The 115,343-nt window shown below is 44.1% G+C and carries 90 protein-coding genes (2 of these 90 only partly in view); 37 read left to right on the top strand and 53 right to left on the bottom strand.

What is annotated here, in order from left to right; all coding sequences use genetic code 11:
- The 3 genes from BM528_RS14970 to BM528_RS14960 all read right to left on the bottom strand — a co-directional run.
- Positions 1-149: the 5' end (the start) of a putative oxygenase MesX gene (locus BM528_RS14970; protein ID WP_071980523.1), read on the bottom strand. Its footprint begins 901 nt before the window's first position; only the first 149 of its 1,050 coding nucleotides appear in the window; it begins with the start codon at positions 147-149; its stop codon lies beyond the left edge, outside the window.
- A gap of 273 nt (positions 150-422) precedes the next feature.
- Positions 423-3,020: a TonB-dependent receptor gene (locus BM528_RS14965; protein ID WP_071980522.1), complete on the bottom strand. Its 2,598-nt coding sequence runs from the start codon at positions 3,018-3,020 to the stop codon at positions 423-425.
- Between the two features lie 268 nt (positions 3,021-3,288).
- On the bottom strand, positions 3,289-4,563 hold the full coding sequence (locus tag BM528_RS14960; RefSeq protein ID WP_232230502.1) for an ROK family transcriptional regulator: 1,275 nt from the start codon (positions 4,561-4,563) through the stop codon (positions 3,289-3,291).
- A gap of 118 nt (positions 4,564-4,681) precedes the next feature.
- Between BM528_RS14960 and fucP the strand changes: the two genes are divergently transcribed.
- A complete protein-coding gene (gene fucP / locus BM528_RS14955; protein ID WP_071980521.1) occupies positions 4,682-5,956 on the top strand; it encodes an L-fucose:H+ symporter permease in 1,275 nt (424 codons plus the stop codon).
- A 239-nt stretch (positions 5,957-6,195) separates the two neighbouring features.
- Positions 6,196-9,336 (top strand): WD40/YVTN/BNR-like repeat-containing protein, encoded by a 3,141-nt coding sequence (locus BM528_RS14950; protein ID WP_071980520.1) that lies wholly within the window; start codon positions 6,196-6,198, stop codon positions 9,334-9,336.
- A gap of 111 nt (positions 9,337-9,447) precedes the next feature.
- On the opposite strand, the gene BM528_RS18910 is transcribed toward BM528_RS14950, so the two are convergent.
- From BM528_RS18910 to BM528_RS14920, 7 genes are all read right to left on the bottom strand, one after another.
- Positions 9,448-9,888: a HupE/UreJ family protein gene (locus BM528_RS18910; RefSeq protein WP_269529788.1), complete on the bottom strand. Its 441-nt coding sequence runs from the start codon at positions 9,886-9,888 to the stop codon at positions 9,448-9,450.
- 24 nt (positions 9,889-9,912) lie between these two features.
- Entirely contained in the window at positions 9,913-10,548 is a 636-nt protein-coding gene (locus tag BM528_RS18905) for a HupE/UreJ family protein (RefSeq protein ID WP_232230500.1), read from the bottom strand.
- A 16-nt stretch (positions 10,549-10,564) separates the two neighbouring features.
- Positions 10,565-11,677 carry a hypothetical protein gene (locus tag BM528_RS14940; protein ID WP_071980519.1) on the bottom strand — a complete coding sequence of 371 codons (1,113 nt, stop codon included), beginning with the start codon at positions 11,675-11,677 and terminating at the stop codon, positions 10,565-10,567.
- 76 nt (positions 11,678-11,753) lie between these two features.
- On the bottom strand, positions 11,754-12,281 hold the full coding sequence (locus BM528_RS14935) for an Ig-like domain-containing protein (RefSeq protein ID WP_071980518.1): 528 nt from the start codon (positions 12,279-12,281) through the stop codon (positions 11,754-11,756).
- 11 nt (positions 12,282-12,292) lie between these two features.
- Positions 12,293-13,885, bottom strand: a complete 1,593-nt coding sequence (locus tag BM528_RS14930; protein WP_071980517.1) for a DUF4331 domain-containing protein — start codon at positions 13,883-13,885, stop codon at positions 12,293-12,295.
- Positions 13,886-14,049: 164 nt separating this feature from the next.
- Complete coding sequence (locus BM528_RS14925; protein ID WP_071980516.1) at positions 14,050-14,751, bottom strand: anti-sigma factor; 702 nt, start codon at positions 14,749-14,751, stop codon at positions 14,050-14,052.
- On the bottom strand, positions 14,748-15,281 hold the full coding sequence (locus BM528_RS14920; protein ID WP_071980515.1) for a sigma-70 family RNA polymerase sigma factor: 534 nt from the start codon (positions 15,279-15,281) through the stop codon (positions 14,748-14,750). Before BM528_RS14920 ends, BM528_RS14925 begins: the two co-directional genes overlap by 4 nt.
- A 580-nt stretch (positions 15,282-15,861) precedes the next feature.
- Between BM528_RS14920 and BM528_RS14915 the strand changes: the two genes are divergently transcribed.
- Positions 15,862-16,374, top strand: coding sequence for an RDD family protein (locus BM528_RS14915; protein ID WP_083595406.1), 513 nt, complete (start codon positions 15,862-15,864; stop codon positions 16,372-16,374).
- Positions 16,375-16,550: 176 nt separating this feature from the next.
- Here the strand turns inward: BM528_RS14915 and lptG are convergent, their stop codons facing one another.
- The gene (gene lptG, locus BM528_RS14910; RefSeq protein ID WP_071980513.1) at positions 16,551-17,612 is read right to left on the bottom strand and encodes an LPS export ABC transporter permease LptG; all 1,062 of its coding nucleotides are present in this window, start codon (positions 17,610-17,612) and stop codon (positions 16,551-16,553) included.
- On the bottom strand, positions 17,613-18,713 hold the full coding sequence (lptF, locus tag BM528_RS14905) for an LPS export ABC transporter permease LptF (protein ID WP_071980512.1): 1,101 nt from the start codon (positions 18,711-18,713) through the stop codon (positions 17,613-17,615).
- A 260-nt stretch (positions 18,714-18,973) separates the two neighbouring features.
- On the opposite strand from lptF, the gene pepA reads away from it, so the two are divergent.
- The 3 genes from pepA (at position 18,974) to BM528_RS14890 (ending at position 23,748) form a co-directional block, all read left to right on the top strand.
- The gene (gene pepA / locus BM528_RS14900) at positions 18,974-20,479 is read left to right on the top strand and encodes a leucyl aminopeptidase (RefSeq protein WP_071981343.1); all 1,506 of its coding nucleotides are present in this window, start codon (positions 18,974-18,976) and stop codon (positions 20,477-20,479) included.
- A 6-nt stretch (positions 20,480-20,485) separates the two neighbouring features.
- The gene (locus BM528_RS14895; protein WP_071980511.1) at positions 20,486-20,908 is read left to right on the top strand and encodes a DNA polymerase III subunit chi; all 423 of its coding nucleotides are present in this window, start codon (positions 20,486-20,488) and stop codon (positions 20,906-20,908) included.
- A gap of 65 nt (positions 20,909-20,973) precedes the next feature.
- Positions 20,974-23,748, top strand: a complete 2,775-nt coding sequence (locus tag BM528_RS14890) for a valine--tRNA ligase (RefSeq protein WP_071980510.1) — start codon at positions 20,974-20,976, stop codon at positions 23,746-23,748.
- An 83-nt stretch (positions 23,749-23,831) separates the two neighbouring features.
- On the opposite strand, the gene BM528_RS14885 is transcribed toward BM528_RS14890, so the two are convergent.
- The 5 genes from BM528_RS14885 to BM528_RS14865 form a co-directional block, all read right to left on the bottom strand.
- A complete protein-coding gene (locus BM528_RS14885; RefSeq protein WP_071980509.1) occupies positions 23,832-26,543 on the bottom strand; it encodes an ATP-binding protein in 2,712 nt (903 codons plus the stop codon).
- 28 nt (positions 26,544-26,571) lie between these two features.
- Positions 26,572-27,852, bottom strand: coding sequence for an ABC transporter substrate-binding protein (locus BM528_RS14880; RefSeq protein WP_071980508.1), 1,281 nt, complete (start codon positions 27,850-27,852; stop codon positions 26,572-26,574).
- A gap of 218 nt (positions 27,853-28,070) precedes the next feature.
- Positions 28,071-28,985, bottom strand: coding sequence for a choice-of-anchor H family protein (locus tag BM528_RS14875; RefSeq protein ID WP_071980507.1), 915 nt, complete (start codon positions 28,983-28,985; stop codon positions 28,071-28,073).
- A 157-nt stretch (positions 28,986-29,142) separates the two neighbouring features.
- Positions 29,143-29,553: a ribonuclease E inhibitor RraB gene (rraB, locus tag BM528_RS14870; protein WP_071981342.1), complete on the bottom strand. Its 411-nt coding sequence runs from the start codon at positions 29,551-29,553 to the stop codon at positions 29,143-29,145.
- Between the two features lie 47 nt (positions 29,554-29,600).
- On the bottom strand, positions 29,601-30,326 hold the full coding sequence (locus BM528_RS14865) for a 1-acylglycerol-3-phosphate O-acyltransferase (protein WP_071980506.1): 726 nt from the start codon (positions 30,324-30,326) through the stop codon (positions 29,601-29,603).
- Positions 30,327-30,637: 311 nt separating this feature from the next.
- Between BM528_RS14865 and BM528_RS14860 the strand changes: the two genes are divergently transcribed.
- Complete coding sequence (locus BM528_RS14860) at positions 30,638-31,777, top strand: HD domain-containing phosphohydrolase (RefSeq protein WP_071980505.1); 1,140 nt, start codon at positions 30,638-30,640, stop codon at positions 31,775-31,777.
- Between the two features lie 107 nt (positions 31,778-31,884).
- Here BM528_RS14860 and glnG read toward each other — a convergent pair whose 3' ends face one another.
- The 4 genes from glnG to glnA form a co-directional block, all read right to left on the bottom strand.
- The gene (gene glnG, locus BM528_RS14855) at positions 31,885-33,294 is read right to left on the bottom strand and encodes a nitrogen regulation protein NR(I) (RefSeq protein ID WP_071980504.1); all 1,410 of its coding nucleotides are present in this window, start codon (positions 33,292-33,294) and stop codon (positions 31,885-31,887) included.
- The gene (gene glnL, locus BM528_RS14850) at positions 33,284-34,369 is read right to left on the bottom strand and encodes a nitrogen regulation protein NR(II) (protein ID WP_071980503.1); all 1,086 of its coding nucleotides are present in this window, start codon (positions 34,367-34,369) and stop codon (positions 33,284-33,286) included. The genes glnG and glnL overlap by 11 nt, the downstream gene beginning before the upstream one ends.
- A gap of 125 nt (positions 34,370-34,494) precedes the next feature.
- Positions 34,495-35,151: a DUF4124 domain-containing protein gene (locus tag BM528_RS14845; RefSeq protein WP_071980502.1), complete on the bottom strand. Its 657-nt coding sequence runs from the start codon at positions 35,149-35,151 to the stop codon at positions 34,495-34,497.
- Between the two features lie 202 nt (positions 35,152-35,353).
- Positions 35,354-36,763 (bottom strand): glutamate--ammonia ligase, encoded by a 1,410-nt coding sequence (gene glnA, locus BM528_RS14840; protein ID WP_071980501.1) that lies wholly within the window; start codon positions 36,761-36,763, stop codon positions 35,354-35,356.
- 455 nt (positions 36,764-37,218) lie between these two features.
- Here glnA and typA point away from each other — a divergent pair, with 455 nt between their 5' ends.
- The 3 genes from typA to BM528_RS14825 all read left to right on the top strand — a co-directional run bounded on the left by typA (position 37,219) and on the right by BM528_RS14825 (position 41,070).
- A complete protein-coding gene (gene typA, locus BM528_RS14835; RefSeq protein WP_071981341.1) occupies positions 37,219-39,048 on the top strand; it encodes a translational GTPase TypA in 1,830 nt (609 codons plus the stop codon).
- Positions 39,049-39,298: 250 nt separating this feature from the next.
- Positions 39,299-39,682, top strand: a complete 384-nt coding sequence (locus BM528_RS14830; RefSeq protein WP_071980500.1) for a response regulator — start codon at positions 39,299-39,301, stop codon at positions 39,680-39,682.
- Between the two features lie 236 nt (positions 39,683-39,918).
- Positions 39,919-41,070: a MalY/PatB family protein gene (locus BM528_RS14825; protein ID WP_071980499.1), complete on the top strand. Its 1,152-nt coding sequence runs from the start codon at positions 39,919-39,921 to the stop codon at positions 41,068-41,070.
- Positions 41,071-41,184: 114 nt separating this feature from the next.
- Here the strand turns inward: BM528_RS14825 and BM528_RS14820 are convergent, their stop codons facing one another.
- Positions 41,185-42,381, bottom strand: a complete 1,197-nt coding sequence (locus tag BM528_RS14820) for an Nramp family divalent metal transporter (protein ID WP_071980498.1) — start codon at positions 42,379-42,381, stop codon at positions 41,185-41,187.
- A 123-nt stretch (positions 42,382-42,504) separates the two neighbouring features.
- On the opposite strand from BM528_RS14820, the gene BM528_RS14815 reads away from it, so the two are divergent.
- Entirely contained in the window at positions 42,505-43,221 is a 717-nt protein-coding gene (locus tag BM528_RS14815; RefSeq protein WP_071980497.1) for a UPF0149 family protein, read from the top strand.
- Positions 43,222-43,264: 43 nt separating this feature from the next.
- Here BM528_RS14815 and BM528_RS14810 read toward each other — a convergent pair whose 3' ends face one another.
- The 3 genes from BM528_RS14810 to BM528_RS14800 form a co-directional block, all read right to left on the bottom strand.
- A complete protein-coding gene (locus tag BM528_RS14810; protein WP_071980496.1) occupies positions 43,265-43,456 on the bottom strand; it encodes a hypothetical protein in 192 nt (63 codons plus the stop codon).
- Between the two features lie 192 nt (positions 43,457-43,648).
- A complete protein-coding gene (locus tag BM528_RS14805) occupies positions 43,649-44,077 on the bottom strand; it encodes a CopD family protein (protein WP_071980495.1) in 429 nt (142 codons plus the stop codon).
- Position 44,078: 1 nt separating this feature from the next.
- The gene (locus BM528_RS14800) at positions 44,079-45,755 is read right to left on the bottom strand and encodes a chloride channel protein (RefSeq protein WP_071980494.1); all 1,677 of its coding nucleotides are present in this window, start codon (positions 45,753-45,755) and stop codon (positions 44,079-44,081) included.
- A 119-nt stretch (positions 45,756-45,874) separates the two neighbouring features.
- On the opposite strand from BM528_RS14800, the gene BM528_RS14795 reads away from it, so the two are divergent.
- Entirely contained in the window at positions 45,875-46,600 is a 726-nt protein-coding gene (locus BM528_RS14795) for a DUF6776 family protein (RefSeq protein ID WP_071980493.1), read from the top strand.
- A gap of 152 nt (positions 46,601-46,752) precedes the next feature.
- Here BM528_RS14795 and azu read toward each other — a convergent pair whose 3' ends face one another.
- Positions 46,753-47,217: an azurin gene (azu, locus tag BM528_RS14790; protein ID WP_071980492.1), complete on the bottom strand. Its 465-nt coding sequence runs from the start codon at positions 47,215-47,217 to the stop codon at positions 46,753-46,755.
- Positions 47,218-47,608: 391 nt separating this feature from the next.
- Between azu and BM528_RS14785 the strand changes: the two genes are divergently transcribed.
- The 8 genes from BM528_RS14785 (at position 47,609) to BM528_RS14750 (ending at position 56,875) form a co-directional block, all read left to right on the top strand.
- Positions 47,609-48,988 (top strand): class II fumarate hydratase, encoded by a 1,380-nt coding sequence (locus BM528_RS14785; RefSeq protein ID WP_071980491.1) that lies wholly within the window; start codon positions 47,609-47,611, stop codon positions 48,986-48,988.
- Between the two features lie 286 nt (positions 48,989-49,274).
- The gene (gene minC, locus BM528_RS14780) at positions 49,275-50,090 is read left to right on the top strand and encodes a septum site-determining protein MinC (protein WP_071980490.1); all 816 of its coding nucleotides are present in this window, start codon (positions 49,275-49,277) and stop codon (positions 50,088-50,090) included.
- 31 nt (positions 50,091-50,121) lie between these two features.
- On the top strand, positions 50,122-50,931 hold the full coding sequence (gene minD, locus BM528_RS14775) for a septum site-determining protein MinD (RefSeq protein WP_071980489.1): 810 nt from the start codon (positions 50,122-50,124) through the stop codon (positions 50,929-50,931).
- Positions 50,931-51,185: a cell division topological specificity factor MinE gene (gene minE, locus BM528_RS14770; protein WP_071980488.1), complete on the top strand. Its 255-nt coding sequence runs from the start codon at positions 50,931-50,933 to the stop codon at positions 51,183-51,185. Before minD ends, minE begins: the two co-directional genes overlap by 1 nt.
- A 421-nt stretch (positions 51,186-51,606) precedes the next feature.
- Positions 51,607-53,874, top strand: a complete 2,268-nt coding sequence (locus BM528_RS14765; protein ID WP_071980487.1) for a sensor domain-containing phosphodiesterase — start codon at positions 51,607-51,609, stop codon at positions 53,872-53,874.
- The gene (locus BM528_RS14760) at positions 53,864-55,726 is read left to right on the top strand and encodes a sensor histidine kinase (protein WP_071980486.1); all 1,863 of its coding nucleotides are present in this window, start codon (positions 53,864-53,866) and stop codon (positions 55,724-55,726) included. Before BM528_RS14765 ends, BM528_RS14760 begins: the two co-directional genes overlap by 11 nt.
- A gap of 82 nt (positions 55,727-55,808) precedes the next feature.
- Entirely contained in the window at positions 55,809-56,153 is a 345-nt protein-coding gene (gene erpA / locus BM528_RS14755; protein WP_071980485.1) for an iron-sulfur cluster insertion protein ErpA, read from the top strand.
- A gap of 143 nt (positions 56,154-56,296) precedes the next feature.
- Positions 56,297-56,875 (top strand): glutathione S-transferase family protein, encoded by a 579-nt coding sequence (locus tag BM528_RS14750; protein ID WP_071980484.1) that lies wholly within the window; start codon positions 56,297-56,299, stop codon positions 56,873-56,875.
- A 3-nt stretch (positions 56,876-56,878) separates the two neighbouring features.
- On the opposite strand, the gene BM528_RS14745 is transcribed toward BM528_RS14750, so the two are convergent.
- Positions 56,879-57,868 (bottom strand): D-2-hydroxyacid dehydrogenase, encoded by a 990-nt coding sequence (locus BM528_RS14745; protein WP_071980483.1) that lies wholly within the window; start codon positions 57,866-57,868, stop codon positions 56,879-56,881.
- Between the two features lie 133 nt (positions 57,869-58,001).
- Between BM528_RS14745 and BM528_RS14740 the strand changes: the two genes are divergently transcribed.
- Together BM528_RS14740 and BM528_RS14735 are read left to right on the top strand one after the other, a co-directional pair.
- Positions 58,002-59,813, top strand: coding sequence for a trans-sulfuration enzyme family protein (locus tag BM528_RS14740; RefSeq protein ID WP_071980482.1), 1,812 nt, complete (start codon positions 58,002-58,004; stop codon positions 59,811-59,813).
- A gap of 187 nt (positions 59,814-60,000) precedes the next feature.
- Positions 60,001-60,447: an SRPBCC family protein gene (locus BM528_RS14735; RefSeq protein ID WP_071980481.1), complete on the top strand. Its 447-nt coding sequence runs from the start codon at positions 60,001-60,003 to the stop codon at positions 60,445-60,447.
- 101 nt (positions 60,448-60,548) lie between these two features.
- On the opposite strand, the gene BM528_RS14730 is transcribed toward BM528_RS14735, so the two are convergent.
- From BM528_RS14730 to BM528_RS14705, 6 genes are all read right to left on the bottom strand, one after another.
- Positions 60,549-64,103, bottom strand: coding sequence for an ABC transporter permease/M1 family aminopeptidase (locus BM528_RS14730; RefSeq protein WP_071980480.1), 3,555 nt, complete (start codon positions 64,101-64,103; stop codon positions 60,549-60,551).
- 11 nt (positions 64,104-64,114) lie between these two features.
- Positions 64,115-65,002 carry an ABC transporter ATP-binding protein gene (locus BM528_RS14725; RefSeq protein ID WP_071980479.1) on the bottom strand — a complete coding sequence of 296 codons (888 nt, stop codon included), beginning with the start codon at positions 65,000-65,002 and terminating at the stop codon, positions 64,115-64,117.
- Positions 65,003-65,148: 146 nt separating this feature from the next.
- The gene (locus BM528_RS14720; RefSeq protein ID WP_071980478.1) at positions 65,149-65,376 is read right to left on the bottom strand and encodes a ChaB family protein; all 228 of its coding nucleotides are present in this window, start codon (positions 65,374-65,376) and stop codon (positions 65,149-65,151) included.
- 202 nt (positions 65,377-65,578) lie between these two features.
- Positions 65,579-66,700 (bottom strand): alkene reductase, encoded by a 1,122-nt coding sequence (locus BM528_RS14715; protein ID WP_071980477.1) that lies wholly within the window; start codon positions 66,698-66,700, stop codon positions 65,579-65,581.
- Positions 66,701-66,833: 133 nt separating this feature from the next.
- The gene (locus BM528_RS14710) at positions 66,834-68,069 is read right to left on the bottom strand and encodes an anhydro-N-acetylmuramic acid kinase (protein ID WP_071980476.1); all 1,236 of its coding nucleotides are present in this window, start codon (positions 68,067-68,069) and stop codon (positions 66,834-66,836) included.
- Positions 68,070-68,109: 40 nt separating this feature from the next.
- Positions 68,110-69,438: a peptidoglycan DD-metalloendopeptidase family protein gene (locus BM528_RS14705; RefSeq protein WP_071980475.1), complete on the bottom strand. Its 1,329-nt coding sequence runs from the start codon at positions 69,436-69,438 to the stop codon at positions 68,110-68,112.
- 341 nt (positions 69,439-69,779) lie between these two features.
- Here BM528_RS14705 and tyrS point away from each other — a divergent pair, with 341 nt between their 5' ends.
- Positions 69,780-70,979 carry a tyrosine--tRNA ligase gene (gene tyrS, locus BM528_RS14700; RefSeq protein ID WP_071980474.1) on the top strand — a complete coding sequence of 400 codons (1,200 nt, stop codon included), beginning with the start codon at positions 69,780-69,782 and terminating at the stop codon, positions 70,977-70,979.
- Between the two features lie 66 nt (positions 70,980-71,045).
- On the opposite strand, the gene BM528_RS14695 is transcribed toward tyrS, so the two are convergent.
- From BM528_RS14695 to gltB, 11 genes are all read right to left on the bottom strand, one after another.
- Positions 71,046-71,675, bottom strand: a complete 630-nt coding sequence (locus BM528_RS14695) for a GNAT family N-acetyltransferase (RefSeq protein ID WP_083595304.1) — start codon at positions 71,673-71,675, stop codon at positions 71,046-71,048.
- Between the two features lie 3 nt (positions 71,676-71,678).
- Positions 71,679-72,065: a DUF2721 domain-containing protein gene (locus BM528_RS14690; RefSeq protein WP_071981339.1), complete on the bottom strand. Its 387-nt coding sequence runs from the start codon at positions 72,063-72,065 to the stop codon at positions 71,679-71,681.
- Positions 72,066-72,195: 130 nt separating this feature from the next.
- Complete coding sequence (locus tag BM528_RS14685; RefSeq protein ID WP_071980473.1) at positions 72,196-72,600, bottom strand: rhodanese-like domain-containing protein; 405 nt, start codon at positions 72,598-72,600, stop codon at positions 72,196-72,198.
- 101 nt (positions 72,601-72,701) lie between these two features.
- The gene (locus BM528_RS14680) at positions 72,702-73,508 is read right to left on the bottom strand and encodes a cobalamin-binding protein (RefSeq protein WP_232230499.1); all 807 of its coding nucleotides are present in this window, start codon (positions 73,506-73,508) and stop codon (positions 72,702-72,704) included.
- Positions 73,509-73,626: 118 nt separating this feature from the next.
- Positions 73,627-74,568, bottom strand: coding sequence for a cobalamin biosynthesis protein CobD/CbiB (locus BM528_RS14675; RefSeq protein ID WP_071980471.1), 942 nt, complete (start codon positions 74,566-74,568; stop codon positions 73,627-73,629).
- Between the two features lie 135 nt (positions 74,569-74,703).
- Positions 74,704-75,402, bottom strand: coding sequence for a 5'-methylthioadenosine/adenosylhomocysteine nucleosidase (locus tag BM528_RS14670; protein WP_071980470.1), 699 nt, complete (start codon positions 75,400-75,402; stop codon positions 74,704-74,706).
- A gap of 206 nt (positions 75,403-75,608) precedes the next feature.
- Positions 75,609-76,196: a DUF2726 domain-containing protein gene (locus tag BM528_RS14665; RefSeq protein ID WP_071980469.1), complete on the bottom strand. Its 588-nt coding sequence runs from the start codon at positions 76,194-76,196 to the stop codon at positions 75,609-75,611.
- A gap of 199 nt (positions 76,197-76,395) precedes the next feature.
- Positions 76,396-77,793 carry an amidase gene (locus BM528_RS14660; protein WP_071980468.1) on the bottom strand — a complete coding sequence of 466 codons (1,398 nt, stop codon included), beginning with the start codon at positions 77,791-77,793 and terminating at the stop codon, positions 76,396-76,398.
- Between the two features lie 26 nt (positions 77,794-77,819).
- Positions 77,820-78,257: a hypothetical protein gene (locus BM528_RS14655; protein WP_071980467.1), complete on the bottom strand. Its 438-nt coding sequence runs from the start codon at positions 78,255-78,257 to the stop codon at positions 77,820-77,822.
- Positions 78,258-78,557: 300 nt separating this feature from the next.
- On the bottom strand, positions 78,558-79,973 hold the full coding sequence (locus BM528_RS14650) for an FAD-dependent oxidoreductase (protein WP_071980466.1): 1,416 nt from the start codon (positions 79,971-79,973) through the stop codon (positions 78,558-78,560).
- A gap of 13 nt (positions 79,974-79,986) precedes the next feature.
- Positions 79,987-84,453 carry a glutamate synthase large subunit gene (gene gltB / locus BM528_RS14645; RefSeq protein ID WP_071980465.1) on the bottom strand — a complete coding sequence of 1,489 codons (4,467 nt, stop codon included), beginning with the start codon at positions 84,451-84,453 and terminating at the stop codon, positions 79,987-79,989.
- Between the two features lie 623 nt (positions 84,454-85,076).
- Between gltB and BM528_RS14640 the strand changes: the two genes are divergently transcribed.
- The 5 genes from BM528_RS14640 to BM528_RS14620 all read left to right on the top strand — a co-directional run bounded on the left by BM528_RS14640 (position 85,077) and on the right by BM528_RS14620 (position 92,081).
- Positions 85,077-85,757, top strand: a complete 681-nt coding sequence (locus tag BM528_RS14640; protein ID WP_083595302.1) for an N-acetylmuramoyl-L-alanine amidase — start codon at positions 85,077-85,079, stop codon at positions 85,755-85,757.
- Between the two features lie 127 nt (positions 85,758-85,884).
- The gene (gene arcB, locus BM528_RS14635; protein ID WP_071980463.1) at positions 85,885-88,236 is read left to right on the top strand and encodes an aerobic respiration two-component sensor histidine kinase ArcB; all 2,352 of its coding nucleotides are present in this window, start codon (positions 85,885-85,887) and stop codon (positions 88,234-88,236) included.
- Between the two features lie 46 nt (positions 88,237-88,282).
- Positions 88,283-88,834, top strand: coding sequence for a PH domain-containing protein (locus tag BM528_RS14630; protein WP_071980462.1), 552 nt, complete (start codon positions 88,283-88,285; stop codon positions 88,832-88,834).
- Positions 88,834-90,462, top strand: coding sequence for a PH domain-containing protein (locus BM528_RS14625; RefSeq protein WP_083595301.1), 1,629 nt, complete (start codon positions 88,834-88,836; stop codon positions 90,460-90,462). Before BM528_RS14630 ends, BM528_RS14625 begins: the two co-directional genes overlap by 1 nt.
- 47 nt (positions 90,463-90,509) lie before the next feature.
- Positions 90,510-92,081 (top strand): sodium:solute symporter, encoded by a 1,572-nt coding sequence (locus BM528_RS14620; RefSeq protein ID WP_071980461.1) that lies wholly within the window; start codon positions 90,510-90,512, stop codon positions 92,079-92,081.
- 39 nt (positions 92,082-92,120) lie between these two features.
- Here the strand turns inward: BM528_RS14620 and BM528_RS14615 are convergent, their stop codons facing one another.
- The 6 genes from BM528_RS14615 to BM528_RS14590 form a co-directional block, all read right to left on the bottom strand.
- Complete coding sequence (locus tag BM528_RS14615; protein ID WP_071980460.1) at positions 92,121-93,371, bottom strand: diguanylate cyclase domain-containing protein; 1,251 nt, start codon at positions 93,369-93,371, stop codon at positions 92,121-92,123.
- A 116-nt stretch (positions 93,372-93,487) separates the two neighbouring features.
- The gene (gene prpF, locus BM528_RS14610) at positions 93,488-94,669 is read right to left on the bottom strand and encodes a 2-methylaconitate cis-trans isomerase PrpF (RefSeq protein WP_071980459.1); all 1,182 of its coding nucleotides are present in this window, start codon (positions 94,667-94,669) and stop codon (positions 93,488-93,490) included.
- Between the two features lie 382 nt (positions 94,670-95,051).
- The gene (acnD, locus tag BM528_RS14605) at positions 95,052-97,643 is read right to left on the bottom strand and encodes a Fe/S-dependent 2-methylisocitrate dehydratase AcnD (RefSeq protein ID WP_071980458.1); all 2,592 of its coding nucleotides are present in this window, start codon (positions 97,641-97,643) and stop codon (positions 95,052-95,054) included.
- 11 nt (positions 97,644-97,654) lie between these two features.
- On the bottom strand, positions 97,655-98,779 hold the full coding sequence (gene prpC / locus BM528_RS14600) for a bifunctional 2-methylcitrate synthase/citrate synthase (RefSeq protein ID WP_071980457.1): 1,125 nt from the start codon (positions 98,777-98,779) through the stop codon (positions 97,655-97,657).
- Between the two features lie 272 nt (positions 98,780-99,051).
- Positions 99,052-99,927 (bottom strand): methylisocitrate lyase, encoded by an 876-nt coding sequence (gene prpB, locus BM528_RS14595; protein WP_071980456.1) that lies wholly within the window; start codon positions 99,925-99,927, stop codon positions 99,052-99,054.
- Positions 99,928-99,992: 65 nt separating this feature from the next.
- Entirely contained in the window at positions 99,993-100,688 is a 696-nt protein-coding gene (locus tag BM528_RS14590; protein ID WP_203565756.1) for a GntR family transcriptional regulator, read from the bottom strand.
- 685 nt (positions 100,689-101,373) lie between these two features.
- Between BM528_RS14590 and BM528_RS14585 the strand changes: the two genes are divergently transcribed.
- Positions 101,374-103,647 (top strand): TonB-dependent receptor, encoded by a 2,274-nt coding sequence (locus tag BM528_RS14585; RefSeq protein WP_071980454.1) that lies wholly within the window; start codon positions 101,374-101,376, stop codon positions 103,645-103,647.
- Positions 103,648-103,951: 304 nt separating this feature from the next.
- Positions 103,952-104,272: a hypothetical protein gene (locus tag BM528_RS14580; RefSeq protein WP_071980453.1), complete on the top strand. Its 321-nt coding sequence runs from the start codon at positions 103,952-103,954 to the stop codon at positions 104,270-104,272.
- A gap of 131 nt (positions 104,273-104,403) precedes the next feature.
- Here the strand turns inward: BM528_RS14580 and BM528_RS18895 are convergent, their stop codons facing one another.
- A complete protein-coding gene (locus tag BM528_RS18895) occupies positions 104,404-104,568 on the bottom strand; it encodes a hypothetical protein (RefSeq protein WP_157812704.1) in 165 nt (54 codons plus the stop codon).
- Between the two features lie 241 nt (positions 104,569-104,809).
- Here BM528_RS18895 and BM528_RS14570 point away from each other — a divergent pair, with 241 nt between their 5' ends.
- The 7 genes from BM528_RS14570 (at position 104,810) to BM528_RS14540 (ending at position 112,701) form a co-directional block, all read left to right on the top strand.
- The gene (locus BM528_RS14570; RefSeq protein WP_071980451.1) at positions 104,810-107,605 is read left to right on the top strand and encodes a monovalent cation/H+ antiporter subunit A; all 2,796 of its coding nucleotides are present in this window, start codon (positions 104,810-104,812) and stop codon (positions 107,603-107,605) included.
- Positions 107,605-107,973, top strand: coding sequence for a Na+/H+ antiporter subunit C (locus tag BM528_RS14565; RefSeq protein WP_032097389.1), 369 nt, complete (start codon positions 107,605-107,607; stop codon positions 107,971-107,973). The genes BM528_RS14570 and BM528_RS14565 overlap by 1 nt, the downstream gene beginning before the upstream one ends.
- Positions 107,970-109,496: a monovalent cation/H+ antiporter subunit D gene (locus BM528_RS14560; RefSeq protein ID WP_071980450.1), complete on the top strand. Its 1,527-nt coding sequence runs from the start codon at positions 107,970-107,972 to the stop codon at positions 109,494-109,496. Before BM528_RS14565 ends, BM528_RS14560 begins: the two co-directional genes overlap by 4 nt.
- Positions 109,493-109,993, top strand: a complete 501-nt coding sequence (locus BM528_RS14555; protein ID WP_071980449.1) for a Na+/H+ antiporter subunit E — start codon at positions 109,493-109,495, stop codon at positions 109,991-109,993. Before BM528_RS14560 ends, BM528_RS14555 begins: the two co-directional genes overlap by 4 nt.
- Positions 109,987-110,256: a K+/H+ antiporter subunit F gene (locus BM528_RS14550; protein ID WP_071980448.1), complete on the top strand. Its 270-nt coding sequence runs from the start codon at positions 109,987-109,989 to the stop codon at positions 110,254-110,256. Before BM528_RS14555 ends, BM528_RS14550 begins: the two co-directional genes overlap by 7 nt.
- A 67-nt stretch (positions 110,257-110,323) precedes the next feature.
- Positions 110,324-110,713: a Na+/H+ antiporter subunit G gene (locus tag BM528_RS14545; protein ID WP_071980447.1), complete on the top strand. Its 390-nt coding sequence runs from the start codon at positions 110,324-110,326 to the stop codon at positions 110,711-110,713.
- A gap of 557 nt (positions 110,714-111,270) precedes the next feature.
- Entirely contained in the window at positions 111,271-112,701 is a 1,431-nt protein-coding gene (locus BM528_RS14540; RefSeq protein ID WP_071980446.1) for an IS1182 family transposase, read from the top strand.
- 239 nt (positions 112,702-112,940) lie between these two features.
- Here BM528_RS14540 and BM528_RS14535 read toward each other — a convergent pair whose 3' ends face one another.
- Positions 112,941-114,677 carry a serine hydrolase domain-containing protein gene (locus BM528_RS14535; RefSeq protein ID WP_071980445.1) on the bottom strand — a complete coding sequence of 579 codons (1,737 nt, stop codon included), beginning with the start codon at positions 114,675-114,677 and terminating at the stop codon, positions 112,941-112,943.
- Positions 114,678-114,889: 212 nt separating this feature from the next.
- Positions 114,890-115,343 carry the end of an MFS transporter gene (locus BM528_RS14530; RefSeq protein WP_071981337.1) on the bottom strand. Its footprint extends 902 nt past the window's final position, so the window shows 454 of its 1,356 coding nt (coding positions 903-1,356); its start codon lies beyond the right edge, outside the window; it ends in the stop codon at positions 114,890-114,892.

The raw sequence follows: 115,343 nt of genomic DNA, 5'->3' as shown, positions 1-115,343 counted from the left end.
ATCATTTGCAGAGCATTGCGAAGATTCGCTTTACGATGTTCACCCCTAGCTAAATTTGCATAGTTAGTGGTAATTCGCGTTGTCTCTGAAGGGCTATACTCCTCATTCAACGGTGTGCTAGTAATAGTAAATTCAAAGTCTTTATTCATTGTGTTTCACGCTTCCCTCAATGGTGTCTCTGCATGGGAATGTTATACGCAATGTTTGTTATGAATAAAAATGACTTAATTTCATCTATCGATGAACTTTATTCATGTGTTGGTGGATTATAGTGGGTTATAGAAGGTGAGTTGAATTGTATAGATGGTGGTCTGAAAGTGTTGAGTAGCAGAGCAGACCGATTTGCCAATCAATAATAAAAAAGCGGTAGTGAAAAAATAGAGTAGGGTAGCTTGGTCACACGCCCAAGCTACCCAAATTGTTTAGAAGCGTTTACCTACACTTACTGTAAAGGTGCGAGGCAACACAACACGGGCGTTAAATGTGGTATTTTGCCCAGCTACAGTTTCTCCAGCTCGTGGATCGCCTTCCGATAAGCCTTCAGAATTGTTGATGTTTTTAACGTCAGCTCTTACGTAATAGCCATCTTCGTTTTCTATCGCAAAGCCAAGGTTAAGCATGCCATAGAAAGGGAGTTCAGCAGTATTAGCATCGTCTGCATAACGTTTTCCGCTCCACGAGTAAGTGGCGTTTACACTGGCCACACCCCAAGCAAAGTCTTCAAACTCATAGCTGGTGGTAAGTTGCCCAAAGTGCTTTGGAACGCGAACAGGCATATTGCCATTAATGTTCACTGTGTCTACGTTTCCGTCGCTGTTGATAAATTCAGCCGCTGGCGTGTTTACGAATTCTGGATCTTGATATGTTGCAGATAAGCCAACTCTCCAGCCTTCCGTTACTTGTAAATTGAATTCAGCTTCTAAACCAAGTGTTTCTGTATTGCGAAACGCTTGGCGTTGTACCACCTGATTGTCAACTACAGTGGGAACGTTAAAGAATAGGTCGTCTGCTGCGGCATAATAAGCTGTTAAGAAAGCAGCAACGTCGCCTGAGTTATATTTGAAGCCTAACTCTGCCATTACTGTAGAGGCTGGTTGGGTTTCACGACGTTCAGAGCGATTAAACTCGTCTATCTCTGCTTGACTTGAAAGGTCGGTAATTGCCATATATTTATCTACGTCAGGCATACGAAACCCGTCTGCATATCGAGTAAAAACAGCAAAGTCTTCATTCACGATGTAATTCGCAGCAACTGTCCACGCTAACTCGCTATATTCAATATCAAAATCTCGATAAGTGCCGTCACCGAAGGGTAGGACAATGCTTCCGTTTACTAGGTCAGCATCGCTAGTAAAGCTACTTATTTCGTAGTTGCCCTGATTCTCGGCTTCACCATTTGCTCTAAGTGTTTCGTAGCGTGCGCCAAGGTTTAGGGTTAAATCATCTATCTCGTATTCAAAGTCCGCATAAGGCGCAATGGTCGACTCGTTATAAACAATATTGGCAAAGCCATGTGAACCAGCCTGTATTCCTTTATATGTACCGCTGGCAATGTCATTGCCTTGTTCGTCAATAAACGCGATATCTAAACGTTGTGGTAAAGGCTCAACAGACTGAAGGGTGTTAATTCGGTAATCGGTAACATGGCCGTTAATATTAGAAACAAACAAACCAAATGTAGAGTAAATAGTGCCTTCATCTAAACCTTCGTAAACATGACGAAGTTTTGTTTCATTTTGAAGGTTATCGCCTTCAAAGCGGCGATGCCAAAAGCCTGCATTAATACCAAAACCATTGGTATTAAAAGTATCAACATTGCTGTTGTTAGCCAGTTCAAAGCCTGTCCCGGCATCGAGTATTCTGTAGTTCAAACTATCATTAAAAACCGCATCGGCAAGGGCAGTTTGGTTGCTATCAAATATAGCTTGAGCCTTACCCGATAAAGGTTCTGCGTTGCCAACATTAATAATACCGGTGAACGTTGTTAGTAGGTCGGTATAGCGAACTTGGTTGGTAAACATCCAGTTGTCGTTTAGCTCTACCTCTGTGGTGTTTCCGATGTAGGTTACGTCTGCAAAGTTACCGTCGGTAACGTCTAAATCGATATCGCCGCTAGGCGTATTTGCTAAGCGAAGTAAACGCGCGCCCGCTGAGTTACCCGTTGTTCCATCGCGAATGTCCATCCCCCCTGGAATGGTTTGCGCATCGGTTGTTGAACCGGTAAGAGGCTGAGGAATGAAGAAGAAAGATTTGTCATCTTGTTTGTTAAATTCAAAGCGAGTAAAGCCACTGCTGTCTTTAAAAAAATATTTTACGTTGGCATTAATTTCACCACCTTGGTTGGCGGTATAGCCCGGGTCGCGAGCAGAGTCACCTCTGCGATACCAACCGCCAATGGCATAAACGGTTTGGTCGTTAATTGAGCCACTCACCCATGCTTGCGCACCTAAGCGGTTGTTACTATTGGTTTCAAAAAATACATCGCCTTCTGTATCGTCACCGCCTTCACGAGATAAAAAGTTAATAAAACCAGCAGGTGCACTACCTACGAAAATCGATGATGCACCACCTCTAATGGCTTCAACATTACCTATGAAATTAGAAAGGCGAGTAAAGCGGTCGTTTTGAGAAAACAAAACATCTTGGTTATAAAATACCGTCATACCATCGCGCAATAATGCAGTAAATTCCGTCTGCGTTGACAGCGGAAAACCACGAGGCGCAACATTGTTACCTGTTTCACCACCTGTGTCTTCCGCATGAAATCCAGGAATGCTGCGAACTAATTCACCCACACTATAAGGTGCTAAACGCTCAAGTTTTTCTTCGCCAAACGTTGTCATTGCGTTTGTCGATTCAATTTTTTCTTTTGGTCTAGATGTACCCGTAACAATGATTTGCTCAAAATCCAGACTGCTAGGTTTGCTTGTTTCCTCTTCAGCAGTTTGTGCCAAAGAAGTTTGAGAAATAGATGCAGTGACGGCTGCTGCGATGAGTGTGAGTTTAGTTGCGCATTGCATAATGTGTCTCTCCAGTGATTTATTTCTTAAAGTTGACTAACCCTGTCCCGTAGTTAGATTTAGTCAAATGTTAAGGGTGGTAACAAGATTGTTAACGAAATGTAGGTTATTCAAAATAATAAATCAACTAATATTATTTAATATTTTATGCACAAAATGACATCAACCTATTTACAGCGATTCGAAAACGCTTAAAAAGATGGGGAAACCCACAACGCAATGCTGTGTTTTATTAAAAAGAGGTAGGGAAAACTAAGGTCGTTAGACCTTAGTTAAAAAGGCTTCGACTGTCTTGAGAAAAGTTTGCCAATAGTGGCAGGTTTGCGCACCCGATAGACTGCGCTTTGCCTCCTATCGTGCCGCTTACAACTTCGCAGGGTGAGAGCCCTCGAGTATCTGATTTTGCTATTTTTTCTGCAGTAGCACGTACAATTTTTTCTCTTACCGTAACGGGAATAGCGCCATCAATAACGATGGCCTCAAAATCAAAAATAGCCATAGAGCAAAGGGCTACATAGGCGAGACCATCGGCTACTTTGTCAATCCAGTCATCCAGAGTGGCGCCTAACTCTCCCCAGTATTCACTCGACTGCCATAGTGATTTTCCATCGTAACCTGCATCAATTAGCATCTGTTCGAGTATGTATAATGAGGACTGCATGATCAGCTGTTGGGATGATAGCTTTCCTTGTGGGTCGAGTACTGGTTGAGGCAATGAGCCAATAGCACCTGCATTCCCCGTTTTGCCGGTAAACAACGAACCATTGAGTACCACGCCACCACCAATAAACGTACCAATAAACACGTACATGAAATTGTCGAAATGATGTGGGTTACCAAAGCTTAGCTCGGCAGAGCATGCAGCGGTATCATCGTTACAAACATAAACCGGTAAATTGATAATACTCGTGATCCCTTGAGTAAAATTAAAGGTTTTCCATTCGTCCAATACTTCCGACGGGGCGCCTGCTTCTTCCGCCCAGCTCCATATTTCGTAGGGCGTTGCCACGCCCACTCCTAAAATTCTTTCACGCAAATCGCTGTTCAAACCTAGAGTAAGGGCCTCAATGCCTTTTTCTAAAAATGCCAGTAATTTAATAACGCTGGGGTATTGAACGTTTTCATGAAGAGTAGCGCGAACATTGCCATTCAAGTCAATTAAAGTGAGGTCGAAACTTCGTCTTCCTACCTTTAAACCTATACCAAATGCTCCTTCTGAATTGAGTGCAAAGGGCACTAAAGGTTGTCCTACTCTGCCTCGCTGGGGTGTTTTTCTTACTAGTAGTTCGTCAGCCTCTAAGCGATTTATAATGACTGTAACTGCTTGAGCAGACAGTCCAGTTTTGTGGGCTATTTCTGCTTTAGGTAATGCACCATGTTGGCGAATGAGGGATATGATTTTTCGCTCATTCTGGACTCTTAGACCAGATTGACCTCGGCCTTCTCGTGTCGATTTCTGAGTTTTTGCTTTATCGGTCATGTCGTCTACTTCAAAGAAATTTAGGTTGGTTATGTTAAACGTAATAACTCCGTTTTTTAACATTTGTTTTTTGCCAATAAATTTGCTTAATCATATTTAAATAAATAAAGTTGATTTATTGACATGGCAATACTTTGTTGATTAAATGCGTTAACCAAAAATTAACATGCGACCGTAACCCATGCAACAAAAAGCCCCCTTAGTCTCTCGTGATATGTTACTGCCTTTTATTCTTCTTACTGTATGTTTTGCTGCATGGGGAACTGCCGCAAATATGACTGATCCGCTTGTTAAAGTGTTTAGCAAAATTTTCACTATGTCTTCTTTGCAATCAGCCTTAGTTCAGTTTAGTTATTATGGCGCTTACTTTTGCTTAGCCATACCGGCTGCATTTATCAACAAACGGTTCTCTTATAAAACTGGAGTGCTGACCGGGCTGGGATGTGCCATTTTAGGGGCCTTTATGTTTTACCCCGCCAGTCAGATGATGACGTATGGTTTTTTTCTCGCGGCCTTGTTTGTGTTAGCCGGTGGGTTATCTATTCTTGAAACCTCTGCTAACCCGTATGTCATGCGAATGGGGAGTGAAGTTACAGCTACTCGACGTCTGAATTTCGCTCAGTCATTTAATCCTGTTGGCACTAATTTAGGAGTGTTTTTGGCAGCAACGCTCATTCTTCCCCAATTAAACCAAGCAACAGCCGATGAGCGAAGTAACATGAGTGCTGATCAACTCGTTGCGGTAATGAGTGCTGAACTTGAGGCCGTCATGGTGCCCTATGTGGGGTTTGCATCCGTGTTGGTGGTTATTTGGATAGCCATTGCCATGATGAAAACGCCCGCAGTTTGTCAGGCTCAAGAGACGAGTAATAAGGTCGATTTTAGGGCCACAATGGGAAGGCTTTTCAAAAATCGCCACTATCGCTTTGGTGTAGTAGCGCAGTTTTTTAATGTAGCAGCGCAAACCTGTGTGTGGACCTTTACTATTCAATACGTAATGGAAGCCAAAGGCGGAGATGAAATATCTGGTGGGACTGTGTTGCAATACAGTATGTTGGTTTTCCTTTTTTCGCGTTTTGTAATGACATGGATCATGGGCTTCATTAGGCCTGCGGCTCTGTTAACCGTTATGTCTACTGTCGCTACGTTACTGTGTCTTTGCATGATTGCCATGCCTAATGATACAGGCGTTTGGGCGCTTATTGGTATTTCGGCTTGCCTATCACTCATGTTCCCAACTATCTATGCCATTGCACTACACGGATTAAAAGATGACGCTAAATTTGGTGCGGCAGGATTGGTAATGGCTATTCTTGGTGGGGCACTTATTCCACTTATTCAAGCGGCACTGATTGATAACTACAGTACAGCGCTATCCTACATAGTCCCCGCGGGCTGCTTTTTAATCGTTGCTTCGTATGCTGTTTTCGATCTTAGGTCAAAGCAAAGAGCGTAACACGTTGCCCTGCTGGCACGTTGAAGGCCCAAGGGGGCTTCAACGTGCCGCGCATTAAAATTCTATAGCCCAACACATCTTCACAGCTTCTCATTATTGTATATTTGCATATTCAAATTCCTCGCCAAAGTCATTGCCATAACGTTACGCTGGCTGCAATATAAGTGTTCATCGTTACAAAACATCAAAAATAAGCATTTCCACTTTTAAAAATAATAACCAAAATAAGGCGTTCAGAAATGATATTACGGCGAACATTAGCTGCTCTAGTTGTGTCTGTGAGCACACTGTTGAGTTTTTCATTTCCAACTTATGGATTAGAAGGCACCATTGATGCAGTACTTTTCGACAAAATGGAATACCGTTTTGTCGGTCCTTACCGTGGCGGTCGTTCGGTTGCCGTTAGCGGCGTTAAGGGCAACCCGCAGCTTTATTACATGGGCACTGCTGGTGGTGGAGTATGGAAAACTGAAAACGCGGGAATATCGTGGAAGCCGCTATCAGATAAACATTTTGCAGTAGGCAGCATTGGTTCTATTGCAGTAGCGCCTTCCGACCCCAACGTAATTTATGTTGGCACTGGCGAAGGGCCTATTCGAGGCGTTACCACAAGTCATGGCAAAGGCATCTATAAATCTACCGACGCGGGCGAAACATGGAAGCTGGTTGGATTAGACAATCGGGGTCAAATTCCAAAAATACGCATACACCCTTCGAATCCAGACGTTGCTTGGGCTGCGGTTCAAGGCAATATTTGGGCTCCCAACGAACAGCGCGGTATTTTCAAAACCACTGATGGTGGTAAAAATTGGCAACACGTATTAAAAGTGAATGCAGATACGGGCGCAGCCGATTTGGCCATAGATCCTTCTAACCCAAGAATACTCTATGCAAGCATGTGGCATCACGGCAGAACGCCGTGGTTTGTAAAATCTGGCGGCGATGGGGGCGGCATTTATAAGTCTATTGATGGCGGTGAAACCTGGGAGCAGCTTGAAAAAGGCTTGCCAACGCTCATTGGCAAAGTGGGAATTGATGTATCACCATCAAACCCTAAACGACTCTACGCCATTATTGAAGCTGACAAAGGTGGCTTATATCGCAGTGATGATGCTGGGGCTACATGGAAGTTAATGAATGGCGACAATATTCTTAAAGCCAGAGCTTGGTATTACAACCATATAAAAGTTGACCCGAACGATGAAAATACTCTGTACGTTATGAATGTGCAGCTGCATAAATCCATTGATGGCGGCAAAACCTTTGAAATTAAGTCGCTGCCTCATGGCGATACTCATGATATGTGGATTAACCCTGAAAACAGTTTAAACATGATAAACGCCAACGATGGTGGCGCAACTGTTACGTTTGATGGTGGAGCGTCGTGGTCGAGTATTTACAATCAACCCACTGCGCAATTTTACAGAGTGACCACAGATAACCTTGAGCCGTATCATATTTATGGAGGCCAGCAAGATAACACCACTATGGCAACGCCTTCTGCGACTTGGGATAGCGGCATAGGCATTGACGAACAATTTGCAGTGGGCGGTGGTGAAAGTGCCCATATCGCGTTTAATCCAAACGATCCTGCGCTTATCTACGCCACTACTATAAACGGTACACTCACGGAATTTGATAGAGAAAGTGGGTTAACTCGCCCCATCATGCCTTACCCTGAATACGTATTCGGTCGTAATGCACGAGACCAAAAGTATCGCACTAATTGGAATGCGCCGGTTTTAGTATCAAAACACGACCCAAATACTGTGTATTACGGAACACAGATGATACTACAAACCACTGACTGGGGTGTAAATTGGCAAGAAATTAGCCCTGACCTCACTCGCAACGATGCCAATAAACAGGGGTTGAATGGTGGCCCTATCACAAATGAACAGGCAGGCGCGGAATACTACAACACAGTGTTTTATATTGCTGAATCTCCTGTAAATGCGGGAGAGCTTTGGGTTGGTGCCGACGACGGTAAACTGCATCTTACTAAAGACGAAGGAAAAAACTGGGTAGATATTACCCCTCACAAAAAAGAAGCGCAGGTAAATGCCATAGAGTTAAGCTCTCATGCCGAGGGCAAAGCTTACGTTGCAGTGACTGGCTATAAACTTAACGACTACAGCCCGTATATTTATAAAACGACAAATTATGGAAAACGCTGGACTCGTATTGATAAAGGCTTGCCCGAAGACGCTTTTGTAAGAGTAGTTCGTGAAGATACTCAGCAAGAGGGTATGCTGTTTGCCGGCACAGAAAGCGGAATGTTTATAAGCTTTGATGATGGTAAAAACTGGCAAAAGCTGTCGCTTAACTTACCTCCGGTTGCAATAACAGACCTTAAAGTGAAAGGCGATGACCTTGTGGTTGCTACACAGGGAAGAGGGTTTTATGTGTTAGATGATATATCGCCTCTTCGCGAAGTTAACGAATCTTTGGTTGATGAAAAGCTATTTCAATTTAGCCCTGTTGACGGCGTGCGGTTACTAAGCGGTGGTAATATGAGCGGTCAACCTGAGGCTAAGAACCCTCCTCGCGGCGCGTCATTCAGATATTATTTAGGCGCAGAGCTAGAAGAAGATGACGAACTTCGCATTGACATTTTTAATGCCGACAACGAATTAGTGCGCTCGCTATCGTCTAAACCTAGCGCGTTTGAATCTTGCGCGAAAGGCAATGAAGATATTCGCAGCCCGGTCAAGTTCAAGCATCCATCGACAAATAAAGGCTATAACACCTTCGAGTGGGATTTGCGTCGCGCACCCCTTAACTGTATTGATAACGTGAAGCTTTTTGGCGGCTGGAATGGTGCCAGAGTAATGCCGGGAGAATATAAAGCTACGATATCGCTTGGCGATATAGCGCAAACTAGATCTTTTAAGGTCCTACCCGATCCACGAGAGAATACAAATGCGCAGCAGTTAAAAGTGGTTGAGCAGAGTATCAAGGCCAGTGAAACTATTTTAAATGAACTGTTTGCACACTTACAGAAAGCCCGGAATGTGCGTGAAAAGCTTAATGACATCACACATTCTAATGTGATGCTGTCTGCTGAAATGTCAGAGTCTATCGACCGTATTGTTAGTGAAATAGATGAGTGGGAGTCGTTAGTGATTCAGCCTAAACATCAAACTTTCGAAGATGATATCAATTGGCCGAATATGCTCGACAGGCAAGTACGCTTTTTAATGGATAACTTTGATAGAACAGGGGCGCCAGCGCAAGCGGGCGCATTAAAACGATTAGAAGACTTAGAAGCAAAGTGGCTGCAATATAAATTGCAGTTACAAACCCTGTTTGAAGAGCGAATAACGCCGCTCAATAAAAAGCTATCAGAGCAGGGCGCATATGATTTAGAACGTTTGTAGCTCATCACACGCCAACTCAAAATAAAACGTCCCTAGTAATAGGCAACTAGGGACGTTTGTACGATACCAAAACACTGATGTGGGGCTGAACTTAGTTACCGACAAAAAGGGCTACCACCGCTGTAAGGTCCAGTTTAATGCAATAATGGCGATGACAGAGGATGCAAACGGCATAATTGTTTTTGCATAAACATGCCAATTACGCGCAAGCATAAGGAGTGGCAGAAGTACTGCAACAATGACCAACTGGCCTATTTCTACACCAATGTTGAATGCGGCCACGCTCATTACTAGGCTGTTTGATTGTGCGTTTAATTCTGCAAATACGCTGGCGAAGCCCATGCCGTGAAGAAGACCAAAGCCAAAGGTTAAAAAGCCGAGCCTAAATACCAACGGGAATATATTGTTCAGTGCCGTTAGCATAACGGAAATTGCAATGCCCAGCTCTACCCATCTGCTGTCTAGCGTAATTATATCAAGGGCTGTAGCAGTAAGCGTTATTGAGTGCGCTAAGGTGAACGCACTCACTAAAATAACCGTGTTTTTAAAAATATCCCGTTTCTTGTCTTCTTTTTTCTACGAACGCTCATTACGCGCTAAATTAACGGTAAGTAAAGTCGCCACTAGAAAAAGAATATGATCTAGGCCAATAAAAATATGCCAAATGCCTTGGTATACCATTTCAAAAAACTGTGTAGTGATAGAGAGAGCCGCAGGTGTTAGCGTTAATATGCGCTTATCTTCAGCTATCACTGTAGTTAAGGTTTCTTGCTCAAGTTTTATTGTTGTCAGCAGTTTATGCGTAGGCGTTACTTCAAAGATCCCTTGATACATTATGCTAATCTCACCGGTTCCTTGGCAGCTGACATTTAACGGATAAACAATAAGTGACTCGGCAGATATTGAGCGCATAGAAGGAACTGTTGTTGCAACATCGCACTTGATTTCTCCCTGCTTTACTTGTAGCGAGGACGCGATATATTGCTCTGCAAAAGACTGATTATCTAAAACTTCACCCCACTGCAATTGCCCGTCATTATTGGAATCTAAATTAGCGGCTTGCCCAATATCCTCAGGCTTTAGCAGCAACTCCCCTTTTAAAAGTCCTCCTTGCTGATAATTCAGAGTTAAATATCCGTTACTTAACTCATGGGCAAAGCCTTTTGCAGTAAACGCAAAAAGAATAAAGAAAAATAAAATAAATCGTTGCATAACCTTGTTGAAACTCCTAGCTACTTAGTTCTGAATTTGCTTTTTCAGCCCTTTCAAGTAGTGCTTTATCGTGTTCTGTTTGCGCATACTGCCAATTCAGTTGGGCAAATTTTAGGGCGAGCTCAGGTTGAGGATCGATATCAAGATAGTAGTTTGCCACTTGCGCAGCGTGAGAGGTATCTTCTCGCCAAGCCCTTATTTTCATGCGCTCGCCTAGCAGGCGCATCTCTTTAGTGTTGTCTTCGCCTAGCGCTTTTTGTGCTTTAACCCACCGTAGTAATAACGCGTCGTCTAAGCGTGAAAGGTCAGTAACATCTCTCTCTAAGGTTGAAGTGATAGTGCCATATTGACCACTAGCATAGTGGGCATCGGCCCAGGTGATAATGGCACTGATGGGAAGCGAAGCAATTTCAAATTCAGCCAATTGCTTTATTGCTAGTTCAGGCTGCCCAACAGAAAGAGCCATGCTCGCTAGTGTTTCTTTGAACCAAATGAATTCAGAATTATCAAAACTTGACGAAATGGGTGACGATGAAGAAGAAGGTAGTGATGAGTATTGTTCAAATTTTTTGAGTTTATGATACACCTCTATAGAAGGTGAGATAGCAAAATCAGCATTTAACACGCAGCCAAAAGACAACATAAAGCTTGTTTTGCCCAGCAGGCGCTCGCAGTGCTGCTTCGCTTTATTTCCATTACCTTGTTGAATGCTAATGTCGGCAAGCAGCAATTGCGCAGCCGCAGAGCGAGATACATCGATAGTATTCAAATGTCTCATGGCATCATCAAATTTATGAATGCTTTGCATGAGCTTTGCTTCAAGAATAACAACTCGTTCGAGCTGCGTTCCCCTTAAAACGGGTTGCTCAGAACGTAACTTATGTAGGAATTGGCTTACGCGCTGGCGCTCGTTTCCTGAGGCAGATAAATATCGGCTAGATGAGAGTAATTGCTCGGCTTCAAAAAGGCTTGTGAGCACTTTTTCGTCGGGTTGCCAAGTGGCGATTATGGCGTTTTTATCTATTTGATTTTTTACGGGGTGTGAGGACGCAGATTCTGCGTTTGCGAATGTGGGTAGTGAAAGTAGCACTAAGGCACATAACGTCCATACAGATACGAACTTTGACATGATAGTTCCCTTAAAAAAAGGCCGTCCATGGCCTTGCGGTTATGCTCTTTTACGGTGACTTGTGATTAATTGTTACTTAGTCAATCAGTAAGTCGTCGAAAGCGGCATCATCGGCGTCCTGAGTAAACTCACGACCATTTACTGGCAGTGGCTTGTCGGTTGGCGCCTGATTAAACACTTCTCTCGTGTAGCTAGCTACAGACAATTGCTGAGCTTCAATGGTTACTGTTACCGTGCCGGCAACCTGCTGATTAAAGCCATCGCTAACGCTAAATGTAAAGCTATCCGAGCCTGTCACTTGAGCGTCTGGCGTGTAAGTAAAGCTACCGTCTGAATTTACAGTTGCTGTACCTAACGAGCCGTCATCTGCTAGGGCAAACGTAAGAGGGTCGTTTTCAGGATCTGTTGCTGAAAGCGTGCCTTCAAATGCAATGTCTGCCTGAGTGGTTAACGCATCATCAACGGCCACTGGAGCTTCGTTGATCTCAGGCGCTTTGTTATCGTCATCGCTATCGAAACAGCCTGATAACGCTAGCGCCAGCGACGTTGCAATCCAAATACGGTGTAGTTTTCGGTTGCTTGGTTGATTAGTCGAATTATTCATAGTTGTGCTCCTTACTCAGAGCCAGCAATAGGCGTTCTTAGGTATGGAAATGATGAATCAATCATGCTCGCATCCACCGGTGCACCATCAGTAAATGGCACTGTACCTACGCTTGCATCTTCCGGTGCACAAAGACCAAGGTCTGTATCTTCACCTGCAACTGGGATTGGATAGCACAAACGGCCCATAACTACGCGAAGTGCAATGTCTACAACATCATCACCTGGACGGCGGCCGTTAGGGAAGCCTGCTAAATCGTCGCCCGCTACACCAAATGCCGATTGTGACGCTGCTGGTGTGGCTGGAATGCCAGTGTTTAAACGAAGCATTTCAGACGGTGTTACTGTTGCCTGCTGGTTCACTCCAGGGAAGCCGGTTAGGAACGCGGTTACCAAGTCTGTTCTTGGGAAGTTAGTTGGTGCTAGCGTTTCAATTTCTGTACCTAGCGTAGTGTTTACCGCATCTTTAAACAGAATATTCAGTAACTCAGGTAAAGACGGATGCGTTACGTAATCCGCAAATTGACCGTCCTGACTTGGGTGTGCGCTAGAGAACTTATCTTTATCGCCAATACCAATCACGAGTTCGTTAACTAGTGGGCTACCTAAGCGAGACACTTGTGTCATTGCACCGCCGTTAACTTCAGGCTTTGCAAAAGTAGCATCTGGGTTTAGGATGCGTGCTTGCGGCAGACTCGCCGTAGTCCAACTTCCGATTACGCCATTGCCATCGCCAGTTACGCAGCTTGCAGGAACTTCAATGGACAATGACGTTACGTTTTTGTCAATAAGATCATCGTTGCTGTCGCTTTGTGTAATACCGCCAGGGAAGCCTTCACCGTCGCCAGCACCCGGGGCACTATCACCTTCTACAGGTACATAGTTAACTAAGTCGAATGTTTTACCTAGGTTTACAACAAATGGGTCTTTACGCTGGCCTACAAATACACGGGCCATATCGTCACAACCTGGAATGGCAAACGAATAAATAAAGCTTTCAGCATAACGTGCGTACTCAGCTTCACTGGTAAATGTTTTGTTACCGATGTAATCAAGTGGCTTCTTAAACATATCGCCCATAGCAGGCGTTAGCATAGTGCGCTCACCGCTTTGCATATCACCAGAAACCATGGTTAGCGTATACATCTCCGAGAAGTTGGCGGCGCTAGAATCGTCCGCGCTAATGCCACCTACATTTTTAAGCGGCACTTTCACCATTTTCTGATTGCCTTCAGGGCCAATCGGAAGTGCTATGCCTTCATTACCTGCAGCAAGCATATTGTTAAAATTGAATACAAAGCTAACATCCTCTACTGCATCTCCATCACTGTCGATATGAATGGCGTAATGTGCTGCAGGGTCCATAGCAAAATAGTTAGGACCGCCGTAGGCGTCTTGTAATGGAATATAGTTGGCAATGAAGGTTACATAACCTTCTCTGCCTTCTTCGTAACTGTTAAAGGCGTAAAAATCTGTACTGTCTACCGCTGGAGCGCGGGTAATGTTAGGTGCCTCTCTGTGGCTTGATGCCATTGCGCCTGCTGTTACGGCAGCGCAAGTGAGAGCAATTGCAACCGATAGTGTTTTACGTTTGAAGATTGTCATGTTTTATCTCTCTGTTTTATGAGTTCCTAAAGCTAAACGAGCGAGATGCACGACTAGATGCAAAAAAATAAAATAATTTAAAAAAATGTTTTAAAGACGTAAATAAAAAGAAAAAGCCGCATATTTCATGAGAAAAATGCGGCCTATATAGTGGGGGCGGTTTTTTAAACCGATAGAATAGGTGCTATATAAAGTACTTCGGTTGGCGCTCCGGTCTTAGAGCCTCCTGGGGCTTCCAAACTAATTGCAAGTGCCGCGATACTGCTGTCGAGTAAAATATCTGGCGTTGCTCTGCTATCTCCACCCATCTCAGGCATTAAACCAAGAGATATCGGTGCTTCTCCATTAGCAGGAACCATCCAAAGCTCATAGTCTTTATCTGCAATAGCGGTAAAGGCATCGGTAACTTTTACGTCCATGGTACTCGGCGATACTTCGATAATCCACAGCGGCGTATTATCCGCATTATTGACTACAGCAATATGCGATACGTCCTCGACTGGGGCTGGCTGCATGATGACTAAAAGTACGGCAAGCACCAAGGCTGCAGCAGTTGATAGCATAGAGAGCCCGCGCCAGCGTTCGCGTTTTGCTCGTTCAAAATCGACAATTTGAGCAGATGTGCCGTTAGATGCAGAATGCCCAAGTCGACGCTGAATTTCCTCCCACACGGCTTTTGGCGGTTCAACCGGCTCAACAGTATCGTTAAAACCCGCTAAATACTGCTCCCATTGGGCGGTGGCATCGCTCACAGCTTGGTATTGCATCATCAATTTTTGATAACGCAAACGGGCTTTTCCACGCAGTGTTCCTACAACATATTCAGCGGCTAATGCGTTAAGCGTTTCTTCTTTCAAATAATTCATAGCGATAAACACCTTTGAAGGCTTTGTAATCCTCTTCGTATCCAACTTTTAATAGTGCCTAATGGCGAAGATAGATAATTCACCACTTCTTGGTGAGATAGACCGTTTACGTAGGCTAAATGAATGGCTTGTCGTTGCGGCCCATCTAACTCGTCGAGGCAGGCAGAAAGCTTTTGTTGCTCACCGCCTAATTGAAAAGCCTGGGGAGCGTCGGGAATGGCAGCGGCTTCATCGGTCAACTCTACCTCGTTGCGAACGTTGTGATAGCGCATTGAATCTAATGCTCTATAACGCACAATACTTACCATCCAGGTTAACACAGTTCCCTTGCTTCGCTGGTAGCTTCCCGCGTTGTGCCAAATTTTGATGTAAGCGTCTTGCGTTGCTTCATCTGCAAGCTCTGGCCGTTTGAGTAGCTTTAATGCCACCGCGTAAAGCTGAGAGCTGGTTATTTCATACAGTTTAGCAAAGGCATCTTTGTCGCCCTCTGCCGTTTTACACAACAGCGGAAACAGAGTTTCATGTTCCATTTTGGCTCCTTATATATGACTTTTTACAGTCACATGCTTAATTGTTGTTAGCCATCATAAGACTTACAGGTTTTTAATATACTAACGTCCATCTAGCCTGGTTAGATGCAAAAAAAGCACAGTAACGGTCAATATGCTCTGTTTTTGACAATAGCACGGTTTAATAAATTGTCATTATCTCCTTAAGTCTAGGCTCTCTTTCCAGTGGGTTAAGCGTTTTGACGAATGAGTTGTCAGGTGAAAAACGCGTAATGCTACCTTATTCATATTTATGCCCAGTCTTGCTTGTGTCACACTATTAGATGTTTACTCTTATCCGTAACGCTAATTGCACCGTGGTTTGCTATAGCCGTATTAGGTTAAAGCGACGTCAGGTTAGAGCCAGACTGATGTTTTAAGCGTAGCCATCGAGATAATGTGTCAAATGTCTTAGTAATAAATAGAGTAATAGCAAGCATATTGGCATCAAGCGAGCCTGTTCTAAGAAATTAAATAAGCATTTAAAGAGAAAAGTGTGTCAAAAAACAAAGTAAGAGCTCAAAAGCGAGTTCGCAAAAAAAATGAAAGTAGTGAGGCAGACATGGAAAGCCAGAATACACCTGCGTCTGAATTTGGAGAGCGGGCAGGATTCTTTCGTCGTCTTTTAGCCATGGTTTACGATGCACTTGTTGCTATTGCAGTGGGCATGTGTGCGGCAATGGTGATCATAGTCACGCTTATTATTATGTTGAAAAATGGCGCCATAGACATGCAAGGTTATGCTGAGCCAGCCGATTTCATTCAGGCCTCTAGAGCATACAAACTTCTTATTCAGGTTTGGGTAGGTTTGTGGATAGCCGGCTTCTTTTTATGGTTCTGGAAACGAGGAGGGCAAACATTAGGCATGCGTGCTTGGCGGCTCCGTATTTTTAGCACAGTAGATGAGCCCGTTACCATGGGGCGTTTACTTACTCGCCTTATTGCTTCACTTTGCGGATTAGGCACGTTACTGGTGTTGTTCGATATAAAAGAAAAACAGTCGCTACAAGACAGATTAGCAAAAACCGAAGTATTAAAGCTGTCAAAAGAAGCGAATGACCATAAAAGCTGGTAGGCAAAACAGCGTTGAAAAGAGGCACACAAAGTTGCTTACAGCGCTTAAGAACAAGCATTAAAAATTAAGACTCGGTAGCACAATCGATGAGCAAAAGAAAAGGGCAGATATTGCCCTTTTGGCTCTCAAATCTAGCGAGTTTGCTGTCTAAACCAGTTAAAGCAACATAAGTGTGATCAGCGCCGAAGCATTATGCCCGCGATAGCGGCAAACAGCAGGCTTGGTAGAAGCGCGCCCAGAAATGGCGGTAACTGATAAACCAAGCTCACAGGCCCAAACACTTCATTGAGAATAAAGAAACCAAAACCGGTTAGTACCCCCATAATAACCCGCGCTCCCATGGTAACACTTCTCAGTGGGCCAAAAATAAACGACAGTGCCATTAATAGCATCACGCCAACAGACACCGGTTGCAATATCTTGCGCCATAGAGCGAGTTCGTAGCGTGCGGGGGCCTGATCGTTACTTTCTAAATAATTCACATAGTCTATTAAGCCGGTAATAGATAATGCTTCTGGTTTTACTGCCACTATGCCCAATTTGTCTGGAGTGAGAGTTGAGTTCCAGCGCTTCCTTTCAATATTTTCCGTTGAAATCTGTTGCTCAGTGAAAGTTGTTACATCTACATTGTTTAGCCACCAGCCATCGTCGTCGAACGTGCCCGTATTCGCATAGCTAATGCTTTGCAGCGAAAGGTCGGTGTTAAAGGTGTAAATGCGAATATCTTTTAAGGCATCTTGGCTGAGAACCTGTCCAATGCTTACGAATCGTTCGCCATCTTTCGCCCATACAAGCTTATCAGATGAGAACAAGCTTCCCCCAGAAATGGCCTCCGTGCGAAGCTGTTTGGCTTTTGTCTCGCTTACTGGGGTTACCCACTCGCCAACAGCCATAACCACCAAAATCATAATCAGGGTCGACTTCATGGCAGAATTGATGATATTCCAGCGGCTCAGTCCTGCGGCCTGCATGACTACAAGCTCGCTATTGCTTGCAAGCACGCCCATTCCCACTAAGCCACCAAGTAGGGTAGCCATAGGGAAAAACTGCTCCAAATCGCGAGGCAGGCTCAACAAAACATACAAAAATGCTAGAAGCATGTCGTAGTCGCCTTCACCAATCTTTCGCAGCTGTTCAACAAATTTTATAAGCGCGCTGAGTCCAATTAGTACGCTAAGGGTTACTGTAACTGTGCTTAATAATGTTCGTGCTACATACAAATCGAGGATCTTAAACATTTATTTTTTCCCCAATATCCAAGCACGTAACTGAGTGCCTGTTTTCCTATCGCGAACAATTAAGACAAAACCAATCACTAGCATAACGGTGTGAACCCACCACAGCCCAAGTTGAGGTGGCATTTTCCCGTCTTCAAGCACGCGTCTGCTGGCTAACAGTAATAAAAAATACCCCAGGTAAAGTAATATAGCAGGGAACATTTTGCCAAATCGACCTTGCCTTGGATCAACCGCACTCAGCGGCACGGCTATAAGCACTAAAAAAGGAATGGAAAGGGGAATAGCAATACGCCATTGCAGTTCAGCTCGTGCTTCTATGCTTTCGTCATTCCACAGTTCAGTGGTTGGTAATACACTCACTTTCTTGCGAGGCTCTTCTGCAGGCTTGTCGGCAATTTGAATTTGGTATTCGTCAAACTCAACTTTTCGATAGGCGTTACCCGATTGTACGCCCTCGTATTGCACGCCTTGCTTCAGGATAAGGTTACGGGTGCCGTCTGCATTTGTTGCTACGTCACCTGTTTGTGCGTAAACCACACGCACCTGTTCTTTGCTATCGTCACTTTGATTTTGCGATAAAAAGACTCGTTTTAGTTTGTCGTTTTCATCAACGTCGTGAGCAAAAATAACTGCTTTTTCGTTGCCGGTTTGTTGAAATCTACCGGGCATAAGCGCCGAGATGCCCGCTTCGTTGCGCGCTTTTTCTCGCAGTTGATATTCGTTTTCTGCAGCAAGAGGAGCGAAATACAGTGTAATAGCGCCGGTAACAATCATAATCAGCACCGACAGAAACAGCATTACCCTCGTTATATACCATTCACTAATGCCGCAAGCGCGCATAACAGTCATTTCGCTATCAACGTATAGACGGCCATGGGCCAGCATAATGCCGAGATAAGCGCTTATTGGCAGCACAAGAGATGATAGCATGGGGGCATAAAGACCCAAGAAGCCTAAAACTAGACCTGCGGGGATGTCGCCATCGGAAGCATCACCTAAAACACGCACGAAGCGCAAGGTGACAAAAATGGCCATTAAGATAAAGAAAATCGCTAGCTGAGATTTTAGCGTTTCCTTAAGTAAATAGCGGAATATCAGCATCTCAGTCTGCCCGGATAATTAGGAATTTTAGTGAAAGAAAGCACAATTTTGTTTAAACTTACCGTTTTTACACGTTTTGCCTGCAACCATAAACTGTTTGTATGATGTTTTGACGCCAATTTGGCCTATATTTAAGGGCAAACGCGTTCATTGCAGTGAACTTAAAAGTTATTCTGCGTATTAAAACATAAAGCAGCGCGAAACGTTACGTGATTTTAGTCATCGTGCAAACTATAAACGACGAAAAGCGAGGTAATATCGTGGAGTTTAGTGTAAAAAGTGGCAGCCCAGAAAAGCAACGTAGTGCCTGTATCGTTGTGGGCGTCTTCGAACCACGCCGTTTAACGGCAGTGGCAGAACAGCTAGACGAGATCAGCAATGGTTATATCAGCAACCTGTTGCGCCGCGGCGATTTAGAAGGCAAAGCCGGCCAGATGTTGCTGCTACACAATGTACCAAACGTCTTGAGCGAGCGGGTTTTACTTGTCGGTTGCGGAAAAGAGCGCGAATTAGACGAGCGTCAGTACAAAAATATCATTGCAAAAACAATCCAAACACTGAATGAAACTGGGTCAATGGAAGCCGTATGTTTCTTGACCGAACTTCATGTAAAAGGCCGTGATACCTATTGGAAAGTACGCCAGGCGGTAGAAGCCACAGAAGACTCGCTGTACACATTCTTACAGCTTAAAACGAAGAAAGGTGAGCCACGTCGCCCCTTGCGCAAAATTGTCTTCAATGTTCCCACCCGTCGAGAGTTAACCGTAGGCGAGCGCGCTGTTGAACATGGTTTAGCGATTTCTCGTGGTGCCAAAGTGACAAAAGACGTGGCCAACATGCCACCCAACATTTGTAATCCAGAATATCTATGGAAACAAGCACAAGAGCTTGCGAGTCGTTATGACAGTATAACCGCTGAAGTGGTTGACGAAACGCAAATGGCAGAACTTGGTATGCAAGCCTATCTAGCGGTAGGGCGCGGCTCTGAAAATGAAAGCATGATGAGTATTATGCATCACCGTGGCGGCCCTGCAGATCAGGCGCCTATCGTGCTTGTGGGTAAAGGGTTGACCTTCGACTCTGGCGGTATATCGCTTAAACCAGGCGAAGCCATGGACGAAATGAAATACGACATGGGCGGCGCTGCAGGCGTATTAGGCACAATGCACACTATTGCCGCGCTTAATTTACCCATTAATATTGTTGGCGTGCTCGCTGGCTGTGAAAACATGCCAAGCGGCAATGCGTATCGTCCAGGTGACATTTTAACAACCATGTCGGGTCAAACCGTTGAAGTGCTAAATACCGATGCAGAAGGCCGTTTAGTGCTGTGTGATGCATTAACTTATGTAGAACGCTACGAGCCTGAGTTGGTAATTGACGTAGCAACCCTTACCGGCGCAGCCATTATTGCCCTTGGTCACCACGCTACTGCGGTGATGAGTACTCATAATCCTCTTGCCCATGAGTTACTCAACGCCTCAGAGCAAAGTTCAGACCGCGCTTGGCGTTTGCCGTTGTGGGATGATTATCAAGAGCAGTTAGAAAGCCCATTTGCCGATATGACCAACTTAGGTGGTCGTCCGGCAGGAAGCATCACAGCGGGTTGTTTCTTGTCGCGCTTCACTAAAAAGTACAACTGGGCACACCTTGATATCGCAGGAACCGCATGGCGCAGTGGTAAAAATAAAGGTGCGACGGGACGTCCTGTTCCTATGCTTTCTCAGTTCTTAATGAACCGAGCAGACATTAAGTTAGAGGACTAACCTAGCATGCCACAGGTTATTTTTTATCAACTAAGCGCTAGCGATAATGGCGTAGCTGGCAAAGCCAGTGAGATTGTCGCTAACGCTTTTGCTAATAAACAAAAGATGAGTGTGCTATGCGATACGCAGGCACAAGCAGAAGAAGTTGATGAACTGCTGTGGCAACTGCCGGCGAACCGTTTTGTACCTCACAATTTATACGGTGAAGGACCACAGGCAGGTACGCCGGTAGAAATATGCTGGCAACCAGAGCAGGTTGCCCGGCGTCAAATGGTGGTAAACGTGGGTTCTGGCATGGTGCCATCGCCTAATCAACACCGCCAAATCATCGATTTTGTACCCGTGGATGAAAATGCTAAGCAAGCAGCGCGGGTGAGATACAAAAACTATCAGCAAGCTGGTTGTAGTATGCAATTTAAGTCTGCATGACGGCGCGCACCTAGCACGTTTACTTTTTCACCCAAGTTACATCAGCTTCAAAACGAGAGTCAGTAATGGATAAAACCTTCGAACCGCAGTCTATCGAGCAGCAGTGCTATAAAAAATGGGAAGACGCGGGTTTATTTAAAGCATCTGGTAGTGGTGAACCCTACTGTATTCTTCTTCCCCCGCCAAACGTGACGGGAAGTCTACACATGGGCCACGGATTTCAGCAGACCATAATGGATGCGTTAACCCGTTACCACAGAATGAAAGGCGACAACACGTTGTGGCAGGTGGGTACAGACCACGCGGGTATCGCCACGCAAATGGTAGTTGAACGCCAGTTAAATGCCCAAGGTAAAACACGCCACGATTTGGGCCGCGAAGACTTTATTAAAAAGATCTGGGAGTGGAAAGAGCAAAGTGGCGGTACTATCACCAGCCAAATGCGTCGCTTAGGAACATCGCCAGATTGGTCTCGCGAAGTCTTTACCATGGACGACGATTTATCGACGGCAGTGACAGAAGTCTTCGTAAAGCTGCATGAAGAAGGGCTTATTTATCGCGGCAAGCGTCTCGTTAACTGGGACCCTGTACTGCACACCGCAGTATCCGATCTTGAAGTTCTCAACGAAGAAGAAGATGGCCACATGTGGCACATGCGCTATCCTCTTGCCGATGGTAGCGGTGAGCTTGTGGTAGCTACAACACGCCCAGAAACGATGCTAGGTGATACCGCTGTAGCTGTTCATCCCGATGATGAACGTTATCAAGGCTTTATCGGCAAAGATATTAAACTGCCAATAACAGGTCGTTTGATCCCCATAATCGCTGATGACTACGTTGATATGGAATTTGGTACAGGGTGCGTGAAAATAACCCCTGCCCACGACTTTAACGACTATGACATGGGTAAGCGCCACAACCTTGCCATGATCAATATTCTTACCGACGATGCCAAAATAAATGATGATGCGCCAGAGGCTTACCAAGGTTTAGATCGCTTTGACGCCCGTAAGCAAATCGTTGCCGATTTAGATAGCAGTGGTGTTTTGGTAAAAGTAGAGCCGCATAAGCTTAAAGTGCCCCGTGGCGATCGCACTGGGGCGGTAATCGAGCCTTACCTTACAGACCAATGGTACGTAGCGGTAGAGTCTCTTGCCAAGCCCGCAATTGAAGCAGTAGAAAGCGGTGAAATTCGTTTTGTTCCAGAAAACTGGAACAAAACCTACTTCCAGTGGATGAATAACATTCAAGACTGGTGTATTTCTCGTCAGCTTTGGTGGGGACATCGCATTCCAGCTTGGTATGATGAGAACGGCAAGGTTTACGTAGGTCGCACCGAAGAAGAAGTACGCGCGAAAAATGACTTAGGTAGCGAGGTTACGTTAACCCAAGATAATGACGTTCTCGATACGTGGTTTTCTAGTGCGTTATGGCCTTTCGCCACTATGGGATGGCCAAAAGACACTCCCGATTTAGAGACGTTTGTTCCGTCATCTGTTTTGGTAACAGGCTTTGACATTATTTTCTTCTGGGTTGCCAGAATGATCATGATGACCAAGAAGTTTACTGGAAAAATTCCATTTAAAGACATTTACATCACAGGTCTCATACGCGATGAGAGCGGTGACAAAATGTCGAAATCAAAAGGCAACGTGCTTGACCCTATTGACCTGATTGACGGCATCGACCTCGAGTCTCTTGTTGAGAAGCGCACTGCCGGAATGATGCAGCCCCAGTTAGCTGAAAAAATCGTTAAGCGCACGCGCAAACAGTTCCCTGAAGGAATTCATGCCTACGGTACCGATGCTCTTCGCTTTACTTTTGCGGCAATGGCATCTACCAGCAGAGATATCAATTTTGATATGTCTCGCGTTGAGGGCTATCGAAACTTCTGTAACAAAATTTGGAACGCATCGCGTTTTGTTTTGATGAATACGGAAGAGCATGATACCGGTGCGAATGGCGGTGATATGGTACTCAGCTTGGCAGACCGCTGGATTTGGGCGAAGTTTCAACAGACCCTTGTTGAATTTGAGAAAGCACTTTCTGATTACCGTTTCGATATTGCTGCGCAAACTGTGTATGAATTTACTTGGAATCAATTCTGCGATTGGTACCTTGAGCTCACAAAGCCAGTGCTTAGCAATGACGCAAGTAGCGAGGCTGAAAAGCGAGGAACTCGCCATACACTCATCAACGTGCTAGAGAGCCTGATGCGACTAATGCATCCTCTTATGCCGTTTATCACCGATACTATTTGGCAGCGTGTTGTGCCGCTAAGCGCACTTAACGTTGAAGACGACGCTAGCATCATGGTGCAGCCATTCCCAGAAGTTGAAGCGGATAAGCAAGACGAAAGCGTGCTGGCCGATATTGAGTGGGTGAAGAAGTTTATTGTTGGCATTCGCAATATTCGTGGCGAAATGGATATTTCCCCAAATAAACCGCTTAATGCTTTACTCAGAAATGTAAGTGACGAAGACAAACGACGTTTAGAGGCTGCTAAAGGCTTCTTAGATAAGCTGTCTAAACTTGAGAGCGTAACTATTCTTACTACTGGTGAAGAAGCACCAGCTAGCGCGACGGCGCTGGTAGGAGAGATGGAAATTCTGATTCCTATGGCAGGGCTTATTGATAAAGATGCAGAGCTTGCACGTATCACCAAGGCCATGGAGAAAGTTGAGAAAGACGTATCAAGAACCCGTGGCAAACTTGGCAATGTAAAGTTTGTTAGCAATGCACCTGAAGCCGTAATCGAAAAGGAACGCGGTAAGCTCGACGAGGGTGAAAAAGCGTTGGCAAAACTGAAAGAACAATATGAGACGATTGCTGCTCTCTAGAGTCGCTTAACCTTTATTGTTTTCAGCAGTATATTCAACAATTAAAACGGGGCCAAATTAATGGCCCCGTTTTTTTGTCATGCCTAAATTGAATAATTGCTGTCATCGTCTGAAGCATTTTTCGTAAGATCTCTTGCCAGGAAATACTCTAGCTTGGCTGAAAGGGCTTTTTGTTTGATAGGTTTGGTAATGTAGTCATTCATTCCCGCATCAATGGCGTTTTGCTTATCTTCTTTCATCGCGTTAGCAGACAAACCTATAATTATGATATCTGTAAAGCCTTTTTCCCTCAGCGCCTTAGTGGCTTCATAACCATCCATAACGGGCATTTGAACATCCATGAGAATGAGGTCGTATTCTGTTGAATTTTCAACTTTTTGCACGGCTTGTTTGCCATCTTCAGCGACGTCAAAGGTTAAGCCCACATTGGTTAGCATTTCACCGGTAACCAACTGATTTATATTGTTATCTTCAACTAAAAGCACATGGCCTTCGAGTGTAATAGAAGGGGGGCTGTCCGCAGTCAACTCTTGGGCAACGTGCCCGTCTTTCTCTAGAACTTGTTTAATAAAGCGTTCAAACTGAATAGGCGTAAACGGATGCATGATGAGTGGATTGGTCCATAGCGACGCATACTTAGCCTGAAGCGCGCTGCCCGCTGTTTCCATAATTAAACCCACAGACTTGCTTTCTTCTACTAACTCATTAAACCAACGCAAGTTCTGTCTAAAGGTACTAAAATCCGGAACGTCAATAAGAATATGTTCTGGCAAATTTGGTTGCGCTTGAGCGTCTTGTATAGAGCATACTGCTGTTGAAGAAAGGTTGAGGTGCTGTGTGTAATAGGCGGGCAATAGAGGAGATTCTGTCACGTAAATACTTCCCTCAGGCAGAGCAGGGGTTTGACTCAAAATACCGCTTTGTCGGTTAACCGCTCTTAACGGTAGTGATATAAAGAACTCACTTCCCTTTCCTAGAGATGAAGATGCTCGCAGGTCTCCGTTCATCAACTCAACGAGTTGACTCACAATAGCCAAGCCAAGTCCCGTGCCGCCATACATTCTGTTAGTCGAGCCATCAGCTTGGGTGAAGGGTTTAAAAATTTTACTCAGTTGCTTTTCACTCATGCCAATGCCCGTGTCTGACACCCGCATAGAGAGAGTAAACACATCGCCGTCAGCGTTCATGCCGCCATCAAACTCTATTTCAACCCGTCCTTGATCAGTGAACTTCACGGCGTTGTTACCAATATTCATAATAATTTGGGCTATTCGAAGGGGGTCGCCAATAACAGTTGCGTAAAGTGATGGGTTTACCGAGAAACGAACTGAAAGATTCTTCTCCTTGGCACGAAGGGCAATAACAGCAATTAAGTTGTCGAAAAGAGAATGCAAGGAGAAGCTAACTTCCTCAATTTTTAATTCACCGGCCTCTATTTTTGAGAAGTCTAAAATGTCATTAATAACACTTAGTAATATTTGACCCGAATACGCTGCTTTATCAAGATAGTCTCTTACCGTGTTGCTGATTGATTGCTTTTGGGCTAGCTCGATTAAACCAATAATACCATTCATCGGCGTGCGTATTTCGTGGCTCATATTGGCTAAGAATATACTTTTCGAGGCTGTGGCTTGCTCTGCTTTGCGCTTAGACTCTCTCAACTCATTATTCAGCCGCTCTTGTTCTACATTTAAGCTTTGTGCTTCGGCCAACAACTTTTGAGTTTGACGATTTTTATCACTAAATACCATGGCGGCTCTGGAAAGCTTGCCTATCTCATCGGTGCGTTTGCTACCTGGTATATTTTCTATGGGCACATTCTCTGAAAGTTTATTGAATACGCCGGTAATGGATTTAATGGGGCCAAGGATCCTGCCCATGGTGAATATCGCAGCGGCTAGCGCTAATAAAATTGCAAAGAGGGAAAAGAGTTCTCCCTTTTGTTGGGTAGTTTCAGCGAGTTGATAAGTTTGTTGTGTGGCGGCTTCAGATGCTGCCGATACATTATTAGCCAGTTCACCGCTTAAATAGAGAAACTCTCTTGCTGACCCGGCCATAACTACGTTTACTAGAAATAAATTGCCCTGAGTAATTTGTGAAAGCGTTAAAAAATCTGACTTGAGCTTATTTACTCTGGACTCTAACTTTCGCTTTGAAATACCGTCAACTGTGGAGACAATATCTGTTAACGGCGAGACCGATTGATTGAATAAATCTACAAAAGTAATGTCTGGTTTTATGAGATATTTCAGCGTGGCGTTCTCGGCAAGCACAAGCTGCTTAGTAATTTGCTCATAAGTATTCACGCTAATGTCGCCGGTGTTAAGTAGGCTTGATGCCAGTCTTTGCAGCACTAAAGTACTCGTTAAGGTTCCTTCAGAAACAAGGTTGTCTCTTTGTGCTCTTGCGTCTACCACTTGCTTAAAATTGAGTTGGTAGGCGTCTAAATGCTCATTCATCCTCGCAAGCACGCCATTATCTTGCTTATTCGAGTAAGCCGAGTTTGACTGGGCAAGAACATCGAGTTTGTCTGCAATCGATGCCATTAGCCTCGAGAAGCGAGTAACGGCTGACGGGCTGGCATTTTCTTTAAAGATAAGTACATTTCGCTGAAGGTCGACAACGTCTCGTTCTAATTCTTTTACAATGCCAACGGCATTGACTGCCTCGGTAGCAGTCTCTACACCACGATTTAATACCGCTTGGTTCTCATGGGCTATAAAGCTCTGAAAAAGGATAAGCACGATAAGTGCTAGTAGCACTGTAACAAGCTGTATTCTGATTGAGGATAGCATTCAGCGCAGTGGCCTTTTTGTTATTAGTTTAAGAGGTAATGAACTCGTACCACTTTTGTAAGCTGTATTCATAAGTCGGCATTACTGTATTCCAAACAGCCACATTACTAAAGCGGTTTTCATAGCTCCCGCCCGTTCTTTGCGCTCCTTTTAACACGCTTACCTTTCCATCTGTACCTGTTAAATCGGTAGCTGCTGGCTGGCCTTTATACCAGTAATCCCACTCAGCTTTGGATAGATAATTAGCTGAGCGCTCCGGATTAGAAATATAGTAACCTTGTTTAGCGATAAAAGCACCCGGCCAACCCGACAGCCACCAGTTCATATACTCATAGGCAACGTCTTTGCTTCGCCCTTGAGAGGCTGAAGATAAACACATAACGCCATGCCATCCGCGGTAGCCTTCTTTAGGCGCAGCGAACGTAACAGGAATGTTTTCTCCGTTTAATGTAGATACTGCGGGAGAGAACATACTCTCAATGGCAACTCTGCCACTTTTCATAAATTGCACTGACTCTGGTACCGATGTCCAGAAGCCGTTGAAGTGGTTTAACTGAACCAGTTCTATTAGCACGCTAAATAATGCATCGAGTTCTAACTCTGTCATTGCACCAATATCATTAAATTCAACGAACCCCTTGGCCTGGGCTGCTAGGGCTAGGTCGAAAAGACCAATAGTAGGGTCGTTAACAATAGCCACCTTGCCCGAATAGCGACTGTCGAGTAACCATCCCCAGCTTTCGGCTTCGCCCTGCATGGCTTCTGGAAGATGACGTCTGTCGTATCCAAAAGAATCAACATTGTGTACATACGGCAAAAAGCTCACTGTGTCGGTGGGTGTAGCCCCTAGAGAACCATTACCCTGCACGTTTAATATTTTGTGAGGAGCGTCTCCGGCCCCCATTCTGGCATTCGCTGTGAGTTTACCGGTTTTTGATAAATTGTTAATTTCTTCCCAATAGCGAATACGTTTTTTTTCTATTGGCTGAATAGCGCCTGCACGCCACAGAACGCCAATACTATTAGACCACTGTTCATACAAATCAAAAGATGTGGGGTTCATAGACGCCTTTTGCAGTACCGTTGCACTGCCGCCGGGCTCGAATTGAATGTTTATGCCCAAGTCTTCCATTGCTTGTTGTCGTATGGCTTCTTGCAGCGTTACATGGGTACCCATAACCTTCAGCGTAGGCTTAGGTTTACCTATAGCAAAGGGCGTAACCCCTGCAGTAACCCCCAGCGCAAGGGTACCTTTTATAAAGTTCCTACGAATGGAAGGTGAGGATGTGTTTTTACTGTCCTTTGTCATTGTAGTGTTCGTACCTTAAAACGCAGTCACAGGCGTGTATTAGCTTGTAGTAATAGAGCAGTTGCTAATGAAAGAGATTAGCAAATTACTTCAATTTTTGCGCGCTACAAATGGTATTTGCAAAACATCACTCATACAAAGCACTATTCCTACAAAAGGCTACTCCTACAAAACGCCATCAAACAAACTGCTTTTATATAAGGCTTTATTCACACTAATCACGATCGCACTATTTTCGATTTGTTTGTAGTGGGTTTCACCAGAGCACGGCCAAGCAACATTAAAAAACCAAAAAACAGTGTCATCCACGATAATGATCCCCCGTGCTCCTGCACAATAACCACAGATTCTTCTACAACGTATTCATTGGTTTCACTTTCTAAAGGTACAAAAGCAAACTCAGGGTTGTCGTAGCTGTCAGAAAAGGCCACAAGTTGCTCTGTTTGCGCATCATAAAGCTCGAGTAAAATATCGTAGTCATAAGAGGGGAACCCTGAAACTAATGTGCTTTCAATCACAAAACTGTCTGTAGAATCTTCCCCGTAAATAAAGAATTCTGACGACACATGTATGGCGTCGTAAGTACCATTGCGGCCCAAATAAAGCACCGCGTAAACAGGTACATTAGCGAATATTGTGTCGGCGTCGAATTCCACCGAAAATTGTGAGTAATATCCGTCGTAATCAATATCCTGAACAAGGCCTACCCAGCTGTCGTAAATCCAGAATTCATTACTACTTACAACGGTAATACTACTCGATAACTTCGTTGTATTTGCGTACTTCTGAACGCGTTGGGCTGTTTTTAAGTCTTGCGTATCAAGTGTAGATTTTAAGTTTGACGTAGCGTGGCTAGTGCCGTTGCTGCTCTCGCTAAAATCTGCGTTTGGAGAGGGTGAGTTTGAATCTGCTGCTTGTCCAGTTAAAGACTCAGTATCTGCCCCACTCACTGGTGTTGGCTGTTCAAGGGGCGTATAAACCTTGTCATAGCGGTATTCTTGAGATGTTACTTCTTTATTTTCAGAGGCGGTGCTGCTGGTATCTTTCGTATTAGTTTGTGCATCAACATGCGCACTAAGCAATGCAAGTAGGGCAATTGTAGAAAGTATCGTTCTAGCAGATTGAATCTTCATAAATCCATCCTTTTCCAATCAATAATGACATGGTCATTGTTGACTGGAAAAGATGAACGAAAGCTGAAGTGAAACTTAATGGGTAGTTATTTATACCTTACCCATTATATCTTACCCATAATATCTCGAGCAGCATCGAACCGGTTCGAGTTAACCTTTAGTCCTCGTCGTAGAAGCTGTCGTCTTCCACGTCATTTGTTGTCTCGTTGTCTTCCCGTGGTTCGAAGTAAGTTCCCCAACCATCATAGGTCACGTCTTGCTTGTCGGCGATTTTGAGAAGTTTATCAACATCAGCGTTAAGTAAATTAATATCTAACTTACGTTCTACCACAGCATCGAAACAAAATACGGTATCACCGTCATCTAACATCAATTCTTCTGCGTCGGTAACTTCAAAGCCTGCTTTAAAAACATCAACCGCTGCTTTTTCTAAAACATCAAAATCGGTACTGGCAAAATGATGCTCAATGGTATAATCGGCGTCGGCTTGACTGCCATCCTCTAACAGTGCATCAATCGTTTCTTGATTGAATTCATACCACTCTTCTCTTTCGTCAAATTGATTCATTTTTTTGCCTAATACGTAGCTTGTTGCCTTTGTTAATGGGCGCAAGTTTACCTGCTTTTCTCTAATTCATCGACCTGCGCATTCAACTGTTCAAATTTTTCTTTCATTTGCTCGTTGAAAATACCCATCCACTCTTTAATAGAGTGTGTTTCTGTTAGCGGTTGAGGCGCACTAATGTCGATAAGAACAACACCATTATCCCATTTATTCCAACGTACTTTTTTATGTAGATTGCTCGCAGTTACCATTACCACAGGTTCATTGGTGGTTTTTGCCAACCGAAAAGCCCCTTGTTTAAACGGCAAAATACCTCGGCCATTACTGCGCGTACCCTCTGGGAACAACCATACCGAGGTTTTCTTTTTGGCAATTCGGTTTGCAGCTATGTCTAGCGTGTTTCTGGCTTTGCCTGAATTATTTCGGTCAATCATGATGTTGCCTGATAGCCAGTAAATTTGGCCGAAAATAGGGATCCACTTCAGACTTTTCTTACCAATAGTCACCACACCCGGCAGGGCAGCTTTACATATTGTCATAATATCAAAGCTATTTTGGTGATTTGCAATGAATACATAGGGCTCATTAAGTTTTACTGCCGGATCTCTTCGAACAATAACTTTAAGGCCCACAATTTTAGCCATCTGGGAATATAGCGCTCCCGCAGCCTGCACGTTATCTTTGTGGAAAGGGCGCAAAATGAAGACAAAAAGCAAGATTACGTTGATAACCAAAAACGCGATGAAAAGAATGGGAATGCGAAGCAAAGCGATCAAAATAACTCCTAGCAGTAAATAGAGCGCGCAGTATAGAAGAAATTTCAGCGTACACTTGTCCGATGAGTTTTTACAGTGAAGTTTGTAATCTGGGCTACACTAGAGTGTTGAGCCGCTATTTCTATATTATTTTCGCGTTACTAAGATAAAAAGTAGATCTAGGAGCCGGTATTTTACGGGATATATTGAAATCGTTAAGCGGCATCTAGACAATTCGACGTTTTTATCACCTTTAGTATGAAGCATTTTTATTAATAGCCCATTACAATAGATAAGACTAAGCATTCAAACCATATTTGGTACCCATAAGTATGTTGACATTTACCCCTGACGAACTAGAAGAAGATATTCTTGCAGACCTCATGGAGGAAATTAACGAGCTTTATGAATCGAGCGAGCAAACGTTAATAGAGCTAGAGTTGCGTCCTGCGGACAACGAGCTTCAAAGAGCCTTGTTTCGCTCTATACATACCATTAAAGGTGACCTTGGCTTAGTAAACTTCTCGCCATTAATTCCATTACTTCAGCACGTAGAAGATTTACTTGATTACCTCCGCAAGGGCCAAGTTGCTTATACAAGCACTATGAGCGACCTTGTTCTGCTTACTATGGACAGGGTAAAAGCGTTTGTAGAAGAAGTTATGCGAACTGGCAAAGCAGAGTATGACAATAATCTGCACGAGCAGTTAGTGCTTGCGATTAGTCGCATAACGCCGGAAAACAATGCTGAACACGAGCGCTTCTTAAACGATGCCGTTCTTCTGCTTAATCCTGCCCTTGATGTTGCGAGTAGCGAGGGTAACTCGGAAAGTGCACCCGTAAAGGCCCCCGTTTTGGCTTCAACGGGTATTCCAAAAGATATAAGCAGTGAAAAGAAACAAGATGTGCTGTTTTTTAGAGAACTAATGCAAACCGTCGAGCGACGCTGTACATTTTGGGCTGGAAAAGGTGACCGCATTGCAAAACTTGCTATGTATATTAATGATGTGGCCGACAATATTATTGATGAAGATCAGCTAGCCGTTGCCAGTTATGTGCATGACTTCGGTATGGCCTTTATGCCCATGAAGTTGTTAAACAAAGGCGATACGTTAACTGAAAATGAATTCAATCTAATGCGCTCTCATGTTTATAAAAGTGCCCGTTTACTAGAGCACCTAGATGACTGGGATATGGCGCGCAAAATAGTGATGCAACACCATGAGCGCACCGACGGCTCAGGGTATCCGCTAGGCTTGAAGGAAGACGACATTTGCGAAGGTGCAAAGCTGTTGGCGATTATTGATACGTACGATGCTCTTACCCACCCAAGAGCGCACAACGAAGACAAAGTCATGTCTAAGAAAGAGGCAGTTATCCATATCAACAAGCAGGCTAAAGGACAGTTCAGCATGAAATGGGTTCGCCACTTTAATCAAGGCATAACAGGGTTACTGACTAAAGGTCATTAAAACCGGTTTAGGCAGCTTGTTAGGTTAATAACAAGCTGCACATGTTAACTTTTTTACTGCCACCTTCATATTTCTGAAGTAAGAACCTCACTCTCCAGTGTGCCAAGCTAGCTAATACCTAACTCTTTTAGCTTACGTGTAAGCGTGTTACGCCCCCATCCTAAGCGTTTTGCTGCATCTTGCTTGTGGCCGTGAGTATGATGTAAGGCACGCTCAAGCATCACTTTTTCAAACGTTAACATGGCATCATTTAAAATGTCGTGACGACCGTCCCGCAGCTGTTTATCTGTCCATGAGGCAAGTAATTCAGGCCATTCTCCGGTAGCGGCAGAAGATGTTTCTACGTGCCCATCGCTGTGAATTTCTGGCGGTAAATCGCTGGGGATAACTTCTTGGCCGCTTGCCATTACCGTTAGCCAACGACACACGTTTTCTAGCTGTCTTACGTTACCAGGCCACGGAAGCTGTGACATCACTCGCTCAGCACTTTTACTAATAGTTTTAGCATCAACATCAAGTTCTTTAGCGGCGCGACGCAAAAAGTGTCTGGTTAACAATGGAATGTCTTCACGACGTTCGGCAAGGGAAGGTAGGTGCACTCGAATAACATTGAGGCGGTGAAATAAATCTTCACGAAACTTACCTTCAGCAACTCGGGTTTCTAGATTTTGGTGGGTTGCGGCAATAATTCTTACATCGACACTAACCGATTGGTGCCCGCCAACGCGATAAAATTGACCGTCGGCAAGTACTCTTAGCAAGCGGGTTTGAACATCAAGAGGCATATCGCCAATTTCGTCCAGAAATAAGGTTCCGCCGTCGGCTTGTTCAAAACGCCCCTGACGCGCAGCCTGAGCACCAGTAAACGCCCCTTTTTCGTGCCCGAAAAGTTCAGACTCTACAAGATCGGCGGGAATAGCGGCCATGTTTAGCGCAATAAAAGGTTTGCTAGAGCGGGGACTATGTCTGTGCAAAGCATGGGCGACTAGCTCTTTACCTGTTCCAGACTGACCGTTGATGAGTACACTGATTGACGAGCGAGACAGACGACCAATGGCTCGAAACACTTCCTGCATCGCTGGCGCTTCACCAATAATTTCAGTAACCACCTCATCTTGCTGTACCTTGGTGGTAGATGACTGCTCCCTTGCATGGTCTATTGCACGCCGGGCAAGCGTAACGGCTTCATCGATATCAAAGGGTTTGGGCAAATACTCAAACGCCCCCTTTTGATATGCATTTACCGCACTGTCCAGATCTGAATGCGCAGTCATAATAATGACAGGAAGAAGGGGGTGTGAGCTGTGAACCTCGTTCAACAGGGTCATACCGTCCATTTGAGGCATTCGTATGTCAGATATAATAACTTCTGGCGCTTGACCACTTTGGATTTGGCGCAGCAAATCTTCAGGGTTTTCAAAACTCAAGCAGCTGATATTTGCTGCCTGTAAGGCTTTTTGCAGCACCCAACGAATCGAACTGTCATCGTCGACAATCCATACCGACTCATTCGTCATCGCCTGTCTCCTTACTTTTAATTGGAATATAAATCACGAATTTGGTGTAACCAGGGTGGCTATCAACATCTATTTTTCCACCGTGGTGATTAATAAGTGTTTGTGAAATCGACAACCCAAGACCCGAGCCATTTTGTTTACTGGTGACCATGGGATAGAACAAGGTGTCTTTTATCTCTGCAGGTATACCTGGGCCGTTGTCGATAATTTTCACTTTGGCCACTAAAGCGTGGCGCGCAGATTGAATAGTCATTTGACGTTCGATACGGGTTACCAAGCGTATTTCAGGGTTAGGTGTTTTGTGCTCGTTCAACGCCTGAATACTGTTGCGCACTATATTCAGCACCGCTTGCTGAATCATGTCTGGATCGATCCTCAGATCGGGAATACTTGGGTCGTAATCTCGTACAATTGAAATTGGTATGGCAGAGTCAACCAACATAAGGCTTCGCACTTTCTCTAACGCTTGATGCACATTGCTTACTTCAAAGCGAGGTAAAGAATTAGGTCCTAGAAGGCGGTCTACCAAGGTACGCAGTCTATCCGATTGCTCGATTATCATGCGTGTAAACTCTTTATGTTGTTCAGGTAACTCTTTTTCTAACAGCTGAGCTGCACCACGAATTCCTCCTAAGGGGTTTTTTATTTCATGGGCTAGGCCACGCACGAGTTCTCGAGCTGCATAATGCTGGGCATTTTGTAGATTTTCTCGGGTGATTCGCTTTTGCTGGTCTATTTTCTTTACTTCAAAAAGCAGGCCAGGGCCGTTGGAAGTTGCAATATTAGTAACGGTTAAATCTACTGAAACGTAGCGATTATCTTTAAACGCCAGTTTTATCTCGTTTTCAGTAAAGTCTTCACCTTTGCGTATTGCGGCTCGCAACCGCGTTGTCTCAATAGTACCCGGTAAGAAAAAGTCAGGTAGAAGATGGCCTTGAAGTTGTTTTAACCCTGTTTCAAATAATGCCTCACCGGCGTGGTTCGCGTAAATAATACGCAGCCGGCTATCTACCATCACTAGGGCTGTATTTAGACTATTTAGTAATAATCGTGATTCTGACTCGGTAGAAACCATCCGAGCATGTCTCCTTTGCACCAATGTTGTGCATTGTAGCGTGTAACTGACAATCCCGCGCAGGTTTACTCGAAAATTAAAATTCTATGAACCGCGTTGGTGCGCCAGTTCAGTAGGGCTGCACGCTAGTTGTTATTGATAAACACCGATGCCTGATGCAGGTAAAGGGTTTGAGTAGAAGACGATGCAAGAGTCTTGCCCGTATTGTTGGTGAGTTCAACTTTGTAATTATGTGCCCCACGATGGACACCCTCTAGCTTAAATATGCCTGAGGAATTGCTCTTAACTGGGGCACCGTCGAATATCAAGCGATACAAGGGAGCTTTTACTGCACTGTTTTGTTCCGCTTTAATAACAATGTTGCCAGCGTTGTCTCTCAAGGTCGCTTCGGGAGCGGGGCTAGCGATACTTACGCTATAATTTGGCTTTTTCTTTTTAACCTGAACTTTTTGAGTCTTTGGCGTTTTAATAGCAGAAACCACGTTACGTGTTTTTATATCTAGCTCTACGGTTTCGGCATTTGGTGGTGGTGTATCTGTATATGTCACAGAGCCGTCTTCGTTGACGACTTTGAAAATTTGCGCAGGACTGTTTTGTGTTTTTGGTTGCTGTGTTTTATTTTTCTGTGTCGTGTTTTGCTGGGCAGAGGCTTGCTGGTCAGGTGTTTGCTGATCGTATGTTTGCTGGGCAAAAGCCTGATGAGAAAAGCAGGCGGCGCATAGGAACACAGTAAATGACGGCAAAGTGAAAAGCAGCGAGGTGCGTTTAATTGAATCTGTCATAAATGGTGTCCCTTTAAATGTTGCTCAAACGCTATCATAGATGATTCTAAGCATAATAGATAATTGTTAGTCGCGCAGGCTGTTCCCAACCTAATAGGCCCTTATACAAATCAATGCGCAGACAATAAAAAAGCCCGCAATTGCGGGCTTCAAATATCTACATACATCATCAACACACTAAGCGCATGTTGAAACGTTTCTATTAAACGCTGTAGTACATGTCGAACTCAACAGGGTGAGTTGTCATGTTCAAAGTAGTAACTTCTTCAGACTTAAGATCGATATATGCATCAATCATGTCATCAGTCATTACACCGCCAGCAGTAAGGAATTCGCGGTCGTTATCCAATGCTTCTAGCGCCATTTCTAGCGAGCTAGCAACGGTTGGAATTTCTGCTGCTTCTTCTGCCGGTAGGTCATACAAGTCTTTATCCATAGCATCGCCAGGGTGGATCTTGTTCTTAATACCGTCAAGGCCAGCCATAAGCATTGCAGTAAATGCAAGGTATGGGTTAGCTGTTGGGTCAGGGAAGCGCACTTCGATACGACGAGCCTTATCGCTTGTTACATAAGGAATACGGATTGAAGCAGAGCGATTACGCGCAGAGTAAGCCAGCATTACAGGTGCTTCAAACCCTGGTACAAGACGCTTGTACGAGTTAGTTGATGCGTTAGCAAACGCATTGATTGCGCGAGCATGCTTAATAATACCACCAATGTAGTAAAGCGCTTCTTCAGAAAGGCCTGCATACTTGTCACCTGCGAAGATGTTCTTGCCATCTTTTGCAATAGATTGGTGACAGTGCATACCAGAACCGTTGTCGCCAACTAGAGGCTTAGGCATAAAGGTCGCAGTTTGACCGTATGCATGAGCAACGTTGTGTACAACATACTTGTATACTTGGATTTCATCAGCTTTCTTAACTAACGTGTTGAATTCACATGCAATTTCGTTTTGGCCAGCGGTTGCAACTTCATGGTGATGCGCTTCGATAACAAGGCCCATCTCTTCCATAACCATACACATTGCCGCGCGAATGTCGTGCGCAGAATCTACTGGAGGTACTGGGAAGTAACCGCCTTTTACGCCTGGACGGTGAGCCATGTTACCGCCTTCAAACTCTTCGCCAGAGTTCCACTTTGCCTCTGATGAATCAATCTTGTAGAAAGAACCTGCCATATCGGTGTGGAAACGCACGTCGTCGAAAAGGAAAAATTCTGGTTCTGGACCGAAGAATACCGTGTCACCGATACCTGTAGACTTCAAATATTCTTCTGCACGGCGAGCAACAGAACGCGGGTCGCGCTCGTAGCCTTCCATAGTAGTAGGCTCAACGATGTCACAGCGGATGTTTACTTGTGTTTCTTCTGCAAAAGGGTCAACTACGCAGCTGTCTGCGTCCGGAAGAAGAACCATGTCAGACTCGTTGATGCCCTTCCAGCCTGCAATTGAAGAACCGTCGAACATTTTTCCTTCTTCGAAGAAATCTTCATCAACTTGGCTCGCAGGAATAGATACGTGTTGCTCTTTACCTTTGGTATCGGTAAAACGTAAATCGATAAATTTCGCTTCGCTTTCTTTAATCAGCTCTAATGCCTTTTCTACTGACATCGTGTCCTCCAGGTTTTAATGTAAAAATGCAGAGTGATCAGGCTCACTCCAACAGTAAAATTGTGAAAGCGATAATCATGCCATCTATCTATCTGCCGTTTTCTGCGGCTTACACTAAGATGAAGACCTGTAATATGGCCTGCTTCGCACTAATTTGGTGCGATGTCGTGCAATAGTGGTGCAAGTGGCATCGCCTACGATGTTTAGACTAGAATACTTTCTAGCCGCTTACCACTCTTTCTATACAGTGAATTACTCCCTTATTACCACCAAATTCCGCTATAGGCCTTTAAAAATAGAAGAAAAGCGGAAACATTCATTGCAAAGTGAAAAAAGATGCGCAAACGGCGCGTTTTTTCTGTACAATCCGCGAAAATTTTCTATCTGCATTTTTTGCAAGAAATCTCATGCATACCGTGTTGGTATGTATCGATTTACACAGGCTCTATATAAGCATGAATACCACTGATATAAGTAAATTGCGTAATATCGCAATCATCGCCCACGTTGACCACGGTAAAACTACCTTGGTAGATAAGCTTCTTCAGCAATCTGGAACGTTGGAATCTCGCGGCGTACAAGAAGAGCGCGTTATGGACTCGAATGACATCGAGAAAGAGCGCGGTATCACCATCTTGGCGAAAAATACTGCAATTAACTGGCAAGACTACCGTATCAACATTGTTGATACTCCGGGACACGCCGATTTCGGTGGTGAAGTAGAGCGTGTAATGTCAATGGCTGACTCTGTACTTCTACTTGTTGACGCTCAAGAAGGTCCAATGCCGCAAACGCGCTTTGTTACTCAAAAAGCATTTGCTCAAGGCCTTAAGCCTATTGTTGTCATCAACAAAATCGACAAGCCAGGTGCTCGCCCTGATTGGGTAATGGACCAAGTATTTGATTTGTTCGATAACCTTGGCGCTACTGATGAGCAGCTTGATTTCCAAGTTGTTTATGCTTCTGCACTAAACGGTTGGGCGTCTAACGATGCTGACACACCGTCAGAAGACATGACTCCACTTTTCCAAACTATTGTTGACCAAGTTGCTGCACCAGATGCTGATGCCAACGGTGGTTTCCAAATGCAGATTTCACAGCTAGATTACAACTCGTATGTGGGTGTAATCGGTGTAGGTCGTATCAGCCGCGGTTCAGTTAAAACCAACCAACAGGTAACTATCGTTACTGCTGATGGTAAAACTCGCAACGGTAAAGTTGGCTTAGTATATGGCTACCTTGGTCTAGACCGTCACGAAGTAGACAGCGCGAATGCGGGCGATATCATCGCTATCTCTGGTCTTGGTGAACTGAAAATCTCTGACACAATTTGTGACGTTAATGCCGTTGAAGCACTTCCACCACTATCGGTAGATGAGCCAACAGTAACCATGACGTTCCAAGTAAATACATCACCTTTCGCTGGAAAAGAAGGTAAGTATGTAACGTCGCGTAACATCCTTGAACGTTTGAACGACGAGCTTGTTCACAACGTTGCACTACGTGTTGAAGAAACGGCTGATCCGGATAAATTCCGCGTATCAGGTCGTGGTGAACTTCACTTAGGCATACTGATTGAAAATATGCGTCGTGAAGGTTACGAACTTGCTGTATCTCGTCCAGAAGTAATTCTAAAAGAAGAAAATGGCGAAACAACAGAGCCATTTGAAACCTTGACGATTGACTGTGAAGAACAGCATCAGGGCTCTATCATGGAACAGCTTGGTCTTCGTAAAGCAGAAATGACTGATATGTCTCCAGATGGCAAAGGCCGTGTTCGCATTGACTTCGTTATTCCAAGTCGTGGTCTTATCGGTTTCCAAACAGAATTTATGACAATGACGTCGGGTTCTGGTTTGCTATACCATTCATTCGATCACTACGGCCCTTACAAAGGCGGCATTATTGGTAAGCGTAAAAACGGTGTTCTCATTGCCAACGCTAACGGTAAAGCACTAACTAACGCACTGTTTAACCTCCAAGAGCGCGGTCGTTTGTTCATCGGTCATGGTGTTGAAGTTTACGAAGGTATGGTTATCGGTATTCACAGCCGTGACAACGACCTAACGGTAAACGCGTTGAAAGGTAAGCAGCTTACTAACGTTCGTGCCTCTGGTACTGATGAAGCGCAAACACTTGTACCACCAATCAAAATGTCTCTAGAGCAAGCACTAGAGTTCATTGACGAAGATGAATTGGTAGAGGTTACACCAGAATCTATTCGTATCCGTAAGAAGTTGCTTACAGAGAACGAACGCAAGCGTGCATCGCGAGCGCCAAAATAGACAGCAATATACGTTAAAGTTTTAGCGCGTTAATGTTTGCGCTGAAAAAAGATAAAAATGCCAACCTCGCGTTGGCATTTTTTATTCTATTAGCGCTTGTTCAAACCATAACTCGCTAAATAGTTGCTACCAAAGGCGAGTGGTCATTTCTATATTTTGTCCCTACACTTTAAGTTATTAAGCTCCTGTAGGCTATATCGCTTTTACAGGTAACTTGTGTAAACGGTGGAATTTTTTAAGAGGTACTTCCATGCTTTCAATTGCCGTCATTGAAGATGATCAAATTACCCTCGATTTAATAACCGATGCATTAGAAACCCAGTTGGATGCAACCGTTTATCCGTTTAGCCGGAGCAAATACGCTCGAGATTTTTTGCTTCAGCAAACGCCAGATTCATTGAATTTGGTGATTAGCGACCAACTTATGCCCGACTATGATGGGCTGAGCTTGTTAAAGCTATGTCGTTCAAAAGGTTTAGAAATTCCGTTTTTGCTCATTACTGCAGACCCTCATAAAAGTCTTGTATTGGATGCGGCTAAACTCAATGTTTCTGGCTTCCTAGCAAAGCCAATTAGCATGAAAGAGTTAGTGGCTACCTCTGATAAGGTGACATCTCAAAACCACTGCAATTGAAATACCTCTAAGTGCTTTGTTACCAAAAACACTCTGAGATATTTATTCTCAGCACTCACTGCAAGCATTCCTTCAAGTAGCACATCCTTGGGCCAGTAGGCGATTAGTAGCAACTGAGTACCTGCATCACAATAATTAAGTGCAAATTGTTATAGAGAAATGTACTTCCCACCCTAGTTTATACCTTTGCAAAACCATACACTTGAAGCATAACTTTCTCGGCAAAAGGATGTAGTGTGAGCGCATTATTCGACAATACCCCATCAAGAAAAGAGACTCATTCATTTAAATGGCAGAAGTACAAAGGCAAAGACATCATTCCTGCCTGGGTTGCAGATACTGAGTTTTCTTGTGCTCAGCCTATTTTAGACGCTATTTCTGCTCAGGTAGACCACGGAAACATGGGGTACATTCTGCCCTCGCATCACACGGGGGCTATTAACGCAGTAGTGCGTTGGCTAAAAGATAAACACGATTGGCACATTGAGCCTGAGTGGCTAGTGTGGACGCCGGGTGTGGTGCCTGCATTTAACGTTGCGTGCAAAGCCTACTGCAACCCAGGTGATAAGGTGCTAATTCAAACGCCAAACTATCCGCCTTTGTTGGCCGCGCCTAAACTCAATCAGTTAGAAAGAGTCGATATTGGCACTGTCATCGACTCAACGAGTGATGCAGAGAATCCTAGGTATACCCTCGACTTTGATGCACTTGAACGAGAAGCCGCCGACCCTAAATGCACCCTGTTCATATTATGTAATCCTATGAATCCGGTAGGCACAGTGTTAACGCAATCGGAGATAGACAGGATTGCTGACATTTGTAATAAGAATGGCGTTAAACTGTGCTCTGACGAAATACATTGCGATCTTATTTTAGAAGAGGGCAAAGCCCATATTCCTGCCGGTAGAGAGGCGCAGTTAGCTGACAACAGCGTTACTTTAATGGCCGCAAGCAAAACCTTTAATATTGCAGGTCTTGGCACTTCGTTCGCCATCATACCGAATAGAAGCGTTAGGCAGGCATTTGTAAATGCCGCAGCCGGCATTGTTCCATGGGTAAATATAATGGGGTTAGCGGCTACCGAGGCCGCGTTTACGCAGTGCGACGATTGGCACAAACAAGAACTTAGCTATCTTCGCGAAAATCGAGACAGAGTTTACCAAGCAATCAATAACATAGAAGGGCTAAGCATGCTGAAGGCGGATGCCACCTTCTTAGCTTGGGTAGATGCAAGTGGCTTAGGTGTCGATGATGTACAGGCCTGGGCAGAGCAAAAAGGCGTAGGGCCATCGCCCGGTAAAGACTTTCACCAGCCAGACCATTTCAGAATAAACTTTGGCTGTAGTCGTTCTATGCTTGATGACATTCTAGCGCGCCTAGCTAAATAGACGAATCCCAAAAAATAGCAGAAACTACTTGTAGTAGAAACTTAAATAGTAGAAAGCGCCTTGTGAAAACAAGGCGCTTTTACTAGCGATAATAAAGCTGGATAAAGCGTGCAATTACAGGAATACATTGACCAATTTATAGCAACCTAACCCCACCACTGTGCCTACCACAACTACTCCTGCAATATTACTTTTCCAAGAGTTTTTAAACTGCCCTAAAGCCTGGCTTTTGTTCATAACTACCAATAAGAAAATAGCAATTACCGGCAGTAATAGCGCGTTTGTAGCCTGCGCAAACAATATGGCGGGTAAGGGTTTAAAACCTAATGCTGCAACACTTACGCCTACCAGAATAATGACCATCCATACAGCTTTAAAGCTTCGGCTCTTCATATGGTCACTTAAACCAAGAGCCCCTGTCACCGCATAAGCGGCTGCTAGCGGCGCGGTTATGGCACTCGTCAAGCCTGCTGAAAACAGTCCAAGGGCAAAAAACCATTGCGCTTTATCGCCAAGCACAGGCTTGAGTTGCTCTCCCATGTTGCTGGCGTCTATGGTGGCTGCTTGATTGAAAAACGCCATCATTGCGGTTGCCATTACAATCAACGTTATAAGTCCGCCCATACTTATGGCTCTGGCTGACTGACTTCGACAGGCAAGGACAGCCTGCTGCTTATCTAAGCCTTTCGATGATTTTGCTACCAAACTCGCGTGTAAAAATAAATTGTAGGGCACTATGGTGGTGCCAATTAACGCCAATACGGTGGTAATAGCATCGGTGTCTAATTTAGGTGATATAAGCTGATTGAACATGGCTGATAAGTCGGGTTTAGCCACGAGCAGTGTGATCAGAAATACCCCTGCCATGATAAAGACTAAATAAACTAAAACAGTTTCAATCCATTGGTAGCTTCCAGACCACAATAGCACTATCGCAATAGCGCCAAGAATAGCGGCCCATGGCCCTATTCCAATATCGATAAACGCATCGAGTCCAATTGCGGCACCGGTTAAGTTGCCCGACTCATAGGCAGCGTTGCCAATGCCGATAGCACTGACGATGAGCACAACGAAAAGGTTTTTGAGCCAGGGCTTGTAGGCCATATCTTTCATGGCGCCAGCAAGTCCCTGTCCAGTGGCAACGCCAAGGCGGGCTGCCATATCCTGCAGGACTATTGTTGCGAAAACAGAGAAGATAAGTGCCCATACCAAATGAAAACCGAAGTTAGCTCCGGCTAAACTTGCGGTAGTAACGGTTCCTGGGCCAATAAAGGCGGCCGCGATAATATATCCTGATTTATCTTTTGCCATTTGCAACAACTCTTAGTTATGTTCTATTAGGGTCAACAGACCTTAGTATGATATCAATTGGAAAAAAAGGCGCGCAGCCTATCGTTTCAAAATATATAACGCAACCCAAAATGAGAATCTGCAGTGAATGATCAGTTACCCATAAATATTGTTAGGCCAATAGTGGAAAAAAAGAGCTTTCGCAACGTGCTCCCAAGTGCGGAAAAAGTCGATGGTATGATATTCGCTGTGGCCGCCTGCCCAGAAATACCTATGCCAGAACAGTGGATGCCATGGCTTATTCAAAGTGCTTCTAGCCAATTGGTTGATAGTGATGTAGATATTCTTGCCGATACGCTTATGAATGGGTTGCGTGCGCATTTAGACTTTATGCGACAGGGGCGTATCGCGTTACCGCCTTACTGTATGGAAACTATTACTACCACAGACGCAGGTAAAGAGGAGATGATTAAACCTAGTAGTGCGTTATCACAGTGGTTAAATGGCCTGCTGATTGTTCACAAAAACGTAGAGCCTGTGTGGCAAAACGCGTGGCAGCTAGCTGAAAAAAAGCAGGCAAACATAGACAGGCTGAATCATGAAGATGCAGAAGAAAAAGCAGCTAATAATGAGGGGGAAGCGCCAGAAGTTCAGCTTTCTCGATGTCTAAAGCTTTTCACCACCTTGGCAAATATAGATTTAGCTTACCAGCAACGACAGCCCCAACATGCTGAGCAGCTAAGTAAAAAACTACCCATTCTTGTAAAACAGCTGCCTGCATTACTAAAAGATTATACGACGCTTGCCGGCGATTTAGCGGGCGCTTTGCCCAATCAATTCGAAATGTTTACTAAAAAATAGAAAGAGTAAGTGTTGTAAGAGCATGCCCTCGGTTTAACATTCACTAACGCTGACGCTGCTGCAAACGTTTTTCACTTATGGTTTGCTTTAATGATGCCGTATAAGCATCAAGGGCAAGCTTAGCCTGTTCATATTCTTCGTTAAGCGTAAGTGAGCTTGGTTCACGCATAAGCGCTTTAAATGCGATATCCGTTTGTTTTAGTAACTCTTTAAGGTGCTGATTATTTTCGTCCATGTTCTGTCCTTGTCTTTTTTCGTTACCTGAAGCGCTACATTTTTGCGCCTGTCCATTTTTTGCCTAACCGCATTTTTATAATAAGCCCAACCGCTTAACTTAGCACTGCAACTGAACGCAAAAACGATAAAACGTGTCTTTAGAGTGTTTATACAAGTACAAGTAGAGCGACTAGGCAATTCAGTGCTTGCGCTAGAATGGTTTTACAATAGCTAAACACACAATAGCGAGAATGATGAGTACCGGCGCTTCGTTAAGTATTCGATAAAAGCGAGGCGTGTGGGTATTTTCATCGCGAGCGAACTGTTTCATCAGTGTAAACAAATAGAAGTGATAACCGTAAATTGCAACTAAAAGTAGAATTTTTATATGTAGCCATCCAGACATTTTAAACCATGTGCCGCCGTAACTTACAATAAGCGCAATGCCAAACACTAAAGTGAGCAAAGCAAAGGGAGTGACAAAATACCAAAGGCGTCGTTCCATCACTTTAAACTCTTCTTTAACGACTTGAGAAGAGGTAGTGGCGTGATAAACAAAAAGTCGAGGTAAATAGAAAAGGCCTGCCATCCACGCAAGCATAAAAAAGATGTGAAGTGCTTTGAACCATAAAATATACATGTCAGTAATTCGCCTTTTGCAAAAAGCTTTGTAGGATATTCCAAGTAATTACGCCAATGATATCGTTAAAGTCTTGGTCGTAAATATAAACTGCGCCAGAGCGCGATTTTTTAAGATGTTCGTACACTTCATGAAGAGTAGTTTGAGCACTTAGCCCCTCCATTTGATAATAGCTTAAGGCCGCCGCATCGTGCTCTAAGCTCACATTGTATTGCACCAACTTGTATTGCACATCAATTTCGAATTTAGACTGCTGAATCACAATTTTGGTTGGCTCTTTCTCCAAATGATCGGTAAGCGCTTTTTCTGGTGCATCGTTAAATAGCTTGTAGTTGGTATCCATGGCTGCCAGAACGCCTGTTTTTTCTAACGCTTCCCGAATTGACGAAATGGCGTAGGGAAGATTTTGATAGTCTAATTGGAGAATAAATAACGAACGATTTTTGAAAAACTGCGTTGATGTTACGTACGCAGGCACAATCACCAGCATGGCTGGAAGAATAATTTGCGGGCTGTAGGAAAGCTCCATTACTGCCGAAAGCGCAGCCAGCGGAGCGTGTAGTACTGCTGTTAGCATTCCTGCGATACCCAATAATGCAAAGCTGTTCGTGAATTCAGGTACATCAATAAAGTAAGACAAGGGAAGCAAGAGTACTGCGCCTGCTAACATACCAATTACCATCACAGGGCCGATAATGCCACCTGGGATCCCTAAGCCGATAGCAAAAACAGCAAGTACCACTTTAAAAACCAGAACAGCTATTAAAAGTAAGGTTTCTGGGTTGCTATCGAATAAATGCTCAACATCGATAAAGTTGGCTCCTAGCGCTTCTGGCAGCAAAGCACCAATAGAGCCTGTAATACACGCGGCTAGGATTAAGCGCCATACCATTGAAACTGGACGAAACCATGTCATTACACGCATTAATTGCCGATTGAAAAGAGTCGCTAGCATGCCAAGCAAAATTCCTAGCACCACTAAATACAAATACATCCACTGGCTAAAGGCGGTGAACGATAGAAAAGAAAGCTCGTTAACCTCGCCAAAAACAATACGGGCCAGCACCGAGCCACAGGCTGCGGCAAGCATGATAGGCACGAAAATATGTATTTTATATTCTCGCAGTACCACTTCCATTACAAAAATGACCGCGGCGAAAGGCGTGTTAAACGAAGCCGAAATTCCGGCGGCAATACCACAACCGGCGAGAATACGAACGCTGTTATATGGCAAGCGAAGCCATTGCCCCAACAAGCTACTACTTGATGCGCCCATATGGACTGAGGGACCCTCTCGGCCAACAACAAATCCGCCAGCTAGTGCAAGCATTCCACCAAAAAATTGGTTAATAGTAGTTCGAAAAGGAATATGACCGTAGAAGTATTTCACTCTATGGATAACGAATGGGATCCCCAATCTATAGTGCTTAAAGCCGGTTAAAAAGGCGATAAAAAGAATAATACACACGCTGATAAGGGGCATAAATAACCAAACTAGCCACTCTTCAACTAACCAGGATTGCAAGGTAGACACGCCGGTTTCGCGAAGCCAATCAACGCAAAGGCGAAATAAAATGATGATAAGCGCAGCAAACGTTCCGCCAACAATACCTAATAGGCATAGCTGAACCGATGTGCGTGGGTGAGCCACTTCCTGTCGTAAAGCCTGAAAGCGCATGATGTGATACAGTAAAGTAAATGTAGTGTAAAGCTTACCACAACCACTTAAATTTCATAATGTTAAGAATAGGCTCTTAGCATTTAAAAGCAATGACAAACTTTTTAATGAAGTAAACGATGACAGCAGACCAACTCAAACACTTTTTAGGCAACCACAAATTTTCGCTGCTCATGGCGTTTTTAATGCTGGTAATGGTTGCCTTTGGTTATCAGCTAGCACGCTATATGGACGAAGGCGACAGACTGACCGTAACCGCGCAGAAAGAGACTATCGATATACTATCGACAGAAAACAATACGCTCACTACCCGTGTTAATCAGTTAGATGTAGAGCTTGAGCTTACGCAACTCGAAAATGAATCGCTAACGAAAACCTTGGTGGATATAAAGCAACAGCTTAACGAGCAGCAGCAGTTATTAACCTTTTACGAAAGGGTAGTTGCACCAGAAAAGTCAGAAAAAATATTTGTAGCTAAGGATGTTGAATTATATGCAGCAGGCGATAATCAGTATCAGCTTAGAATGGTTTTGCTTCAGCCCAGTCAGCAAAAGTCGGTAATTAATGGTTCTCTAAAATTGAGCATTGCAGGCACACAAGAGGGCGAGTCTGTTACTTTTAGTTCCGGGGATGGCAGTTTTGTGGGAGAAAACATTAAATATCGGTTTCGATTTTTCCAGGCTGTAAATGTGACGTTTACCCTGCCCGAGAACTTCAATCCTGAGACTATTATGTTGACAACTGAAGTTTATCGCTACAAAACAAGTAAAGGCGGCTACGAACGTTCTATGCGCTGGGATGATGTAAAAGTAGATGGAACGTCTGGCGCGGTGAGTACGCTATAGCGTTTAAAATCTTCTCAAAAAAGCAATTGCCGAATAAAAAACGAGTTCCGAATAAAAAAAAAATAAAAAAGTGCAGTAGCGATATCGCCACTGCACTTTTATTTATTTGCTTTTTTAGGGCTCAGTTTTACAACTCTTAACTAGCAGGGAAGTTATGCTTCAACCGTTACTGTACCCTGCATTATGCCAATGTGACCCGGGAACGAGCAGAAGAACATATATTCTTCATTGGCATCTAAGTCTTTGACTGAAAAGGTTGTGGTGGTCTCTTCACCACCGCCAATAACATCAGTTGCACCAATTACTCTTGCATCGTTGGGCTTAAGGTAATTGTTATCAAGTCCTGCACTCATGCCTTCAGTCGCGACAGCTTGGCCGTTTGCTTTTGTTGTCATTACCCAGTTATGACCCATGGCTTGTTTCGGTAACTGCCCAGTATGCTTTAATGTAACTGTGAAGTCGTCACAGGTTGCCGGAATTACAACGTTCGATGTGTTAAATTTCATCGCATCGTTACTTTCAACAGTAACCTCACATTCATTTGCATAAGCGGCGTTAGTTGATGCCAACATTGCTGCCATTGACAGTGCAGTACCAACAAAAATTTTCTTAATCATAAAAAAACCTCTTTTCAAAATGTTTTGGCTGCAATACTACTCAGCCTATTAATTTACCTACACTTTTTACGTGATGATGTGGTGTAAGATCATCTTATTGATAATAGTTATCATTAAAATATTTTGGGTTTTGTTAGCGAATTGTTCGCCTTTACTCCTATAGCCGTCACTTCGTTGGTTCATATCCTTGGCGGGGTGAAACGTGCCATTGAGTAGTTAAAAAAAGCTCGTTTTTATGTGCTGTTTTTTATTGGCTCGTCTTGATGTGATTACACCGACTCTTGAAAAGTCTTTTTAACGAAAGTGATCAAAACCGCCTAATATGATTACAAAATTGTTAGAAAGAAGGCTGCAAAGAATACACGCTTTAACTTAAGAAGGAGATGTTGGCATGGCGAACAATACACGAATTGAAAAGGACAGTATGGGTGAGTTAGAGGTGCCGCATGATGCGCTATTCGGCGCGCAGACTCAGCGTGCTATCAATAACTTCCCCGTTAGTGGTCAGCGATTGCCAGAGCCATTTATTCGCGCACTTATTACCGTAAAAAAAGCAGCAGCTTTGGCCAATATGCAGCTTGACGCTATTAGTGATTCAAGAGGAAACGCCATTGTTCGTGCCTGTGATGAACTGTTAAACGGTGACGATGTGATGCAGCATTTTCCCGTTGATGTTTTCCAGACCGGCTCTGGAACAAGTTCAAACATGAACGCTAACGAAGTTATTGCTAATGTTGCCAGTAAATTTGCAGACGAAGTAATCCATCCAAATGACCATGTGAACTATGGACAAAGTTCTAACGACGTCATTCCAACCACTATTCATGTAAGCGCCGCATTAGAACTCGCATTTCGCTTAATCCCCTCTGTAGAAACTCTAATTGAACAGATTGAGGTGAAAGCCGAGTCGGTTTCACAATATTGTAAAACAGGCCGTACGCACCTAATGGATGCTATGCCAGTTACCATGGCACAAAGCTTACTTTCGTGGGCATCGCAACTTAAACAGCAACTCAACACGCTGCGCGCAATGCAATCGGGTATTCAAACGTTAGCACAAGGCGGTACGGCAGTAGGCACAGGCATTAATGCGCACCCAAACTTCGCAGCAACGTTTGCGAATACCATGAGCGATTTAACCGATTTATCATTTAGCCCAGCAGATAACTTTTTTGCATTAATAGGCTCGCAAGATACAGCGGTTACGCTGTCGGGTGCTGTTAAATCGCTGGCGGTAACGTTGATGAAAATATCGAACGACTTACGCTGGATGAATTCTGGGCCACTTGCTGGGCTGGGAGAAATAGAGTTGGAGGCGCTTCAACCTGGTTCTTCAATTATGCCAGGAAAAGTGAATCCGGTTATACCCGAGGCCGTTGCGATGGCAAGTGCTCAAGTAATGGGTAACGACACTGCAATAACGGTAGGCGGTCAGTCTGGGAACTTTGAGTTAAATGTAATGCTGCCAATGATCGCAAGCAACTTGCTGTCTAGCATTTCATTAATGACAAATAGTGCATCGCTTTTAGGCGAAAAAGCTATTAAAACCTTTAGTGTAAATTCCGAATTTATTGAAGATGCGCTCTATCGAAATCCAGTTTTAGTCACCGCTTTAAACCCCGTTATTGGTTATGCTAAAGCCGCAGAAATAGCTAAAGTGGCTTACAAAGAAAATAAACCAATACTCGACGTTGCAGAGTCGATGACGAGCTTATCAAGAGAAGAACTGGCTACATTGCTAGACCCTAAAAAGCTTACATCAAACAAGTGATACCTCACTGAAGTTTTCCGATACTACGTTTTCAAAATTTATGGATATAAAAAAGACGCTTTTGCTGACAAGCATGGCGTCTTTTTTCGTTTGCCTACTTATTGTTCACTTAATAGGGGGAAACAACTTATTGTTATTTATTGTGCAATAAGTAGACGTTTATTTCTGTAAGTTTCGCTTTATAGTTGCTGTGTGGGGGATTTTTGTTACAGTTGACACAACAACATGCTGTGGATACTGTGGGCCCGTCAAACCAGCGTCTTTAGGGCCTTTTTGGGAAGAATAAATGACAGAAACGTGCTTTCGCATGAAGGGTACAACGCTTACCAGCATTGTACTGGAAATAATCGACTTTGATCCTGATGTATTTGAATCTCAATTAGAGGCAAAAGTAGCGAGTGCTCCGCAGTTTTTTACGCGCTCCTCGCTTATTATACATTTGCAAAAAACGCTTTCGGCAACAGAATTCGAGCTGCTTATTGCATTGTGCAGACGCCTGCAGCTTCAACCTATGGCAGTAAAAGGAGATGTGGCTGAGTTAAGACCGGTGATAAACGATCTTGGTCTTGCCGATATTAGTCAAAGCAAAACCTCAGATAGTGACATCAATACCTCAACTGCCGACGCTGCTAATCAGGCTGAGGCTAGGCAAACAGGGGCTAAGCAAGCAGAGGTAGGTAAAAACACCGGTAATCACAATAAAACGCCTTCTGCCAGCCAGGTTAATTACAGTGCATCTGAAGTAGAGGCTACTCCTGCGGTGCCTGTGTTGAAGCCCGCAAAAGTCATTATGCGCCCGGTGCGTTCAGGTCAGCAGGTTTATGCCGAAGGAAGTGACTTAGTGGTAACTGCATCGGTAAGCGAGGGGGCTGAATTACTCGCAGATGGCAATATTCATGTTTATGGCACTTTGCGAGGAAGAGCACTAGCTGGTGTGAAAGGAAATAGTAATGCTCGAGTTTTCTGTCAGTCATTAGATGCAGAACTCGTGTCAATTGCAGGGCAATTTATTATGCACGACACCGTTAAAGGCGAGTGTTGGAAGAAACCTGCTCAAATATATTTAGAAGAAGATACGCTACGCATAGAAGCGTTGCTTTAACGGTTTGTGCGCGTACAAAGGAAATAAGTAAATGGCTAAGATTATTGTAGTAACGTCGGGTAAAGGCGGCGTGGGCAAAACCACTTCAAGTGCGGCTATTAGCACAGGACTCGCGCTAGCTGGGCATAAAACCGTGGTCATCGACTTCGATGTTGGCCTGAGAAATCTCGACCTTATTATGGGTTGTGAGCGTCGAGTAGTTTACGACTTCGTTAATGTAATTAATAAAGAGGCGTCGTTAAAACAGGCGCTAATCAAAGACAAGCGCACTAGCAATCTCTTTATTTTGCCAGCATCGCAAACTAGAGACAAAGATGCTCTGACAATTGAAGGTGTTCAGGCAGTGCTAGACGAGCTTAAAGAGAGCTTCGACTTTATTATCTGTGATTCTCCGGCAGGTATCGAGCAAGGGGCGCAAATGGCACTATACTTTGCTGATGAAGCTATTGTGGTGACCAACCCAGAAGTTTCGTCAGTGCGAGATTCAGACCGTATTCTTGGTATATTACAAAGTAAATCTATGCGGGCAGAGCAGGGTAAAGCGGTAAAAGAGCATCTTCTGCTTACCCGCTATAACCCAGCACGTGTTGAAACAGCAGAAATGTTGAGCGTAGCTGATGTTGAGGAAATTCTTGCCATTCCGTTACTCGGTGTTATTCCAGAATCTGAATCGGTATTAAAGGCGTCTAACCAAGGCCAACCTGTCATACTGGATGAAGAAGCAAATGCAGGGCAGGCGTATACAGATGCAGTTAAGCGCCTGCTTGGTGAAACCGTTGAACATCGTTTCCTTGATGCAGAGAAAAAAGGATTCTTCAAGCGTCTACTAGGAGGAAAGTAATGGGTATTTTCGACCTGCTAAAAAAGAAGCAAAAGCCAAGCACAGCTGCAGTGGCCAAAGAGCGCTTGCAGATAATAGTGGCACATGAGCGCAGAAAGCGTACGGAACCCGATTATCTTCCTATGATGCAGCAGGAAATTATTCAAGTTATTCGAAAATATGTGGCCATAGCAGATGACCAAGTGTCTGTGCAGCTTGATAACAACGATGACTGCAGCGTGCTAGAGCTCAATGTGACTTTGCCAGAGTCTTAAATGTCAACGTTACAGAAACTTAATTTTTAGCGAGCTTTCTATCAGCGCCTTCTACGAGCACTTGCTATCATCGCTCAGTGTAGGAAATAAAACTCTAAAAAAGCCTCATTGAGGCTTTTTTTTTGGTTTTTTAGTTCAACCAAATCGAGAGTTAACCAAGAGGGCTGCGAGCTGAAGCTTCTTTTCAGCTGCCGCTTTTAGTCGAGCAGGCAAAATCGAAAGCTTAGTCTAAAATTAAAAAAGCCCTCCGATTTGATCATTAATAAGTGCAAGATACTCGGCGACATGCTCTTAGTCTAAAGTATAATGTTTGTGGCGTGATAAGAGATGCTCGACCTGATAGGGTATGGAACTGAGTTAAAGGAAAAATTCAAAAATTAACAAGCTTGTAAAGATCAATAATCCAGTTAGGAAGTAAGCGATGTCACTGAAAAGCGTTATAAATTTCGACGATAGTGGTCAAGGGAATGTTAAACATCAATCAAAAAAAGGGTGGACTATTCTCAGCGTTGAAGACGATATTAATTATCAACGCTCCATCGAACTTAGCCTAGATGGTCTAGAGGTTGATGGACAAAGAGTGAACATCCTCACTGCAAACTCTGCGTTAGACGCAGCAGCAATTCTATCCTCGGTAGACAACATTAGCGTTATTCTTCTCGATGTAGTTATGGAAACTGATGATGCCGGTTTGCATTTAGTCGATACCATTCGCAACGTCATTGGCGATAATAATGTTCGCATTATCCTTGTTACCGGTCAGCCAGGAGTTAATGCCCCTAGACAGTCGTTAATGAGACAGTACGATATTGATGACTATTGGGCAAAGACAGATCTTACGGAGGAGAAGCTTCGCTCTGTTGTCATGAGCAATATCCGTACTTGGCATTCATTAACCGAGCTAGACAAAGCCAGACGTGGATTACAAATGATTGTGGATGCGTCTCGTGTCATCACTTCTAAGCTTGATGTTGAGGATTTTTCTAAAACGGTATTACAAGAAATCGGTCGACTTGCTGGCGTACCCAACAGTGGTGGAGTGGCCTGCTTAATAAGTCCTGAGAATACACTTTTAGAAGAAATTGAAGTTGTTGCCGCAACAGGCTCTTTTAATTCTAAAGGCATATGTGCATTGAAGGATATTCTAGTACATCAAGACCACCCTCTTTCGACATCATTAACATTTAAGCTTATCAGTGAAGCGCAATCGCAAAAAAAACATATGTTTGCTGAAGGTTTGTCTGTACTTTTCTTTTCTACGCAGGAAATCGACGAAAGACATTACATAATGCTTGTCGAGTCTCCCGAGGTTTTAGAGAGCCAACACATCGCCTTGATGAACGTATTCTGTGAACACGTAAAAACTGGTTTTGCTAACTTGGCTTTACTCAACAAGTTGTCGCAGCTGGCCTATTACGACAGTGAGTTGGGTATTCCGAATAGAAACTGGCTTGAGCGGGAGTTATCCCAAACGAGCGAGTATATGCTTGCCAATATGGAAATGGTGGTTGTGAGTATCGCGAATTACTCAGAAGCTACGGTTATGCTGGGTTATGAGCATACCGAAGCTATCGTTAAGGCGCTTTGCAAGAGCATAGAACGCTACTACACGCACGCTAAAGCCGTTTGTCGTATCGAGTTTAATCAATTAGCAATCTTGTTTTCAAAACCTAATGTACCGTCTATTGATGAGCTTGAAGCCTTTACCGAGCAAACCATTTGTATCGATGGGATACAACACACCGTAGTGTCAACCTTATGTAAAGCGAGCCTGGAAAGCATTGCCAGCTATGAGGCCAGAGACTTGATAACCATTATAGAAATGGCACTCATAGCTGGCAGAGAAAGTGGAGAGTCAGTAGTTACATTTTCTCCGTCATTTACACAAGATGTAGCAAATCGACATAACGTGTTACAAGACCTCTACCAAGCGTTGACGAATGAAGACTCCTTTCAGCTTGCGTTACAGCCCAAAGTGAATATGCATACTGGAAAAGTTGTCGGTGCTGAGGCGTTGTTGCGTTGGAAAAAAGCTTCTGGTGAATTTGTGCCACCTTCAATGTTTATTCCTATTGCCGAGGCTTCGGGAGTTATGGGAAAAATTGACGCAATAGTAATGAACAAGACGTTTCAGATAATACAGCGGCTTTGTGATAGAGGGTTAGAGATTCCGGTATCGTTCAATGTTACCTGCAGCGATGTTAGCTCAACAAAATTCATTGAGAAGTTAGTGAGTTTACTCAGCTCAACCAATATTGCCCCAGAGTTGTTAGAGGTTGAAATTACAGAAACCCAGGCGATGGAAGATTACGAAGAGGTAAATCCCGTTCTCAAGCGACTTCTTTCACTAGGAGTGAAGGTAAGTGTTGATGACTTTGGCACCGGATATTCTTCTTTAGCTCATATTGCAGATTTGGCCATTTCTACTTTGAAAGTAGATAGAAGTTTTGTATCTAAGCTATCTGACGAAGGTAATGAAGATGCAGGATTGGCTGTATGTGAAATGGTGCGTAACCTAGCACGGCGTTTCAATTTTAATATCATTGCTGAGGGAGTAGAAAACGAGGAACAAAAAGAAAAGTTACTGGAAAATAAATATGTTTACGCACAAGGTTACTTGTTTGCAAAACCCATGATGATAGATGAGTTTGAACAGTGGTGCGAAAGAGTGGGTGTGAGTGCAACTTAAAACACTGGTACTTATTGTAAAAAAGCCAAGTGCAGCATTGTCACTTGCACTGTCTTTGTTTGCATCTTGTGCCGTAGGATTTGCCGTATTTCTATATTTGCAAGGTATAAAAAATGCAGAGGTTGCTTCAACCCATAATGCCTTACTCAGCCAAGCTAACCAAAGGTTTAATGCTCGGGTTGGTGATATAGAACAGAGTACAAGGCTGTTAAGCAAGCATCTTAAGTATATTCTTAGTTTCAACAGTGACGCATTACCCCAAGAGATAATGGCGCAGTTTGGGCTCGCTGTACCAACGGTGTCACAAATACGATGGATAAATAGCGCAGGTGATGAGACCTTTCGAGTAAATTATAAAGATGGCAAGGCGTCTATCGTTCCTAGCGAGCTACTTCAAAACAAGAGCGACAGGTATTTTGTAAAGGACGCGCTCTCATCTACACCCAATGATGTTACTTTGTCAGATGTCGACTTAAATGTTGAGTTTGGAAAGGTTGAAGTTCCTTATGTACCTACAATAAGAGGAATTATTAACTTCGAAGAGCACGTGCTTGGCCAAGGTTTATTTGTCGTCAATTATCAACTCGTTGACTTGATAAGTAACCTAAGGGCGATGACGTCTCAAGATCATCAATTGCTTATTGCAAAAAGTAATGGCAACTGGGTCCTTCATCCTAACAAGTCGCTTGAATGGGGCGAAGAGTTAAAGAGCGATTTCTCCTCCGACAAAACGTTACCTCGAATATGGAGAACTATCGAGGGTAAATCGTCAGTCTCTTTAATTAGGAGTGAGGACGGTGACGTATACAGTGCCGTTAGAATTTCGCACGACCTTAAAAGTGACCTCGACGAAGAGTCGTTAGTGTTTTTTGTCCGCACCTCTAAGCGTATTTATGAGCGTCTTTACTTCAGCTCTCTGGTTCCATCGATCTGTTTGTCAGTGCTTATAGCATGTCTCTCTATTTTCTTTTTGCTACAAGATAAATTTCGAGAAATGACCTTGAGCTTACTAGCAACTAGATTAGAAGAGGAAAAAGCACTACTTGCACAGGCATTAAACGAGCAGCAACTTCTGCAAGATGAGCTTATTGAAGCAGCGAAAATGGCATCCCTAGGGGTCCTGGTCTCTGGTGTAGCTCACGAATTAAATACACCAATAGGTGGTGCGCTGATGACTATCAGTAGCCTGCGAAGGCGTGTGGATGAGCTTGAAGAGGCATTACCCGATAAGCTTACGCTAGAGAAGCTACATGCTTTTATTAAGCACAATCGAGAGGCGTCAGAATTAGCTGTGTCTAACTTAACTCGAAGTGCAGATTTGATAAAGCGTTTCAAGCGAGTATCTACAGACAGAGGAAGCGAAGATATAACTGAGTTCTCTCTTGAAAAGCTTATAACCGATTTAGCCCATTCTCTGACGCCTATTCTGAAAAAGAAAAAAGTGGCATTAGCCATTGATTCGCCCTGTGATGTAACAATGAAAACTTATCCGGGAGTGTTATCACAGACATTGCAAAACCTTATCGTAAATAGCGTTGAGCATGCCTTTGATGTTCACTCAAATAATGAAATAGTAATTTCAATTCGACGTGTTACCGATAAAGTGATTATAGAACACAAAGACAATGGTAAAGGTGTCTCTGATGATGTTAAACACAAACTTTTTGACCCATTCGTGACAACCGCTAGAGCTGCGGGTAATTCCGGTTTGGGACTACATCTTGTGCATCAATGGGTAACTAACGTGTTGGGTGGAAAAATTAAGGTGAATTCTAAAGCGGGTGAGACTGTATTTACGTTGACCCTACCTATAGAGCAACAGGCGAACGACGATAATAGCGAATTAAACTAGCTTTATTTGCTTGAAATAATCAAGTATTAGATAATGAGACGTAGTAAAATATCGTGATAGGTCATTAACGTTAGGGGTAAATATGTCAGTCGAAACGGCGTTGCCAATTGAGTTTTCTGATGCAGCGGCAAGCAAAGTAAAGGCGCTGGTGACAGAAGAAGAGAATGCAGACCTTAAATTACGCGTTTACGTAACGGGCGGAGGTTGCTCTGGGTTTCAGTACGGATTTACCTTCGATGAGAAGGTAAATGAAGGTGACATGACGATTGAAAAAGACAGCGTCACTTTAGTGGTCGACCCCATGAGTTTACAATATCTTGTTGGTGGTGTTGTTGACTACGTAGACGGCTTAGAAGGCTCTCGATTTTTAGTACAAAACCCAAACGCCACAACAACTTGTGGATGCGGAGCAAGCTTTAGCGTATAACGCGCGTAGTTCAAAATAGGGCAGGTACACGTTACTCTCTTTATGGTATCTGCTCTAAGAGTCCTTTCATCAAATTCTATTTTCAACCCGTACTTTTTGTGTCTACACTTACCCATACAATGGATTTGCTGTAGGACGTTTTTATGAAACTGTATGGCTCTACCACGTCACCTTTCGTTAGACGTATTCGTATCGTACTTGCCTCAATAGATCACGAGTTTTTAAACTTACAGATTTTCTCTGGTGCAGATAGGGAGCTATTAGCCTCTCGTAACCCCACGTTGAAAGTACCTTGCCTTGAAGACGGCAGCGAAATAATTTTTGATTCCCGAATTATCTACAACTATCTCGCGGATAAATATCAATACGAGCCTTTAACATGGGAGGCTGAAAATCAATTAACCCTTATTGACGCTGCGAACGACTCATTTGTACAACTGCTTTTGCTGAAGCGATCTGATTTCGATATAGCGCAGGAGAAATTTTACTTTAATTTGCAGAGCGAGCGTATAGAGGGAGTGTTAACGTCGTTATCAAACCAGATAAATAAGGGCCTTTTTAGCGGGTGGAATTACCCCGAAATATGCCTTTACTCATTAGTCGATTGGGTACTGTTCCGAGAGCTACACGATATGCGAGATTACCCTGAGTTACTGATGTTTCATGAAAAACATCAAGACAGGATTGAAGTGACTGCAACAGACCCACGCATAGAGCATTAGTTACTAATAGCCCTTTGCAAAGTCGAGCTTATACAACAGGGGTAGTCCGTTGTTAAAGCGCTGTGCGTTATTTAAAAACACCTGTGCTACATCTTCTGGCTGCGATTCTGCCGCTGTGTGGGCGGTGATTGAAACCTTCGGATGATGCCAAAAAGCATGCTCTGGGGGCAGTGGCTCTTGTCTAAACACATCCAACACCGCATGGTGCAGCTTATTATTATTCAACGCATCAAGTAACGCACGCTCATCTACTGCGCTTCCTCTCCCTGCGTTAATGAAAATGGAGTGAGGTTTAAGATGTTGAAAAAAGTTATCTGACAACAGATTTTTCGTTTGTTCAGTGTCTGGCATTAGATTGACAACATGGTCTGCGCGCTTGGCAAACGCACTAAGTTGTGAAGTGGGGTACATGGCTTCTGTACCCTCGACCTTGCTAGCGCTTCTCGACATGCCAATAACTTTCATACCAAAGGCGTGGGCCACCGGGATAAGCGCTTGTCCTATATTCCCTAAGCCCATAATACCTAAAGTTAACCCGTTGAGTGGCTGACGGGATTCAGCCTGCCAAACAGGAGGTTGTTTGCTTTGATTGTTACTAAATGCAGGTATATTTCTGGCAAATTGCAGCAAATAAGCGAATACATACTCGCGCATTAATTCACCGAAAACGCCCTTTAAACCAGTAAGCTGATAATCGGTTTTATCAAGACGAAAAAGAGGTGCATTTCCTGCCCATGTAGACTGACACCATTTTAGGTTATGGCAATAAGGAATAACCTTGGCGGCTAAGTTTGGATCTGCTAGCAAGACTTCAACGTTATCTTTATTTACGTCTTCAGGATTGTTAGATGCAACCACAATGTCCAGGTTTTTAAACTCGGTAGGGCAATGTTTTGTTTCGTTACCCATCTTATCAAGAATGGCGCTAGCAATTTGCTTTGCCTCTTTGCTTAATATTGTAATTTGAAGAGCACCGTCAGAGCTTGAATTCATTAGACCTTCACTTATAAAGTAAACTTTTCTTTCCTACCAAAGAGGCAATTATCGCATGGGTGGTTGTTCTAAAGTTGTGAATATAGTTTTACATTTCCGTTAATTAAAAGTGTCATCATTTAACGGAATTATCATGCAGTCGAATAACACTAACAACTTTCAGGCTATTTCGGTAGACCATGCCAAAGTGCTTTCTCCTAAGCGCAACAGCACAAAAGCAGACTCTACACAGGCGCTGGTTAATGAACAACTCGCTCACTTTGGTATCGATGAACAAAGCGACTATGGCAGGGCTTTAGCACAAACCGCGCACCACCTATATGGCGCGCAATCCAGTGTAATGCAGCTTTGGGATATTACTAGTAATACCCTTCAATCTCTAGATAAAGAGGATAGGGTGGCATACTTCAACGCCAAGAAATTTTTATCTTTTCAAATCGCTAAAATTTTAGACACCCTACAAAACCCATTTCGTGCTACCTATCAAAGCTTATCGAGTGGTAATGGATCGCAAGGGCATTACCCGTTATTTGACAACGTAACCGCGCTGTTTTCGGCCACCCCCGTGGTTGTGAGAACGGCAACCTATGTGTATGCCTGCACCGAGTGGGTAGACGACGCGTTTCAAGGCAAAGAATTTACGCACCAAATATACTCGCGCTTGTTAAACCCCACCAATATTTCACTAGCCAACGCCATTGTAGACATGGAGGCAGGCCCCTATGCTTCTGAATACCTTGCATGGAACTTTAACTCAGGCATGGCGGCTATCGATGCTATGTTATCAAATGTGTTAAGCCACGGTGATGTGCTAATTGTATCTAGGAATGTTTATGGCGGGGTTTACCAACTGCTTCACGATTACTTTGCCAGATCAAATCGAATGGATATTCAGATTGCGTGGTTTGATGGCTACGACAAAGAAAGTTTCGCCGACTTTATGGCGCAAACCAAGCAGCAGTATGCTGAGCGCCTAAACAAGGGGGCATCGATGCATGTCTACATGGAGTCTCCTTGTAATCCGCACGGTTACGTTCTCGATGTTCCTGGCATCAGTGAACTTGCCCACGCCGAAGGGGCGTTAGTGATGCTTGATTCAACGTTGGCCACCCCAGTATTACATCAACCTTTGCAGCATAAAAATACAGCAGCCCGACCTGACTACGTGGTGCATAGTTATACCAAGGATTTATGTGGTAGCGGCGCCACTACCGCAGGTGTTGTTATTGGCCAAGGTCACCGTATGTTCCAACCTAAAGGAAGCAGTGTAGATGGAGTTGATTGGTCGCAAACCATGTTTTGGGATGTGTACTACATAAAAGGTGCCTTTCTTGATTCAGAAAAGGCGTTTGACGTGCTTAACGGTATGAAAACTCTTGAACAGCGTATGATGACTAAGGTGATTAATACAGAGGTATTCACTGCCTTTTTAAGCTCTCATCCCCTCATAAGAGTAAATTGCCATGCGTTGCCAGAGCACAGTAATGCCGGACTTCGCGAAAAACAGCACGCCCACGGATGGCCATGTACATTGTTTACTATTGATATGGCTCCTGCAGGCTTAACGAAAGACGTATTTACTCGCTTTTTCGATGCACTAGAGCCTGCATTTAGCCATCAGGTGAGTATTGGGCAGAACAACACTATCGTGCTGTGCCCTGCATTAACGTCGCATTCTGAGCTAAGTGCTGAAGAACAGAAAAAAGCAGGTATAGAGCTTACTACCATGCGTATTGCCATGGGGACGGATAACGTTAAACAACTTATTGCTCACTTTATTTTAGCTGCACGACATTTTATTGATGCCGGCGCACCAGGTTTCAGTGATGAATTTATGAGTAATGAAGCTATTGATGAACTGTATTTACGTGTAAGTGAGCGAGTGTGCGCACAACACTTTGGCAGTAAACCCAGTATGGCATCGCTTATGAGTACACAGAGTTGAAACTTAGCAATGGGAACATTTGTTAAAGCAACGCTTATGTATGGCCGATACTGAGTACAAATGCGTGCTGTAAAGCGCAATTCCTGAGCTTTTTGAATTAATGATTATCAAGAGTTTATTATCAGCTAATTATCAGCAAGCTAATTATCAACAAGCTCGGGTTTTGCTTAATCAATAAGGCCAACTTATGTACCAATTCACCATAGACGTTACGTTTACTGTACCTCTTTCGTTTATTTATGCTTCATTTCATGAAGTCGAATATTTGTCACAATGGTTTGCGCCGGGTAACTGCTCAGTTACGCAAGTGATGAACGATTTTAAAGAAGGCGGACGATATCGAATTAAGATGATGGAGCCAAACGGTGTAGAAATGTCTCTAACAGGCGAATACGTAACTATACTCACCGATGAGCAATTGGCTTTTTCATGGGCGTGGGAAGATAACTTAGACGAGTCTCATATTACTTCCGTAAACATCCATTTTAATGAAGTGGAGCCGGATCGCATAAACGTAGTGTTATTGCAAAGCGGCTTCGTTAATAAAGAAGAGTGCGATCAGCATGAATACGCATGGATGTCATGTTTGGAAAAACTAGCGGTATTAACCGATAGACAAAAGGCGTTGAATTAATTTCTCGTGACCAATGCAATATCACTGCCGTTGAGCTTCGTTCACTGACAAGAGGCAAGTATAGAAGCCGGGCTTTGAATTTGCCCGGCTTTTTTCGTTGCTTATAATTTTTTGACGTTATCGCCGCTGTCACGGTCAATAAGTTTCACGAATGGGTCGACCCCAGCATAGTAAGGCTTTTCAGATACGGTTACGGTAATTTTATTTTCACCACTCACGATCTTATGCTTCGCCTTGTAGAGTATTTGACTGTCATCCTGTAACTCCGATGGCTCAACAGTAAAAATAGCAATATCCACCGACTCATCAAGAGGCTGTTCAGTTTCCATGCCCTGTCCGTCGGCAGCGAACTTCGCTCCACTAACTGAGAGCGTAACTTCATAAGTATCACCTAACGGTTCAACGGTTACGCTATCTAGTTTTAAATCATATAAGGTGATTTGTTCAAATAAATCAGCAATAAATGCTTGCTCATCGGGCGTAGCAACCGCATTGAGTTCTGCCTGTAGATTTAACGTAGTGGGGTATGGATTAGAATTAAAGCGAAAGTTATCGACCAGCTGTTTAAGCGCCGTATTCAAGCGCTCTTCACCAAGACGATCCAGAATTGACATCATCACCACCGAGCCTTTTCGATAATGGATGTATTGTTGGTTCTCACTGCGCATAAAGGCCATTTCTTCGAGTATTTCTCCGCTTCTTCCACGTAGATAGCTGTCTAGCTCGTATTTCAGGAAGCGACGAATCTGGTTGTCGCCGTAGCGCTTTTTCAGCACCATAATCGCACTGTACTGAGACAAACTCTCTGACAGTATAGCGCTACCTTGGACATCCGCAGCGCCCACCTGATGCCCCCACCATTGGTGTGCTACTTCATGAGCCGTTACATAATACACGTAGTCGATAGCTTCGGGATCGCGCAAGTCTGCAATAAAGCCAATGTTTTCAGAATAGGGCACTGTGTTGGCAAAACTTTGTGCAAAAGAGCGATAGCCAGGAAATTCGATAATACGCATTTGCTTATGTTGATATGGACCAAATTCAGCTTCAAAGTAGTCCAGTGAATCTTTTACGCCCTGTATCATCACATCCACATTCCAGGAATGTTTAGCATCGTAATACACTTCAATGTTTACGCCATTATGCTTATCGCGTTTCACTTCATGTTTGGCAGATAAAAAAGAATAAAATGCCACCATGGGTGAATCCATTTTGTAATGAAAATAGCGCCTGCCGTTTTTTGTCCACTCTTTTTGCAAGTATCCAGGGGCAATGGCGATCTGCTCTGGCGAGGTTGAAACGGTGGTTTCAAAGTCTATAAAGTCGACGCCTTTGCCAAAAAAGCTTTGTGAATACTTACTACTATCTTCAAGCTTATTGGCTCTTGGCCTTTCAGGTAAATCCCGTTTACGACGCTCATGGCGGTCATTGATTAGCAAGTCGCTGCGAAACCCCATCACGGGAAAAAGTGAATAGTTGTCGATAAAGGTGCCGTTTTCGGCCAAAGCAACATCGAAATCACGATCTTTGAAGCCAGCGTGATCCCTCACAACACTGATGTTACCAGCGATTTCAGCACCAGGTGCCAACGGCTTTTTGAATTCAAGCCACGCTGAACGGTATTCTGGCATCATTTCCACAATTTCTGCGCCGGGTATATCGATATTCCACTCTGGAGTATGCTGCGGATAAGACACTAAAACGCGACTGATAGGAGTATCTTGCTTATTCTTAACCACTACTTCAGCAGAAGCTTCAATGCGGCGCTGGTGAGGGTAGATATCCACCAACGCATTTACTTGGGTGATTACCGGAATGTTGGCATTTTCAAACTCTACGAACTTTTGCTCGTATTCAGCGCGCCTGTCAAGACCTTCATCTCGACCTACAAATTCATTGAGAATTTTGGTGTTGTAATGAATAAAGCCGCCGCTAGCTATAAATACTACTAGGCTGGCTGCTAACAAGCTTTTGCCGCTTTTACCTAATTGATAGCCAAGCAACTTAACGCGATCTTTAAGCTTAGATTCAGGGCCGCGTTGCCAAAGGCCATAGCCTACTACCGATAGTGCCAGACTTAATGCGCCCCAGTAGAGCATGTACCAGTTAAAGCCGGTTAAGAACCATCCATAGCCGTTCAGGTCGGAATATAACACGTTTGGTGCCCCACCAATTGCCCACATGTTATGCTCTATACCTATCTGATTAAGTACGAGAGAAGAAATTAAATAGGCTGAAGCGATCAACATGCCTAAATACTTATTCGGACTAAGCACTTGAATAAAAAACACCAGAACTGTTATCCACATCCAAGGCAGTAATTCAACATAGAAGAGTTGGCTGATATACAAGCCCAGTTCGAGGTTGCTATAGCCTTGGGAAAGCTGGAAGAAAATAGTAAAAACCATGCCTACCGCGTATAACACCGCTAGTACAGCCCACATAGATAGAAGCTTCGACACCCAGAATACCGCATTAAAAACGGGGGTAGACTCAATAATATCGCCCATTCCGCTGGTGCGTTCACGCCACACAATTTCACCGCTGTAGTAAATCAGCACAATCATCATGGTTAAACCAAAATTGTCCACGATAGCGCCCGTCATAGTTTGTGTAAGCGGCCAGTTGTCTGTGCCATATAGCCCACCGTAAGGAACAGCATACAAAGAAGAGAGTTGGAAAATACTAAATAACATCAGCACAATCATGGCTGGGCTGAACAAAACCTGGCGCATTTCAAAGCCCAGTGTTGTTACAAATTTTTGCCACTGGTGTGCTGCAGAAGCTTGGTAATCAATGCGGTTACCGCTTGGGGCTGGCACTCTCGATGCCTTTGTCGGCCTTACTTTTTTGTTACCTTGTTGCCATTTGAAAGAGAATAAGTTCCCGAATAGAACCAGCACTATACCGCCGATAGCAAGCCAAATTAGCCTGTTTTGCAACAAAACTCCTTCCAGCGCTATGACAGTTTGGTTTTTATCAAACACAGTCCAATAGCGGCTGAGTTCGCCAAAAGTGCGTAAGGCAAATGGATCAAGTAAAGCGCCTATCTCGCGATACTCAGGTTCGCTGGTGAGCGTTCCACCCACCACGTACACAATAAATACGCCTAATGCGGTAAGGTATGCGGCCATCATTGAGCGTACCCGCTGCGTCAACGCATAAAAAATCATACCCATGGCTAGAAAGCCTGGAACCGTAATATAGAAAAACACAGTTAAGTAAAAACTAAAATTTGTAGGACCAACGCGCTCGGGGTCAACCCATGGCATGAGTGAGCCAACTAGAATTCCCAATGGCACAGTTGCAAACACCGTTAACGTTATCAGCAACGCTCCTAAAAAACGCCCCAGTTGATATTGCAGAGGGTTAACTGGCCTCGTGTAGATTAGCTCACTCATTTGTGAAGTATGATTACGAGTAGCGGTGCCAGCGATAAAATTCACAAGTAAAAAGAGTGCAAAAACTCCCATAATTAGAATGGTTTGCGCAATGGCATAGGTGCCGTTGTAAAGTACATTACCACCACCGCCAATGCGCACGCCGTCTGTTGCGGTAGCTAAAAACGGCAATAGGAAAAATACTAAGGAAGTAACGATAAAAGATGGCTGACGCAGATAATATCGCCATTCAAAACCAAGCGTCTTTAAAAACATAGCAGCTCTCCTTATGCTGCTTTCGCGGCGTTTTTACGAGATTCGTAAAGCGTTGAGAAGTAGACGTCTTCGAGATTTGCCGGTGCGGCTTCAAACCCTTCCGGTGCGTCATCAGCCATGATATGAACAACATGTTTTCCAGCTATAAGGCGCGATGAAATGAGGCTGTATTGCTGTTCAATTTCCTTTAGTTCTTCAAGACTGACTTGCTTACACCAAATGCGACCTTTTAGCTGGTAGGTCAGCTCAATAGGATTGCCTTCGAGAAGGATCTGACCCTGCCCGAGAACGGCCATGTTCGGGCACAACTCCGAGACATCATCAACTATGTGTGTGGAAAGAATAATCACTTTTTCTTCACCAAGACTCACCAGTAAATTATGGAATCGGTTGCGCTCTTCTGGGTCCAGCCCAGCGGTAGGTTCATCTACAATAATTAAATCTGGATCGCCTAGTAATGCCTGAGCTATTCCAAACCGCTGTCGCATTCCTCCTGAATAGCCGCTTACTGCTTTATCCCGGTGCTGCCATAAGTTGGTATGTACCAATAGGCCTTCTACTGCTTCTTTACGTTCGGCTTTGTTACTTAGCCCTTTTAAAATGGCCAGGTGGTCCAATAGTTTTTCTGCGCTTATTCTAGGGTAAACACCAAAATCTTGTGGCAGGTAACCAAGACGCTGACGCAATTCATTGGGACTCGCAATTACGTCGGTACCGTCAAAGGTGATACTGCCGGAATCTGGTGCCTGCAAGGTTGCAATAGTGCGCATTAGTGATGATTTGCCAGCGCCATTTGGCCCTAAAAGACCGAACATTCCTTTAGGAATACTTAAATTAATACCGTCGAGGGCACGCACGCCGTTAGAGTAGGTTTTTGTAAGTTGGTTAATGGAAAGCATGAGGCTCAATCCCTTGATTAAATTGTGTACACTTACACTACAGTACTCCTACTTAATAGCTACTGGCAACTTGTAACAATTTATTGAATGACAAAAATTTTCTGCGTTAATTTGCCAAGCGGCGCATTAAAAGACAGTAGGTCTTATCATTTCTTCACCCAATCACCGTTTTCATTCTTCTCATACTTTTGCTTTACTGCCGACCAAGCTACTTTAAAGGCAACCTCTTCTCGTGAGTCATCACCATCTCTATCGTCCGGGTTTTTATATTGTTCATAGGCATTGTTATATGCCTCTTTGAAAATTTCTTCGGCATGAGAGGGTAGGTTATCTTGAACCTGTTCAGGTAAGTCGCTTTTTTTATCGTAGGGCATAACGTTCTCCATTCAGTGATTACGGTAGCTTTAGAAGCCACAGTGCTTATCAGTATCGCCGTGCGTACTATTCAATTTTTACAGCTCTGTGATAAAAAGGATTACAAATGATGTGGCGGCTAGGGCGGGTACCTCAAATAAAAACGCCTAATCGCAGTAAAACGATTAGGCGCTTTTGAGTATCACTTCATGGTAGTGAGGGTTAGGTTAGCGAGGACATCGCCTCTTTACCGCTAGATTCCTCATAGGTTTCGTAGTCGGTATAACCTTCCTCGCCGCCACCATACCATGTGGATGGGTCATCAAATGGTGTAAGCGGATAGTCGTTCTTAAAGCGCGTTGGAAGGTCGGGGTTAGTGATCCATGGTCTGCCAAACGCAATCATGTCACCATCGCCATCACTAATTCGCTTTTCAGCTTCTTCTTTTGTGTAACCACAGTTGCCGATAATTAGACCGTCGAACAAAGCTCTGAATTCTGCTAGGGTCATTGGCTCGCCGCGTTCGTGAAAACCAAACGCCAATCCGTCCATAACATGCAGGTAGCCTACTTTCAGTTTATTCAGCTGCTGAGCAACATAGGTGAACGTTTCTCTGTAATCGTCTGCGCCCATGTCGTTAAATACACCGTTTGGCGAGAGACGAACGCCCACATCTTGTGCTGGCCAAACGCTAAGCACGGCATCCATTACCTCAGAGAGAAAGCGGTAACGGTTTTCTAAGCTACCACCATACGCATCATCACGCTGATTGCTGCGGCTATCTAAAAATTGATTTATGAGATAACCATTAGCCGCATGAACTTCGATACCGTCGAAGCCAGCCGCTTTTGCATTTATCGCCGCTTTTTTGAAGTCTTTTACCGTGCGCTGAATATCATCGGCCGTCATAGCGCGAGGTACTTCGTAAGGCTTTTTACCTTTGGGCGTATGAATTTCGTCGCCTTCAATTTTTATGGCCGAGGCTGAAAACGGCAGTTCACCGTTGTGGAAGTCGCTGTGCGAAGCGCGGCCAGTATGCCAAAGCTGTAATACTATTTTACCGCCAGCGTTGTGTACGCGGTTTATTATTGAGCGCCAGCCTTCTACCATTTCGTCGGTATAGATACCCGGCGCATTAACCCAGCCCACGCCCTCAGGGGATATTGATGTAGCCTCGGAAATGATGAGCCCTGCGTCGGCACGCTGAACGTATTGATCGCCCATAATTTTGTTAGGAATGTTTTCATTTCCTGCGCGGCCTCGGGTCATAGGCGCCAGTACCATTCTATTTTGCAATGTCTTTCCAGCCCATTCGATGGGTTGGAATAATGCTGAATCTGTCATTAAGTATCCTTTGTGGTTTCTACTTTAGTCGTAGTGAATACTTAGGTGGGTGTAACTTGGATTGATTCAATAGGTGATATTAGTGCGAAACTTTATAATAAAGATGTTTTGAGTCTGTAAAAGCTAGGGCGTGTTACTCTTTTTTATAAAGCGCCCCTAGAACCGCGGCTCTGCTGGCTCCAGTAACCTGAGGCACATTTCCTTTAATATTATTTAAATTCGCAAAAGCTAACCATGCAAACGCGGCTCCTTCAACATGTTGCGGGTGTATACCTAACGTGTGCGAAGTCAAAACCTTATAATTTGGTAAGGCTATGGTGAGGTGGTCCATGAGTTCGCGGTTAAAAGCTCCACCGCCACAGGCTATAACTTCAATGCCCTCAGCTACAGCATTACCGTTTTTGCTCAAAGTCTCTTTAATCGCGTGCTGAATACCGTCAGATATTGTGTGCGCAGTTAATGCTAAAAGAGTTGCCTGTATATCACATGGCTGAAGCTCGTTTTCTTTACTATTTTCATTTTCTGAGCTGGCGTCCTCTTTGCCCGGGTGGGCCGCAAATGAAGAGGATAGGTAATTGCTCAACCAATCTATATTAAAATACTCGCGCCCTGTGCTTTTGGGAAATGGCCGCGCGAAGTACTTATCCTTAAGCATGTGAGTGAGCAGCTCTTCATTTACAGTGCCTGTGGACGCCCACTCACCGTTGCTGTCGTATGTTTTATTGAGATGCAGTCGAATCCAGTTGTCCATTAAGGTATTACCTGGACCGGTGTCAAAACCCATAGGTGAATGCTGAAGTTTACTCGGCGAAAGAACCGTAATGTTTGCAATACCGCCAATATTTACCAAAACTCGATATTTTGATGGGTGTGAAAAAACCGCATTGTGATAAGCGGGAACAAGAGGAGCTCCTTGCCCACCCAGTGCAATGTCTTTTTTCCTGAAGTCGGCGACTACGTCAATATCCGTTAATACTGCTAACGTATTTGCATCTCCAATTTGACACGTGAAACCGCGTATATTGTCTTTGCCAAAGCTTACCGAAAGCACGTCGCAATTAGGATGGTGTCTGACTGTTTGCCCATGAGATCCAATGGCTGTTATATCAAAAGAAGATAGGTTCTCTTGCTTTAACAGCGAGTTAACAGCGTCGGCAAACACTTCTGCCACAAGCCTATCGGCCACGGCTAGCGTATTAAGTTCGTTTACGCCTTCTACGCACAATGCGTTAAGCGCAGCAAGAAGTTCCTTGGGGTAGGGTAGAGAGTAAGCAGCTAGCGTATTGCAAGAATCTCTGGTTATATCGCAAAGGACGGCATCTACGCCGTCCATGCTTGTTCCAGACATCAAACCAATGTACTTGGCCATTTACCGGGCCTTTAGTTTTGCTGTTTGTTTAGTCAAGGTGTTATCGCATAGCAAGCATAATACGCTTGTTGTTATCCAGCTGCTCTTGTCTTACTGATGCAATTTCCATAAACCTTGCACGTTCTTCTTTTGCAATAGGTAATGCCTTTGGTAATTGAACCGTTCTGGGGTTACGGTGCACGCCATCCACTAAAAATTCGTAGTGAACGTGAGGGCCAGAAGCAAGCCCAGTGCTGCCGAGATAACCAATGGTTTGCCCTTGTTTTACCGTATCACCCACTTTTACCGCGCGCTTTCTAAAGTGCAGGTATTTAGTGGTGTATTTCTCACCGTGCTTTATAAATACGTGGTGACCATTGTATTTGTCATAAGATGACTTCACTACTTTACCATCACCAGCAGCCATAACGGGTGTGCCTACTTTGGCAACATAATCCGTACCTCTGTGGGCTTTCCAACGCTTTTGTACTGGGTGAAATCGAGCTTTAGTAAAGTTGGAGCTTACGTATCTAAAGTTAACCGGTGCTCGCAAAAAGCTTTTGCGCATGCTGCGGCCGTCAGGTGTGTAGTAGCGGCCGTCTTCATGCAATATGGCGCTGAACTGTTCGCCTTGGTTAGTAAATTCGGCGGCTACAATATCGCCATAACCAACAAACTCGCCGTCAATATATTGTTCTTCAAACACCACGTTGAAGGTGTCTCCAGCGCGTATTTCCATTGCGAAATCAATATCCCAACCAAAAATACCCGCAAGGTTCATTATTTGATTGCTACTCATGCCTGCATCGCGGGCTGCGTTCCAGAAGCTTGATTTAATTTCACCTTGCGCAAAGTTGTAGCGAATATCTACATTTCGCTTTTCCAGCTCTGCGGTCAGTTTTTTTGTATTGCTTTCGCTCTTATCTTGGCGCACCAATAGAGTTTCTGTGGGCGAAAGCGCGTATTTGAGTTCACTAAAACGGCCTTCATTATCTGCTTTAAATGAAAGCTCATCTCCGGGAAGCAGTGTTACGAGGGTTTTAGTTAACTCGCCAGCGTTAGTGACATTGTAAACATCCCGTGATGTGAACCCGGCTCGTTTAAAAATTTTAGCTAGGGTGTCGCCGCTTCGCACCTTGTAGGTATGCCAAGACGACTCGTCTTCGCCCACAAAAACATCAGAGGAAGGCGTTAGATCAATAGCAATAGGATAGCGAACACCCGCATCAAGTGCCATTGCTTCGGTGTGACGACTCGCTTCCACCGGCTCTGACGGTAAAAGGATTAGCGCGCCTAAAAACATGCTGGCAATGGCCAAGCCTGTCCGGTGCTGCTTTGGTAACTTTTTAATTAAATTGACTGCTTTAGAAGCGTCTAATGTCTTTCTCATACTACTGACCACCAGAGAAACCTTGTCTGCAGGGTACCATTTTTCACATTATTTATCTCGATAATACTATTTCACATAGGTTGCATACAAATGCAACTTTTCTCGTTACAAATTAGTATAAAATATAAGCATGTATGGTGATGCTCCCCTGTGTTGCTAATTTACTTTGACGCTTTTGACCTGCCATTTTTAGCCACCACTTTGATCAACCATAATGCCCTTACCGGTAATATGACGTTTGGTATTCCGATTTTTGACGACTAAACCTTTTAATGGTTCCCTTGTATGCGTAAAATGCCGCTCATTAATAAATGACTGTTATCAAAGAGTGTGATTAACAAATGACTGACTGGCAAACGGCTCTCGCTGAGATTAAACGGGGCGTTGATGAAATTCTCCCTGAAGAGGATTTGATTGAAAAATTAAAATCTGGAAAAACCCTAACAATTAAAGCTGGCTTCGATCCTACTGCGCCTGATCTTCATCTTGGTCACACTGTGCTAATTAACAAGATGCGCACTTTCCAACAGCTTGGGCATAAAGTCGTTTTTCTCATTGGCGACTTTACCGGCCTTATTGGCGATCCAACGGGCAAGAACGTTACCCGCAAGCCGTTGAGCAAAGAGCAAGTATTAGAAAACGCTAAAACGTATCAAGAGCAAGTCTTCAAAATTTTAGACAAAGAGAAAACAGAAATTCGTTTTAACTCTGAATGGATGGACGGACTTGGTGCGGCGGGCATGATCAAACTTGCAGCAAGCCAAACCGTTGCCCGTATGCTAGAGCGTGATGACTTTAAAAAGCGTTACAACAACGGCCAGCCTATCGCTATTCACGAGTTCTTGTATCCGCTGGTGCAAGGTTGGGACTCTGTGGCTCTTGAATCAGATGTTGAGTTAGGCGGTACCGATCAGCGCTTTAACCTACTTATGGGGCGTGAGCTTCAAAAAGAGCAGGGGCAAAAGCAGCAGTCGATTGTGATGGTTCCGCTACTTGAAGGCCTAGACGGCGTTCAGAAAATGTCAAAGTCGTTGAACAATTACATTGGTATTACAGACACGCCTAATGAGATGTTCGGTAAGGTAATGTCTATTTCTGATGATTTGATGTGGCGCTACTATGACCTAGTTAGCTTCCGTCCTCTTGAGGAAATTGCAGAGCTTAAAGCTCGCGTTGAAAGCGGAGAGAACCCTCGCGATATTAAAATCATGCTGGCAAAAGAAATCATTGCTCGTTTCCACGACGATGCAGCAGCAGAAGGCGCACACCAAGACTTTATCCAACGCTTCCAGAAAAATGCTATCCCTGATGACATGCCAGAGCTTGAAATTGCATTAAGCGACGAAGGCATCGCTATCGGCAATTTGTTAAAAGAAGCGAAGCTTGTTGGTTCAACGTCAGATGCCATGCGCATGATTAAACAAGGCGCAGTTAAAATAAACGGCGACAAAGTAGAAGACACCCGTTTAGTGATTACCGAAAAAGGTGAAAACGTGTATCAGGTAGGTAAACGCAAGTTTGCCCGTATCACGCTAGCTTAATGCTTCACTAAAATTCTATTCGAAAGCCCGCTAATTTGAGCGGGCTTTTTTTTGACAAAAGTGCGTTTAAAACGAAAGGAGCATCTCTGCGCCTTCACACTCACAATACCCAGAACAAACTGGGCAGTCGTAGCCTTCGTGGATAGAAGCGTGCTGCCATTTGTTCGCGTGCTTTCTCACAAGCACTCCACCATTTTTCGAAAAATACTTAAATGCACTATTTCCAGGACTTGCTAGCCAAATATGTGCAAGCCCAGCAACGGCGCCTTGTGCTTTAGCACTCTCTATGGATTTTGCCAATAGCGCGCTGCCAATACCTAAAGCTTGCTTTAAGGGGCTAACCGTATTGCACTTAAAGTAGCATACCTTTTCTTTATCCACGTTCCACAAGTGTGGAGAACACCATTTATCTTGTGTCCATTGGGTATGAGCAAAGGTAAGTCTAAAACCTACAACTGTATTGTTTTGCAGGGCAAGCCAGCTCGCATTAATATTGTTATGAAAGCTGCGGTTGTAATAATTAGCCAGTAACTCAGGCGTTAAATAATTATCACCGTGAACCGAATTACCCAGCTCAATTACACCTTCAAAATGTTCTGGACTCAGTTGAATAAAAGTAATGGTGTCTGTGGCTGTTTCAGCAGAGCCTGTTGTACTCAAAGCAGCTTCATCGCGCTTCTCTATATTCGACCCCATTTTTTAACTATCGTCCTTCATTCCATCTAGGTGGACATCAAGCGCTTCAACAGAAATCAGTATTTCTCTTACAGACATCCACAAAGAATAAAGCAACGACACTAAGCTAGCGGCAAAGATCCAATTACCTACTTTTTGATAGGTGAGATAGATGGCAAGCATTGATACTACGCAAAGAAAGAAGCTGCCAACGCCGGCAATTTGCATACGCTTTATTAGTTGAATTCGTTGCCGTAAATTGGTTATTTGGGCTACCGTATTATCGTTGCGTTCCTCTTTTGAGAAATTCCGAATAATGGTTGCCAAAGTAAGAAACCTGTTCGTATACGCTAAAAGCAGTAACGAAATAGCAGGGAATAGCATAGCGGGAGTAGCAATATCTATCTTCATGGGATTCACGAAAAAAATGTCATGAAAAAAGTGTATCACATAGACGAGAAGGGAACACAGCGTTGCTTTCGTTCATAAAGAGAGTGAATTCTTCAATAACAGGAACATGTTAGAACGTTTTAACCAGTGGTTACATCTGTTCTAAAGCGAGACCCGCTTCGTTCCACCCTAGAATGTCGCCTTCAAGATGCATAACATCAGTAAAGTCGTGCTCTTGTAATACCTTCATAGCAAGCTTGGCTCGTCTACCCGAACGGCAGTAAATGATGATAGGTTTGTTTTTGTGTTGTTCAAGTTTGCTTAAGTAACCGTTTATATTCTCGTGGGGCATGTTAATAGCACCAGGTATATGACCGTCGGCATATTCCTCAGGAGATCTAACGTCGATAAGCAGCCAGTCATTACTTGCTACTCGTTCAAGCAAGTATGGAGAGGCCTCAACTTCTTTTTGAGTAGTTGCTTTAGCTGTAAACTGTAGAGATAGAAATAGCGCAATACCTACAGCAACTAAAAAACCAGTAACGACCAATCGCATGTTGACCTTTTCCTTCGCGGCTATGCTATTAATAAGACAATGCACTTATTAAGATACTACAAACCCAAGCATTTGTTTTAGATGTTTAGTACTTTTATCAATTAAGAATTGATACCAATGCAAAGTTGTTTTAGTTCATCGGCAAGTCGCAGCGAGAAACGACTTGTTATATCTGGGTCAACGGTGATTAACTCGGCTTTCAAGAATTCGCGATGTGGTGCCCAAAAAGAGGATAACGTTTGTGGGCTCTCTTTACTTGCTGCAATTAACGCCTCGGGCTGACGCTTCAATACCTCGGTCACCGACACCTGCGGGTAATCAACAGGGCTGTCATAAAATGCAGATTGCGCGCCGCATATATTGAGTAATTTGTTAGGCCATGCATTCGGACCCACTGTCATTAGAGGGGCAGCCCAAGAATAGTAAAATACTGGTTTAAATGGTTTACTCGAAAAGGTGTTTCGAAGTGTCGCTATTTGCTGAGCAAATGCAGATGCCAGTGCTTTTGCTTGAGGTGCAGTATTCGTCATTGCACCTAGTCGAATTAATTCGGAGGGAATGTCATCAACGTCGGTTATTGCACTATAAAACACCTTCAGTCCTAATGATGATAGCTTCTGTATGTCTTGAGGCTTATTTCCTCCTTTCCAGGCCAAAACAAGATCTGGCTGTAATGAGAGAATCGCAGTCATATCAATGCCTTGATAATCAGCCACCCGTGGCAGCGTCTTTGCAGCTTCAGGGTAATCACTGTAATCGCTAACCGCCACAAGGTTTGTGCCTAACCCCAAGCTGTATACCCATTCGGTGAGGTGAGGAGCTAAGCTGACAATACGAATTTCATTACGAGTATCAGTTTCAGGGCTCCCACTTATATCCAAATCACTTAAATCTCGCTCACTTGCCATATGAGCCCATGCTTGTGCAACAGCGCACATACTGAGTAAAAAAAGCGCTAAGACACGTTGTTTATTAACGAGAGGTATTGTTAAATAGCGAGCTGTACGAATGAGAAAAGTCCTTCTGCTAAGCATTTATTATCATAATAACAAGAGTTGCAAGGGCTGTGACGACGATCATTGCATTTATCACCGTTCTCTTTACATACACCATGCTTGAAAAGGTAACATCTCTATTTCCCCCTACTCGCGGGTAGCGTATCTTTTGGTTAGCATAAATAGCAGGCCCGCCTAGCTTTATATTATGAATGCCACCAAGTGCCGCTAACAGCAAGGAGGTTTTGTCCTTTGATGGGCAGCGCTTCATAGCCTTAATACCCATTATAGGTTTGCTACTTATTAAGGTCGCTAACGCGCCAATTATTGCTGGGGGGATTACTAAAATAGAAACAATACGCCTTACTGGTAATGCAAATAACGCCATTTTTGGGTCGCGGTAATGCCATTGCCAGGATGTTAAAAGCAGCAGTCGATAAATTAACGCACCCATAGCCCCAAAAGCGACATAATAAAAAATAACGCCGCAAAATAGATACAAAAACTTAAGCCACAGCGACTCGATAGATGCCTTTGCCATGCCCATATCGGTTAACGTATCACACTGCCTTGCGGTGATGCTGGACACCATTTCACGGGCTAAGGACTTTTTGTTTTTCCCTACGGTAAAGAGCACTCTTTTATACTGCTGGCGTTGATAGCCGTAGTCGAGTAACACCACCATAATTATGGCTTCAAAAAACACAGGGTATTGAGCGATTGATACCAATATGCCAAGACAGACAACAAGAGGGCTGAGCAGTACAACAGCCGCCAAAGCACCCGAAATATAATGCTGGCTAGCCGCAAACTTTTGAGAAGGAAGTACTTTGCGCCCCATTTGATTGACCAAATAGCGCATAAGCGTAAGCGGGTGGGTTTGTTGAGGCCATCGCCAAGATGCATCTACGGCGATGGCCAACCAAAGTATTAATAGCGGCTTAAAGTCAATTCCGCTAACTAAAAAGTCCATTATTAAATCAAGCCTTAGCTAGGGAAAAGTTTAGGCAGCATATCAGGCTACATGCTCAAGCGACATGCTCAAGCGACATGACTAGGCTGCATGATCATTAAACATGATTAAGCAACAAAGCAAGGCCAAAGCGAGCTAAGCAAAGTCTTTGATCATAGCCATTACAAGCTCTGCAGAATGTTTAGCGGCGGTGTCCAAATACTCTTTAAAGCTAACCGAGGAGGTTTTACCAGCAATATCGGATAAAGAGCGAATAACAAGGAACGGCGTGTTCAGCATATAGCAAACTTGCCCAATGGCTGCGCCCTCCATTTCAACCGCTTTCATTTCGGGGTAGTCCTCTCTTAGCTTTGCTACGGCTTCGTCGCTACCGATAAAAGCGTCGCCAGTGCAAATGAGTCCGCTTGTCGACTGTATTTCAGAAATGTGTGCTGTCGCTTTTTTGGCGGTGTCGATAAGGGCGTCATCACAGCGAAAATCTTCAGGCATACCTGCGCATTGGCCTAATTTGTACCCAAAGTGCGTAAGGTTGGCATCGTGATGAATAACGTGGGTAGCTACAACGACATCGCCAATGTTAAGATTCTTATCAAAGCCACCAGCAGAGCCAGTGTTCACTACTGCATCGGGGGCGTACTGCTCAATAAGAACAGTTGTTGCTATGGCGGCTGCAACTTTACCAATGCCGCATTTTACCAAAATAACTTCGATACCACTTAGTGTGCCTTCGTAAAACGTTAAATGCTTCCACTTAGTTTCTTTCAAATCGTCAAGCGACGCTTTCAGTAGCGCAACTTCTTCATCCATTGCACCTAAAATACCAATTCGTTTCATAGTTTTACCGACATGTGAGCGTGTTAATGAGTGCTATTGCACGGCTTCATTAAAGATTATAGCAGTGCTAAAACTAGCAACTGTATAGATATATATTCGTAATTGTATAAGTAATGGGAGAAAACTGATAGAAAAATGCCTTTGTTGTAGTGGCTAATCGTTAGATAGCGATACAACAAAGGCAGGGGGAAGAGGAGGTAATCTAATTAAGCTGCGGCAGGGCGGCTAGATCTTATTGGTCGAGTAGGGCGTTTTGTTGGCTCTGGGTTAAGTGTAGGCTGTTGCGCCATTTTTTGCTGAAGACGGCGATAGGGGACAAGTTTATTTTCAAGACACTCGCGAATATCTTCCACGCTGTAACCAGATTTCACTTTAATACGCACATGAGGCACGCCTGCAGCGTCTAGTGCGCCTGTAACAAACCAGTCTTTTTGTGTTTTATAGCCGTCTTTGCCTTGGTTATGTACTAAATCAATGGCTAAAACCGGGCTCATGGTGTCTTTCTCAACAAGCACAAAATCTAGCTGACGACTTGATGCTCGAGATACTGCTTGCGTGGCAGTTTTCTTTTTTGTCGATTGACGAACTGTCACCATGTCGTTGAGGCGAACTCGGCACATTACTCTGAATTCACGGCCAACGGCTTGTTCAATTAACGTTAAAAATGAGCATTCCACTTGGGTAAAAAGTTGCGGCTTACGACGAAATGGAAATGCCATTCCTCCGTCAGACAATTTTATGGCGCCTAGAGCAACGACAATAAGTAACATCATTAAAATAATTGCCAATTCCATCTTTATCCTCACATATTTCAATCAATATCAGCGTCAAAAAGGTGACGCTTAATCAAGCTAGACCTTTGGTACTAGTGACTTTGCAATGCAGATGCCAATAATGATTATTAAGTGTGAAAGTCTGTGATGAGAGGGGGAATGAGAGGTAATTGTGAAATCAGAGGTTATGAAAAATAAGTAGAGGGGTAATTAAGAGTCGCTATCGCAATGCTTTTTCAAGTACCGCAGCTACATCTAGCAGCGCGCCTTCGTTACCTGGAACAGCTGCAAGCATAATACCCGGCAGTAACCCGGTTTTTTTGTCAGCAAATCCGCGAGCAGGTACGGTAATGCTAGATAAGTCGAGTATGTTAACCAGTGTGTGAGCAGTAATCTGTTTGTTCAGGCCTGGTTTCATTAATGTCGCTTTATTCATTGCGCCGTGTTCAGGGGCAAGCATGCCCAGCGTGGGTAAGCACAGTATTCCGTCAGGCCCCATTAACTGCCGGTAGTGCTTTCGCGCCTGTTCATAGGTTTCTATAACACTAGCTAACTCAGCCTGTCCTCGAGGCCGGTATAGACAATGAATAAGCGAAAGCCATAGGAAAAAGCCATGCTGTACGGTAGGGCGCCCTGTTATTTGACGCAGCGCTTCGCTTATGGTCGAAAAGGGCTTACCTTCGCTAGATAGCCACTTTTTCCATGTGGAAATCATTTCACCAGTAACCAGTTTTGGAACATTCATAAACAGCGTTTTAATATCGTTAAAAACCGGTTCATGCTTGCTCATACCGGCTACTTGCAACTCTTTTAGTGCAGCTTCATAGGCCGAGCTAATACACTGGTCTTTCGCCTCAAATGGGTAATTGCGCGGAGCAATTAGTTGTAATCCATTTATGCTTGCTGGCGGTTGTGGAGGCGTGTCGGCTATTACGGAATACGCAAGGCGAGCATCGCGCACACTTCTGGTGAGTGGGCCTATTCCATTGAATGTTTCAAAATAAGGCCCTGATTGAGGATATACCGAAGTTTTGTTTATTGCTCCAGAGTGCGGTCTAAAGCCAACTAAACCGCAAAACGCAGCAGGGATGCGTATAGAGCCTAAAATGTCAGTACCAAAGCCCATAGGTGATACGCCACTGGCGACAAGTGCGCCTTCGCCACCGGTAGAGCCTCCAGGAACAAGACGTTGATCTTTTGGATGATTGGTGCGGCCAAAGCGCAAATTATCCGTTTCGGCCGTCATCACAAATTCAGGAACATTGCTTCGCGCAATAACAATGGCTCCTGCCGCCTTTAGTCGCTCAACGACTGGAGCATCCTTTGAACATTGAATAGGCTGCATGCGCCGGCTACCAATAGTAATCTGCTCACCTGCCAGGGCATACGTTTCTTTGAGGGTTATTGGTAAGCCTGATAACGGCCCGGCAATGGGGTTTTCAGCGGCGGCTAATGCCTGTTCGGCAAACACTTGAGTTGCCGCGTTTAATATTGGATTTACAAAACGCAGCCTTTCCAGACTTGCTTTCACAAGTTGCTTGCTGGTGCACTCACCCTTGCGCATTTGTTCAAGCATTGCGGTGGCATCGGGCTGGTTGTGGAGAGTTAAGTCTGTCATTTTACAACGCTCTCCCTAAAGGCTAGCTATTTCGCAGCCACCAAAATATCGACTTGGGCACCCGTGTTATCTGGTGAAATTACAATTTTGGTATGACGTTCTTTTGATGTAATGAGCGTGCGCTGATTAACGGCTGGATGGGTTTTGAACATCGGCAATTGCTCTTTGTAAAAGCTAATTACCTGAGATGGAGACATAGCGGTGTGGTAAACCATAGCCGCCGGAATTTCGCTTTCAAATTGCTGGCACTGCGTGGCATCTGAAGACAATACAATTGAATGGAACTCACTAGGGCATGATACTGTGCTTGGCGTACCCATAGCAGCACCGCTTTGTAATTTTTCCTGCTGCGCCACCGATAGTTTATCAGCATGCGTAACCCCACTCCCCAATAATGTAAGGGTAACAGCAACGGTTTTCAGCAACAGTTGTGTACTGGGCAAAAAGCTTAACTTGTTATTCATGGTGAACACATTCTCATTATATTTATATATTGTTGCGCTAACCTTATACACGGATTCATATCCCGTATAGATAGAGTATTTGGATTAACACTTATTTGATAGTAAAAAGAATAGCGAAGAACTTCAACTGAACCTTTGTTCTTTCAGGTATATCAAAAGCGAAAAGGGTATACCGTATATTTATCCACACTGGTATTAGAACAGAAATTGTAGCCTGTAAAAACGCGCCTATAAAAAACAAAAAAGGCTTAAGCGCGATATGCGTTTAAGCCCTTTTTATGGTTTCATGAGCTAAGCAGACTAAACGCCCATAAAGTCCATAATACCTTCAGCGGCTTTACGGCCTTCATCGATGGCAGTTACTACCAAATCACTTCCTCTTACCATGTCGCCACCAGCAAAGATTTTAGGATTAGAAGTTTGGTAAGCAAACTTGCCGGCACTAGGCGCGCGAACGCGACCTTTTTCGTCAAGCATGATTCCAAAATCACCAAACCATGGTGCAGGACTTGGTTGGAAGCCAAAAGCGATTATAACAGCGTCAGCTTCAAGAATATGCTCTGAGCCCTCCACCTCAATAGGGCGACGACGACCGTTTGAATCTGGTGGACCCATTTCAGTTTTAACCAACTTAACGCCTACGGCATTGCCGTTGTCATCAACAGCAATATCTAGTGGTTGAAGGTTAAACTTAAATTCGACACCTTCTTCTTTCGCATTTACTACTTCGCGACGCGAACCAGGCATGCTTTCTTCATCACGACGGTAAGCACAAGTCACGCTTTTGGCGCCTTGGCGAATAGACGTGCGCAAGCAGTCCATGGTGGTATCACCACCGCCAAGTACCACTACGCGTTTGCCTTTCATATCGATAAAGTCAGCGGGGTCTTTTTCTAGGCCCATTACACGGTTGGTGTTGGCAATCAAAAACGGCAGCGCTTCGTGAACACCGTGCACGTGTTCATTGTCAAAACCACCCTGCATCGACTTGTAGGTTCCCATGCCTAAAAATACTGCATCGTATTTGTCTAGAACTTCTTGGAACTCTATGTCTTTACCAATTTCAGTATTAAGTACGAACTCAACACCCATGTCAGTAAAGATTTGGCGACGCAGTTTAATCACGTCTTTTTCGAGCTTGAACGATGGAATACCAAAGGTCAGTAACCCGCCAATTTCTTCATATTTGTCGTAAACCACCGGCTTAACGCCGTTTCTTACTAAAATATCTGCGCAAGCCAATCCTGCTGGTCCCGCGCCCACAATAGCGACTTTCTTGTCTGTCCAAACAACATCTGACATATCTGGGCGCCAGCCCATCTCGAAGGCTTTGTCAGTAATATACTTCTCTATACTACCAATAGTAACCGCACCAAAGTCGTCGTTGAGGGTACATGCACCCTCACAGAGTCTGTCTTGAGGACATACGCGACCGCACACTTCCGGCAAGCTATTTGTTTTATGTGAAAGCTCTGCGGCTTCTATAATTCTGCCTTCGTTCGCTAAGTCTAGCCATTGCGGAATGTAGTTGTGCACTGGGCATTTCCATTCGCAGTATGGGTTACCGCAGTCCAGGCAGCGATCTGCCTGGCCTTCGGTTTGCGACTGACTCAGCGGCTGATAAATTTCAGCGAACTCTTCTTTACGCACCATGATCGGCTTTTTAGGCGGATCGATACGTTCAACGTCGACAAATTGATATACGTTCTTTGCCATTAACTAAATCCTCCTATTGAGCCTGAATGCGCAGTTCTGCGCTTGAACGACTGATGTGACCAAGTAAGTTTTTCACATCACTGGTTTTAGGCTTAATAAGCTTGAAGCGTGATAGTGTTGCATTGAAGTCAGTAAGCAATGACAACGAGTGTTCGCTGCCTGTTTCTTCATAATGCTGATTAATCAGGCCACGTAAATGCTCGGCAAGAATTGCCTTGTCGTCAATTGACATAATATCAACGAGATCAGCATTAACGCGGTTTTCAAGGTCGTCGCCATCATCCATTAAGTAAGCAAAACCACCTGTCATACCGGCACCGAAGTTAACGCCCACGGGGCCAAGCACTGCAACAATACCGCCGGTCATGTATTCACAACCGTTGTCACCAATGCCTTCAACAACCGCAATAGCGCCAGAGTTACGAACGCCGAAACGTTCACCTGCACGGCCGGCAGCAAATAACTTACCGCCAGTTGCGCCATATAGGCAGGTGTTACCCATAATTGCGCTGTCGTGTGCGTCGAATTCGATGTTTCTTGGCGGGTGGATAACCAGCTTACCGCCAGTCATACCTTTACCCACATAATCGTTTGCATCACCTTCTAAATGCATGTGTAAGCCACCTGCATTCCACACACCGAAGCTTTGCCCGGCTGTACCGGTAAGTTCAACCTTAATCGGGGTATCTTCGAAGTCGTGATTACCGTGATGTTTTGCAATTTCACCTGAAAGCAATGCACCTACCGAGCGGTCTGTGTTGCGAATGGGGTACTTAAGCGTAATCGACTCGCTATTTGCTACTGCACGATGTCCATCAGTGAGCATTTGTGCATTTAGCTCACCTTTGTCCATTGGCGCGTTGGTCGTCTGCGAACAGAACAAACGCGTATGCTCACCGGCTACAGGCTGCGCAAGTAGCGGAGATAAATCTAAACGATTTTGTTTCGCGGTAATACCATCAAGCACTTTCAGTAGCTCAGTTCGACCAACCAAATCATCGAATTTGCTCACACCAATAGACGCCATAATTTCGCGTACTTCTTGGGCAATAAACTTGAAGTAGTTCATTACCATTTCTGGAAGCCCGATAAAGTGGTCGTCACGAAGCTTTTGATCTTGAGTTGCAACACCGGTCGCACAGTTGTTTAGGTGACAAATTCTTAGGTATTTACAGCCTAATGCCACCATAGGTCCAGTACCGAAACCAAAGCTTTCAGCTCCTAGTATACCGGCTTTAACTACGTCTAAACCTGTCTTCAAACCACCATCGGTTTGAACGCGAACTTTATGACGCAATCCGTTTTCGATAAGCGCTTGCTGAGTTTCAGAAAGACCAAGTTCGAATGGGCTACCTGCGTATTTAACCGAGGTTAGTGGGCTGGCCCCAGTTCCGCCGTCATATCCTGAAATGGTAATAAGATCGGCATATGCTTTTGCAACACCAGTTGCAATTGTGCCTACGCCAGGCTCCGATACCAATTTCACAGAAATAAGTGCAGTTGGGTTAACCTGCTTCAAATCAAAGATAAGCTGGGCTAAATCTTCAATAGAATAAATATCGTGGTGCGGTGGTGGTGAAATAAGCGTTACACCTGGCACAGAGAAACGAAGCTGTGCAATGTACTTATTCACCTTATCACCAGGTAGCTGACCACCTTCTCCGGGTTTCGCGCCCTGGGCCACTTTAATCTGAATGACGTTAGCATTTACCAGATAATGCGGTGTTACACCAAAACGGCCTGAAGCCACTTGCTTAATTTTTGAGTTCTTCTCGGTACCGAAGCGAGATGGATGTTCGCCACCCTCACCAGAGTTCGATTGCCCACCTAAGCGGTTCATTGCAATGGCTAAGGCTTCGTGAGCCTCTGGGCTTAGTGCGCCAATTGACATTGCTGCAGTATCAAAGCGCGGGAAAAGATTCTCCGGCCCTTCTACATCGCTTATATCAATAGGATCGCATTCAGGATTTAGCGCGAGCAGGTCGCGGATATGCGACGGCGCACGCTCGTTCACTAGCTTGGCATATTCTTGATAGTCGGTGTATTCACCAGAAACTACCGCTTTTTGCAACGTTTTTACAACGTCAGGGTTGTACGCATGGTACTCGCCGTCGTGTACGTATTTAAGTAAACCGCCGTGTGAAATAGGCTTGCGTTTTAGCCAAGCAATGCGGTTCAAGTTAATGTGATCTTGGTGGAAATCATCAAAACTTGCGCCTTCAATACGCGACGTTACACCTTTAAAGCAAAGCTGCATCACTTCGTTGTTGATACCAATTGCTTCAAACAGTTTGGAGCTGCGGTAGCTAGCTACTGTGCTTATGCCCATTTTGGACATGATTTTGTACAAGCCTTTGTTGATACCTTTACGGTAGTTCAACGTGGCCTGCATAGGCGAAATATCTAGCTCGCCTTTTTCACATAGCTGTTCAATGGTCTCGTATGCAAGGAATGGGTAAACCGCTGTTGCGCCTAAGCCGATGAGCACTGCAAAGTGATGAGGATCACGAGCACTCGCCGTTTCAACTACTACGTTTGCATCGCAGCGTAGAGATTTTTCTACAAGACGCTTTTGAACCGCACCTACGGCCATAGCTGCAGGAATTACCAAACGGTTTTTCTTGATATTTCGATCTGAAAGTATGACAAACGCCGCGCGCTTGTTCTTAACCAGCATTTCCACTTCGTTACAAATTCTCTCAACAGCCTTTTTCAAGCCTTCTTGAGGAGCGTACTGAAGTTCAATGACCTCAGAATAATAGTATTCTGGGTTAAACTCTCGAAGCTGTTTAAGATCGGTATACATCAATATAGGCGAGTCGAACAACACGCGATCGGCGTAACCCGAGGTTTCGCTAAATACGTTTTGCTCGCGGCCTATACAAGTTGCCAGCGACATCACGTGATTTTCACGCAGCGGATCGATAGGCGGATTTGTTACCTGTGCAAATTGCTGACGGAAGTAATCGTAGATGGTGCGTTGACGAGACGACATAACCGCCATCGGCGTATCATCACCCATGGAGCCAACGGCTTCTTGACCGTCTTTTGCCAACACTTTCACGACTTGCTGAATTTCTTCGTAGCTGTATGCGTGAAGCTTGTGATATACGGCCATGGCATCGTCGTCAAACACTCGTTTGCCGATAAGAGATGCATCTAGCTCTTCAATTGGCGTAAGACGACGAATGTGCTTTTCTAGCCATTCTTTATAGGGGTGTCTTGCCTTAAGCTCTTCATCTATTTCAGTTGAGCGCCAAATTTTGCCGGTATACGTATCTACCGCAAGCATTTCACCTGGCCCAACTCGGCCTTTTTCGATTACATCTGACTGCTCGTAATCCCAAATACCTACTTCTGAAGCAAGGGTAATAAAACCATTTTTGGTAATAACGTAGCGCGCTGGACGAAGGCCGTTTCTATCCAAGTTGCATGCAACGTGACGGCCGTTGGTTAACACGATTCCCGCAGGGCCATCCCACGGTTCCATGTGCATAGAGTTGAACTCGTAAAATGCACGTAGATCGTCGTCCATTGTTTTGTTGTTTTGATACGCCGGCGGCACTAATAAACGCATGGCGCGGAATAAATCCATACCGCCTGCGAGGAATAGCTCAAGCATATTGTCTAAAGACGACGAATCTGAGCCTTCAGTGTTAACAAAAGGTGCTGCGTCTTTTAAATCTGGAATAAGCGGCGTTGAAAACTTCGCTGCTCGAGCCATAGCCCAATCGCGGTTCCCTTTAATAGTATTAATTTCACCATTGTGAGCAAGAAAACGGAATGGTTGAGCAAGAGGCCAACGAGGCAAGGTATTTGTAGAGAAACGCTGGTGAAAAACACAAATGGCGCTTTTCATGCGTTCGTCAGCTAGATCAAGATAGAAGGTTGGTAAGTCTTTCGGCATTACCAAGCCTTTATAAATAGTTACAAGCCCAGATAAACAGGCAACGTAAAAGTCTGGATCGTTTTCAAGGCGCTTTTCAGCACGACGTCTAATCATATAAAGACGACGTTCTAGATCGCGTTTTCTCCATCCCGCAGGGGCATTAACGAAAACCTGTTCTATTTGTGGTACTCCGGTAAGGGCAAGTTCGCCAAGCACAGAAGTGTCAACTGGCACTTCTCGCCAACCCACCACAGACAGGGTTTCTTTTTCTAATTCTTCATTGAGTACTTCACGCGCGGCTTGCGCTAGTACAGGGTCCTGATTCAAAAAAACCATACCAACGCCATACTTCTTACTCAGCTTCCAGCCGTTCTCAGAGGCGATGGAATGGAAGAAGGCGTCTGGCTTTTGTAGCAATAAACCACAGCCGTCACCGGTTTTACCGTCGGCAGCGATACCGCCTCTATGTTGCATTCGGTCTAAACCGTGAATTGCAGTGGTCACCAATTCATGACTGGCTTCCCCGTGAGTGTGGGCTATTAGGCCGAACCCACAGTTATCCCGGGAATCGTTGGGATTGTATAAACTCATCTATTAACTCCTTCAACCTTTAGACTGGGCAAGGTATGCGTTGCGTGCAGATGCGCCTAGGTTTGCGTATCGAAACATAATTAGACATCTTTTCGTGCTCAAGCAATTATTCTGATGAATAACGCCGGCACATGCGTCTTTCTTGTCGTTAATTATTATTAGAGGGTTCCAGCCGTTCCGCATTTTTATGCATTGATGCGATGCGGGCCGTACAAAATACCCACATTGAAAACTAAAATCAAACCTAAAAAAAGCTATGGAACTAGTGAATTAGTATAATGATAAAAAATAATAGCCTTATCAATGCTATACATGCACTAATTTAGATTTGTAACAATAATGTTATAAAGTGATTTTGGGTAAATGAAAATTTCAAATAAATGATAATACTTCTCATTCATTAATTTTATTTGAATAATTATTCAGTAAATTCTTTGTTTTATCTAGTCAAGCGCCTGTTTTTTGTATTTTTATTTACTTGTAAATAAACCGTTCCACTTATAATAAGTAATTTGCTATATTGAGTAAAATTTAATCAATTACGCGTAATCGTGTGAATATAGAGTAGTTAGAATTCACTGCAGTCAAACTCGCTAGCAAGCAGAGTAATAAACGTTGTGACCATGCTATATTCGACGATATCAGAGACAATAAAACTTCATAATCATAGGTTATCAGGTGATAACATTTCTCACGTCACCACATTGAATACGTCAGGTGAATTTAAAGAGTTGCCCGATACTCTTGTTATTCACTTCACCGGCGGTGGTAGCTTGGCATCTTCTGTTAAGCATATGCAGAACAAAGACAGTAAGGTGTCAGCCCATATTGTAGTGGGGCAAAATGGTGACATCGTGCAACTCTTACCGTTTAATGCCATAGCATGGCATGCAGGTAAAAGTAGCTTCGACGGGCGCCAGCAGTTAAATAATTACTCTATTGGCATTGAGTTAGACAATGCGGGTCAGCTTGAAGCCAGCGGCCACGGTGAATATTCAAGTTGGTTTGGTAAAAAGTATCAGCCCGGCGAGGTATTTGTTCATACAAACGCCAATTCATCAGCGCCGCTTCAAACTTTTTGGCATAGATACAACGAACGACAGCTGCTCCGTACTTTTGAATTATGCAAAGTACTGTGTAATCACTATCATATTAGGTATGTTGTAGGTCATCAGGAAATAGCACCAAGAAGAAAGGTTGATCCTGGCCCTGCGTTTCCCTTAAATAAGCTTCGCAGTTATTTGATTAACCAAGCGATAAGTGCTCAAGCTCTTGATGTAGCCATAGACGAGTCTGAAACCTAAAAGAAGAAGCCTTTGTCTAAATTATCATCGCCAAAGATGACTGCACGAGTCTATGGCACTTTTTGATGCATTCCAGAAAACGATAAAGCCTGATAGGATAGAGAAAATGGTTACAGACTAGACGTACATGCATTCAGACTCCCCTAATGATTCTTGGGCTATTCGATTTGCCCAATTTGTGCAGCGCTTCGGCACCTTAAAACTCAGTATTTTATTTGTTGTATTTTCCCTGGTATTTACCTTGGGTGGCTCATATGTCATTCGTGTAAGCCTGGGAAGTCAGGTACAGCCCGATGATTTTATCAGTGCAGTGGTGCTTACTATGCTCTCGGCACCCTGGGTATTGTATTTTTTTAGTGAGCTTATAAAGCAGCTTGAAAACTCACGCACAAATTTGAAAGAAGTGGTTAGCCAACTTGAAAGTCTTCGTGAGGAAGATGTGTTTTTAAATCGTGAGCTTCAGAGCAACATACGCCAGTTAAATCACGAAATTGAGCAGCGCAAAATTGCCCAAGAAGAGCGCGAAGGGCTCTTTAAAGACTTGGAACAAGAGATAAAAAACAAATCTGAACAAGAAGCTCAGGCGCGCAGATTATCGACTTTACTGCGTTCTATTATCGATGCATCGCCAGATTTAATATACTACCGCAATGAAGAAGGGCAGTTTGCAGGCTGTAACCGTATTGCCGAGTTAATGACAGGTAAGACTGAGCAAGAGCTGCTTGGGCTAACCCCAGAAGATGTCTACGAAGAAGAGTTAGCACGACAAATTGTTGCTAGTGATAACGAAGTACTTGAGACAAATGCCAGTATTACCGAAGAATTGTGGCTTAAATTTGCCGATGGCAGACGTCGTTACTTCGAAATGAAGCGCGTTCCTTTCTTCGACAAAGAAGGTAACAGACTGGGTTTGCTATCGTTTGGTCGAGATATGACCGAGCGCAAACAAGCGGAAAATGCAGCAGCAAAAGCCAACACAGATAAAACTCGCTTTATTGCCACCATCAGTCATGAGCTACGAACGCCGCTTAACGGCATTGTGGGCTTAAGCCGCATGCTTCGCGATACCGAACTCTCGGAAGAACAATTTAGCTGGGTAAGTACTATTTACGCTAGCGCTATAACATTGGGTAACATTTTCAACGATATTATCGACTTAGACAAACTTGGTAGAGACAAACTAGAGCTGAGTTTGAAAACCATATCGTTAAAAGACTTCACCGAAGAGCTCAGCAGTATTATTCGATTACTTGCTGGAGATAAACAGCTCGAGTTGAAAACGACTATAAAAGAGCCATTGCCTCGTTTAGTTGAAATAGACGGCACGCGACTGCGCCAAATATTGTGGAATATCCTTTTCAATGCGGTGAAGTTTACTCAAAAAGGCCATGTAAGCCTGTCGGTTTCTGCCACCAAGCCTGAAAATGACAAAGCCTTTGTTACCTTTATTATTGAAGATACCGGCGTGGGTATTCCTGAAAGTGAAATAGACAAAATTTTTGCCATGTATTATCAGGTTGATCACCCAGATCACCAATCGGCTACCGGTACCGGAATAGGGTTGGCAATCTGTAAGCAGATGGTCGATTTGATGAGCGGTGAAATTAACGTTACCAGTACCGTAGGTAAGGGCACGCGCTTTGAAATTATTCTTCCGGTTCAAATTTCTAATAGCCCGATGAAAGTGGCAGAGCTTGATGTAACAGGCTTAAACATATTACTGGTAGAAGATATTGAGCTGAATGTGATGGTAGCTAAAGCGCTGCTTGAAAAGCTCGGCCAGCGAGTTGACGTGGCCATGACCGGCCAAGAAGCCTTAGATAAAGCCAGAGAAACACAGTACGACCTAATCTTGCTCGATATTCAGCTGCCCGATATGACAGGGTTCGATGTAGCCAGCACGCTGATTGAAGAAGACCTGGTGATGCAAACGCCCATAGTTGCACTAACCGCTAACGTAATTAAAAAGCGTGATGAGTATTTAGAAAACGGTATGGACGACGTTATTGCCAAGCCTATTAAAAAGTCTCGAGTGATTGAGGTATTTAATGATCTATTCCACGCTCCGCCAGCGCCGTTAGAAATAGAGGGGCAGGTTGAGCGCGCGCCCAACAAAACATTAAGTAACATTTTAGATATGGACTTGTTGGAGATGTTAGTAGATACCATAGGGGATGACATGGTTCGGGCGAGTGTAAAAGTTTTCCAAGAGAAAATGCCTGAATACATGGAAATACTGCAGTTGAGTTTAACCGCTGACGAAAAGTCAGAAGTATGTTCTCAAGCCCATAAAATTAAAGGGGCTGCGGGCTCGGTAGGCTTAGCTAGAGTGCAGCGTATTGCTAATCAAATTCAACAGGGCGATCACCCTACGTGGTGGGAAAACGTTCACGACTGGGTTGAAGAGTTGCAGATGGCGGTACAGCACGATATGAAAGGGTTGAATAGCTGGCTAAACGAGCAGAAGTTTGACGACTAGCGCTTTGAGCCTGCATTGCAAAATTCACTCTACAAGGAATAGGTAAATGTTTTCAGCCTCAAACACAGGAGGGTTTTCTAACGAACCCTTATCTCAGGATGACCTTCCGGCGTTAGAGGCTTTACCACTAACTCCCGTTTCAAAAAAATATCGCCTTATAAATTTAGGTGTAAGCGCCACTATTACGCTACTTATACTTAGCGCTATTACTACAGGGCGATACCAAACATTCTTCAGCATACCCGATGAGTTGAAGCGAATATTTCCCTACGCCTTTGCTGTTGTAGCAATTTTAGGGGTGTTGTGGTTTACCTATCATTTCTTTGCCGATAAAAAAATCAAGTTTGCGGTAAGAGAGCAGGATATCAGCAAGCAATCGGGACTGGTCTTTCGTCAGTTATCCTGTCAGCCCATACTTCGTGTGCAGCACGTTGAGCTAAAACGCGGCCCTCTTGCGCGCTGGGCCGGGCTTGCATCGCTTCAGGTGTTCTCAGCTGGTGGCGAGATGCATACGTTTGAAATACCTGGTTTGGAAGTGGATGACGCAAACCGAATAAGGCAGTTCGTACTCGATCATAAAGATGTGAGCGCGCGCTAGTGGACACCAAATCTGTTGAAGAAATAAAAGCTGATGCAGAGGTAAAAGCTGGCGTTGAAGTAGAGACCGGTGATGCTTGGCAGAGGCTCGCTTTAATTGCCATATTGTATTTTTCAGTGCGAAATATAAAAAATTCTGCTCAAGGCCTTATTTACATTATCCCCGCTTTGGCCATTGGTTCTAACATTCTCAGTAATTTAAATTCACCGGAGGCGTACATAACCATAGGTGTATTGGTTAGCACTGCGGTGATAAGTGGTTTAATCAGCTTCTTTATGTATACGTTTCGAATACACAACCAGCATGTAGAAATTCATACTGGCGTGTTTCAGCGTCGCTACACCAATTTACCCTTCTGGCGTATACAAAACGTAAAAATAGAACATCCTTTTTATTATCGTCCCTTTGGTTATGCATTGGTGGTGCTAGATACAGCAGGAAGTGGCAAAGAAGAAGCTAATATTGTCGCTGTACCTTTAGCGTATGCAAATGCATTACGTAAGCAGGTATTGGCAGAAAAAACAAAAGACGATGGCGGTAATCATCACCAAGCTCCTGTAAGCGATAGCGAAATTAATGAAGCAGATAATGCCGGGTCTTATCAAAATAACACCAACGAACATGACGAAGAGGTGCTTAACACCCGTTCGATTGGCGATATTGTTATTCACGGCATTACCAACAATCGAGTATGGATAATACTTGGTGCCGCCGCTCCTTTTTACGACGATGCTATTGGCTTAGTCTCGGAATGGCTGGCCGACAAAGGACTTCAACTCAATCAGTTGGTGGGCGAGCAGACTGTGGCATGGTGGCAGTTCGGGCTTTACGCCTTTGTAATTCTGATGATGCTTATGGCCGCTATGGCACTGCTCAGTGTGGGTGGAGCACTATTTACTTTTTATGGCTATACCTTATCTCGTAGTGACGACCGGTATATTCGCCGCAGCGGGTTGCTTAATAAACAAGAAGTCAGCATGCGAGCCTCCCGTATTCAAATGATCACCGCTAAGCAAGACTGGCTGGATAAAGTACTCAAACGAGTCAACTTGTACTTTGAACAAAACTCCACGGCAGGTCAACAAGTTCAAGAGCTCATGTCGCCAAATAAGCTTATTGTGCCATCGGTTACAGAGCAAGAAGCGGTTGCACTTAGTCAAGAAGTGATGCCGAACTGCCAGCTACATCGAAGCGACTACCTTGGTATCAGTAAGCGATTTATTCTTCATTGGTTACTGACAGCGTGGAGTATCCCAGTCTCAATATTATTGCTCATTGGGACTGTATCTGCGGAGCTCGATATTTTGCTCACGTCTTTAGGATTGTTGATATTGGCAAGCTTGATTCTAACGCTGCGATGGTGGCGTTGGGGGATCGCTTCTGATAGCCAATATGTTTACATAAGACGTGGTCGAATTGGTGTTGATTACCTGTGCTTCGAACCCTACAAAATACAGCAGGTTATTGTTAAGCAGAGCGTGTTTATGCGAAGACGAAAACTGGCTTCAATCAAGTTCGTTTTGGCTTCAGGCTCGGTTACAGTGCCTTTTTTACCAGAGGATTATGTAAAAACACTCGCCAATAATGTGCTATTGGAGGTTGAGTCTACAAGGAAGTCTTGGATGTAACACCGGGCTCTTCCGCTTTTTCACTATGTGAATAAAAAGAACAGCATATGAATTTTTTAGATTATTTTGTGGTTATCGGTTACCTGGGTATTCTGCTTTACATGGGGTTCGCCATGCGCGTTCAAGAGAATAAAGGTGACTATTTTCTTGGCGGAAGGTCATTAGGTTGGAAGCCCCTTGCATTATCTGTCATGGCCACCCAGCTCTCTGCAATCAGTTTTATATCTGCCCCTGCTTTTGTTGGTCTTCGCGACGGTGGCGGGATGATTTGGTTATCTTACGAGCTGGGTATTCCCATCGCGATGATTTTATTATTAGGAACAATCCTTCCTACCCTATACAAATCTGGCGTAGTGAGCATTTATGACTTTCTAGAACAGCGATTTGGACGCTCTACACGCCTTCTAATCAGTATCGTTTTTCAGTTTAGTCGCGCCTTCGCCACCGGTATTATGATTTATGCTGTGTCGATTATTTTGCAAGGCACTATGGGAATAGAGGCATGGCAAGCAGTAGTGCTCACCGGCATTATTACCGTGCTTTATTCGCTACAAGGCGGTATGAAGGCAGTTGTCTACGCCGACGCGATACAAATGGTCATCATTATATTAGGTACTATTGCTTGTATTGCCATTGGGCTACATGCATTAGGCGGCCTAGATGTGCTTGTTGAGCAAGCCCCTAAAGAGCGACTAACCGCAGTCGATTTTTCTTCATTCGGGTTTAGCGGTGATGGTTTTGGCTTTTTGCCCATGCTATTTGGTGGAATTGTGCTGTATGCGTCGTACTATGGATGTGATCAGACCCAAGCTCAGAGAGCTTTGTCTGCGCAAAATGAAGGCGACTTGCGGAAAATGATTGTGGCAAACGGTATTATTCGTTTTCCAATTACGCTGCTTTATTGTTTTTCGGGGCTTATTGTTGGCACGCTAGCCCTCACCAACGCTGAATTCTTTAACAAAATCCCAGCGGACAACCCAGACTGGTTAATGCCAACCTTTATTCTTAATTACTTGCCTCATGGTTTGATTGGCCTGTTAATCGTGGCAATTCTCTCGGCGGCAATGTCATCGCTAAGTTCAGCGATTAACTCCTTATCTGCGGTAACAATAGAAGACTACTGTCGCTTTACCAATAAAGAGTTGGAGCACAAAAGCTATTTAAAAATGGCGAAGGTGATTGGCTTGGTATGGGGCGGTATTACATTAATACTCTCTCTTTTTGCTGGAAATATTGCACCTACTATCATTGAAGCAATCAATAAGGTCGGTTCTGTATTTTACGGACCAATTCTTGCGTTGTTTTTACTCGCAGTCGCAAGCAAGGCGTTAAGCGGAAAACACGTCAATATTGGTTTAATTGCCGGCGTAGGTACCAACATCGTTGTTTGGCTTTTTATTCCCGATGTTTTCTGGTTCTGGTGGAACGTGATCGGCTTTGCAGTAACTTGTTGCGTGGCGTTAATAGCGCGTATTACTTGGCCAAATAATTCACGCGTACCAGAGCTAGAAAAGCTGAATTTTCATTCAATACTCACAGTAAAAGGTGTCAGTATTCTAGTCGGCTTTTTCATTTTCATGCTAACGGTGTGTTTATTACTGCCTTCTCTTTTTGCATAGAGCGCTCAGCATGAAGCTTTGTAGCTCAAGCGCTTTTGCTTAAGAAACTTTTTGTGAAATATCTTGAGTGATGATTCGGTTCTTCCCTGTATTTTTTGCGGTATAAAGTCGGGCGTCTGCTGTTTCCAACTGAGCCTCTAGACTGGGGTGAGTTTCAGAGCTAACGCCTATACTGCAGGTAATATTTAGCTTATGCGGCGTGAAAACTGTTTGACGCACCGTATTCATAAACTCATATAGAGCCGAGTAATATTTTTCAGAGGGTTGCGTTGAAACTATCGTAAACTCTTCCCCACCGTAACGTACAACGAGATCGTTTGAAAAATATTTTTTAAGAAGAGATGCGAATTCCTGAAGGAAATCATCGCCTGCCTTGTGACCATATGTATCATTAACCTGCTTAAAATTGTCGGCATCAATCATAGACACAATGATATTGCTGCTGCGTTTTTTGTCGGCGTAAAGCTCGTCTGCGCGTTTGTGTAAATAACGTCGGTTATAGACCTTTGTAAGTGCATCAAGATTGGCTGAATCTTTGATGGTTTGGATCATGTCTTGTGAATCGAGGTTATGCATTATTCGGGAGAAAAACTCCTCGTGATGAAGTGGCTTGCCCAGAAAGTCATTAGCGCCACTCTTAATAAATTTAGATGTAAGAACGCTGTCTTTTGTTGCTGACAGCCCTATAAAAATAACATCCTGCATACCGCGTTCATGGCGTATTGTCTTGACCAGCTTGTAACCGTCCATAGATGGCAAATTATGAGCAGAAATTATCAGTTTTATATCGTTATGAATATCTAACTGATTGAGAGCATCTTCACTGCTGTACGCTTCGTTTACCTTAAATTGAAATTTTCTTAGCAGACTACAAATGTGGTCTCGGCTATCCTGCGAGTCATCAACCACCAGCACAGAAACAGAAATGTTCTTTCTAATTCTGTCTATGAGATTAGCTACTTGAACATAGGAGTAGGGCGATTCTTTTGTGATGTAATCGAGAATGCCCTTTTCTAAAAGTTGGTTGCGGGTAGATTCATCGAAATTCCCAGACAACACAATGGCGGGAACATTGTGGGAAAGTACCAGATCTACGCTTTCTCCGTTAGGTGCATCGGGTAGATTCAAATCAACAACAGCCACTAAGTACTCTGTGCTTTTACTCAATGCCCGCTGTGCCTCCGCATAGTTCTTACATAACTCGCAGGTAAAGTGCGGGTTATCTTCAATCAGTTTTTTGACGATCATGCGAACCGTTACGCTATCTTCAATTACCAGTATTTTATACATCGATGCAGCTTTTTTATTAGATACTAATAAATATACGCAGAGAATGTAAAAAAAGCCCTCTTGAAAAGGGCTTTCTAAACTAATGTATGAGAAAAAGCGTTGGGTATAAGGAAGCGTTATACCTGCGAGGGGGGAACTCTTACAGTGCCTTCCATAAGTACACGTGCACTTCTGCTCATGGTGGCTTGCTCTATGTGCCAGCCGCCATCTACAAATTGCGCTTTGGCACCAACTCGTAATGTGCCAGATGGGTGACCGAATACCACTGCTTCTCTGTCTACGCCACCAGCACTCAAATTAACAAGTGTTCCAGGAATAGCTGCTGCAGCAGCAATGGCAACCGCAGCTGTACCCATCATGGCGTGGTGTAATTTACCCATCGACATAGCTCTCACTAGAACGTCAACATCAGAGCCTAAAATATCCTTTCCGCTTGATGCTTTATAACCAGATGGAGGCGCAACCATGGCGACTTTTGGAGTGTGCTGACGATTTGCGGCTTCACCAACATCGTTGATCAAACCCATTTGAACGGCACCATAGGCTCTTATAGCCTCAAACTTGTTTAGAGCCTGCGGGTCGCTATTGATATCGTCTTGCAGTTCTGTGCCCGTATACCCAATGTCTTCAGCATTTATAAAAATAGTGGGAATACCGGCATTGATCATAGTGGCATGTAACGAACCAACACCTGGCACTTCAAGAGTATCCACCAGTCTTCCCGTAGGAAAAATAGCGCCCTCACCATCGGCAGGATCCACAAAAGCAACTTCTACCTCTGCGGCAGGAAAGGTTACGCCATCGAGTTCAAAGTCACCGGTTTCCTGAACCTCACCATTGGTAATTGGAACGTTAGCAATAATGGCTTTGTTGATGTTGACCTGCCAAATATGCACTACAGCGATGCCGTTGTCTGGAATTTTACTTTTATCGACCAAGCCATTGTTTATGGCAAACGCGCCCACTGCTGCGGTTAAGTTACCGCAGTTGCCACTCCAATCGACGAAGGGTTTATCGATGGCAACTTGACCGAAAAGGTAGTCAACGTCGTAACCTTCTTGTTCACTCCTGCTAATAATCACGGTTTTACTGGTACTTGATGTGGCTCCACCCATACCGTCGGTATGTTTACCGTAAGGATCTGGGCTTCCAATCACGCGCAGCAACAGGGCGTCTCTCTCGGCGCCAGGCTTTTGTGCAGCCTCTGGCAAATCCGTTAAATTAAAAAATACACCTTTACTTGTACCGCCACGCATATAGGTAGCGGGTACTCGAAGCTGTGGCGCATACTGTGTCATGTTTATTCCTTTTTCTTTTGAGTAAGGGAAAGTTTGATTGCGGTTTGAAACACGCGGTGAATACATCCATGTACGCTCCCCAGCCGCATCCATGCGGCTGGAGGGTTTCAAACCGAAATCAAACTCCCTCTAAAATAATTAAACATCGTTAGAGGAGAGAGGGTTTCAAATCGCAGCCAAACTCCGCGCAAAAACTACAGCCTCCATTAAAGAAGGCTAGTGAGTTAGGTTCAGGGCCCTCAATTCGCATGGATGCGAATTGGGAGCCTACAGGGACGTATTTACGGCGTGCCCTGCACCTAACTCACTTGCCTTCCTATCATGACGGCTGATTTGACCCGGCTTAGTGCTTTCTACCCAGTCAGCCAAATGTTAAGACCACTTAGCCAACCTCGGCTTCTAAGAAGTCTTTTGCAAAGCGTTGTAAAACACCGCCGGCGCTGTAAATAGAAACTTCTTCCATGGTGTCTAATCGACAGGTAACCGGTACTTCAAGTTGCTCACCGTTAGCACGATTTACCACGAGGGTAAGGGTAGCGCCTGGTGAAGGCTCACCTTTAACATCGTAGGTTTCAGTGCCATCTAGCTCGAGTGTTTTGCGGGTGGTGCCCGGTTTGAACTCTAGCGGAAGTACACCCATTCCGATTAAGTTGGTGCGATGAATACGCTCAAAACCTTCCGCCGCAATCACTTCAACACCTGCTAAACGAACGCCTTTTGCCGCCCAGTCTCGTGACGAGCCTTGGCCATAATCAGCACCGGCAACAATAATCAAAGGCTGTCTGCGGGTCATGTAGGTTTCAATTGCCTCCCACATGCGCACAACTTTGCCTTCGGGTTCAATACGCGCCAGCGAGCCTTGTTTCACTTCGCCATTTTCTTGCACCATTTCGTTATACACTTTTGGGTTGGCAAGCGTGGCACGCTGAGCAGTTAAATGGTCGCCTCGGTGGGTTGCATAAGAGTTAAAGTCTTCTTCAGGCAATCCCATCTTGGCTAAATACTCACCGGCTGCACTATTTGCCATAATCGCATTTGAAGGTGATAAATGATCAGTCGTGATGTTATCGCCTAAAATGGCAAGGGGGCGCATGCCTGTCATGGTGCGCTCTGCGTCCATAGCGCCTTCCCAATAAGGCGGGCGGCGAATGTAGGTGCTTTGCTCTCGCCATTCGTAAAGTGGGTCGATATGGCTGCCATAATCTACGCTTAAGTCGAACATTGGCTCGTACACTTTTCTAAAGTGCTCGGGCTTAACGCTCTCTGCCACAATGGCATCAATTTCTTCGTCACTTGGCCAAATGTCTTTTAACGTTACAGGGTTGCCGTCGTTATCAATACCCAATACATCTTTTTCGATATCAAAGCGGACCGTACCTGCAATGGCGTAAGCAACAACCAAAGGCGGCGATGCTAAGAACGCTTGTTTGGCATAAGGATGAATACGACCATCAAAATTTCGGTTGCCCGATAGTACTGCGGTGGCATATAGATCGCGGTCTATGATTTCCTGTTGAATCTTAGGGTCAAGTGCGCCACTCATTCCGTTACAAGTAGTACAGGCAAACGCCACGATACCAAAGCCTAAAGTTTCAAGCTCACTCAGCAAATTAGCCTCTTCAAGATAAAGCTTTACCGCTTTTGAGCCAGGCGCTAATGAGCTTTTCACCCACGGTTTACGGGTAAGGCCGCGCTGATTGGCGTTACGAGCAATAAGACCTGCAGCAATTACGTTTCGCGGGTTAGAGGTATTGGTACAGCTTGTAATGGCAGCGATGATTACTGCGCCGTCAGGCATTTTATCGTCTTCTTGTTCCCACTTAGCCGCAATACCGCGACTGGCAAGATCGCTTGTTGCCAAACGTGCGTGTGGATTAGACGGGCCTGCCATATTACGACCTACTGATGATAAGTCGAAGGTAAGCACACGCTCGTATTCAGCAGTTTTTAAATCATCAGCCCATAAACCCGTGTGCTTGGCGTAGTTCTCTACTAAGGCTATTTGTTTTTCTTCACGACCGGTAAGGCGCAAATAATCGATGGTTTGCTGGTCGATATAGAACATAGCCGCAGTAGCGCCGTATTCTGGTGTCATATTCGAAATGGTTGCACGATCGCCAAGGGTAAGGTGTGAAGCACCTTCCCCATAAAACTCTAAGAAGGCAGACACCACACGCTGCTTACGCAAGAATTCAGTTAGTGCCAAAACTACATCGGTAGCAGTAATACCCGGCTGTGGTTTACCGGTTAATTCTACACCCACAATGTCTGGCAAACGCATGTAGGATGCGCGACCAAGCATTACGCTTTCGGCTTCAAGGCCACCTACACCAATAGCGATAACACCAAGTGCATCTACATGAGGCGTATGGCTGTCTGTTCCTACTAAGGTGTCAGGAAACGCAACGCCATCGCGAGACTCAATAACTGGTGACATGCGCTCCAAATTGATTTGGTGCATGATGCCGTTTCCTGGGGGAATAACATCTACGTTTTTAAACGCCGTCTTTGTCCAATTGATAAAGTGAAAACGATCGTCGTTACGTCTGTCTTCAATGGCGCGATTTTTTTCAAAGGCGTCTTTTTCAAAACCTGCGTGCTCAACTGCTAAAGAGTGGTCGACAATTAGCTGGGTAGGAACCACTGGGTTCACTTTAGCAGGGTCACCGCCTTTTGCCGCTATCGCATCGCGCAAGCCTGCTAAATCAACCAGAGCAGTTTGGCCAAGAATATCATGGCATACAACACGAGCTGGAAACCAAGGAAAGTCGAGGTCGCGTTTGCGATAAATTAGCTGTTGTAGCGCTTTAGTTAGTTGCTCAGGTGGGCAACGGCGCACTAAGTTTTCAGCAAATACGCGAGAAGAGTAGGGCAGCTTTTCGTAAGCCCCAGACTCTATGGTATTTACCGCCTCGCGGGTATCGAAGTAATCGATACCCGCGTTTGGTAGGGGTTTTCGGTAATCAATATTCATAGCGTATTACCTTACGCTCGGTCAGCGATTGATGGCACTGGACGAAGCTCTTCACCGGTATAATCAGCCGATGGGCGAATAATACGGTTATCAGAACGCTGTTCCATCACATGTGCTGCCCAGCCTGTTAAGCGAGACATTACAAAAATTGGTGTGAAGAGTTTTGTAGGAATTCCCATGAAGTTATAAGCAGAGGCATGGAAAAAGTCTGCGTTACAGAACAGTTTCTTCTCGCGCCACATGACTTCTTCGCAGCGTACTGAAACTGGGTAAAGCACTGTATCACCCACATCGGCGGATAGCTTTTCAGACCACGCTTTTATAATGCCGTTACGAGGGTCTGAGTCGGCATAAACCGCGTGACCAAAGCCCATAATTTTTTCTTTGCGCTCTAACATGCCCATCATTTTTTCTTCTGCATCGTCGGCAGAGGTAAAGCCTTCAATCATTTCCATAGCGGCTTCATTTGCGCCACCGTGTAGTGGACCACGAAGTGAACCAATGGCACCAGTTACGCACGAGTGCATATCTGATAATGTTGATGCGCATACGCGAGCTGTGAAGGTTGAGGCGTTAAACTCATGCTCTGCATAAAGGATGAGCGAAACATGCATAACTTGCTCGTGAAGTTCGCGTGGCTTTTCGCCGTGAAGCATGTGAAGGAAGTGGCCGCCAATAGAATCATCATCGGTTTCAACTTCAACACGTACGCCGTCGTGAGAAAAGCGATACCAGTAGCAAATGATGCTAGGGAAACACGCGAGCATGCGATCAGTCACTTCTTGCTGCTCGTCAAAGCTCTTTTCCATTTCAAGATTACCTAACATGGAACAACCAGTGCGAAGCACGTCCATTGGGTGAGCATCTTTTGGAATACGCTCAAGAACTTCTTTAAGCGCGTCTGGTAAACCGCGCATGCCGCGAAGTTTTTCTTTATAGCTATCTAGCTCAGCCTGCGTTGGCAATTTACCTTTTAAGATAAGGTAAGCCACTTCTTCGAACTGGCATTTATTGGCCAGATCTTTTACGTCATAGCCGCGATACGTTAAACCTGAGCCTGATTTGCCTACGGTTGATAATGCTGTTTTACCTGCAACTTGGCCGCGTAATCCCGCGCCACTTAATTGTTTAGCCATCTTGTAATCTCCGGTCTTTTAAATTTGTAAGGTACGTTAGTAAAAAATCTATTATGAAAAAGGAACGGATTCCTTAGTCGCTGTTAAATGTAAACTTTTATAAGCGGGCTCAATGCATTGAAAAGTGGGGGCGGTACTTAGGTCGTTACCCCTGCGAGGCATGGAGGCCGAGCCGGAGCCCCCATGGATGGGTTCACGGCGTGGTAACGACCTAAGTACCGCTCCCGCTTCAATAGTACATTGCGTCCCAGTTACTGTTTAATGTGTTTAATTTAGTTTTTACCTTTAGCGAAAAGCTCATCTAGCTTTTGCTCGTAATCGTGGTAACCAAGGTAATCGTATAGTTCCATGCGGGTTTGCATGCTGTCGACAACAGCTTTTTGATCGCCATTCTCAAGAATAGACGTGTAAACCATTTCTGCAGCTTTGTTCATGGCTCTAAAGGCGCTTAATGGGTAAAGCACCATACTGGCTCCCCATTCACCAAGCTGTTCTTTGTTCCATAGTTCGGTTTGGCCAAATTCGGTAATATTGGCAAGAATAGGCACATCTAGTGCGTCGGCAAAGGCGCGGTAGTGTTCTTCGGTTTTTACTGCTTCAGCAAAAATGCCGTCTGCACCGGCTGCTACATAAGCTTTAGCGCGTTCAATCGCCTTTTCCAATCCTTCTTGAGCGAAGGCGTCGGTGCGAGCCATGATGAAAAAGTCAGGATCGGTTCGAGCATCTACCGCCGCTTTTATGCGGTCTACCATTTCTTCTGTGCTAACAATTTCTTTGTTAGGACGGTGTCCACAGCGTTTCTGTGCAACCTGGTCTTCCATGTGCACAGCAGCTGCTCCCGCTTTTTCCATATCGCGAATGGTTTTGGCTATATTGAAAGCTCCGCCCCAACCAGTGTCGATATCTACTAATAAAGGAAGATCGCATGCCGATGTAATACGCTGCACATCTACGATAACGTCGTTAAGCGAGGTCATACCTAAATCGGGAAGGCCGTAAGATGCATTCGCTACACCACCGCCAGAAAGATAAATAGCTTGGTGACCAATGGATTTTGCCATCATGGCCGAGTAGGCATTTATGGTGCCCACGATTTGAAGCGGTTTGTTTTTAGAAAGGGCGTCTCTAAATTTTTTTCCTGCACTCATTTTATTTACTCGCTTAACGTGAAGTAGGGTAGAGGTGAATGAAAGTTAAAAAAGCTTTATTACATTTATGCATTATGAAGCTTCTTCTCTATATTATTTTTTGAATAAAGAATGTGTCTGCGCATGAGTATTTCTGCTAACTCTTCATCTCGGTTAGCAATGGCGTTTACAATGTGTCTGTGTTCATCAAATGCCGTGGTTACCCGCGGGCCTGCCATGCCAAGCTGTACGCGATACATTCGTACTAAGTGATATAAGCCGTCTATCAATACGCTGATGAGATGGCTGTTTTTACTGCCAGTGACAATACGGTAATGAAAATCTACATCGCCCGCTTCTTGATAGTAGCTTTCGCCACCTTTTACTTTATTAAAGTGACTGTCTAGTAAACCTTGCATAGCAGCAATTTCTTCATCGCTCATGTAGCGAGCTGCAAGTCTAGCTGCCATGCCTTCTAAGGCTTCACGAACTTGATACAGTTGAACTAAGCCTTCAGGAGATAGTGCAACTACACGAGCGCCTACGTTGGCTTTTCGCTCAACAAGGTGACAAGTGGCAAGACGATTTATCGCTTCTCTTATTACTGCGCGCGACACTTCATATTTTGTCGACAACTCGGTTTCACTCAATTTACAGCCGGAAACGATCACGCCTTCGACAATGTCGTTTCTTAGCTGATAAAAGGTCTTATCTGCACTGGTAATAGGTTGTTCGTTATTGAGAGTCACTATGAAAAACTTATTTACTGATAATGTCGACAATATAGGCGTTTTAAAATTCAATATCAAATTTTAAAGGCTTAATTGTCGACAAAATAAGATTAAAGTCTTATGAGGAAGTCATTTAGGCGGGCTGTGGATTCAACTATTTGTTTTGGTTCAATGACTATGGAGGGGATAGAGAAATTACGAAGAAGCATGTTTTGGAAAAAATATTTCTTCTATTGGAAGACTGTAATGATTTAGCGATAGAGATGATGAGATAGAAATGGTCGTAAAAATCGCTATTTCCTGTCCACTTGGTCAGGTGGCTAAATTAATGTGGATGAGGTGTTTTTATGTTTTGATGCGTTTTGAGAGTGTAGTAATTTTTTGAATTTTAAGTTAAAAAAATGTTTTTCAAGTCGAGTTGGTTAGGTCTAATCAGTTAACCTATTGGTCTAGTTAGCGAATTTTAAATTTGGTGAAAAAATGATATTTATCTTTGCATGAAGCGCATAAGTCGGTATCATATCCGTCCAGTTTTGAGCCTGAATTTATCCTGAAATTTGGCGAAGACTGGTGTAAATATTTCTATTTACGTTCAGCTACTGCATGCATAGACATGCACGTCTTTGCCCCTTGTTATTTCAGCTCCAAATTTAAGTTCAATCGTTCCTTAGAAGAACGTTAAGCACCTGATTATACGCAGTTAATACCAAACACTCACGCAAAGGGGTTACACCACATGACGAATCGTACTGACGTGTCAAAGACACTCGCCAGTAAGCTTTCTCCTGTCGCTTTAGCAGTAGCGATGACCGTTCCAGCATTATCAAATTTTGCCGTTGCACAAGAAACACAAGATGTAGAAGCAACAGAAGAGCAAAAGTTTGAAGCGATCACAGTTACCGCAACAAAACGTCCACAAGTAATTTACGAAGTACCAATTGCCCTTAGCGCTTTTGATGGCGATAAGCTAGCTGCTCAAGGTATTACCGACTTAACTGATGTGGGTAAATTTGTACCTAACTTGAACGTTACTGGTTTCTCAGCAGGTCACACTTCATCAGTTAACCCGTTTATTCGTGGCATCGGTTTACAAGACCACCTTATTACCACTGATCCTGGCGTAAGTGTTTACGTTGACGGTGTCTACTTGGGGCGTCAGGTAGGTCAAAACTGGAGTCTGAACAACATACAGCGTATTGAAGTTTTGCGTGGTCCACAGGGTACACTTTACGGTCGTAACTCTATTGGTGGTGCTATCAACATCATTACTAAAGAGCCAGATCAAGGCGATGTAACCAAAATCAACACAGAGTTTGGTACCCGCGGCCGTGTGAAAGCAGACTTGTTTGTTAACCACGCGCTTTCAGACACCTTAGCATTCAACGCAAACCTATCGTTTAACAAGCGTGATGGCTTAGGCGAATTTATTAACGTTCCAAATGCAGAATACGATGTAGGCGAGACAGAAGACGTATCTGGACGTGTATCAGTTAAGTGGGAACCATCAAACGATTTTCGTATGGTGCTAACGGCTGACGCAAACAATGGCGACGGCGGTCTTCGTCCATACACTGTGCTTATCGATGAAGTTGGTTCTGCGCGTTATTTTGGTGGCGGAAACGGCCTAGGTGTTGAACTACGTAACTCAGACGTTATTCCTGAAGGCACTGACCGTTATGACAACGCCACTGGCACAGAAGCTGTTACAGGTGTATCGAACGAAGCGCGCGGTATTGCACTTACTACCGAGTGGGACATTAATGACGACTACACTGCTAAAGTTGTTGCTAGTCAGCGTACTTCAAAATACAAAGCTGGCCTAGACGATGACGGTACCGTTTTCTCGCTAGACCAATTCCCTGAGCGTGGTGAAGCAGATCAAACATCTGTTGAATTCCAATTAAACGGTTACTTGAACGAATACACAGATTTTGTTGCGGGTCTTTATTACTTCAACGAAGAAGGTAGCAATCGCCAAGGTGAAGACTCTAGCTTCGACGGTGGTGGAAACTTACTTGAGCTAGACCAAGAAACAACATCAAAAGCGGCTTACATCAACGTTCGCCACGACATCAATGACGAACTATCTGTATCGGGTGGCTTGCGTTACACCAAAGATGAGAAAGACGCTTCTGCAAATGTATTCTCAGCACTGGGCACTATTTTCGACTCCAACGACTGGAACGAATTAACGTGGGAATTAGCCACTAACTACACGTTCGAAAATGGTATGACGGGTTACGCAACTATTCAGTCAGGCTATCAATCTGGCCAATACCCAGCGCGTCCATACTGCCTAATTGGTCAGTTCTTTGGCGCTGGTGGCTTCGACGATATTGACGGTGCACAAGCTGCGGTTCGCGCTAACAACTGCTTTACTGCTTCTGACAATATTACGGCAACAAACTACGAAGTGGGTGTTAAAGGTCGTATCAATGAATATGTTGATATGAGCGTTGCCGTGTTTAACACTGAATTTGAAGATCTGCCTTATCAAGTAAGTCGTGTAAGTGAAGGTGGTTTCGATACAGCTAACTTAGTTGTTGAACAAACTTCTCGCGGTATTGAACTAGATACAACGCTTAACTTAGGCAATTTCAGCATGATGACCAGTATTGGTTATATGGATGTTGATGTGGAAGAGCAGGCAGGATTTAGTCCTGTTGCACCGCTTACTCCTGACCTAACGCTTGCTATTGGTCCGCAGTATACCTTCGAACTTGATGGCGGCGACTCAATTCGCGTGCGCGCTGACTACTCATACCGTTCAGAGATGTACGGCGAGCCAACATCTGCACCAGAGCGTATGACTGAATTAGATAGCCGAGAGCTGGTTAACTTTGATATTGCTTATACGCCAGCAAACGAAGCTTACACAGTAGCATTGTACGGTCGTAACATCTTTGATGAGCGTTATGATAATGCTCGTTTAAATACTGGCGATTATATTCTGCAAATACTTAGCAACGATGCGAGTGAGTTCGGTGTGAGATTTAGCACTGAGTTTTAATAAACGCTAGATTTTATCTGTGTGCTCGCGAAATGCGCTAGCGCCATAAAGACATTAGAAGCCGATCGTTTGATCGGCTTTTTTGTTTTTTTCGCTTTTTACTAGGTGTTTACACCGTTAAACATCTCATGGCACTTGATATATTAACCGCTTCTTATGATTAATTACGTTTATGAACTTGTTTTCATGTTCGTATTAGAATAGTTTTAAAGAATTACTAACGCGTGAGTAAATCTATTTTAAACGTGTCAATTGGCAGGCGCGCCGTGTAGATTTATTATTTTTGAATAAAAGGATTCGCAGGGTGGGGCTACTTTCTAAGCTAAAGCGCTCGTGGACAGAGCGAAAATTTAAAAAGCACGACTGGCGAATCATTCAGAGCATTCCTTTTAATATTTTCGAAGAAACTATAGCCTCTCATGTTGATGATGGTTGGGAAATAGAAGAAGACTATTTGCCACTTAAAGCCTCTACAAACAAGTGGAAATGTGAGCTAAAGAAAGGCACCAGTATTTTGGTGTGCACATGGTCTAGTGAACACCAAGGTCAAATTGTGGGCCCTGAAAGGGTGGTAACAGGCCTGGCGTCTTCGCTCAATTTGCCGGCTTTCACTTCTCCCCAATAACCATTTTATTCTGAAATGTGCTACAGCCATCCTTTTTGCTGCGCTATTCGAGCAGCATCAATGCGGTTTGTTGCATTTAGCTTTGAAATAGCCTCTGAAAGATAATTTCTTACCGTACCTTAAGCTAAAAACTACGCGGTAGCGATATCGTGGGTTTTCATCCTCTGTGATGTAAGTTTAAACGCTGACATTTCTTTTTCAGAAAGTGGGCTGTTATCGTCTAACGCCATTAGCGCACATTCGGTAGAGATAACGACTTTTCCTAGATTCACCTCGAATACTTTATTGTAAGTCATAAAGGACGGGGATGCCCCAGCGCTGAGGTAAGTCACAAACATCTTCAATCTATAAAGCGAACAGGCAAGCATTGCCGAAGACGGCTTTGTAAACCAAATAGGCCTAGTTTCAGTATTCTACTGTCTTAGTAATACGCTTTTTAGTATCGTGTTACTTTGCCTGAGCGTGTTGGATGCACCAGAGAAAAATCACCAAGGCCTTCGTGAAGGTAATGAAAACTAGAAAGGAAAGTTTCATCTAATGAGCCTATTTTGGATCCCGATTTTATTACTCATCGGCACCCTTGTACCGAAAGCTACCGAAGGCCTCGGTAGAAACGTATGCACTGCCATGACGATGCTCGCGCCCGCGGCATCATTGTCTATTATCGCGAGTTTTGCCCCCGCTATATTTGCTGGCGAAGTTATTACCGACTACATCGAATGGATCCCAGCGATAGGCCTTACACTGTCAATGAGGCTTAATGGCCTTGCACTGCTTTTTGCGTTTCTTATCCTAGGTATTGGCCTTTTAGTTATCTTTTACGCGCGCTACTACCTGTCTTCAAAAGAGCCCGTGGGGCGGTTTTATGGTTTTTTGATTTTATTTATGACCGCAATGCTCTCTATTGTGCTTGCAAATAATTTGCTGCAGCTTTGGATGGCGTGGGAAATAACCAGTATAAGCTCGTTTTTATTAATAGGGTTTTGGTCTGCTAAGTCGGAATCCCGGAAAGGGGCCCGTATGGCGCTTACCGTAACGGGTGCCGGTGGATTAGCTTTACTCGCAGGGTTTCTTTTAATAGGTGATATTGTAGGAACTTACGATATAGGTGTAATAGTAGATAGCGCCAACATCATAAGAGAACACAGCCTCTATCCAGTGGTGTTGGTATTAGTGCTAATTGGTGCATTTACCAAGTCGGCACAATTTCCTTTTCATTTTTGGCTACCCCATGCCATGGCAGCACCTACGCCAGTAAGTGCCTACTTGCACTCCGCTACTATGGTAAAAGCAGGGATATTTCTTTTAGCGCTACTTTACCCCGTATTAGCGGGCACTGAGCTATGGTTTTTATTAGTCAGTTTGGCGGGGCTAATGACGTTTTTACTTGGCGCTTATGTGGCTATGTTCAAACACGATTTAAAAGGCGTGCTCGCGTATTCCACTATTAGTCACCTTGGGCTTATTACCCTATTGCTAGGTTTGAATACCGAGTTAGCTGCGGTGGCAGCGCTTTTTCATATTATGAATCACGCTGTGTTTAAGGCCTCGCTATTTATGGCTGCGGGTATCATCGACCATGAAACCGGTACGCGAGATATGCGAGAACTCAGCGGACTTTGGCGCTTTATGCCCTATACTGCCACGCTAACAATGGTGTCTGCTTTATCAATGGCAGGTATTCCTTTATTCAATGGTTTTCTGTCAAAAGAAATGTTTTTTGCCGAAACCTTAGAGCAGGCTGTTTTTGGTTCGCTATCGTGGATGGTGCCTATATTCGCGACGGTAGGCGGCGTGCTGTCGGTTGCTTACTCACTGCGCTTTATCCAAGACGTATTCTTTAAAGGTGAACCAGAGGCGCTGCCTAAAACGCCTAAAGAGCCTCCCATATTAATGATGCTGCCAATCGCGCTATTGGCTGTACTGTGTATTTTAGTCGGCGTTTTTCCTGGGTTTATGGCTGGTGATTTACTCGCTATTTCAGCATCTACGCTATTCCCTGCGTCATCTTTACCTTACTACAGCTTGTCGATATGGCACGGGCTCAATATTCCGCTGCTGATGAGCGTAATCGCTATTGTGGGTGGGGTAGTATTGTATATTAACCGTCATCCTCTTTACCGCTTTCAGTTTCAGTTCAACGACCCAGATGCAAAGCTGATATTTGAGCAGGCCATGCAGAAACTCGCATTGTATGCTCAGAAAATGCATAACACGCTAGACAATGAATCACTGCAGCGCTATGTAGGGTTGCTGTTCCTGTTAGTGATAGTGATGACCGCACCGCCCTTGATAATGCTGAACAACGCCGCGGGAAGTTCACCACTCCAATCTGTAAACGGCATTGAAATTATACTGGCGGCAATACTGTGTATTGGCGCTATCGCGACTGCTATTTTGCATAAACAGCGTATGACTGCACTCATTGCAATTTCGGTAGTGGGGCTTGTGGTATCAATTACCTTTGCTCGTTTTTCGGCGCCGGATCTTGCGTTAACCCAGTTAGCGGTAGAGATTGTTACGGTTATTTTGTTGATGCTAGCACTGTTCTTTTTACCCCAAAAAACCTCTGCCGATTCAGCGCCAAAGCGGGTGGTTCGCGACTTAAGCATTGCCGCCGTTATAGGTGGCATTGTGGCAACCATTAACTATGCAATAATCACTCGTCCCTTCGAGACTATCTCTGACTTTTTCGTGGAAAACAGCAAAACAGGCGGCGGAGGCACCAACGTCGTTAATGTTATTTTGGTAGATTTTCGTGGCTTCGATACCATGGGCGAAATTACCGTTTTGGGCATTGCTGCACTGGGGATCTTTAAGTTGTTGACCAGAATTCCCCTTGCCATGCCGTCGGCCGATGACAAGGGTATTCCATGGACAAAGGATATTCACCCGCCTATTTTAGTGATGATTTCTCAGTCGTTGCTTCCTCTTGCGCTGTTGGTGTCTGCCTATATTTTTGTACGAGGTCATAATATGCCCGGCGGTGGGTTTATTGCAGGCTTAGTTACCTCCGTAGCGCTTATACAACAATATATTGCCCACGGCGTTAAGTGGGTAACACCACGTATACCTGTTAATTATCAAAGTGTGATTGCATGGGGCGTTTTGCTGGCGGTACTTACAGGAGTGGGTAGCTGGGCTTTCGGAAAGCCATTTTTAACATCGTGGTTTGATTATTTCGATATTCCTTTCATCGGAAAGACAGAGTTGGCTAGCGCACTGGTATTCGATTTAGGTGTTTATCTCACGGTAGTTGGGGCAACGTTATTAATACTGGCAAACCTAGGTAAGCTTACCACCGAGCATCGCCCTACGATGGAGGAAAACTAATGGAATTACTGTATTCACTTTGTGTAGGCGTGATGACATTTAGCGGCGTATTTCTATGTTTGCGAGGCCGCACATTTCCAGTGGTAATGGGGTTAATGATGCTTGGTTATGCAGTTAATTTATTCTTGTTTTCAACTGGGCGACTAAGTTTAGACGGCGCCGCTATTTTAGGTAAATCAGAAACCTACGCAGACCCACTTCCTCAGGCCTTAGTATTAACGGCAATTGTAATTGGCTTCGCTATGACTGCCTTTGCGGTTATTTTGTCTATGCGGGCAAGGGCCGATCTTGGTAATGATTTTGTGGATGGGAAAGAGCCACCTGGCAGACCAAAGCAGTCGGTGTCTCGCTGGAGTAGTAAGCAATGATGGACCATTTACCCATACTACCCATTCTCGTTCCTCTGATAGGTGGGTTGCTTCTTTTACTGCCGCCTTTTGCTGGCATTGAGCGCTATGTAAATAGAAGAGTTGCAGCGGCATTTTTGTGCTTACTGCAAATTGCTATTTCAATAGCGCTAATGGCAAAAGTTATAGATGCTGGGCCTATTATGTATGCTGTAGGTAACTGGCAGGCACCTTTTGGCATCATATTGTATGCAGATTCTCTAGCCGCACTTTTGGTTTTTCTCACTGGCTTCCTGGGGCTAGCATCTACGCTTTATTCCTTTGCTGGTACCGACCGTGAAGGACGTTATTTTCACCCTGTAATGCAGTTTCAGTTAATGGGGATAACCGGAGCCTTTTTAACACACGACTTGTTCAACCTGTTTGTATTTTTTGAAGTGTTATTAATCGCATCTTATGTGCTGCTGGTTCACGGTGGCGGAAAGCAAAGAACCCAAGCCAACGTGCATTATGTGATATTAAACCTTGTGGGCTCCGCCATATTCTTGACCGCCTTAGGGACTTTGTATGGTACTACCGGAACACTCAATATTGCAGATATGTCCCTTAAAATAAGTACTTTATCAGAGGCAGAGCAAGTGCTGGCCAAAGTAGGCGGCATGATGCTATTGGTGGTGTTCGGACTTAAAGCCGCTATGCTGCCATTACACTTTTGGTTGCCCAATACCTACAGCGCTGCCAGTGCGCCTGTGGCTGCGCTATTCGCCATTATGACAAAAGTGGGTATTTACAGCATATTTCGGGTGTTCACCGTCATCTTTGGCGATGAAGCGGGGGCGCTCAGCAATATGATTTTGCCTTGGATATGGCCGCTCGCTATTTTAACGGTGATTGTCGGAACGATTGGTGTACTAGCTAGCCCTAACTTACGCAATATTGCGGCTAATACGGTGCTTATATCGGTAGGCACTTTGTTAATGGCTTTCGCAATAAGAGGCCCTGAAGCAAGTGCGGCGGCATTTTACTATGCTCTGCATAGCACATTGATTTCCGCAGTGCTCTTTATGCTTGCCGATATGATAGGGCAGCAGCGAGGCAAAGCCTTTGACCGTTTTGTTATCGCTAAAAAGGTGACTCAACCAGCACTGCTTGGCGCGCTATTTTTTGTGGCTGCTATGGTGGTTGTTGGCTTGCCGCCTTTTTCTGGCTTCATCGGCAAGGTGGTGATTTTACAATCTGCCGCGTCTGGGCTCGATAAGGCTTTAGTGTGGTCTACGCTACTTATCTCTACGCTACTCACTATTATTGCCCTTGCGCGAGCTGGTACAACACTTTTTTGGAGGCAGGCTGGCGATAGCAGCAACTCAGAAAATGAGTCGGCATCTTTCTGGCAAGTTGTGGGTGTTGTATTACTGTTGGTGGCGTCTCCAATAATGTCCGTTTTTGCTGGGCCTATTACCGAATACACTTCGGCAGCCGCTGCTCAGCTTCATGACATACGACTTCCTGTGAGTATGTTGCAGTTACAGGGAGGTCAGCAATGAGTTTAATGTCACGCCTGCTTCCCACGCCTGGTCGAAGCGTTATGTTACTTGTTATATGGTTAATGTTGAATGTGACCATAAGCCCAGGCCACATTATTTTGGGGACTGTGTTTGCTATAGCAATCCCCTTATTATGTGCACCGTTACAAATTTCACAGCCGAGAATTAAAAAGCCCCTTAAAGCACTTAAATATTTCTTTATGGTGCTAAGCGATGTGGTAGTGGCAAATGTGCAGGTGGCTATTTTAGTACTTGGCCCTATGAGCAGAATTAAACCTGGTTTTGTTGCCGTGCCACTAGACTTAACAGAGATAAAACCTATTACCATGCTTGCGAGTACAGTAACTATGACCCCAGGCACTGTAACCGCTGAGCTCTCAAAAGATAAGCGCTATTTGTATGTGCATGTGCTGCAAATGCCTGATGACGAGCAGGAAGTGATACGGCTCATCAAAGACCGATACGAGTCGGCGATTAAGGAGATGTTTCAATGCTAGCATTTACTCTACTTTGTGTAGGGATCATGATTTCTATAGGGTTAGTCCTCAATCTATGGCGCTTATTAGTCGGGCCAGATGTGGTAGACCGCATATTGGCACTCGATACTATGTTTATTAATAGCATCGCGCTAATCATGGTGTACGGCATACACAAAGGCACGTCACTGTATTTTGAGGCGTCACTACTTATTGCCATGCTAGGTTTTGTGAGTAGCGTTGCATTCGGAAAATATATTCTTCGCGGCGATATTATTGAGTAAAGGCTGATTTAAAGAATGGGTAGCCTAAAGAGTAGTAGAATGAATAGACGCTGGATAAGGACAAGTAATGAATTTTTGGCTTGAATTAACGGTGTCCGCCTTACTCATGATTGGCGGTATTTTTGTGCTTGTGGGCTCAATAGGCTTGTTTCGTTTAAAAGATGCCTACACACGCCTTCATGCTCCTACTAAAGCGACTACAGTGGGCTTAGGAGGGATTTTACTGAGCTCGGTTATCTATATGTCGCACCTTCAAGGCTACATCAATGTTCACGCACTACTGATCACACTGTTTTTAGTTATTACTGCACCAGTAACCGCGCATATACTGGCCAAAGTTGCCATGCATCACAAAGTAAAAACTATGAAGTCTACACAAAACGAAGGATTAGTTGATAAGGCGAGGGAGCAGAAGGCTGTGGATGAAGAGGCTAGTTCTAAAAACAAAGGTAAGTGAAATATATTTCTGAGGATAGCCACACGCTAGGAAAAGCACACCCGGTTTCGTTTTGAGTTAGATAAATATTGCTAGTTAGATTTTAGAAGCGCTTAAGGCGCTTTATTTATGTTGCTGAGGCAGCAGAGATTGGTTAGTAGAGGAATGAAGGTCTGCTTGAGACAAACAACGGACGGTCAGGTTTCAAAGCTCATAGTGCCGCTTTGTGCCAATAGCCGACATCACATACTTTTGATGGCGAAACTGGTTGTAGAAGTTATACAAACAATCATTTAAAAGAGACTCGCCTTTAGGCGAAACCCGCGCAACGCCGTTGCTTAAAACAACTATCGCCTGAAGGCCAAGGGTCTATGCCGAATGACCGCAATTCGCTCGTCCCTGACCTTGGCCTAACTATTTCCCAACGACCGCATTACGTACAGGCTGTGTGAAAACTATTGATCACCTTTTGGTCTAAGCAGACTTTTTATATGATCAATCGGTCTTAAGTATCGGTCCTCAATTGATATCTGAATTGGTACAATAAAACTATCAAAAAATTGATAGGTTTCAATCACATGTCGAGATTTATCGAAGGCCAAAGCCGAACACAAAGCACGCTGTTCCCCGAAGTTTTAGATGACTACATCCATGAAGATAATCCGATTCGTGCAGTCGATATGTTTATCAATTCATTAGATTTATCTGACTTGGGTTTTGCACGTTGCCAACCAGCCAAAACAGGTAGACCAAGCTATTCTCCGGCAACCATGCTCAAGATTTACCTTTATGGTTATCTTAATCGCATTCAATCAAGCAGACGTTTAGAAAAAGAAACGCAGCGTAATGTCGAGTTGATGTGGCTGGTTGAGCGTCTTACCCCAGATTTTAAAACGATTGCTGATTTCAGACGTGACAACGGCAACGCGATACAACAAGTCTGTAAGCGCTTTGTGTTGATATGCCGTGAACTCAATATGTTTGCGGATGCCATCGTGGCTATTGACGGCACTAAGTTCAAAGCGGTTAACAATATCGCTAAGAACTACTCACGTGGTTTGATAAAGACGTGTATCGAAACAACCGAAAAAGATATTGCCAATTATCTTATGGAGCTCGATAGAGCAGACCGCCAGTCCCGCACTGAAGACGCAGAAAAATTGAAAGGCAAGCTCGCTAAACTGCAAGCGCGTCTGGTAAGCGAGAAAACAATACAGCAAGAATTGGAAACCTTACCCGACAAACAAATCTCCTATACCGACCCCGACAGCAGGCGAATGGCACTTAAGCATAAAGGCGTATTAGTTGGCTATAATATTCAAGCGGCTGTCGACACCAAACATCACTTGATACTTGCCCATTACGTGACTAATAACCCAAGTGACAGACATCAGCTTGTCCCGATGAGCCAGCATGTGCAACAAGCGTTAGGTAAACAAGACATTACCATTCTTGCTGATAGAGGTTATGACGATAGCACGAGCTTTAAGACTCTTCATCAGGCAGGCGTTACTGCAATTGTTCCGAAGATCCGTACTTCGGCTAATCGAAAAAAAGGACTGTTTACCAAAGAAGACTTTGTCTATAACAAAGAAAAAGACGTTTATGAATGTCCTGCTGGCAAAGATATCCCGTTTAGCTTTGTTTCAACTGACAAAGGAAAACCGCTACGCGCTTACATGTCGGTCATGACCTGCAAAGGTTGTACTATGAAATCGCGGTGCACAACATCACCAGCAGGAAGACGGATCCGAAGACTCGATGATGAGGAGCATGTTGAACGCGTGGCACAAGCTTATAAAAACATGCCAAACGCAATGATATTGAGGCATCAAACCGTCGAGCATCCCTTTGGCACAATAAAGCAATGGGCAGGAGCGCAACAACTACTGACAAGAACATTAAAACATGTAAAAACAGAGGTAAGTTTGCAGGTCTTGGCATACAACTTCAAAAGAATGATGAATATCATGGGCGTTAGCGGTCTCATATCTGCAATGAAGACATGAGAGTTGTGGAAACACTCATTCAAAAACTATAGTGGACTTAGAATTTCTGTATTATTCAATTTAAAAACAGCAACCATAAATATGAGTTTTCACACGGTCTGTGTACTAAGCTGCCATACGTCGTAAAAATCATAATCGCAGCATTAGTACTTTTTTAACACTTTTAAATTAGCGTTAATGCGAGCAAGCGGCCCTTATTGGTAAAGTGAACATTAGAAATTGTTTCCACTGTTTATCTTCTATAGCTTCTTAAAATAAAGATTCCGTACCCGACCGTTAGATATCCTAAACCCATTCACTGCGCCACTATCATCGCGTTCAAACAAGATATCGCCTACTTGTGACCTGAAAAAGTCACCTTTAACTGGCGCAATATGATGATCGCTAAGACGATAATGAGAAATTTTAAGTTGGTCGTTGTCTGGTGAAAAATGATAAGTAGAAGAGAGTTCAGGGCTGTAGTAACTGCCTGTAAACTGAGATAGCCAGGATTCGGTTACCTCGATTGGCGTATAAGCAACCGATACATATGTGTCCATATCATCTACTCGCACTGTCATTATGCTTTGCTCGCCATCTTCAGTAAACTCAACGAAGATTTCCCCCTCTGCATTTAGCATTTTGAATGTGTTTTCATTCACGGCAGCGAGGGGGCTTACATCGTTTTTACCTCGTGAATACATGAGTCTACCCTTGTCTAAATATATCTCTCTTGAGTAAGAGTCTGGCTCGTTCCAATAGTGACCTACATAAGCATTCAGTATGTCTGCACTTAACTCATTTTTGCTGAGATCAAAGGCGCTAGGTGTTTGTTTCGGTGACATTGACTCCATAAACGCATCAGCAATAGCATTTTGAGGGGGAGGAGTATCTATTTCTAGAAAGCGTTCAGCAATTTGCAGTGCTAATTCCCAAGGTCTAGCATCCGCGCCGTTGTTCAATATAGCAATTGCCAAATTCTGTTCAGGAAATCGGGCTAAATATGAACGAAAACCTGCATCTCCGCCGCTGTGCTGAATATATTTTATACCGTTGTAATGACTAATAAATTGTCCGTATGCCCCTCCAAATGTGTCTCCATTATTTAGAGTCGCAAGCGTATTCATTTGCTCGATAATGGCAGGGCTACCTACAGTAGGTTCGGTAAAGTTTCCCGACCATTTAAGAAGGTCTTCTGCGGTAGTAAACAAACTGGTTGCGCCGACATTTGCATAGTTCAACACGCTTTTCTGATAGCCATTGTCAATTGGCTCGTAGGAATAAGCCCTGTTGCTAACAATTTTTTGATGATCGTCATAAAATAAGCTGTTGCTCATATTTAATGGCGTGAACAGTCTTTCTTGTGTGAATTGTGCAAATGACTTACCGCAAACTCGAGCAACAACCTCTGCTAATAGTGTGAACCCGGTATTCGAATAAAGGAATTCTTCTCCGGGTTTGAAGTTTAGTTCTTTTTGTTTCGCTACCATTTTTAATACATGTTCGGTAGTGATCACATCATCTAAACGCCACCCGGCCATACGCAACAAGTTCCACTGATCACGCAAGCCGCTGGTGTGCGATGCTAAGTGTCGTAAAGTTATGGTTTCGCCAAAATCTGGTACTTCGGGAATGTATTGGCGAATGTCATCGTCAAAATTTAACTTACCTTCTTCGGCGAGCAATAAAATGGCGAAAACGGTAAATTGCTTCGATACAGATGCAACGTGAAACATGGTGTCTGGCGTAACCGGTATATCGTATTCAAGGTTTGCACTTCCATAACCTTTTGAGAAGACAACCTCTCCATCTTGCAATACCGCAACCGAGGCTCCCGGCTTGTTAATATCATCAAATTGGGCGAACAGTTTGTCTAACTCTATGGTTTGTTCTTCGACGGCGTTATCAGGAGCTGTAGACTTTGAAGATGGTTGGCAGGCGGATATACAGATGAGCAGTGATAAGCCAATAACTATTCTAGCAGCAAGATGAGACACAATAACGATTCCTTGTTAACACTTGTTTTGCGATGTTCTTTGACGACGAGCCAAGAAAAAGTGAAAGTCGTTCAAAAGCAAATAGTAGAGTAAAACTGTTTTGGGCTATCGGCAATTTTATTTTTTATGGACGTCTCACCTTTGTACTCACTTTCCCAAAACTTCTGCGTTCTACAGAAAAGTGTTAAGCAAAGCTCAATACGGGCCATTTTTCAAAGTGATTTTTTGCTCTTGCGTTTATTTAACACTGCATCGCCGTCTTCTTTTGAAAGCAAAATGCTGTCGGTAATACTAACCAATGCCAGTATTGCCATAAATACCATGGCGATAGTGAATGTTGTTATATCTGGTGTATCGGCAGATTGACCGAGTATTAACGCAGCCACTGCTATGGCAAGTGCTGAAAGTGTTATTCCCAGCCCGCGATTCATCTGCATCAATATTGCCCCAAGGGTATTAGCATCGCGCATCTTATCTGGGGGAACGTCAGCAAAAGCGATGGTATTTAGCAACGTGAGGTGCATTGAACGTGTAATGCCGTTAATGAAAAGCAGCGCGGCAATAGTAAAGGACGAGGTGCTTTCATTAATCATTGCCAAGGCGACAAAGCCTAGCGCAATAAGTACTCCGTTAACAATCAATACCGGTTTAAAGCCAAAGGTATTC

It is taken from the genome of Alteromonas sp. RW2A1 (assembly GCF_001886475.1).
Lineage (GTDB): Bacteria > Pseudomonadota > Gammaproteobacteria > Enterobacterales > Alteromonadaceae > Alteromonas > Alteromonas hispanica.
Note: the sequence above shows the minus strand (reverse complement) of the source record. Positions and strands in the feature narration are given on the sequence as shown.

Bases quoted from the DNA above. Each gene is read 5' to 3' on its own strand.
- BM528_RS14965 (WP_071980522.1), bottom strand. From the start codon at position 3,020: ATGCAATGCGCAACTAAACTCACACTCATCGCAGCAGCCGTCACTGCA.
- BM528_RS14960 (WP_232230502.1), bottom strand. From the start codon at position 4,563: ATGTTAAAAAACGGAGTTATTACGTTTAACATAACCAACCTAAATTTC.
- fucP (WP_071980521.1), top strand. From the start codon at position 4,682: ATGCAACAAAAAGCCCCCTTAGTCTCTCGTGATATGTTACTGCCTTTT.
- BM528_RS14950 (WP_071980520.1), top strand. From the start codon at position 6,196: ATGATATTACGGCGAACATTAGCTGCTCTAGTTGTGTCTGTGAGCACA.
- BM528_RS18905 (WP_232230500.1), bottom strand. From the start codon at position 10,548: ATGCAACGATTTATTTTATTTTTCTTTATTCTTTTTGCGTTTACTGCA.
- BM528_RS14940 (WP_071980519.1), bottom strand. From the start codon at position 11,677: ATGTCAAAGTTCGTATCTGTATGGACGTTATGTGCCTTAGTGCTACTT.
- BM528_RS14935 (WP_071980518.1), bottom strand. From the start codon at position 12,281: ATGAATAATTCGACTAATCAACCAAGCAACCGAAAACTACACCGTATT.
- BM528_RS14930 (WP_071980517.1), bottom strand. From the start codon at position 13,885: ATGACAATCTTCAAACGTAAAACACTATCGGTTGCAATTGCTCTCACT.
- BM528_RS14925 (WP_071980516.1), bottom strand. From the start codon at position 14,751: ATGAATTATTTGAAAGAAGAAACGCTTAACGCATTAGCCGCTGAATAT.
- BM528_RS14920 (WP_071980515.1), bottom strand. From the start codon at position 15,281: ATGGAACATGAAACTCTGTTTCCGCTGTTGTGTAAAACGGCAGAGGGC.
- BM528_RS14915 (WP_083595406.1), top strand. From the start codon at position 15,862: ATGGAAAGCCAGAATACACCTGCGTCTGAATTTGGAGAGCGGGCAGGA.
- lptG (WP_071980513.1), bottom strand. From the start codon at position 17,612: ATGTTTAAGATCCTCGATTTGTATGTAGCACGAACATTATTAAGCACA.
- lptF (WP_071980512.1), bottom strand. From the start codon at position 18,713: ATGCTGATATTCCGCTATTTACTTAAGGAAACGCTAAAATCTCAGCTA.
- BM528_RS14895 (WP_071980511.1), top strand. From the start codon at position 20,486: ATGCCACAGGTTATTTTTTATCAACTAAGCGCTAGCGATAATGGCGTA.
- BM528_RS14890 (WP_071980510.1), top strand. From the start codon at position 20,974: ATGGATAAAACCTTCGAACCGCAGTCTATCGAGCAGCAGTGCTATAAA.
- BM528_RS14885 (WP_071980509.1), bottom strand. From the start codon at position 26,543: ATGCTATCCTCAATCAGAATACAGCTTGTTACAGTGCTACTAGCACTT.
- BM528_RS14880 (WP_071980508.1), bottom strand. From the start codon at position 27,852: ATGACAAAGGACAGTAAAAACACATCCTCACCTTCCATTCGTAGGAAC.
- BM528_RS14875 (WP_071980507.1), bottom strand. From the start codon at position 28,985: ATGAAGATTCAATCTGCTAGAACGATACTTTCTACAATTGCCCTACTT.
- rraB (WP_071981342.1), bottom strand. From the start codon at position 29,553: ATGAATCAATTTGACGAAAGAGAAGAGTGGTATGAATTCAATCAAGAA.
- BM528_RS14860 (WP_071980505.1), top strand. From the start codon at position 30,638: ATGTTGACATTTACCCCTGACGAACTAGAAGAAGATATTCTTGCAGAC.
- glnG (WP_071980504.1), bottom strand. From the start codon at position 33,294: ATGACGAATGAGTCGGTATGGATTGTCGACGATGACAGTTCGATTCGT.
- glnL (WP_071980503.1), bottom strand. From the start codon at position 34,369: ATGGTTTCTACCGAGTCAGAATCACGATTATTACTAAATAGTCTAAAT.
- BM528_RS14845 (WP_071980502.1), bottom strand. From the start codon at position 35,151: ATGACAGATTCAATTAAACGCACCTCGCTGCTTTTCACTTTGCCGTCA.
- glnA (WP_071980501.1), bottom strand. From the start codon at position 36,763: ATGTCAGTAGAAAAGGCATTAGAGCTGATTAAAGAAAGCGAAGCGAAA.
- typA (WP_071981341.1), top strand. From the start codon at position 37,219: ATGAATACCACTGATATAAGTAAATTGCGTAATATCGCAATCATCGCC.
- BM528_RS14830 (WP_071980500.1), top strand. From the start codon at position 39,299: ATGCTTTCAATTGCCGTCATTGAAGATGATCAAATTACCCTCGATTTA.
- BM528_RS14820 (WP_071980498.1), bottom strand. From the start codon at position 42,381: ATGGCAAAAGATAAATCAGGATATATTATCGCGGCCGCCTTTATTGGC.
- BM528_RS14810 (WP_071980496.1), bottom strand. From the start codon at position 43,456: ATGGACGAAAATAATCAGCACCTTAAAGAGTTACTAAAACAAACGGAT.
- BM528_RS14805 (WP_071980495.1), bottom strand. From the start codon at position 44,077: ATGTATATTTTATGGTTCAAAGCACTTCACATCTTTTTTATGCTTGCG.
- BM528_RS14800 (WP_071980494.1), bottom strand. From the start codon at position 45,755: ATGCGCTTTCAGGCTTTACGACAGGAAGTGGCTCACCCACGCACATCG.
- BM528_RS14795 (WP_071980493.1), top strand. From the start codon at position 45,875: ATGACAGCAGACCAACTCAAACACTTTTTAGGCAACCACAAATTTTCG.
- azu (WP_071980492.1), bottom strand. From the start codon at position 47,217: ATGATTAAGAAAATTTTTGTTGGTACTGCACTGTCAATGGCAGCAATG.
- BM528_RS14785 (WP_071980491.1), top strand. From the start codon at position 47,609: ATGGCGAACAATACACGAATTGAAAAGGACAGTATGGGTGAGTTAGAG.
- minC (WP_071980490.1), top strand. From the start codon at position 49,275: ATGACAGAAACGTGCTTTCGCATGAAGGGTACAACGCTTACCAGCATT.
- minD (WP_071980489.1), top strand. From the start codon at position 50,122: ATGGCTAAGATTATTGTAGTAACGTCGGGTAAAGGCGGCGTGGGCAAA.
- minE (WP_071980488.1), top strand. From the start codon at position 50,931: ATGGGTATTTTCGACCTGCTAAAAAAGAAGCAAAAGCCAAGCACAGCT.
- BM528_RS14765 (WP_071980487.1), top strand. From the start codon at position 51,607: ATGTCACTGAAAAGCGTTATAAATTTCGACGATAGTGGTCAAGGGAAT.
- erpA (WP_071980485.1), top strand. From the start codon at position 55,809: ATGTCAGTCGAAACGGCGTTGCCAATTGAGTTTTCTGATGCAGCGGCA.
- BM528_RS14750 (WP_071980484.1), top strand. From the start codon at position 56,297: ATGAAACTGTATGGCTCTACCACGTCACCTTTCGTTAGACGTATTCGT.
- BM528_RS14745 (WP_071980483.1), bottom strand. From the start codon at position 57,868: ATGAATTCAAGCTCTGACGGTGCTCTTCAAATTACAATATTAAGCAAA.
- BM528_RS14740 (WP_071980482.1), top strand. From the start codon at position 58,002: ATGCAGTCGAATAACACTAACAACTTTCAGGCTATTTCGGTAGACCAT.
- BM528_RS14735 (WP_071980481.1), top strand. From the start codon at position 60,001: ATGTACCAATTCACCATAGACGTTACGTTTACTGTACCTCTTTCGTTT.
- BM528_RS14730 (WP_071980480.1), bottom strand. From the start codon at position 64,103: ATGTTTTTAAAGACGCTTGGTTTTGAATGGCGATATTATCTGCGTCAG.
- BM528_RS14725 (WP_071980479.1), bottom strand. From the start codon at position 65,002: ATGCTTTCCATTAACCAACTTACAAAAACCTACTCTAACGGCGTGCGT.
- BM528_RS14720 (WP_071980478.1), bottom strand. From the start codon at position 65,376: ATGCCCTACGATAAAAAAAGCGACTTACCTGAACAGGTTCAAGATAAC.
- BM528_RS14715 (WP_071980477.1), bottom strand. From the start codon at position 66,700: ATGACAGATTCAGCATTATTCCAACCCATCGAATGGGCTGGAAAGACA.
- BM528_RS14710 (WP_071980476.1), bottom strand. From the start codon at position 68,069: ATGGCCAAGTACATTGGTTTGATGTCTGGAACAAGCATGGACGGCGTA.
- BM528_RS14705 (WP_071980475.1), bottom strand. From the start codon at position 69,438: ATGAGAAAGACATTAGACGCTTCTAAAGCAGTCAATTTAATTAAAAAG.
- tyrS (WP_071980474.1), top strand. From the start codon at position 69,780: ATGACTGACTGGCAAACGGCTCTCGCTGAGATTAAACGGGGCGTTGAT.
- BM528_RS14695 (WP_083595304.1), bottom strand. From the start codon at position 71,675: ATGGGGTCGAATATAGAGAAGCGCGATGAAGCTGCTTTGAGTACAACA.
- BM528_RS14690 (WP_071981339.1), bottom strand. From the start codon at position 72,065: ATGAAGATAGATATTGCTACTCCCGCTATGCTATTCCCTGCTATTTCG.
- BM528_RS14685 (WP_071980473.1), bottom strand. From the start codon at position 72,600: ATGCGATTGGTCGTTACTGGTTTTTTAGTTGCTGTAGGTATTGCGCTA.
- BM528_RS14680 (WP_232230499.1), bottom strand. From the start codon at position 73,508: ATGGCAAGTGAGCGAGATTTAAGTGATTTGGATATAAGTGGGAGCCCT.
- BM528_RS14675 (WP_071980471.1), bottom strand. From the start codon at position 74,568: ATGGACTTTTTAGTTAGCGGAATTGACTTTAAGCCGCTATTAATACTT.
- BM528_RS14670 (WP_071980470.1), bottom strand. From the start codon at position 75,402: ATGAAACGAATTGGTATTTTAGGTGCAATGGATGAAGAAGTTGCGCTA.
- BM528_RS14665 (WP_071980469.1), bottom strand. From the start codon at position 76,196: ATGGAATTGGCAATTATTTTAATGATGTTACTTATTGTCGTTGCTCTA.
- BM528_RS14660 (WP_071980468.1), bottom strand. From the start codon at position 77,793: ATGACAGACTTAACTCTCCACAACCAGCCCGATGCCACCGCAATGCTT.
- BM528_RS14655 (WP_071980467.1), bottom strand. From the start codon at position 78,257: ATGAATAACAAGTTAAGCTTTTTGCCCAGTACACAACTGTTGCTGAAA.
- BM528_RS14650 (WP_071980466.1), bottom strand. From the start codon at position 79,973: ATGGCAAAGAACGTATATCAATTTGTCGACGTTGAACGTATCGATCCG.
- gltB (WP_071980465.1), bottom strand. From the start codon at position 84,453: ATGAGTTTATACAATCCCAACGATTCCCGGGATAACTGTGGGTTCGGC.
- BM528_RS14640 (WP_083595302.1), top strand. From the start codon at position 85,077: ATGCTATATTCGACGATATCAGAGACAATAAAACTTCATAATCATAGG.
- arcB (WP_071980463.1), top strand. From the start codon at position 85,885: ATGCATTCAGACTCCCCTAATGATTCTTGGGCTATTCGATTTGCCCAA.
- BM528_RS14630 (WP_071980462.1), top strand. From the start codon at position 88,283: ATGTTTTCAGCCTCAAACACAGGAGGGTTTTCTAACGAACCCTTATCT.
- BM528_RS14620 (WP_071980461.1), top strand. From the start codon at position 90,510: ATGAATTTTTTAGATTATTTTGTGGTTATCGGTTACCTGGGTATTCTG.
- BM528_RS14615 (WP_071980460.1), bottom strand. From the start codon at position 93,371: ATGTATAAAATACTGGTAATTGAAGATAGCGTAACGGTTCGCATGATC.
- prpF (WP_071980459.1), bottom strand. From the start codon at position 94,669: ATGACACAGTATGCGCCACAGCTTCGAGTACCCGCTACCTATATGCGT.
- acnD (WP_071980458.1), bottom strand. From the start codon at position 97,643: ATGAATATTGATTACCGAAAACCCCTACCAAACGCGGGTATCGATTAC.
- prpC (WP_071980457.1), bottom strand. From the start codon at position 98,779: ATGGCTAAACAATTAAGTGGCGCGGGATTACGCGGCCAAGTTGCAGGT.
- prpB (WP_071980456.1), bottom strand. From the start codon at position 99,927: ATGAGTGCAGGAAAAAAATTTAGAGACGCCCTTTCTAAAAACAAACCG.
- BM528_RS14585 (WP_071980454.1), top strand. From the start codon at position 101,374: ATGACGAATCGTACTGACGTGTCAAAGACACTCGCCAGTAAGCTTTCT.
- BM528_RS18895 (WP_157812704.1), bottom strand. From the start codon at position 104,568: ATGACTTACAATAAAGTATTCGAGGTGAATCTAGGAAAAGTCGTTATC.
- BM528_RS14570 (WP_071980451.1), top strand. From the start codon at position 104,810: ATGAGCCTATTTTGGATCCCGATTTTATTACTCATCGGCACCCTTGTA.
- BM528_RS14565 (WP_032097389.1), top strand. From the start codon at position 107,605: ATGGAATTACTGTATTCACTTTGTGTAGGCGTGATGACATTTAGCGGC.
- BM528_RS14560 (WP_071980450.1), top strand. From the start codon at position 107,970: ATGATGGACCATTTACCCATACTACCCATTCTCGTTCCTCTGATAGGT.
- BM528_RS14555 (WP_071980449.1), top strand. From the start codon at position 109,493: ATGAGTTTAATGTCACGCCTGCTTCCCACGCCTGGTCGAAGCGTTATG.
- BM528_RS14550 (WP_071980448.1), top strand. From the start codon at position 109,987: ATGCTAGCATTTACTCTACTTTGTGTAGGGATCATGATTTCTATAGGG.
- BM528_RS14545 (WP_071980447.1), top strand. From the start codon at position 110,324: ATGAATTTTTGGCTTGAATTAACGGTGTCCGCCTTACTCATGATTGGC.
- BM528_RS14540 (WP_071980446.1), top strand. From the start codon at position 111,271: ATGTCGAGATTTATCGAAGGCCAAAGCCGAACACAAAGCACGCTGTTC.